Here is a 110,974-nt window from a genome sequence, read left to right as displayed (position 1 = left end):
GAATTTTGCGGTGCAGCATGAATAGCCGTGCTAAATCACCCACATGGATGCGCTTTTCTCAAATTTACCCCTGCTTTCACTCTGTCTTGGAATTGGCCTTCTGGCCGGGATCGTCAAGGGCATGGTCGGATTCGCCATGCCGATGATTCTCGTTTCAGGGCTAGGGAGCATCATCGCGCCGGAACTGGCACTGGCTGGATTGATCCTACCGACCTTGGTCACCAATGGCATGCAGGCGTTTGGCCGCGGGACAAGGGGCATCTGGACAGCGATCAAACGGTTCCGCTTGTTTATGATCGTCGGTTTGGTCTGCATCCTTGCGGCATCGCAATTGGTTGCGATCCTTCCGGTTGAAGTGATGTTCGCGGTGATCGGCGGACCGATTGTCGTGTTTAGCCTCATGCAACTGGCCGGGTGGCAACCCGAGGTAAAGCAAAGCCCGGGTTTGGATGTTTTGGTCGGTATCGGCGCCGGAACGATTGGCGGCATGTCCGGAGTCTGGGGGCCAATGGTTGTTGCCTACCTAACGGCGCTTAAGACCGAGAAGAGTGAGCAAATTCGGGTTCAGGGTGTGATCTATGGATTGGGGGCGGTGGCGCTCACCTTGGCGCATATCGGGTCCGGGATTTTGAACGCCGAAACCGTATGGTTTTCCGCCCTGATGATCATCCCCGGCGTGATCGGCATGTGGATTGGCGGGCGCCTGCACAACCGAATTGATCAGAAGGCATTTCGAAAGGCGACGTTGTTTGTGCTTTTGGTGGCCGGGCTAAACTTGCTGCGGCGGGCGTTTATTTAAAGTACAACAAATGCAAAAAAGCGATGTAAGAGGTTAACATGGGTTCAAGAAAGAAATTGCGGGCTCCGGGTTAAAACGGTTCACTTCTTTGTCTTCAGCGATCTCTATTTTGGAGACAAAAAAAACTTACTTTACTACCTCCATCGTCATGGGAGGATAAGAACGATGTTGCGTGTTTGGATCAATGGTCAAGCGACAACGGCAACGCAAAGTTGCATGCACTTTGCTTTTCTGAGACAGGTCAGACTTTCCATCATTGGAAAGTGTTCGCTCCTGGAACGGATGGAGTGCGCATTGATTTGAAGCCAGGTGCGATAGAAAGAATTTTTGGCGACCGGCCAAAATTCACGGTTCGTAAGGTCCAGTACCGCTCTCTAAACGAACTTAGTGAGGCTGATCAAAGTTCCGACCTGGATTTACGATTCTTGAAAAGCATACGCTACAAAGATGAAAAGGAAGTTCGCGTAGTGCATTCGACTCATAGAAAAATAAAAAAATGCCTTCTCGCCAGTTTTCAAAAACGGATATCGTGCGTATCGCTACAAGTCCATGGATGCCTTCAGAAGTGCATCAAAGCGTCAAAGCGTCAAACGGGTTCTCCGTTTGATCGACGGTTTCGAAGAACTTGAGGTAATAAGATCTACTGCCGTGGATTACGGTAAATGGAGGACGGCGGCCTTTTCGGCCGCTATTTAGCGCCCTCGTCGCCGCTTAACCCCACCGCGTTGCCCCGGTTTACCCGCCGTTGAGCGACCGCGTGATTTGACGGCGGCGTCAGAGGCAGCTTCAACAGCGGCTTGCCGTGCCAGCGGATCATCGGCCACGGCGAGATCAACGGCCTCGAGCCGTTTAACCTCATCGCGCAGACGCGCGGCCTCTTCAAACTCCAGATTTTCGGCGGCCTTGCGCATGTCGTTGCGCAAGCCTTCGAGAACGGTTTGCAGATTGCCACCGGTGACGCCCTTGTCGATCGTTGCGGTGACGCGCGATTGGTCGGTGTCGCCTTTATAGAGACCCGCCAGAATGTCCTCGACGTTCTTTTTCACCGTTTCCGGGGTGATCCCGTGTTCGACGTTATAGGCCTCTTGCTTGGTCCGACGGCGGTTGGTTTCGCCAATCGCCCGTTCCATCGACCCAGTAACGCGATCCGCATACATAATGACACGCCCTTCGGAATTCCGCGCGGCGCGGCCGATGGTCTGGACCAGCGAGGTTTCGGATCGCAAGAAGCCCTCTTTATCCGCGTCCAAAATCGCCACCAATCCGCATTCGGGAATGTCCAAACCTTCGCGCAACAGGTTGATCCCGATCAGAACGTCAAACGCCCCAAGCCGCAAATCACGAAGAATTTCGATCCGTTCAATCGTGTCGATATCGCTGTGCATGTAGCGCACTTTGATGCCCTGTTCGTGCAAGTATTCGGTCAGGTCTTCGGCCATACGTTTGGTCAGGGTGGTGACCAATGTGCGCATACCTTCGGCCGTGACTTTTCGGATTTCATCAAGAACATCATCGACTTGCATATCCACAGGACGGATTTCCACCGGCGGGTCCAACAACCCCGTCGGGCGGATCACCTGTTCGGTAAACACGCCACCAGATTGCTCAAGCTCCCAGGATGCCGGAGTTGCCGAGACGAAAATCGACTGCGGGCGCATGGCGTCCCATTCTTCGAATTTCAGCGGGCGGTTGTCCATGCAGGACGGTAGACGGAACCCATGTTCCGCAAGCGTGAATTTGCGGCGATAGTCGCCCTTGTACATGCCGCCGATCTGGGGCACGGACACGTGGGATTCATCTGCAAAAACAATAGCATGATCGGGGATAAATTCGAACAATGTGGGGGGCGGTTCCCCCGGAGCGCGCCCCGTTAAGTAGCGCGAATAGTTTTCAATGCCGTTGCACACGCCCGTCGCCTCAAGCATCTCGATGTCGAAGTTGCAACGTTGTTCAAGCCTCTGAGCTTCCAAAAGCTTGCCTTCGCCGACAAGCTGATCAAGCCGCTGACGCAGCTCCTTTTTGATGCTTATGACCGCCTGCTGCATCGTCGGTTTGGGCGTCACATAGTGCGAATTCGCATAGACCCGGATTTGGTCGAAACTACCGGTTTTCTGGCCAGTTAGCGGATCAAACTCGGTGATCCCTTCTAGTTCTTCGCCAAAAAAGGACAGCTTCCAACCGCGATCTTCAAGGTGAGCGGGCCAGATTTCTAGGCTATCGCCACGCACCCTGAAGGTTCCGCGCTGAAACGCCTGATCGTTGCGTTTGTATTGCTGGGCCACCAAATCGGCGATGACTTTGCGCTGGTCGTATTCCTTGCCGACATGTAAATCCTGGGTCATCGCCCCATAGGTTTCGACCGATCCTATGCCATAGATACAAGACACCGAGGCCACGATAATCACGTCATCGCGTTCCAAGAGCGCGCGCGTCGCAGAGTGCCGCATCCGGTCAATCTGGTCGTTAATCTGGCTCTCTTTTTCGATATAGGTGTCCGAACGCGCGACATAGGCTTCGGGCTGATAGTAGTCATAAAACGACACAAAATATTCGACGGCATTGTCGGGAAAGAACCCTTTGAACTCGCCATACAACTGCGCCGCCAGCGTTTTGTTCGGGGCCAAAATGATGGCAGGGCGCTGGGTCTCTTCGATAACTTTGGCCATGGTAAAGGTTTTGCCGGTACCCGTTGCCCCCAAAAGCACCTGCGACCGGTCGCCATCGCGGATACCACCGGCCAACTCCGTGATGGCTGTTGGCTGATCACCGGCCGGGCTGAACTCCGTATGAAGGACAAACTCTTTGCCACCTTCCAGCTTTTCCCGCGTTTTCACATCCGGGGCCGGGGAATTCAGAACAGGCATGTTTTTGTCAGAATGGGCATAAGGCATGGCGATTCCCGCAATAGAACAAAAGTAGAATTGTACTCATTCCGTCGCAATTCAACCCCCCAAAGCGGTTTGAATGCTGCTGTGCGGCAAGTGCGTGAAAACAAACCAAAATGTCGCACTTAACCTAAAGTCACTTATTTTCAGTTTGTTAACAAAGCAACCGGAGATTTGCACAGATGAATGACCCAAAAAGACTATTGCTAGAAAGTTTGTGTAAAATGTACCTTTTCCTTAAGCAGATGGTTTGACCGCTCTTTGGCGCTGCATTTACCCACCCCTCGCTCCCCGTGGCCCGGGTTTGGTCAAACCGCTGCTTGTCCCCCCCGCGCAATATGTGACAAATGGGCTCGACTGGGCGCTTGCCCTAAAGGCGGGAATCTCCGATAACCGGCTTTGACGAAGGAGTTTCACTATGTTTGCACGCATCTATCAGCCCGCAAAAACCGCGATGTCCTCTGGTCAGGGGAAAACAAAGGTTTGGGTCCTAGAGTTTGCACCGGCCTCGCGTCGCGAAGTTGATCCCTTGATGGGATGGACTTCGTCAAGTGACACTCAAAGTCAGGTGAAGATGCGCTTCGAAAGCAAAGAAGCCGCCGTCTCCTATGCCCAAGAACATGGGATCGAGGCGCAGGTGTTTGAACCCAACAAACGCAAACCCAACATTCGCGCACGCGGCTATGCGGAAAACTTCGCCGTCGACCGCCGGGTCCCTTGGACTCACTAACTGTTTAAGATCAGAATCAAGTTGGCGCGGAATCGGGTTTGAAATCCGACGAAGCGTCGTTGGCTTGCCATATCTCAGTCTAGCCAAAATGCTGTGACACATCGTGCAACCCGGTGCTTCAACGACGCCCTCCATTCAATCCAAGGCAGCGAAAATCGCTCACACAAACTCCTATGGCTCTGGCGGAAATTTTGGGCGGGGGCAAATGCCCGATATTTAAAAGAAACGAGTCCTGCGTTTCGAAATGCAATTCTTAGACGGTAATTTTCTATTTGAAGACGCTGTTTAGCCGCGGCCACTTGATCCTGGCGCACAGCAATATCCTGATCTTGTCCCAGCTCTTGAGCGGAACACGCACCGGAATAGGGGCAAGAAGCCATGCTCACCGAACACAGGGTTTACAGTAAAGACGTCAATTAGATAGACACGCAAATCCCTTAACTTTCCTGTAAGTTATTGCAGCTTTGTTCACTGTCAAAGACGTGATCTTGGTCGCGGTCTATACTTGCGCCAAGGAAGGGCGCGAAACATCATGAGATTGGAGACAGGGATGAAACGCTTTTTACTTGCTGCGGTACTGGCCGCGAGTTCTGCAATGGCCGCGACTGTTGCACAGGCGGATCAGATCATTGGCAGCTATGTCGCCTATATTGGGCAGGATGATCTTTATAATTCCAAGGGTGCTCGCCTGAATGAACCTTGGCAAATCCTGCGTCAGGACCGGGCCAATTATCACCGCTTTGGCATCAGCCAGCCGGGGGATGAATGGGATCCGTTCTTTGGCAGCATGGAAAATCGCGGCATCATGGAACGGATGATTATGAATGGCACGATGGAGCCAGCGGCGGCCCGCAATCTGCTGCGCGGCGGGGCCACGGTGTTTGTGCGCATTTACGGCGTTGGCAATAGCGGCCGCTATCTCAAAGTGACCGTCACTCGTTAAGGCACCCGCTAAGGCCGCCCCTTGCCGTGCAAGACGTACCAGATCAAGGCCGGGATTTCGCGCATCCAGGCCTTGATCACCCGCCGCCACGTTGTTCCGGTCATCTTTGGACAACTGGCAGTGGCCTTCATCCCCAATCGCCGCGCCACCAAAAGCGCGCGTGGAGCGTGGTAGGCATCGGTCACCAAAACAGCGGAAACTGCGCCGTGCTCGGCCAAAAGCCGCGCAGAAAATCGTAGGTTTTCTTCGGTTGTGGTGGCCTTATCCTCTTGCAGGATACAAGCCTCTGGCACCCCTTTAGCACGACAAATATCGGCGATGACCTGTGCCTCGGACGGTGGATGCTTGCCCACTCCTCCCGATCCGATAATCGCCGAAACCATGCCGTCCTGCCAAAGCTTGGCGGCGTGCTCGGCACGTCGACGCAGGCTTGGCGATGGTTCCCCGCCGGGCCAAACAGCAGCCCCCAAAACAATAGCAATCTGGCGGTCATCAGGATTATGCGTCATTTGCGCACAAAAGCACAGGATATGTGCATTGCCCATTCCAAAAGCGTCAGGGCTGGCAATCTTGTTCAACAGGGTTACGTTAGCGCCCAAAGGAAAAGGACACGCAGCATGACACAAGACTATACACCGCCGAAAATCTGGACCTGGGACAAAGAAAATGGCGGCAAATGGGCCTCGCTCAACCGACCCGTTTCCGGGGCCACCCATGACAAAGACCTGCCCGTCGGGGAGCATCCCCTTCAGCTTTACTCCATGGCGACCCCCAATGGCGTCAAAGTCACCGTGATGCTTGAAGAGCTTCTCGAGGCTGGTCACGCCGCCGACTATGACGCTTGGCCGATCAAAATCGGTGATGGCGATCAGTTTGGCTCGGGCTTTGTCTCTGCCAACCCCAATTCGAAAATACCGGCGCTGATGGATCATTCCGGCGATGCCCCTGTGCGCATTTTCGAAAGCGCCGCAATCCTGGTGCATCTGGCCGAGAAATTTGACGCCTTTCTGGGCAAGGCGGACAATCGGGCAGAGATGCTAAGCTGGCTGTTTTGGCAAATGGGCAGCGCGCCGTATTTGGGCGGTGGTTTTGGCCACTTCTACGCCTATGCGCCCTACCCGATGGAATACCCGATTGATCGCTTTACTATGGAAGTCAAACGGCAGTTGGATGTGCTGGACAAACAATTGGCCGACAACACCTTTATTGCTGGCGAAGACTACACCATCGCCGATATCGCGATCTTCCCGTGGTACGGCAATCTGGTGATTGGCAACCAATACGAAGCCGCTGAATTCCTACAGGTGCATGAATACAAGAACGTGGTCCGGTGGGCCAATGCGATCGCTGCCCGCCCGGCGGTTCAGCGTGGTCGGATGGTTAACAAGTTCTGGGGCGAAGAGCACGAGCAATTGCCCGAACGACACTCCGCCGCAGACTTCGACGTACTCAAAGCGAAAGCGCCTGTTGAGTAACAGGCGCTCCCAAAACTTTTGCAAAAGTTTTGCAAATTCCGTGCACGGAATTTGGTGTCACACCCCTAAAAGGTCGCGCAATGCCTCAAGCGCTGCGCGATCTTTGCCCTCAAGCTGAGCCACTCGGCTACGGAACAGCGTCGCTTGTGAGCGAAGCACCGGCTCTTCGTCCAAAATTTTCAGGTGATTGGCCCGCAGGGTTTCTCCGCTCGACGTGATGTCGGCCACGGCTTCGGCAGTGAGGTTCTTGACCGTGCCTTCGGTTGCGCCCTGACTATCTACCAGTTGATAATCCGCCACACCCCCGCGATGCAGATAGTGACGCACCAACCGGTGATACTTCGTTGCGATCCGCATTCTAAACCCGTGTTGCTCTCGAAATGCCGCTGCCGCCGCATCAAGATCATCCAGCGTATTCACATCAACCCAGCAATTTGGCACCGCGATGATCAGGTCTGCGTGGCCAAATCCAAGTTCGGCCAAGGGTTCAACCTTCTGATCCCATTGCACCAGCTTTTCTTGGATCAGGTCCGTACCGGTCACCCCCAAATGGATGCGTCCCGCCGACAATTCGCGTGGGATTTCCCCGGCCGAAAGCAGCACAAGTTCAACGCCTTCAACGCCATCAACGGCCCCGGCATATTCCCGGTCTGACCCGGTCCGGGCGACGCTCACACCGCGCGCGCCAAACCAGTCAAAGGTTTTTTCCATCAACCGCCCCTTGGACGGCACCCCCAGTTTGATGCTCATGACCGTGTCTCCAGACCAAACAACAGATCGGGGCGCACAACGCCGCCCACCGCCGGAATTTCACGCCCGCGCCCCAAACGACGGGTCAGCGCATCGTATCGGCCACCGGTCGCCACGGCGGGCATACCCGGCTGGGTCGACAGCAAGCCAAAAACAAAACCGTCATAATACTCCATCGAGGTCCGACCATAATTGGCCTCGAAATCAAGCTTGTCCACATCGACACCACGCGCCGCCAAAGCCTCGCTGCGGCGGGCGAACCGCTCAACCGCATCGCTCATCGCCGGAAGGTCAACGGCGATGTCGCGCAGTTGTTCCAAGGCAAAGGTGCAAGTTTCCGAAACCTTGAGCACGCTTTCGATAAGCTCAACCTGACTTTTGGATAGCGGGGCTTCTTTGGCGTCGGCCTTGAGAGCGTCAACGCGCGCCCGGATTTCCGCCTCGGACCGCATGCCGTTAAAGGGCCCGGCCTCGGCAAAGGGATCCTTGGCCGCCAAAAGTGCCGCGCGTGATGGTGGCACCGGGGCACGCCCCGAAAACCGATCCAACAAGGCGCGGAACCGGCGTGGCCGCCAGATGTGGCGCATCAAGGCCGCGCGCCGCCGCTCAGACGTCTCTAACCCCTGCACTGCTGCGGTCAAAATGCCGATATCGCCGGTGACCGCACGCAGCCCATAACCGGCCAGCGTTTCGGAAAACAGCGCGAAAACCTCGGCGTCGGCGGCCTCTGGGTCTTCGCGATCAAAGACCTCATAGCCAACCTGAACATATTCCGACGCGCGCTCAGGATGCTCTTCCTGACGACGAAAAACCGGTCCACTATAGGTATAGCGCGCGGGTTCGGCCCCCTCATCCATGTGCTTTTGCACGACTGGAACGGTAAAGTCCGGGCGCAGCATCACTTCGCCCCGCGCTGGGTCGGACGAGACATAGGCGCGAGTGCGCACGTCTTCGCCATATAGGTCAAGAAATGTTTCTGCTGAGAGCAGAATATCGCATTCCAGCGCCTCCGCCCCAGCGGATTGAAAGGCCGCCTTAAGCGCGGCAGCCTTGGCGTTGATTTCTGTCAGGCTCATGAATTCAGGTCCAAAATCTCGCGCACCTTGGCGACCAATTGGTCACGCGGCACTTCGTATTGGCTGGGGCGCTCTTTCCATTCCTCAAGCGTGGCATTCTCGGCGATTTTAGCACCAAGGATCAGGTCTTTGATCTGAACTACACCGTTTTCATGTTCATCCCCGCCCTCAATAACCGCCACCGGGCTTTGACGTTTGTCGGCATACTTCAACTGGTTGCCGAAATTCTTGGGGTTGCCCAAATAAACCTCGGCGCGGATGCCTGCATTGCGCAGCTCGGCCACCATAGTCTGATAATCGGCCATGCGGTTTTTATCCATGACGGTCACGACAACCGGCCCCGCCGCAACGGTCCCGCCAATCCGGCCTTTTTCACGCAAAGCCGCCAAAAGGCGATCGACACCAATCGACACACCGGTCGCTGGCACTTCTTGGCCAGTGAACCGTTTGACGAGATCATCGTAGCGGCCACCACCGGCAACCGATCCGAATTGGCGCTTGCGGCCCTTGTCATCAAGGATTTCAAAAGTCAGCTCAGCTTCGAACACCGGTCCGGTGTAGTAGCCAAGGCCGCGCACCACGCTTGGATCGATTTCAATCCGATCCGCGCCATAGCCCTGCGCCGCCAAAAGATCACCGATCTTTTCAAGCTCGCCCACACCTTCGGAACCGACCTTGGAGCCGCCAATTGCATCTTGCAGATTGGCAAAGGTTTTCGCCACATCCGCATCCTTGGACGTCAAGAACGCCACAACAGGCTCGGCCTGATCCGCAGATAGCCCAACACCGTCGATATAGGCCCCGGACGCATCCAAGCGCCCCTTGCCCAAAAGCTCGCGCACACCCGCTTCGCCGACCTTGTCGAACTTGTCGATGGTGCGCAGGACATCGTCGCGCTGTTTGTCATCTGACAAGCCCATGGTTTCGAGCACACCGTTCAAAACTTTGCGATTGTTGACGCGCACCAAATAGTCACCACGCGGAATGCCGACGCGTTCCAACGTATCAGACAGCATCGCGCAAATCTCGGCATCCGCCGCAACATTCGCCGCGCCAACCGTATCCGCATCACATTGATAAAACTGACGATACCGCCCCGGTCCGGGCTTTTCGTTGCGCCAAACCGGCCCCATCGCATAACGGCGGTAAGGCAGCGGAAGATCATTGCGGTGCTGCGCGTAAACACGGGCCAAAGGCGCGGTCAAATCATAGCGCAACGCCATCCACGCGTCGTCTTCGTCCTGCCAGGCAAACACGCCCTCATTCGGGCGATCCACATCCGGAAGGAACTTGCCCAAGGCTTCAACCGTCTCAACGCCTGAGCTTTCCAGCGCATCAAACCCGTATTGATGGTAGACCTCGGCAATCGTTTTGAGCATGTCTGCGCGTTCGGTCACCTCAGCGCCGAAATAGTCGCGAAACCCCTTGGGCGTCTGTGCCTTGGGGCGGGGAGCTTTTTTAACTTTGGCCATGGTCTCTTCCGGGTTCAAAATCCGTTGTGCCCCCCTCTACCTGCCCCAGTCCCCTGGGGCAAGCAAACAGGGGAAAGCGGCTCAATCCTTGCGGCGTAGTTTCCAATGCTGAATAAGCGCACCAACGCAGGCGAAAACAATGCTGGCCAGTAGAATGTCTAGTGCCTGAGTTTGACCAGAGTTCCAAATCTGGTTTTTGGCGAGAAGGCTCAGGCAGATGAGGCTCGTGGAAATCAGGAAGAAAAGCTTCATGGTAGGGTCTCCGGTTTCGTGAACAGATACCCAATTGCAGCCGAGGATATTGATACATGAAACAGGGGACAAGAATCACTGTGTCCACCTCGACGCGATACGTCGATTCGTAGCCAAACCCGCAATATCGCCCGGTGACCCATCAAGATATACGCAATACTACCGTATAATCCGCTACATCCACCCCGAAAAACCAAACAATTTTAACGAAAAAGGAAACATTCGACATTATAACACGCATTGCGATACAATCCGCTACAATGCTCTGCTGCAATCAATTACAATACACAATCCAGAATAGCGCGCAACTCTACCGGGCAACGCGCGACCGCATCGCGCAACACGTTAGGGACACGTACACGTCATGGCCAAGGACGGCGAAACTGCCGCGGATATCCGCCAGAGACTAAAAGCGCTGGAAGACGCGCTGGATGAGTATTGTAAGCCCGTAAGAGATGTGATGCTCGATGTTTCAAAGTCCGAGTTGACCCCAGATCTGGAAAAACAAGTAAACCGTTTGAAGGAAACGGTTCAAGAGATATTTGAGCTCACGGGTGGCGACATCGGCAAGGTTGCGCCAGCGCAACATGTCGAACCGTCCCCCAATCCGCCAAAGCCCTACAGCTCGTCAATAAAATCAAGCGAAATTGCAAAGTTCTCCAACTATCTGATGCTATATGCCGTACAGGGCGTCGTCGATAGCGACGGTGCCATCAGTCAGGATATGTTGTTTGATGCCCTATGCGCCTATGATCCGACGCAACTCGGAAAACGCCGGTCATTTACTTCAAAACTGTCGCGTTGGAAAAATGGTAAGATGACCGGGAAATTTCTAACATGGTCTGACCCTCATGATCTGGACATCACTCCAGATGGCAGAAAAGAGGTCCAGCGCTTGCATCGCATCGTCGTCAGTAATAGCGCGCTCGAAGACATAAAAAATGTTCTGCTTCAAAACTTCCCAAAGATATCTTTACCCAGCTAAACCTTGCCTGCCCCTCCAGACCAGCCTATTGCCCACCACAAAGGGAGCGCCAACCATGACCGACATCACACATCTCGAAGAACGCATCGCGCATCTGATAAAAACGGTGGATGAGCTGTCGGACACCGTTGCCCGTCAGGACAAAGAGCTGGCGATACTCAATGACCGGGTTCTGATGCTCATGGCGCGCGAAGCTGATCGCGAAACTCAGGGCGGCGGCGGCGTTATCATCGGCGATGAACGCCCCCCGCACTATTGAACAACTGTTTCAGCGCGCAAAGCAAACTCAGGATTTGATATCCATCGCTTCGACACGCCCATCATGCAGCAGGAAGTTTTTCCAGCGTGGGCTGCCGCCGAACCGTTCGTAAACGGTCACAAAGACCGTGTCTTTGCTTAGCTTTTTCATCTTGCTGCCACAGGGCTTGCCTTTGCCAACACGACAAACGCGCGACTTGACCTTTTCATAGGCGACATCGGTTGCCGACGTGGGTAAGGTTGCCCCGGCTGGCCCGTAATGGATCGCCTCATAGCTTTCGGGTGAGGCAAATAGCACAAGCGCCGCGCTGAACACCCGCGCACAGCCATCGTCAAATCCGGTGATATAGAAACTCCGCTGCCCGGTGGCCCCCGGCGCGCTATCATAAAGCGTATAGCCGCGCCCGCGCTCCGGCCACTGTCCGGCCTTTTTGCCCATTTGCGATGGGTTGGCCCCGCACACACGGGCGATTTTGCCATAGGGTAAAGATGTACCAAGCGCCACTTGTTCGTAATCCGGGTCGCCGGGTTTGGGGCCTTTGCTGCGTTTGGGCTTACGCGCGCTGTCGCCACTTCCACCGGACAACCCAAACAAACCCTTCTTTTTGGGCTTGGGTGTGGCCTCGATCTCGGGTTCGGGCAAAGCCGCCAACACCAGCGGCGCGGCACCATCAGAACCATCGGCATTTTCAACCACAAGAACCGCGTCTGCGTCAGGCTCTGCAACCAACACCTCGCCGGCGATGTCTTCGGGCGTATCCCCAATGACCGGCGCGCTTTTGGCCTCGTCGGCTTTGCGCTTCAAAAAGCCCATCAAACCTTTGGAGGGTTTTTCAGTAGGCGTAACCGCCACGGGGGCTTGGTCAACCAAGGCCTCATCCAAGGCTGCGTCAATCGGAGCAGCAAGTGCATCGGCCTGACCTGCGGATGTATCCACCTCGACATCGCTCAACTTGGGCACGTCTTTCAACGGATTGCCACAGCCAGCAACAACAAGCGCAAGCGCCAGTGAAATGATGATACGGTGCATAATGCCCCCCTTGCCCACCGCGCACTTCTAACGCATGGCAATGGGCGGCGTCCATAATACGCCCGTATATGGTGGCGAAAAACCGCGCCTAGGCTCTTATGCCTACAAAACGACACCCGGTTTCATGGCCAAGGCCGACCGGGTGCGTTGGGTCGCGCACGAACACATCCATGACTGTGCGCGCATTTATTAGGCCGTCAAACCTTCAGGTTCGCTTAGACCATTGGCGCGACAGCACGCGGTCAACGTGTTGGCCAGCAAACAGGCGATGGTCATTGGGCCAACGCCACCGGGCACTGGCGTGATCGCACCGGCCACTTCGGCACAGCTGGCATAATCACAATCCCCAACAAGGCGCGTCTTGCCTTCGCCCTTTTCAGGGGCATCAATTCGGTTGATGCCAACGTCAATCACGGTCGCACCGGGTTTGATCCAATCGCCGGTCACCATTTCGGCACGGCCAACGGCGGCCACGACGATGTCCGCTTGTTTACAAACCTCTTGAATGTCTTTGGTGCGCGAATGCGCGATGGTCACGGTACAGCTATCGCGCAGCAGCAGGTTGGCCATCGGCTTGCCCACAATGTTGGAGCGCCCAACGACAACGGCGTTTAGACCAGACAAAGAGCCATGGTGATCGCGCAGCATCATCAAACAGCCCAGCGGCGTGCAAGGCACCATCGATTTCTGACCGGTCGACAAAAGGCCAACGTTGGAAATGTGGAACCCATCAACGTCTTTGGCCGGATCAATGCGGTTGATCACCAGATCTTCGTTCAAGTGACCGGGCAAAGGCAGCTGAACCAAAATACCATGCACCGCCGGGTCGGCGTTGAGCTTATCAAGAAGCGCCAGCAGGTCTTCTTCGGAGGTATCCACATCAAGCTTGTGCTCAAAGGAATTCATACCGCATTCCACGGTCATCTTGCCTTTGGACCGCACATAAACTTGGCTCGCGGGGTCTTCGCCGACCAGAACCACCGCCAAACCGGGGGTGATACCGTTTTCTTCTTTAATGCGGGTCACATGTTCGGCCACTTGGCCACGCACTTTGGCCGCAAAGGCTTTGCCGTCGATCACTGTCGCTGTCATGTCATATCCTCTTAGATATCCGTCCGCGCATAGGCGTCTCGGTAGTGTTCCATCTGCATACGTGTTGCCAAAACGGCGTTTTTCATCAAGGTCGCCACGGTCACTGGGCCGACACCGCCGGGCACCGGCGTGATCCAACCTGCCACTTCGGCACAGCTGTCAAAATCGGCGTCCCCAACGGTTTTCCCACCTTCGGGTGTCTCGATCCGGTTGATGCCGATGTCGATCAGCGCCGCACCGGGTTTGAGCATATCACCCGTCACCAGACCGGGTTTGCCCACCGCCACAAACACCGCATCTGCGGCGCGGCTATGCATGGCGACAGACCGAGTCATGTGATGGCACACGGTGACCGTCGCCCCAAGACCCATCATCAAAAACGCGATCGGCTTGCCGACGATTTCGGAATGCCCAATCACGGTGACGTTCAACCCTTCCATATCCATGGGCAGGGTTTTCAAAATCTCAACCGCCGCAACGGCCGTACAGGGGCCAAGTGCCAGATCATTATAGACAATATTGCCGATCGATGCGGGGTGCATGCCCTCTACATCCTTGAGCGGATGCACCATTTTTTGCAGCACTTTCACCGGGATGTGTTCGGGCAAAGGGCGTTGAATGATGATACCGTTGACGCGCGGATCGGCGTTTAACCCCTGCAAAATACCAGTCATCTGCTCAAGCGAGGTTTCGCTAGGATAATTGCGCGCTTCAAACTCAACCCCGGCCGAATTGGCCTGCCGTTGTTGGTTGCGCACATAAAGCTCGGCCGCGGCGGTATCTCCAACACTGATCGAGACCAGCTTTGGTGCCCAGCCCGCGTCGGCCAAGGCGGCCGCGTCTTTGGCGACCTCGGCGCGCATGTCTGCTGCGATGGATTTTCCGTCAATGAGTGCAGCGCGCATAGCTTGCCTTTCAGTCTAGTTTGATCGTCTGCGCCTCGCGCGCAATCGACCAATCAATCAAATGCCGCCAAAGCACCTCGACCAATTCCGGGTCTAGCTCTTGCTCGACGGCGGCGGCTTTGACCTTGGTCACAACGTCTTCGACACGGGCGGGAATATTGGCGGGTAACCCAACGCCCGTCTTGATTTCAACGGCGCGGTCAATATAGCCCATCCGCGTTTTCAACAGGCTAATCAGGTCGCGATCCAGCGCATCAATCTGAGTGCGCAGGGTCGCCATATCAGGGCAATCGGCGGGGTCTAACATGCTGTGTCCATCCAAAGATTTCACGGTCATGCCCTACCCCGCCGAACGCCTATTCGCAATCAAATCGTTCCGGTCTTTTTAGAACAGACCTTCGACCAGACCCTCTTCGTTGATGCGGATGTTTTCCGCTGCGGGTTTGCGTGGCAGGCCCGGCATGGTCATGATGTCACCGCAGATCGCGATCACGAAACCAGCACCCGCGCTGAGACGAACCTCACGCACTGGAACAGAGTGACCAGTCGGCGCACCGCGCAATGATGGATCGGTGCTAAACGAATACTGGGTCTTGGCGATACAGATCGGCAGATGGCCATAACCGGCCGCTTCCCAGGCGCGCAATTGGTCGCGCACTTTCTTATCGGCGATGACTTCGTCGGCACGATAGATCGAGGTTGCAATACGCTCGATTTTCTCAAACAGCGGCAGATCATCTTTGTAAAGCGGTGCGAATTGCGACACACCTGCATCGGCGATTTCGGCCACGCGGGTGGCAAGCGCCTTGGTGCCTTCAGAGCCTTTTTCCCAGTGCTGGCACAGGATCGCTTCTGCGCCTTGGGTTTCCACATAGTCGATAACCGCCTGCACTTCGGCGTCGGTATCAGTGACAAAATGGTTGATGCCCACAACAACCGGCACGCCGAATTGCTTGAGGTTGCCGATGTGGCGACCAAGGTTTGCACAGCCTTCGTTGACCGCATCCACGTTCTCGTCCCCAAGGTCCGCTTTGGCCACGCCGCCGTTCATTTTCATGGCGCGGATGGTCGCAACCAAAACCACACAATCGGGGGCAAGACCGGCTTTGCGGCATTTGATGTTCATGAACTTTTCAGCGCCAAGATCGGCCCCAAAGCCCGCTTCTGTCACAACATAGTCGGCCAATTTCAGCGCGGTTGTTGTCGCGGTGACCGAGTTACAGCCATGGGCGATGTTGGCGAATGGACCGCCATGCACAAAGGCCGGGTTGTTTTCGAGGGTCTGAACAAGGTTCGGTTGCATCGCATCGCGCAGCAACACGGTCATCGCGCCGTCGGCTTTGATATCACGCGCATAGATCGGGCTGCGATCACGGCGATAGGCCACGATCATGTCACCCAGACGGGTTTGCAGATCGTTCAAGTCTTTGGCGAGGCAGAGGATCGCCATGACTTCGGAGGCCACGGTGATGTCAAACCCGGTCTGACGCGGGAAGCCATTGGCAACACCACCAAGCGAGGTCACGGTATCACGCAGCGCGCGGTCGTTCATGTCAAGCACACGGCGCCATGTCACGCGGCGCTCGTCGATCTCAAGCTCGTTGCCCCAATAGATGTGGTTGTCGATCATCGCCGAAAGAAGGTTGTGCGCCGAGGTGATCGCGTGGAAATCCCCGGTAAAGTGAAGGTTCATTTCCTCCATCGGCACGATCTGCGCCATGCCACCACCGGCGGCGCCGCCCTTCATGCCAAAGTTCGGGCCAAGCGACGCTTCGCGGATACAGACCATGGCGTTTTTGCCAATAGCGTTCAAACCGTCACCTAGACCAACGGTTGTTGTGGTCTTGCCTTCGCCCGCAGGCGTCGGGTTGATCGCGGTCACAAGGATCAGTTTGCCGTTTTCACGATCCTGAACCGAGTTGATGAACTCTTGGCTGACCTTGGCCTTGTCATGGCCGTATGGCAGCAAATGTTCAGCGTCGATGCCAAGCTTGGCGCCGATTTCCATGATCGGCTTTTTCTTGGCCTCACGGGCGATTTCGATGTCGGTTTTAAAAGCCATCAGTGCGATCCCTGTCGAAAAAATTGTGTCGTTGATCCACGCATATCGTGGGAAACGACAAAGGGTGACAGCGAATCCGACATTTCTAGGCGTTGTAGCGGCGCGAGGAAGCGCGGTGCGGAGCGGATCGGAAACGCATGTCTCCGACCCGCACGTTTTGTTACTTGGCCTCGGCGGTCCAAGCGCGTTGATCCGGGATGTGCAAACGCAGCTTGTCACCGACCATCAACACACCCGGACGTTCCACCCAAGCGGTCACACCGCGCCGATTGTTGGCGGCGGGTTTGAACTTGGGACCATAGCCCGGCATATCGGCTTCGATCTCCTTGCCGGGGAAAATACAAGGGCGATTGTTCATATCTATTGTGATGGTCGTGCCATTTTCGGCCTGAAGCCGGGACGATGGCGGGACAAAGCTGAAATCTGCAATTCCTTCGATCACCAAAGTCGCGCCGAGATAAAGCGGATCAAGCGCTTCGATCCCCATATCGGCGGCAATCGCGTTTAGCTCTTCTTGCGACAAAACAGAAAGCTGGCGCACATTGGCGATCTCGGTGCCGCGTTCATGTTGTGATGTGACCCGGCTACAGGATGGGCGGGTGCGACCGCCGTGCTTTTCATCTTCTGGCCCATCCCAGCCCAAAGTGAGGCTATCCGAAGCAACAGCACGCAGACCGTCGCCATCCGGCACAGCCCCGGCCCATGTAATGGTTGCATAATAGTCGGTCGGTTTCAGGGCGGGCATAGCATGTCCTTTTCGCGCGTCATGTGCCGCGAATAGACCGATGGAGCCCGGATTTGACAAGGCCACAGTTAGCAAAACATCGGCCATTTGCCGCACAGATTTTGTCAGACTTGAAACATGCCCTTAGGAGGGGCGCGTCAACGTCATGAACATACGCCGGAACGGGAATAGCACCGTTCCATCCTGGGCCTCTGGATATGCGGTGCCGATCACCGCCTCATAGGCCTCGATCAACCGGGTTTGTTCTGCCTCGTCCAAGGTTTGCAAAATCGGCAAGCCATAGGTGGACTCGGTAAACCGTCGCACCGGATGGCCGGTCTGGACCGGCTCCAACACCTGATAGTATTCGGTTTCCCACAGGGTCAGATGACCCAGCGGCGACAACAGGTGGTGATAGCTTGCTGGCAACATCACATCAGGGCCGGTTGCGAAATCTATGCGACCGGGCCAAAACTCTTCTGCAAGACTTTTCCAGATGTGATGGGATGGGGCGTTGTTCTGGTGGGGCATTTGCACGGCAAGCGTGCCGCCCGGCTTCAAGAGGCCCATCAACCGTGGCAACACATCTTGATGGTTGTCCACCCATTGCAACGCTGCGTTGGAAAAGATCAGCGCCGGGGCGTCATCCGGAGCCCATGTGCTGATGTCCGACGATACCAAGCTGTCATAGCTTCCGGTTTTTTCTGCTTCGGCCAACATTTCTGGGCTGTTATCGATCCCGATCAGGTGACGACCAAGTCCTTTAAGGGCCTCGCCAACCGCTCCGCTACCACAGCCAAGATCCACGATCGCCCCATCAGGCAACTCAGGCAGCGCGTGGATCAAATCGATTGCAGGGCGCAAACGAACCCCTTTGAACCGTTGATAGGCCTCAGGATTCCATTTTGCGCCCTGCTCTGTCGTCATGCGTTGGGTTCCGGTTCCATGTCGCCATCACCCGACGGTTTGGCTTTGGATTTGGTTTTCGGAATCGCAGTCAGGCTGGGTTTTTCTGCCTCGGCGCTGCCACCGTGATCATCATCATCCGCATGCGGCGGCTCACCGCGCATAACCCGTTGGATTTCTTCACCGGTCAGGGTTTCGTATTCAAGCAAACCTTGCGCCAGACGCTCAAAATCCTCTTGGCGTTCCAGAATGATTTCCCGCGCCAGATCATAACCCGTTTGGATAAACCCGCGCACTTCTTCTTCGATTAGCTCTTTGGTATGCGCCGATACCGACAGGCCAGCAGTGTTGCCCTGATACCCTTCAGCGGCTTCGCGGTAATCAATGTTGCCGATCTTGTCTGACATGCCCCATTGCAAGACCATGGCCCGCGCCAAGGCCGATGCCTGTTGGATGTCGCCCGCCGGACCGTTCGAGACCTGATCCTCACCATATTTGATGATCTCAGCCGCCTTGCCCGCCATAGTCATGGCCAAACGCTGGTGGCATTCGTCTTTGAACATGTTCAAACGGTCAATCTCAGGCAGGCTCATCACCATGCCCAAGGCTCCGCCGCGCGGGATGATCGTCGCCTTATAAACCGGGTCACATTTTGGCAGGTGAATCCCGACCAAGGCGTGACCAGCTTCGTGATAGGCGGTCATTTCCTTTTGCTCATCGGTCAAAACCATGCTGCGGCGCTCGGCACCCATCATGACCTTGTCTTTGGCCTGTTCGAAATCTTCCATGGTCACAAACCGGCGACCGACACGTGCCGCCATCAGCGCCGCTTCGTTCACAAGGTTGGCCAGATCGGCACCGGAAAAACCGGGCGTCCCGCGCGCGATGATGCGCAGATCAACATCTGGGCCAAGTGGGATTTTGCGCGCATGCACGCCCAAAATCTTGTCACGGCCTTTGATGTCTGGGTTCGGCACGGTGACCTGGCGGTCAAAACGACCCGGGCGTAGCAAAGCAGGGTCAAGAACGTCGCGACGGTTGGTGGCCGCAACGATGATCACACCTTCGTTGGCTTCAAACCCATCCATCTCAACAAGCAACTGGTTGAGCGTCTGTTCGCGCTCGTCGTTGCCGCCGCCGTACCCTTGACCACGGGCGCGGCCCACGGCGTCGATTTCGTCGATGAACACGATACAAGGTGCGTTTTTCTTGGCCTGCTCAAACATGTCGCGCACGCGGCTTGCACCGACACCCACGAACATTTCAACAAAGTCAGACCCCGAAATTGTAAAGAACGGTACGCCCGCCTCGCCCGCGATGGCACGCGCCAAAAGGGTTTTACCCGTACCGGGAGGGCCAACAAGCAAGGCACCCTTGGGGATTTTACCACCAAGACGCGAGAATTTCTGCGGGTTGCGCAGGAATTCCACGATCTCTTCAAGCTCTTCTTTGGCCTCGTCGATACCGGCGACATCATCAAAGGTCACGCGGCCGGCTTTTTCGGTCAAAAGCTTGGCCTTGGATTTGCCAAAGCCCATCGCGCCACCTTTGCCACCGCCTTGCATGCGGTTCATAAAGTAGATCCACACACCGATAAGCAGCAGGAAGGGCAGCAAGCCAATCACAAAGGCCTGAAAGCCGGATTGTTCCTGCTGTTCGGCCCATGTTGGCACGTCGTTTTCGATCAAAAGCTGAGTGATCTCATGATCTTCCGGCTTAATGGCGACATGGTCGGCACCGTCTGTGGTGCGATAGCGAACCTGTTCGCCGTCGATGACAACTGAATCGACAGATTTACCCTCAACAGCGGCGACAAACTCAGAGTAGCTTGCCTCCTTGCTTTGAAGGGTGTTTCCACTGCCGGAAAACAGGCTGAAAAGAGCAAGGATCAGAACGAAAAGTACGATCCAGAAAGCGATATTACGAGCGTTGCCCAAGGAAGATCCCCCAAGTGACGGCAAAAGAAATCGGGTGCGCGGCGCGCACTCCGGGCGTTGTGTCACAACATAGACATGAAACGCGCCACTTCAATGCGAAAGAAGGAAGCGCTCAAAGCTGTGGCTGCGGTACAATTGAACGGTTGGTTGTTCGCCGATCCCCAAGGGGTCACAGGCGCGCAATTGCCCCGCCTCCCAAAGGGCCGGCAAGCTACGCGCGGCATGATAAGGCACTGGCATTGCTTTCTTATCTGCAATCTGCTGCCACCCGTCTTCACCCAAGGGGGCAATCAATTGCCCGTCTTTCAGGGGGGCCGCGAGGGACCAGCGATGGTCCCAAACCGCACCCTGATTGGGCCCAAGCCGCTGATCCTGTATGGCATTCAACTCAGGAAATATTCTCAAATTTTGATGTTCCACCCTGATTTCACAGCCCATCAGGGTGGCATGCCCGCCAGAAAGCGCCAGTTCGAGCACTGAGTCCAAGGCGGACTCACGCGGGCGATACCCCTTCCCCGAGACATATTGCAGCGCCGCCGCCATCACACGCAGCTGCGTTTCGCGCTCGATCTCGGCCAACTTGTCGCGATCAAACAATATGTCACCGGTCGGACCAAATTCCGTGGCACCCTCGCGCCCCACCTGCCGCCAAACATCAACCGCCCGGCGTCGCAACGCCTCTTGCGCGCGCCTTAGGCGGTTGGCGGTTTCGGCCAGCCGATCAACGCCCAGCCCCTCATCCTCCAACTGAACCAGCAATTGGCGCATTTTCACACGATCATATTTGGTGTCATCGTTTGATGGATCATCGGCCCATGGGGTTTTCAGAACCGTCAAATAGTGCCGCAACTCGGAACGCCGCATATCAAGACAGGGGCGCAGCAGTTCAAACTGACCATCGGCCCCAACGACGTTGCGTCGGGCAAGCATTGCCGACAACCCATCAACACCCGACCCACGTTTGAGACGCATCAAAAAGGTCTCGGCAAGGTCATCGCGCGTGTGCCCGACCAAAACATGGCGCATGTTACCACGCCATGTGTCGAAAATCTCAAGCCGTCCAATGCGGGCCTGATCTTGGAGATTGCCCTCGCCAGTCCACTGCCACTTGTGCGTGTCATGCGGCCAGCCAAGGGTTTTGCATTCCGCCGCAACCATCGCCGCTTCGTCGCTGCTTTCGGGGCGCAGGCCATGATCAACGGTCACCACCCGAAGCTTCACGCCCCAGACCCGCGTCCAATTATGCGCAAGCGCCAACATGGCCATGCTGTCGCCGCCGCCCGACACGGCCAAGCCAATCTCATCGGGGAAATCCGGGCCCAAAAGCTGGCCCATCGCCTCGGCAAAGCGTTGGTCCAGATTGGGCAGGTCTTGGGTCACTGGCAGTCGAGGTCCGCGCGGCTTTGGGTGGCATTGGCGATGAACTCCGACCCCGGATAACGACCCGCAACTTCGCCCAAGGTCACACAGGCCTCTGGGGTGGACCCCAGTTTCCCAAGTGACACGCCCAAACGCCAGAGCGCTTCGGGCGCGACCTGATCGTCGGGGAACCCCGAGTAGGCGTTTAGGTAACGGCGCGCCGCTTCTCGCGTGTCGCCCTGCCCGTCCAAGGCGCGACCTTCGCCAACAAGCGCCGCGGATTCCAGCGGGCCTAGCGGATAGGTCTCGCGAAAGACCGCAAACATCTGCGCCGCAGCAGCAAAATCACCGGCGTTCAACGCCTTTTGCGCGTCCAGAAAGTCAGCCTCTTCGCTCACTGCCAACTCACCGGCCCCAACCGGCAAACCGTCGGTCGGTTCGGCAATCGCTGGGGCGGGCGTGCTCACAGGAACCGCATCGCCGCCCAACATGGTCGTCTTGCCAAGGGTGCCAATATCGCAGCCCGGCTCCAATTCGCACAACCGAAACTCCAGATCGCCAAGGCGATTGGTGCCGTCGCTTGTCACCCGCGAAATCCGGTGCTCCAGCTGTTCGGCCTTGGCCGTGATCCGCTGAAGCTGGGTTTCAATGGATGTGATGCGTTCCAATTGATCACCGGCAATGGTCACGCCACTACCGCCAGTGGTACTTAGCTCGCGCTTAAGCTTTTTCAGCTCAACCGACAAAACCACCATATCCTGACGAATATCCGCCAGTGTTTCGGCGCTGTGTGCCTGTCCCGCAGCACCGCCAATTAGCAGGGCCAGAACCGGCCCAAAGGCAAACGAAACCCGCATGCGTTACCCCGTCAAACCGGCCGACAGAATGGTCACAGCGCGGCGGTTTTTGGCGTAACACGCCTCGGCCGAACAGATCTCAAGCGGGCGTTCTTTGCCGTAGCTGACAAATTTCAAGCGGCTTGATGGCACGCCCTTGGACACCAGATATTCCATCACCGCATTGGCACGGCGCGCACCTAGGGCAAGGTTGTACTGGCGGGTGCCTTGTTCGTCGGCGTGACCTTCGATCACGGCAAGATAGTCTGAGTTCACCGTCAGCCACTGGGCCTGACGGTCAAGCGTCGCGCGTCCTTCGGCGGTTAGCGAGGATTGATCAACCAAGAACAACACCCGGTCACCGACCCGTTGCTGAAAATGCGCAACAGATGCCGGATCATCGGCGCTACCTGGGGCATAGCTTGTGGTTGGGGCATTGGTATCAAGGCCCGCGCCCGCGCCACCTTGGCCATCGCCAAAGCGATCCGGGCTAGTACAGGCCGCCAGACCAAGGGCCGCCACCAGCAATGCTGCTTTTGGGAAATATGTCATGTCTCTCGTCCTGCTCTCTCTTCTTGGGCGCAGCCTATCACAGCTCGTCGCCAGCGGGAATCCGCTTCGTTGTCTTGTACCCCCCCCTGCGCAACGTCGCGCGACGGGTTACTGAAGCGGTCCCCAGCTTGGGTCCGATCCACCGGCTGGCGTGCGCACCCGTTTCAAGTTGCGTCCCGAAATATCCACTGAATACAAGGCCGAAGCCCCCTGTGCGCCCTGCGTTTCACGCGCAAACATCAACACGCGACCATTTGGGGCCCAGCTTGGACCCTCGTCCAAAAACGACGCCGTCAACAGGCGTTCTTCTGATCCGTCCGTACGCATCACACCAATGTGAAAACGGCCTTCGTTCTGTTTGGTAAAGGCAATCAGATCACCGCGCGGTGACCAAACCGGTGTTCCATACCGCCCTTGGCCAAAGCTGATCCTCACCGCTTCGCCGCCATTGGCGGGCATCACATATAGCTGCTGAGTGCCGCTGCGATCACTTTCAAACACGATTTGACTGCCATCTGGGCTATAGCTTGGCGCGGTTTCAATAGCAGGCGACACCGACAAACGGCGGGTCGCGGTACTGGCGACATCCATCGCCCAAATATCGGTGTTGGACCCTTGGGTGAGCGAGTAGACAACCGTACGACCATCGGGCGAGAACCGCGGCGCAAAACTCATGACACCATCATTGGCCTGCAAAATCCGGCTGCGCACATCGCCCACCGTCAACACATGCACGCGCGGAAATCCGGTTTCGTAGCTCGTGTACAAAACCCGATCACCATTGGGCGAGAAACGTGGGGCCAAAACGATAGACTGGCTGTCGGTCAGGTATTGCACATTCGCCCCGTCATAATCCATCACCGCAAGGCGCTTTTGACGTTCATTCTTGGGGCCGGTTTCCGACACAAACACCACGCGACTGTCGAAATACGGCGTTTCCCCTGTGAGACGGGCGTAGACCTGATCGGCAACCTTATGCGCCAACCGTCGCCAACCATCTGCAGTCGAGGCAAACTGCATCCCCTCGCCCAGCTCTTGACCGGCGAAGACATCCCAGACCCGGAATTTCACGATGATCCGACCGGTGCCATCGGTGCTCACTGCGCCGGTGATCAAAGCTTGCGAATTGATCGCCTTCCAATCGGCAAATTGCACCGGAGCACCAAAGCTCGACACGGTACTGATATGGGCATCGCGGCCAATTTCGCGGAACAACCCGGTGCCGGTGAGATCGTCGGCAATCACCCGGCTGATGTTTTCGGAATGCACCATCGCGTCCGAGCTTTCGGGAACAAAATTGGGCACCGCATAGGGCATCGGCTCGACCACACCGCTATCAAGCGTCAGGCGCAGCGGCTCTTGGGCCGAGGCCATGAAAGGGGTCAGCATCAGCGCCAAAGCCAGCACCATTTGTGCCAAGCCAGATAATCCCAAGCGGGTATGCATGATCGTCCCTCCTTGGGAACTGCTCTGTCGGTCGTGGCCGGGTCTATGCCCGGTTGTCCGCACCTTAACCAAACTTTTACCGGTAACAAACACTCTTGCGCGTCCCAATTGGCGGGGAATTGCGCACGTCATAACTCAACGCAGGCGCATCTGCGATGGATCAAAGGTCATTTCGACCCGTTTCCAATGGTCATATTTTTCCACCGGAAGGTCGTAACCGGTGTTCTGACAGCGCAAAACCGCACGGCGTGCCGATTGGAAGGCCGCCTCAAGCGCGCCACCGCTGCCGCCTTGGGATGAAATCATTTGCAATGTGCTAGGCACAACTTTGCCGTCGCGATCAAGCTCGAACCCGACGGTCACGGTGACATTGGCCGCCTGTGATCCGACATCAACGACCCAACAGGCCTCAACCGCTAACTTGAGCCCCTCTTTTTCACCGCGTGTCATCGGCGGGCCCGATGGGGCCTCATCATCGCTACCCCCGGCTAGGGCTTCGGCCAAGGCTGCGTTCAAAGCATCATCGGCGCTTGGTGTTGCCGGGCTTGGCTCTGCTTCGGCCGCTGGTGCGGGGGCTGCCGCTGAAACACTTTGGGGGCGCGCCTGTGGGCGCAAGGATTTTGTCACCGCGCCGGATGGTTTTTCGGCCTCGGTCACGATCTCGGTTGTAGCTTCCTCTGGCGCGGTGGCCTCTTGGCTATCTTCGACCACATCCGGGCTCTCGGCATCGGGCGCGGCGGCACGCTGCGTTTCCTCGGCCACAACGGTATCAGGCTCTGGCGGCGCAACAGGTTCCGGGGCCACTCGCGGGGCCGGACGCGGTTTGGGGCGCAAAGAGCGCGTCGGGGCGGCCGAACTGGGCAAAGGCGCGGGTTCCGGCGCCGGCGGCACATCAGGCTCAGGTTCCGGCGGGATCAAAACGGGTGGTGTATCGACGACCTCGGCCGGGGTCGGCGGCGCGGGCACAACCGGCAATGGCTCTGGCGCAGGTTGTTCCGGCACCGGCTGCGGTTCTGGCTGTGGCGTCGGTACAGGATCGGGGCGCGGCGTTGGCCGCACTGGTTCCGGCTCTGGCTCGGGCGGCGGCGCGGGTTGGTCTGGGGCGGGCTGTGGGGCATCGGGGGCCGGACCGCTTGGGTTGGGCTGGGTCAGCGCGGCAAATTCTGCCTCGGAAATAACCGACACATTAGCGACTTCCATCTCTGGCGGGGCGGACTGAAACAGCCCCCCGAACAGCAACCATCCGATTGCCAGGGCATGTGCCCCACCTGATATGACAAGACCGCGCTGCATATCCGCGCCTTAGTTGTCTTCGTTGTCGGGGGCCGGGCCATTCAAAGCCGGTCCGCCCACGTCGGTCACCAACCCAATCGAGGAAAATCCACCTGCATTCAACGCCCCCATGATCTGGGCGACGTCTTCGTATGGCACCACGCCATCGGCGCGCAGGTAAACCCGATCATCGCTACGCTCTGCTGCAATGGCACGTAGGCGCGGGATCAGGTCTTCGCGACTGATTTCGGTGCTTTGGATCAACACAGTGCCATCCGCCGCAATCGATACGGTCAGCGGCTCTTCGGTTTCCTGAGGCAAGGCTTGGGCGGCGGTCTTGGGCAATTCTACCGGAACACCGACGGTCAATAACGGTGCCGCGACCATAAAGATGATCAGCAACACCAACATGACGTCCACAAAAGGCGTGACGTTGATTTCGGACATCGGCGCGGCTTTGCTCCTGCGCCCCCGTCTACGACGGCTCCCGCCACCACCACCGTTTTTCATGACACCCGCGCCCATGGCTTAGGAATCCAACTGGCGGCTAAGGATGGTCGAAAATTCGTCAGCAAAGCTTTCGTAGCCCGCGATAATGCGGTCACTATCGGCCGATAGCTTGTTGTAAAACACCACCGCCGGAATCGCGGCCATAAGACCAAGACCGGTCGCCAAAAGCGCCTCGGCAATGCCCGGAGCCACAACCACAAGCGATGTGTTCTGTTGCTGGGCGATTTCGATAAAGGCGTTCATGATGCCAAACACCGTGCCGAAAAGACCCACAAACGGCGCGGTCGACCCAACGGTTGCCAATACCGGTAGGCCCTTTTGCAAGGCTTCCGCTTCTTTTTGAATGGTTACATCCATGGATCGGTCAATCCGGCTTTGGGCATTGGCGATCAAACCACCATCATCGCGATGGCTCCTGCGCCATTCCATCATACCGGCGGCAAAGACCCGTTCGGCCCGCCCTTTCGGTTCGACCCCGATCTGATCGAACAACTCGTCCAGCGGCTCACCGGACCAAAACGCCTTGTCAAAACTATCGGCTTCCTTGCGGGCCTTGCGATAGGACATCAGCTTGTCGAAAATGATCGCCCACGACCAAACCGAGGCGATGATCAACATCAACATAACCAGTTTGACGGTAAGTGTGGCGCGCGCGAATAGGCCCCACATGGAGAAATCTATCTCCTGCGCTAGGGCAAGCGTTTCTGCTTCCATGAACCTGCTCTTTTTCCTGTCGGCCCTGTTGAAACTCTGCGTTTATGGGCTCTAATTAACAGCAGTGTTAGCGTATTTGCAGGGGAAAGGCTACTGCCTGCGCGTCAATTCGCACATTTCCGCCACGACCGGCAATTCCCCGCCAGAGAACGCCGCCGTTACGTCTTCTTTCCACAAATATCCCGAAGTGAATTGACTATCGACCAAGACGGGCGTCGCAATTGTCGCTCGGACCAATGGCCCCCTCAAAATCCGTGCACGGATTTTGTCCGCCCGCCGCAGGCGATACGATCAACTTAATGTACCGATTTGCGCAGCTGTTTGGGGAGGCGCGTCGGTTGCCCCTCAAGTGTCATACAAACTGCCGTCACCTCGGCGCGAAACACCACTTCGCCCTCGCGCAACACCTCTTGGCCCATAACCAATCGCACGCCGCCCATGCTGCGCACCTCGGTTTGCACAATCAGCTCGTCATCATACTTGGCCGCAGATAGGTAATCGGCCTCAATACGGCGCACCACAAACACGATGCCCTCTTCACGCATCGTGTTTTGATCAAGCCCCATAACTTTGACCCAATCCGAACGCGCGCGCTCGATGAATTTCAGGTAATTGGCATGGTAAACGATCCCGGCCATATCGGTGTCTTCGTAATAGACGCGAACAGAAAAGCGGTGGGTCATGATGTGGCTCCGATGAACACCGGCAACCTATGTCCCTTACCGCCCTCTCGCAAGACACCCGCTTCTTTTCGGGCCAAGCACATCCGCCACACCGTCCATATCGCGCCCTCTTGTGATTTTGCCCCCAGACGGGCAAGAGTTGTCGGAGCCAAAACCCGGATCATATGCCATGAATTTTGACCTCGCCTCGCAACCTCAATTCGTCCAGAACGTGGTCGGATATGCCGTGCAGGCCTGGGACATTGCCAAAGGCTGGCTCCTCTCCCCGGCGGCATGGTCCCAGTTCGGCCTTTTGGTGGCGGCTTTTGGCGCGGCTTGGTTCCTATCCAAACGCCTGCAACCGCTTTTGGAAAAGTTTTTAACCCCCGAAGAAGGCAAAACCTCGATCCTTTCTACGATCCGGCGGTTTTTCCTGATCTTCGTACCGCTGCTTTTGCCGCTTTTGGCATGGGCCTTTACCGGCATCGGCGAACAAATGACCCGCGCTTTGTTCGGCTCTGGCGCGGTGATCGCCTTTGGCAAACGCGTCTTCCTATTCCTTGCCGCGCGCATTCTGGTCAATGAGATCATCCAAGACGGGTTTTTGCGGGTGCTGGGCAAGTTCATCTTGCTGCCGATCATGGCGCTCTACACCCTTGGTTTGCTAGATGACGCCACCGCCCGCTTGAATGAAATGACCGTAAGCCTTGGGAATATCGAATTTACCGTCATGGCGGTTATTCGCGGCGTCATTGCTGGCTCAATCCTATTCTGGCTGGGCCGCTGGTCCAACGACCAAACCGGCACCTATATCCAAAACCAAGAAGAGCTGCGCCCCGCCGCCCGGCAATTGGCCCGCAAAGCCGCCGAATTGATCATCTACGGCATCGCCTTTGTCCTCTTGATGAGCATCGTTGGCATCCCGCTGACGTCCTTGGCGGTTCTGTCCGGGGCCATTGGTGTTGGTCTTGGGTTTGGTCTGCAAAAGATCGCCTCCAACTACATTTCCGGCGTGATCCTTTTGCTCGAAGGGCAAGCCACCGTTGGCGATTACGTCGAACTCGACAATGGCATGGCGGGCACCATCGTCCAAACAACCGCCCGCGCGATGATCTTAGAGAGCTATGACGGCCGTTGGATCGTGGTCCCCAACGAAGATTTCATCACCACTCGCGTGATCAACTTTTCCGATCAAGGCTCCTCTAACCGCTACGAAGTCCCCTTCTCGGTGAGCTATAAAACCGACATCAACAAAATCCCCGACATCATCGAAGCCGCCGTCGCCAAACACCCGCGCGTTTTGGATGATCCGTTTCCACCAGATTGCGAATTTCGCGCCTTTGGCGATAGCGGCGTTGAGTTCGCGGTGGAATTTTGGGTCAACGGCATTGACGACGGCAAAAACAAGTTCAGCTCGGATGTTGGGTTCTTGATCTGGAACGCCCTGCGCGACAATGACATCGAAATCCCCTACCCGCATCGCGTTGTCGAAATCCGCAACTCAGACGCATGAAACACGCCTTGATCATTGGCGGCGGACCTGCCGGTCTGATGGCCGCCGAAACCCTTTTGGACGCCGGTCATGCGGTCATTTTGGCCGAGGCCAAACCGTCTCTGGCGCGCAAATTATTGATGGCCGGGAAGTCAGGGTTGAACCTGACCAAGATGGAAACAGCCGATCGGTTTTTGGCTGCTTACGCCGGGGATGGCGAGGCACTAAAACCGATGCTGGACCAGTTCGGACCGTCGCAGGTCAAGACCTGGGCCGAAGCCTTGGGACAGGAGACCTTTACCGGCTCATCCGGACGGTTGTTCCCAAAATCGATGAAGGCCTCACCGTTGCTGCGCGCGTGGTTGCGTCGCTTGACGGACAAAGGGTTGCAGGTTCGAACACGCTGGCGCTGGGTCGATTGGCAAGACGGGTGTTTGCGGTTTGAGACACCGGAGGGCGCGGCTGATCAGCACCCCGATGCCGTGGTCCTCGCCTTGGGCGGTGGTAGCTGGGCGCGCCTTGGGTCGGACGGATCATGGGGTGGGCAATTTGTACAAAACGGGCTGGATTTTGTCCCATTTGCCCCGTCGAACGCCGGGTTGGTCATCGACTGGTCCCAGCATATGACGCGCCATTTCGGCAGCCCAATCAAAAACGCGATTTTTAAGGCCGGACACACAATGCAACGCGGCGAAGCGGTGATTTCTGCGCGTGGTTTAGAGGGCGGTGGCATTTATCCCTTGTCGCCCGCGCTGCGCGAAAACGCCGAGCTGGAAATCGACCTGTTCCCGGATCAAAGCGTCGAAGCTTTGACGCAAAAGCTCTCAAAACCACGCGGCAAACAAAGCCAAGCCAACTTCCTGCGCAAAACCTTGCGCCTTGCCCCCCAAACCCTTGCTCTTGCGAGCGAAATGCAACGCCCGCTCCCCCAAGATCCGGCGACGCTTGCCGGTTTGCTCAAGGCCCTACCAATACGTCACCAAGGCCTCCGCCCCTTGGACGAGGCGATTTCGACTGTTGGTGGCGTGCCGCTCGACAGTCTAACCAAGGGTCTGATGTTAAAGAACAAACCCGGCATATTTTGCGCCGGAGAAATGATAGATTGGGACGCGCCGACGGGTGGCTATTTGCTCACCGCCTGTTTGGCGACCGGACTTTGGGCCGGTCAACACGCCGCGCAGTTTTTGAACGAGGCCTAGCGCCAGCTTACCACAAGTCGATCCGGGCCGGTGGCTTCACTTGTTTGCACAGTGGATAGGTGATTTTCTGGCACCCCACGCGCGATCAAAGCCATGCGCATTGCTTCGGCCCGGCGACGGCTCAACTGTTTGTTTAAGATAGGTAATTCCGAACTACCAACCTCCGCCGATATCTCCGCCTGCAAATCCCCAAAACGCGCACAAATACGGGCAATCGCGGCATGATGCGCCAAGGGCCAATACGCCAACACCGAAGGTTCAAACCGGCCCGGGTCGAAACCCACCTCTGGGGCCAAATCCATTTGCGCATTGCACGCCTCAGCAGATGGCGAAAATGACAGCGATGGCAACCAATACCCCGCCGAAAAAATCTGGGCCTGATCAAGAACAAGATGCGTGCGCCGCGTCCCCTCTAGGGGCGGTTTTGCGTTGACAATACGAAGGGCTGCGCTGGTGAGGTCTTGCGTCATCAAAGCGGTAAGCGCCTCACTGTTTTGCCCCGGCAGAGCCTTGATAACAAGGCTGAGACCGGCTGTGTCATAGCTTAAAACGAACCCGTCCAGATGCGTCATCCAAGGTTGAACCTGCGCAAATAACGCCTCAACCGATGCGGCGTCGCCCTCGGGAGATACCGGCGGGGCGCCACGAATAGCCTTGAGGCCAAGTGCCTCGGCCATGGCCGTCACCGATAGTCCGGCGGGCAGCTTGCCTTCGACCGTTGCACCGGTCGCCACATCAAAACTTAGCAAGAACTTCGGCGGGGCCCCGTCATCTTGCAACATCAAATCCAACTCGCCGCCGCCCGCTACGGCGCGATGGGCCAAACGCCGCGCCTGAGGATCGGCGGCTGTGCCGGTGATCTGCACCCCATTTTCGTCAAAAACCAACTGACCGTTTTGCAAATGCCGAAGCCCCGGCAAGGCCTGCCAAAATGGGTCTTCCCAGCCAGTCAAATCCGGAAAGGGCGAGCGAGTTAGGGCAACATCAGCTTTGTCGCCAAAATCCGCGCGCGCCAAAAGCGCCGCCGCCAAATCATCAGGCATTTCGCCCGGTGCCGTTTCCAAAAAACTGCTGGGCACATGCCCGGACAACGTCAGTGTTTGACCATCCCAATCGGCCACAAGCGACAAGGGAGTTGTATCCGCCTCGGGCGTCCAATCGAAGCTAAGCGCATAGCCATCAGGAAGGCCTTGCAGGGCGGATTGTTCAATCCCGTCGGCGATGTCCTTTGCAATTGGCCCGCCATCAACCGCAACACCACCGGGCGTGACCGATAGCGACCCTTGTGGCAGGGCCGTCAACAGGATTAGGCCGGTTTCAACTGCCTTTTCAAACCCTTGAACACCATGATCCACGGGCGCGTTCTCAACAGAGCCGCGTACATAACCGCCTAGTTCTGACAAATCAGGCAGCTGGTAATTCGGCGGAATCTTCCCCTGAAAACGCACCCCCATCAGTGGGTCTTTGGCCACCAAAACCCGATAGGGCGTTCCGTCATCCAGCACAGTGATATTGGCGGTCACCTCATAGGCATCTGGCAAGTGCGACAAACGTTGATCAAGCGCCCGTTTGTCAGCGGGGAAGTTCACAGTGCCGCTTAGATTAGTCGTGTGATCAGAGACAAGAATGTGACCCGCTTTCAGCGCGCTCAGTTCTTGGACCATGGCCCGCACAACGTCCGCCCAATCCCCATCGGGAACCCCGGCCGCAACGGTCAGATCGGCGTAATCAAGCTCTAAAACCTGAGCAATCTCTTGTTTTAACGTGGTATTTGGCACAAATCCGGCAACCGAATACCCGGCATCCGATTTGACCAAATCCAATGTGAAAGACGCGGCATTGGGCAGGATTGTCCAATCCCCGACAACCTTTTCCACCCCCTCCAACGCGGCAAGGCGCGCCTCGATCTGGCGCGCCTCATCTTCGGTTTCCACGCGACCGGCGGCGGTGATTTCCCGCCCCTTAACCGCAATGCTGACCGGGTGTTTTTCCTGATAGACCGCGCCATCGGCCGCCGCCTTGATCCCGGCGGCCACAAGGGCGTTTTCATCTGGCACCCGAAAGACACCAAGACCGATCACCGCCAAAACAATTGCGACTATGGCGAAAAAATCCCGCATCGGGCGCGGTTAAATCGCGGCCTTGCGGCTTTCGTCGAGATAGATTTCACGCAAACGCGCCGCGCGCGAGCCGGGCGTACCGTCACCGATGGCTTTGCCGTCGATCTCAACAACCGGCATCACAAAGGTCGAGGCGCTGGTGATAAAGGCCTCATCCGCATCTTGCGCCTCTTCGATGGTAAAGTTGCGCTCTTCCACTTCCATCTGGGCCTCGCGCGCGAACCGCAAAACGGCGGCGCGGGTGATGCCATGCAAGATGTCGTTAGACAACGCGCGGGTCACAATTTTGTTGCCTTTGATGTAATAGGCGTTGTTCGATGTGCCTTCGGTGACGAAGCCATCTTCGACAAGCCAGGCATCATCGGCCCCGGCCTTTTTCGCCATCATTTTACCCATCGACGGGTAAAGCAGCTGAACTGTTTTGATGTCGCGGCGGCCCCAACGGACATCTTCGATCGAGATGACTTTGATGCCTTTTTTCGCCGCTGGGCTGTCGGCCAAACCAGGCTTGTTCTGGGTGAACAGCACAACGGTTGGCTTGACCTCATCGGGGTCCGGGAACACAAAATCACGATCCGCAGCCGCGCCGCGCGTGACCTGAAGATACACCATGCCTTCGTCGATTTCGTTGATCTCGACAAGTTTGCGGTGGATGTCGAGCAGCTCGTCAAAGGCTTCGGGCTTGGGCATGTCCAACTCGGTCAACGAGCGTTCCAAACGTTTGGCGTGGCCGTCGAAATCGATCAGCTTGCCGCCAAGCACGCTCGTTACCTCATAAACACCATCCGCCATCAAAAAGGCCCGGTCAAAAATCGAAACCGTGGCTTCATTTTCTGGCAAATACTCGCCATTCACGTAAACGGTGCGCGTCATGTCTTTTCTCCAAAACTGTGCGGGTGACGGGTTTGGGATGCGCAAAACCACCCCAAACGCCGTGAAAACATTTGCCGGATTAACTCCGGAGTGTGGTTACCCCCAAAGCGCGGGCTCTGGCGGGTGCACCCCATCTGCGTCAAATCGCAAAGGGTTGTCACGGTCTTCGGCTAACAAAAGCGGCCCGTCAAGGTCTGTTACGGCCACACCCTGCGCGATCAACGTCGCCGGAGCCATCGCAAGGCTTGATCCAACCATGCAGCCCACCATGACATCATAGCCCAGCGCCAGTGCCTCTTTCTTCAACTCAAGCGCCTCGGTCAAACCACCGGTTTTGTCGAGCTTGATGTTCACAACGTCATATTTGCCCTTGAGTTTGGGCAAGCTGGACCGATCATGGCAGCTTTCATCGGCGCAAACCGGAACCGGCCGATCCATGCCAATCAAGGCATCATCGTCGCCTGCAGGCAGCGGTTGTTCGACCAAGGCCACCCCAAGACGCACCAAATGCGGGGCAAGATCGGCGTAGACCTCGGCGCTCCAGCCTTCGTTGGCGTCGATGATGATTTTCGCATCCGGAGCGCCACGACGCACCGCCTCAAGACGCGGCATATCATCGGGTGTGCCCAGTTTGATCTTCAAAATCGGACGAAAGGCGTGGTCGCGCGCCGCTTGTTCCATGTTTTCAGGCGTGTCGAGCGACAGGGTATAGGCGGTGATTTCCGGACCGGGCTTTGGAAGTTCGGCCAGCTCCCATGCGGGTTTACCGGCGGTTTTGGCTTCCAAATCCCACAAGGCGCAATCAACGGCATTGCGCGCGGCCCCGGCTGGCAAAAGGCTTTGCAGCTGTGCGCGGGTCACATCGGCAGGAAGGCTCTCGATTTCGGCCGTCACACTATCAAGCGTTTCGTCATAGCGCGCATAGGGCACACATTCACCGTGGCCAGTGATTCCGTCATGGGTGATTGCAACGGTTAAAACCTTGGCCTCGGTCCGCGAACCACGCGAAATGGTAAAGACTTGCGCCAAACGAAACACGTCGCGTGTCACAGTGATCATATTGAAAATCCACCCTGTCTATTTGCCACCCCGCGGGATGGTGGGTGGGGCGACGTGCTTGCACAAGCGTCACCCCACCATTGCTTTTATAGCAAACTTATACAGTCGCGAGCGCGTCGACCAGACGCCCGGCACCATGGCGGTACGGGTCAACCGTCGGCAGGCCCATGCGCTCTTCGACTTCCGCCAAATACTTGACAGCTTCCTCTTCACTCAGGTGCTGGGTGTTTACCGAAATACCGACAACCTGACAGGCCGGGTTAGACTTGCGCGCCAAAGGCAGGGCCGTATCGCGCAACTCTTCTAAGCTTGGCAAAGAGAACCCCGGCAGGCCGCGCATATGTTCACGGGTCGGTTCATGGCATAGGATCAACGCATCGGGTTGCCCGCCATGGACAAGCGCCATGGTCACACCCGAATAGGACACGTGGAAAAGAGATCCTTGCCCTTCGATCATATCCCAATGATCATCATCATTGTTCGGCGTGAGGTATTCCACGGATCCGGCCATAAAATCCGCTACAACCGCGTCCAATGGTACACCGTGGCCGGTGATCAAGATCCCGGTCTGGCCCGTCGCCCGGAAGGTCGATTTCAGGCCGCGCTCTTGCATCACGGCATCCATCGCCAGCGCCGTATACATCTTTCCAACCGAACAATCGGTACCTACCGCCAAACAACGTTTGCCGGTCCGGTTCTCGCCATTGGCAATCGGATAGCCATCGGTCGGAACCCGCACGTCGTGCAATGTGCCGCCATGCATTTGCGCCGCCGCGACCAAATCACCTTCGTCACGCAAGAGGTTATGCAGACCAGAGGCCAGATCAAACCCCATCTCAAGCGCCTTGATCAGCACTTCTTTCCAAGACTGAGAAATCATGCCCCCGCGATTGGCCACACCAATCACCAGGGTTTTACACCCTGCCGCTTTGGCCTCGGCCAAGGTCATATCGGTTAGCCCAAGGTCGGCCCCGCAACCGGGCAGACGAATTTGCCCAAGGGCGTTCTCAGGACGCCAATCCCGGATGCCAATGGCAACCTTGGCGGCCAACATGTCCGGCGCATCGCCGAGGAAGAGAAGATATGGTGTTTCGATCATGGCGTGTCCCCTAATTCACAGCTTGTGAAGCTTGGACGTCATATTCCGGGAATTGCTTGCTAGATCGTCGAGGAATTCGACAATATTCGAAGAATCTTCGACATATGAAAAGTTTTCGCGAAATTATTCGACACGCTGCAATGCAGAACGCCGCGGAATATTCTTTTTGCTTGCGCAGCATTGCGCAATTTAATAACCCCTGAGAAGACAAAATCGAAACTTCCTTGCCGAAGGGATTCTGCTATGAGCTTCCGAATTCAACCCGCCGCCCCTGCCCGCCCCAACCGCTGTCAGCTGTTTGGCCCCGGTTCCAACACCAAACTGTTCCCGAAAATGGCAGCCTCGGCCGCGGATGTGATCAACCTTGATCTCGAAGATTCGGTCGCCCCAAGCGACAAAGACAGCGCCCGCGCCAATATCATCGAAGCGCTTAACACCATTGATTGGGGCACCAAATACATGTCGGTGCGGATCAACGGGCTCGACACGCCTTATTGGTACCGCGACGTGGTTGACGTGTTGGAACAGGCCGGTGACCGTATTGATCAGATCATGATCCCCAAAGTCGGCTGTGCCGCGGATGTCTATGCGGTTGACGCGCTTGTCACCGCGATTGAGGCTGCCAAGGGCCGGACCAAGCCGATCAGCTTTGAGGTTATCATCGAATCGGCAGCAGGCATCGCCCATGTCGAAGAGATCGCCGCCTCTAGCCCACGTTTGCAAGCCATGAGCCTTGGCGCGGCTGACTTTGCCGCCTCGATGGGCATGCAAACAACCGGGATCGGTGGCACGCAGGAAAACTATTACATGCTACACGGCGACACGCGTCACTTTTCTGACCCGTGGCATTGGGCACAGACCGCGATTGTTGCGGCCTGCCGCACCCATGGCGTTCTGCCGGTTGATGGGCCGTTTGGCGATTTCTCGGACGACGAAGGCTATATCGCACAGGCGAAACGCTCAGCGACTTTGGGCATGGTCGGCAAATGGGCCATCCACCCCAAGCAGATCGCATTGGCGAACACTGTCTTCACCCCTTCCGAAGAAGCGGTGAACGAAGCCCGCGAGATTTTGGCGGCCATGGAACAGGCCAAAGCCAACGGCGAAGGCGCAACCGTTTACAAGGGCCGCTTGGTCGACATCGCGTCGATCAAACAGGCCGAGGTGATCGTGGCGCAATCCGAGCTGATCGCCGCGTCCTAAGCAGGGTTTATTCCGAAAAAAGCGCCCGGTTCTGAAAGGAGCCGGGCGTTTTGCTGTTGGAGCGACGGGCAACCCCTCCCGCTCCCCGGACTGTATTGGCAAAATGAAGGGGATCAGGCCCGTTCGTCTTTGGGCGAGCCCATGACAACAAGGGTGGTGATCGCATTCACTTGGGGTTGCGTGCCGAGAACTTCGTTGTGGAAGTGTTTATAGCTGGGCAGGTCCGCCACCTCGACCCGAAGGAGGTATTCTACAGCGCCGGTGGTGTTATGGCATTCGCGTACTTGCGGCGCGGCCAGCATGGCGCGTTCAAAGGCTTGTTGCGCCTCTTTGGTGTGTTTGTTCAGCCCGACCGTAACGTAGGCTGTGAACCCGACCCCGGTTTTGGTGGGATTCACAACGGCACGATACCCAGAGATCACACCGCGCTTTTCCAAAGACGCAACCCGCCGCAAGCAGGCCGAAGGGGACAGACCAACGCGATCGGCCAAAGAAAGGTTGCTTTGCCGTCCATCTGCCTGAAGATGACGCAATATTCGGCGGTCAGTGTCGTCTAAATCGCTCATATATTGCGAAACTATCATCAAACGCTGGCGATTTGCAATTTAACCTCCCCTTTAACGCGTAAATATTGCGCCATGACCTATGAAATACTCTTTGCCCTAGCGGCTTTCGCCTTTGCCACCGTATTCACGCCTGGCCCCAATAACCTGATGCTGATGAGTTCAGGGGCCAATTTCGGCTTGCGCCGCTCCATGCCGCATCTGACCGGGGTGGCCTATGGTTTCCCGGTGATGATCCTTTTGGTTGGGCTTGGGGCTATGCAGATGTTTGACATTTGGCCGCCAAGCTACACCATTTTGCGCGTGTTTTCCGTGGCCTACATTCTATGGCTGGCCTGGAAAATCGCACATGCAACCCCACCCCAAGATGCGCCGAGCGATGCGCGCCCTTTAACCTTCCTTCAGGCAGCCGGGTTTCAATGGGTCAACCCAAAGGCATGGTCGATGGCCTTGGGGGCAATCACGCTTTATGCCGCCAGCCGCGATTTCACCGCGATTTTATGGGTCGCCGGGGCTTATGCCGTCATCGGCACTGGTTCGGCCCTGACCTGGACTGTGTTGGGGACAGGGGTCCGCCGCCTTTTGGCGCGCCCGGAACGCTTGCGGGTCTTCAACTGGGTCATGGCGGCGCTTTTGGTGGCCTCCATGACACCTGTTTTACTCGGGTAATTTACCCTGCTGGGGCCAAGGGAAGGTGGATCTCGGTCACCAAATCCGCCGGAGCCGTGTCCATGGGCGAATTGAGATATTTTTCATAGCTTGGGGCATCGGCGGGTTCTTCGCCCGCCTCAGCAAGCCACGGCCCATAGATATAGTCGTAGGCGGCCTTTAACCCGGAATACGGCCCTTTGAACGTCAACACGGCGTGGCGTCCGGCGGGCAATGTCACCTCACTCAGACTATTAGGCATGGCAAAATCATCCCCGACTTCAACACCGCAATCGGCGCGCAGATCGGTTTCGGGGGTGTTGTCGGGGTCGTCATAGTAGACGCCGACCATGCCGCGCGCCTGAGGCCAAAGGTTATTGGCCGAAAACGTTGCCGCGACTTGTTCATAGGCGCGCCCACTTTCGGGATAGGCACCATTGTGCCGGATTGCAGCCAGACGACGGGCGGGGATCTCTTTGATTTCGATTGGAAACATCGGTGTTTGTCCTTGTCTTACAATTAGGTCCGGGGCCGTAGCCAACCCCGCGGCACGAAAGGCCGCAGGCGTCATGCCAAAGCGTTTTTTGAACGTCCGAGCAAAGCTTTGCGGGTTGTCATACCCTGCGCGCGCCGCGATTTGATCAATCGGCCAGTCGCGTTGCACCAACCAACACGCCGCGCGATGGGCACGAACGCGGCGCACCGCTTGGGCACAGGTTTCGCCGGTCATGGCATGAAACACACGGTGCCAGTGAAACCGTGACATCGCCGCGACATCCGCCAGCGCATCCAGAGACAAATCCCCGGCGGGATTGTCAAAGATGTATTGGACAACGCGGCGCAGCCGGGCTTCGTAGTTTTGGCACATAATTTTTTGCTCCTGTGTTCGTCTCAGACCATGCCGCAAAGCAGATGGACAAATCTTGCTGAGTTGCATCCCGACCAAAGCCGCGCCATATAGCAGCAGGACCCCTAGGGAGCGACGAATGGCACATTACCTCGACTTCGAAAAACCACTTGCTGAAATTGAAGGCAAAGCGGAGGAGCTACGCGCGATGGCGCGGGGCAATGACGATATGGACATCGAAGAAGAGGCCGCTGCGCTGGATCGCAAGGCCGATGACCTTCTCAAAGACCTTTATGCCAAGCTGACCCCTTGGCGCAAATGTCAGGTCGCGCGTCATCCTGAACGCCCCCATTGCAAAGATTACATCGACGCCTTGTTCACAGAATTTACGCCGTTGGCCGGGGATCGCAACTTTGCCGATGACCATGCGGTCATGGGCGGCTTGGCCCGTTTCAACGATATGCCGGTGATGGTGATTGGTCAGGAAAAGGGCGACGATACCCAAAGCCGGATCGCCCGCAATTTCGGCATGGCACGCCCCGAAGGCTACCGCAAAGCGGTGCGCTTGATGGAGATGGCGGGCAAGTTTGGCCTGCCGGTTGTGACCTTGGTCGACACGCCCGGTGCCTATCCCGGTCGCGGGGCCGAAGAACGCGGTCAATCCGAAGCGATTGCCCGTTCGACCGAGAAATGCCTAGAAATTGGCGTGCCACTAGTCTGCGTTGTGATTGGCGAGGGCGGCTCTGGCGGGGCTGTAGCCTTTGCCGCGGGCAACCGCGTCGCGATGCTTGAGCATTCGGTTTATTCCGTCATTACGCCCGAGGGCTGTGCTTCGATCCTGTGGAAAGACGCCGAGAAAATGCGCGACGCCGCCGAAGCGCTGCGTTTGACAGCGGCCGACCTCTATCAGCTCGGTGTCGCGGATCGTGTGATCCCCGAACCGCTGGGTGGTGCCCATCGCGACAAAGATGCCTCGATCAAAGCGGTCGGCAATGCGATTGCTGGGATGCTGGGTGAGCTCAAGGATTTGTCGAGCGAAGAGCTGATCACCGCGCGTCGCAAGAAGTTTTTAGACATTGGTTCGCGTGGATTGGCGGCTTAACGTCGCCTCATTGTTCCCGAGGTTTCAGGCGCGGGGACTATCTGCGACAGATGTTGAGAAATTGACTGCATCAGATGCGAGAAACGACTAAAATCTTGGTAGCTTTTTCAGTTACCAGGATAAATTATGTTACGCAAAATGACGATCTTCGGTTTCGTGGCTTGCCTGCCGGGGATGGCGGCCGCTTTCGATGTAACCAAAAACTACAAAATGACCGCAATGCTCTTCAAAGCTCAGGATACAAAATGCCTCGCTGCATTGGAAACTGAGCTTGCTCCGAAATTTGATGGTTTCACTGGCATTTCAGTGAGTTCCCCATCCTACATGTCTGACGCAGAACAAAACCTCACGCTTCTGACATACCCAAAGGTAACCTTTTTCAGTCAACATGGCGACGTTGAAGGTGCAATCAGCTGTGTTTTTGGGGACAAAGGCAGCAAATTGTCCATCGTGGGAATGTCATTTGCTGGGTTCGGCCTAGCGGGGAGAGCCAGTTTCGGAGATTGGGAAAAAGAGTCCCCGCCAGAGCAAAGACGGGCCGCCGCGTCCTCTCATAGCTTTGAGTATTGATGCCGAAAGCACAGCCTCGCATCAGATAACGTAACGACCGAATTGGTTTGTGCTTTATCAACACAAACCAATCATTTTCGTCACCCCATTTGCGCGGCGGGTGTGGATTGCGAGATGGCGATCTCTTCTTCGTTCATGTCTGCATCCACGCCGTCAAACAGCGGGGTCGAGAGGTAGCGTTCGCCGGTGTCGGGGAGCATGACGAGGATGTTGGCCCCGGCGGGGGCGTCTTTGGCGATCTCCATCGCGGCGGCGAAACTGGCCCCGGCGGAGATGCCGGTAAAAATGCCCTCTTCGGCAGCAAGACGTTTGGACCACGCAACCCCATCCGCCCCCGGCGTTTTGACCAAGGTGTCATAGCCGTCATTGTCCAAGGCTTCTTGCAAAACGAAGGGAATGAAATCTGGCGTCCAGCCTTGGATCGGGTGTGGCTCAAAGCTCGGGTGGCTTTCCGAAGGTTGATTGGCCTCGTTGCGGGTATTCACATAGCCCGAAGCGATCAGCGCGGCATTGGCCGGTTCAGCCAGCACGATCTTGGTGTCCGGGCTTTCCTTGCGCAGCACCCGCGACACGCCGGTCACCGTGCCACCGGTGCCAAAGCCCGTCACAAAATAATCAAGTTTTTCGCCTTTGAAATCCGCCAAAATCTCGCGCGCGGTGGTGTTTTCGTGAATATCGGCATTGTCGGCGGTCTCAAACTGCGAGGCGAGGAACCAACCGTTCTTTTCGGCCAACTCGATAGCCTTGTTGACCATGCCAAACCCTTTGAGCGCCTTGGGCGTTACCACAACTTTGGCCCCGTAAAACCGCATCAATTGACGACGTTCCACGGAAAACGCCTCGGACATTGTGATCACAAGCGGGTAGCCCTTGGAGGCGCACACCATGGCAAGGCCAATCCCGGTGTTGCCCGAGGTCGCTTCAACCACGGTTTGACCGGGCTTGAGCCGACCATCCCATTCGGCGGCTTCGATGATGTTCAGGGCAAGCCTATCTTTGACCGATCCCGCTGGGTTAAAGGCTTCGAATTTAACAAAGACATTGACGTGATCGGGGGCGATCCGGTTGATTTTGATCGTTGGCGTGTCACCGACAGTGTCGAGAATGCTGTTATAACGCGTGCCGCGCCCGGATGTGGTTCGAATGCTCATGGTTTGGGTCCAATCAAAAAGCAGGTGCTGATCACACCCTATGCGAAGGCTGGATCAAAGTACCACCCAATGCCCCCAACACGAAAGTGCAACAAAGCCCACGGCGATGTGACCGGCTGTGCGCAACCGTTTACGTGACACAGCTGCCTGCGTCGGCGATACATGCGGCATGGAATATGTATTTGCTTATGGCGCGGGTCTTTTGACCCTAATCAATCCCTGCGTGGTGCCGGTTTTGCCGATTGTTATCGCCGGTGCGCTGCAATCGGGACGTATGGGGCCGGTGGCGATGGCGGCGGGATTGTCGTTAAGTTTCGTCACGCTAGGCGTTAGTGTGACCGCCTTTGGGCATCTCATTGGGATCGACATCGATACGATTTCAAATGCTGGCGCGGTCCTGATGATCTTGTTTGGCTTGGCATTGCTGGTGCCACGTGCCGGAGAGGTTTTGGCCGGGGCCACCGCAGGCATGTCGGCCCGCGCCGATGCACAAATGGATGACGTCGACCGTAATTCCTTGCGCGGTCAATTCCTTGGCGGCCTGCTGCTTGGCGCGGTTTGGAGCCCCTGCATTGGCCCAACACTGGGCGGAGCAATATCATTGGCGTCGCAAGGCGAAGGCTTGCTGCGGGCCACATTCATCATGTCGGCCTTTGCGCTCGGGGTCTCAACCCTGATTCTTGGCCTGGCCTATGGCACGCGCGGCGCCATTGGTCGCTACAACGCGCAACTGCGCGGGTTGGCCGTGGCCGCACGCCCCATCCTTGGGCGTGTCTTCATCCTGGTCGGCACGGCCCTGCTGCTCAAATGGCACCACTATATCGAAGCTTGGCTAATCGGGGCGCTGCCCGCTTGGCTGATTGACCTATCTGTTTCCCTCTAATCAGGAGTACCCCTATGGACCGTCGTTCTTTTCTAGCTGGCCTTGCTGCCACCCTGCCCTTTGCGGCCTCTGCTGCAACGGATTACACGCCCGGATTGGTGAAAAAGCATCTGGACGCGGGTGATGTTGTCTTCCTCGATTTCAAAGCCAGCTGGTGTTCGACCTGCGCGGCACAGGAACGGGTGATCAAGGCATTGAAAGCGGAGAACCCCAACTACGACGCCAAGATCACCTTTATTGATGTGGACTGGGACGCCTATGGCAAATCTGATCTGGTCAAAAACCTGAACATCCCGCGCCGCTCCACTTTGGTGGCTCTAAAGGGCAACAAAGAACTTGGCCGGATTGTCGCGCAGACATCGACCAAATCAATCAAAGCTTTGATGGATACCGCTCTGGCGGCGGGTTAAGTCGTCAACATCCTAAGGCCCTGCGTCACGTCTGAGCGCACGGCAAGGCGCAGGCCGGGTTCATCCCCGGCCTTCAGCGCCGCGAGGATCAGACGATGGTATTGTGGCGCTTCGGTGCGCCGCAGCCGCCCATAGAGCGAGCGCATCGTCGGGCCAAGCTGAAGCCAAACGGTTTCACACATGGCCAACATTGCCGGGGCTTGGGCCCGGAGGTAAAGCGTGCGGTGGAACTCTAGGTTCGTTCGGATGTAGCCCACCGCATCCCGGTTTGAGACCACATCGGCGATGCCGCTGTTGATGTTCTGCATCCGCTCAATCAACTGCATGTGCGCGCGAGGAAGCGCACGGCTGGCGAGTTCGACCTCGATCAAAGCACGCAGGGCTGCGAGTTCTTCGATACGTTCATTCGAGAGTTCGGGTGTTGAGAGACGACCAGACGTCGACATTTGCAAGGCCCCTTCGGCCACCAGCCTCTGGGCCGCCTCGCGCGCTGGGGTCATCGAGACCTCAAATTCCTTGCCCAACCCACGCAGGGTCAACGCTTGGCCCGGTGCGATCTGGCCATGCATGATACGGGTGCGCAGCCCGCGATAAACACGGTCATGCGCAGAGGCGGTTTCGATAGGTCTGGGGTTTTGCATGTGTGTATGTGATCACAAATGCGACAAAGGTCAACGCCGCGTCGGCCTGCAAGCCCGCGACTATTGCGTTTTTTCTTGGAACGAGTCGATCATGTCGTCAACCGCGCTTAGAAATGCGTCCTTTTCGCCGTCGGCCAACGTGTCGATCCGCAAGTGCATCGCGCCCCAACAGCTTGGCACGAAATAACGATACCCGATGTCCATATCCTCGGGCTGTGCGACAAGACCGACCACAACCTCGGCCCCAATCGAATAGCCCAAAACCTCTGTAAACTCGGCATTGCCTTCAAGCTCCGCCTGCCAGCGCTCTAATTGCCGATGGGCCTGACAGGTTGTGACGGCGAATTGCTCGGGAAAGGCCCCCATGCGCGCGGTGCCCTTGGTGTATTGGGTGGTAAAACAGGCTTTGTTTGGCTCCGACGAGAAGAAATGAATGTCCGACACCTCGGCCATACCAATCAGGATCGCGTTATTTGGCAAAGTGGCGAGCGAATCGTAGACCTCGCCGGGTTGCGGCACACAGGCCAGCGCTGCGTTGGCCCCAAGCGTGAAGGCCATTGTCAGGATTTTGCTCATGTCACACGCACCCCGTTGCTTACCCCCACAAAGGAGGTGTTCGTAGGCTGAGGTGGGCACAGTGGAGCCCGGCGTCAAGCCTTTTGATCAGAGGGGGCGCTGCCCCGCCTCAGACAAGCTGAGACTCCTCGGGATATTTTTGGAAAGAAGAAACCGGACGGAGCCTGCGAGCAGGTATGGAGCAGGCTGGATCAGCGGCCCGCTTTGCCGGTTTCCGACTGGTGTAGGGCGGTTTGTATAGCGGTTGTTATGTCATGGAGAAACGCTGCGCGCTCTTTTGGTTCCATAAGGTCGAGACGCAGATGCAGGGCACCCCAACAGCTTGGGCGCAGATAGCGGTATTGAGGGGGATTTTGGGTTTGGACAACAAGACCTAGAAACACTTGGGCACCTGTCGCGTATCCTAGACCAAGGGTGTTGTCCTCATAGGCCAGCTCGGCTTCCAACTCGGACCGGGTGGCCCCATCTGTGCAGGTCTGGACGTCAAAGGCAGCGGGCAGTTGCCCGAAAAGGTTTTCGTCGGCACGATAGCTCACACGGTAGCAGGCTTTTGAAGCATCTTCGTCCTCAACGATGTCTACGCGCTGGACCTCGGCAATGCCGATTTGGACGGCGGAGTGGCCGAGGGTTTCAAAGCTGTCGTAGTTTTCGCCCGGAAGCGGTGAGCAGGCCAGTGAAGGTGTCGCCAAAAAGAGGCAGAAGGCGGAAAGACGAAGGGCGTGATTCATGTGATGGCTATTCCGGTACTGATACAACCAAGATAACGGACTTGGGATGCCATTACACGGCGCGAGCGAGTTCGCTATTGCGCCATTTGTCGAGGTTCCCAAAGACTTGGATGTCTTGTCGTTGCGCCAATTTGTGGAGAGCGGCGTTGGCAATGGCGACGTCTTCTTCGTCCATTTCGGCATAGACGTCTTTGAGGACGTCCGCGAGCAGGCGCGCGGTTTTGACCTGTCGGCCACCGGGTTTCAACGCAGCTTAGAGATTGGATTCAAGTATTCCCACATAGTCGGGCTCTGGTTTCATAACACTCACTCAAACTTGTAACGATGCAGGGCCGACCCGTTGTCACGAAGCCAATTGCGGGCCGGTTTCCAATCGCCGTAAATCCGTTCGACTTGCGCCCAAAAGGCCGGGGAATGGTTCATTTCCGCCAAATGGGCGACTTCGTGGGCGGCGACATAGTCAAGGATTTCGCGATCCGCCAAAATCAAGCGCCAGCTAAACATCAACCCGCCATCATGGGTGCATGACCCCCAGCGCGACCGGGTGTCACGCAAGGTAAGGCGGGCATAGGGGCGGCCCAAACGGTGCGCATATTCATCACAAGCCTCGGCCAGCCGATCACGTGCCAAGGTCCGCAGCCAGCCCTTGAGCTTGGCCGGAACCCGGGCCGGATCGCCGGGTACATATAACGCGTCTTCGGAGCGGCGCACGGAACGCCCCTGCCCCGGCTCGATACGCAACAGATCGCCCTCGACTGGGATGCTTGCCCCAAGGCCAATCGGAACATCGGCCGCACGTTGCGACAGGTGCCCACGCAACCACGCCTCTTTCTCGCGCAAAAACGCGACGCCCTGTGATTCGGGGACTTTGTTGGGCAAAGTCAGGGTCACACGGCCATCTAGCTGCGACATGCGCAGGCTTAACCGCCGCGCCCGAGCCGAGCGGCGCACAACAACGTCAATCGGAGGGTTGCCCGGCAGGCGGATCTGTCCCATATGCCCCTTACACTGAATTGCCCGCACAAATGCCCGCAAAGGCTTTGACATGGGCGTGTTGTTATGGCAGTTGGCCAAGATTGTCGACCAGACCACGAGTTGAAGGGGACTACCCATGCCCAAGGAAGAATGGGGCGTCAAGCGCGTTTGCCCGACCACCGGAAAGCGCTTTTACGACCTGAACCGCAACCCAGCGATTAGCCCTTACACTGGCGAGGCAGTCGCCATCGACACCAGTAAGAAATCGCTGATGGCCGCGGATGCCGCCGATCAGGCCAATGCCAAGGCCAAAGAAGAAGAAGAAAACGTTGACCTGCTGGATGATGACGACGTCGATGTAGATATCGATGACGATACTGTCCTAGAAGACGAAGAAGATGACACTGTTCCGCTCGAAGAAATTGCTGACGTAGCCAGCGAAGACGACGAGTCTTAAAAAAGTTTGCGTGGCGGGATTTTTTCGCTTGATCCCGCCCGCAGCATTGCGTAATCACCGCCGCACGGCAACGACGACGCCAAACAATGATGGGGCCTTAGCTCAGCTGGGAGAGCGCCTGCATGGCATGCAGGAGGTCAGCGGTTCGATCCCGCTAGGCTCCACCATCTTATTGTTTTCAGACGATAAACCTCCCTTTCCTTTCGTGCATGCGCTTGCGCATGACATTCCCACTGGTCAGGTTTTCCAAACAACCGCTGTCATCGGCTTACCCTGAATCCTTGCCGCGTGGCGAACGCGGATCAGGGCCAAAGAATGCTATTCGAAAAAGTTGCTTCGGCCCGTGTCGCGGTGAGGACCCGGCCGTCTCCGGAGAGTACGCCTTCACCCCTACGACTCTGGGCGTTTGGCTCGCACAAATCATCAACGTCAAAATGAAAGAAACAGCCGGGCAGTTGCCCCGCTTCAAAGTCAGTTCATCCTGTAAAGGTTATTGAGGTTAGAGGCGGACGTTTATCGGTTGTGAAGCTAACGACAAGTTTGAGCCCATTCGAACTTTTTCCTGAGTCGCAGCGAAAATCCGGCTACAAGAGATCGATTCCATATCTCATGAAGGGCTGGTCCTGACCATTATTTGATATCCACGTTAATCGATAGCGTAAATCAGCATCTGGTAACTCGTATCTTATTCAATCGGGCCTTTACTCGGGACCAGTTCAGGCGCCTACAAAATCTAAAAAAAGCTCTACTTTTCCACCGGTCTTTTGTCGGGCACCGGTTTCGATAAAAAGCAAGCAGTTGACCCACTCATATCGGGGATCACCGGTTTCTATTCGCGCGTGTGCCCGCATGTAGTAGCTGTCCGGATCGACGGATTTTCCTTTGGCGAGTGCCGCTATGACATCTGGTGGCCCGTGCCTAAAACCAGAATTGATAATTTCAATTACAGCGTCGTCGTGTGTTTCCATTGCATAACGATTATCTAATTCAGCAGTGCCATCCGCGAAGATTGTTTGCCACTCCGCGCTGACATTCAAAATATGCCCCCTGCAATTTCGCTCCAATCACTACGCCACCGACAATTGGAACAATCCGCCGAGTGCCCGCGCGGTCATTCCTCATTACTTGAATGGGGTCCAGCTTCACGTCCAAACTGCAAACATGATCAAGCCCGGGCGGTCTCATCACGCGGATCCTTTTTAAGATAGTGCATCGTCAAAATAATCGCCGAAAATGCGAGGCCCGCAAACAGCGGGGCAGGAGTCTTCCATAATAGTAGGACGGCCGCCAAAAACCGCAGAGCAACTTCGTAATTTGCCATGGGTGTTTTGTCGAAGCGGGTCAATGCGGATGCGATCAGATATAGCGCCAAGGCCAGTCGCGCCAAAAGTAGACTGAGTTGCCCCCAGTCTGCCTGGCTAGAATACCCGTCAATCATAGTGCGTTGACCGGAGCCATTCGTGATTGTCACGGTTTCTTCAATCAATAGAAGTTCGGGATACCACGCAAACACAAATGGGATGGTGAACATCACAATACCCACACGCACGGTGGAAATCCCTGTTCGCATCGGCTCCGCCCCAGTGATGGACGCGGCAGCAAATGCAGCGACGGCAACGGGCGGCGAGATAGCGGAGGCGACGGCAAAGTAGAATACGAACATATGGGCTGTGAAAAAGCTGACGCCAAGATTGGCCAGCAACGGCCTCAAAAGAAGAGCGACATTCACATAGGCCGGCACCGTAGGCATCCCCATGCCCAGCAGGATCACGCAGAGCATAGTGTAGATCAACGCCAGCATCAGATAGACGCCGCCAACAATAGGGATCTCGAAACCAAAAAGACTCAGCACGGCGACCTTCTCTAACCAAGAGGTGACAGCGCGGGTCAACTCTCCGGTCAGGCCGCTTTCGGTTAAGAAGGCTGCGATGATCGAGACAGCGAACAGTAGCAGGAACAGGCGTGAAATCAAAATGCCGCCTTGGGCCAAAGACACTAGGACTTTGCTTGGTTTGGCGCGAGTCATTGGGTCAAAAAACAACAATGGAACCAAGACAGCGACCGCCAACCAGCCTGCAGAAATCGCGTCACCCGTTAAATTGAGGATCGTTCGCAGGATGAGGCTGTCGGACCCAAGGACGCTGCCCAAGATGCCGTTGCCCACTGTGTCTTTGTTCCCTAGCAAGAGAAACAGAATAGTTGTGATTGGCACAAAGATGATGACCAGGTTCAACCAATCCTGACGATCCATAACCAGATCCTCTGGTATCTCGCGCATGGCCTTCACATTTTCGCGTCGCGCTTGGAACATGACGGCCAAGAAAATCGAAAAGAAGAATGCTATCGCAGGCAGGAACGCGGCCGTGATGACCTTTGTGTAGGGGACCGCTGTCAGCGCCACGAGGACAAAGGCTGCAACGCCCATCACGGGCGGCATGATTTGCCCCCCCCGATGATGCTGCGGCTTCGACCCCACCCGCGAAGTTCCTGTTAAACCCAGTACGCAACATCATTGGGATCGTTAGTCTTCCGGTCGACAAGACATTTGTCACTGGTCCACCGGTGATTGTGCCGAACTGGGCAGAGGACACGATGGCCGCAAGAGCGGGTCCGCCACGCAATTTGCGAGTCAGCCTGACCGAAAGTTTAATCAGCGATGTGCCGCCCGCTGACGTGCCAAACAATGCGCCAAGGATCACAAATGGAAAGACCTGATTGACAACGATGTCCATAAACCGGCCCATAAACCCATCAGGCGAAATGAAAACATTGGTGGCCTTTTGTGTTGCAGCCAACATCACATCCCCGCCTTCGGCACCCAGTTTGGTGAGCAGGAAATTGTTTTCCGACAGATCGAAGCCCCAGATCAAGGCGGTCCCAATCGTGTAAACGACGACGACAGTCGCCACGATCACCAGGGGCAAGCCCCAGACCCGCACATTGTAAAAGAAGAACAACGTAATGATGGTCAACAGCAAAGGGATAGTCCACGCACCAAAGCGGGCTTGGCAAGATGGCACTTCTGCGTCGAACGACATGCCAGGAATGACGCCTTCGGATCGCGCTGCCGCGTCGGCAATCAATCTTGCACGTTCGCCTGTGATCTGGTCAATCAAACAGACGCTGTCGATTTCGACAAGATACCCGAAAGCTCCAAGAAAGGCGGCTGTGATCAAGCCAAGATCCAGCAATAGACCAGCCCAAGCCCATTTGGGTTTCTCAATGGACCATGCGCGATAGACGCTGGCGTCGAGCACCACAATCAACATCATCAGGAAGAACATCGGCGGAAAGAAGTATTCGGTTGGGAAACCTGAAATGCGGAAAACGGAAGTCCTGTCAGATCGCGGGCCCAATCTTGTAGCCCCGGAATTTCGGGCATTGTGTTCAACATGCCGACGGCCACAAGGATCAGCGCAAGCACAATAGACAGTTTTTGCCCCAAGGCCCTGCTTGGCCTGGATATCTCGTTCACAGTAAAATGTCCTGAAATTCGAGTGCGGGGCCCGCGCAATCCGCATACCCCCTTTTCTTATGGGCGCAAACAGTCGCCGACTGTATGGCCTGCATCTTCATAAGCGCGGATCGCACCAGGGTGCATTTTAACCCTCACCGCACCGCAAGCCCCTTGGGATACGCCGTCGATGTCGCCGAATGACATGAACAAGAATGGGCCGCGTGGTGATCCCGCCAAAAACCGTTCTTCCCCCTCCAGCATCGCCTTAACGATGTTGTAAGCCAGCTCTTCGTCCGTGCTTGCCGGCACAATTTGTCCGAACGCGGTGGCATAAGAAACAAATGTGTCGTCGTCGGTCACAATGGTGATGTCCGATCCGGCAAAAGCAGCACGGTAGTCTGCGACAGGAACGGTATAGGGGGCATGGCCCGGTGCGTTCAGGATTTGCTGACCCAATTCGCTGGAAAGAAGATCAAACGGGATATTGTACAGTGTCGTACCGCCGGCAGCCGCGATGGCAATTTGACGACCAGAGGGTAGACCTTCGGGAATTGTCCATGCATCCGCGCCACCACCGGTGATCGTCGATACGGTATCTGGTCAAGGGTTCTGGATGCCTTCGTCCCCTTCGCCATCCTTAAGACCCGCCAATAGCTGAACCATTGCGCGCCCAGAGGTCAATGCTGCGCCACGGGGTGGTCCGTTCCAAACGCGCTTGCCCTCTAAACTGCGGATGTCTTCGATGGGGTTGTTGTTGTAGTAGCCAAAGACTTGACCGGATCCCGCGTTGAAGAACACCACGCGGATGTTGGCCGCGAGTTCGGCACCTCGTTCAGGGCCAATGCCGCTATATGGGCCAATGCCACGCGACAGCGGGAAAGGCAGGATCAGCGGCGCAGGAGCCATATCAAGACGACCTTCGGCGACGGCCTGAACAGAGTTGGTCAGCGTCGCCCCTTCCGTGATTTGCATTTGTGCCACGCCTGCACTGGCCAATACAGCGGCGAGCGTCGTATCGATGTAATGCGGTGTCGATCCTGGTGCTGTGGTCTCGGCTGTGAGCGTCGCTTATGCCGCGAGCGCCATCGGTGCCAGCGCGGTCACAGCGCTCAGAACTGTAGTCTTCAACATGGTATTCCTCCCCTGATTTCTGCACCCCTCCACAGATGCAGAACCCCAATGAATCAGGGTAAATGAGTTCAGCTCATCTCATTTACATGACTTGTCACGTATTAAACTTTTGGTTTTTAGATGCGTGAGAGGCCCCAGAATGAAACTCGACAGCGAACATCAAAGTGAACGCATAACCCAGCGACGTTTGCGCGAGGAAAAAACCTGTTTTCACGCATGCCAGCAGTCTACGCAGCCTCGCGACTTCAGGGGCAGCGACTATTGCGCGCCGCGGGGGGCTATCAATTGTCGAGTGGCGCGTCCTTTGGGATCTGGTTGAGGAGGGCCCAATGACAATCGGCGACATGGCCGAAATCCAGCGTATCGACCCTTCACAGCTCAGCCGTGCTTTGCCAGGCATGCGCAAGAAAGGCTTTGTCGTCATGCGACAAGACAACCGCGACGGGCGGCAAGTCTTGGTCGATATTGCACCGGCTGGCGCTGCGGCTTACGAAAAAGCGAGACCAACAATGCAGCGTCGGCGCGCGTCCTTGAAAGCTGCCTTCTCCGACACTGAGATAACGCAATTATTAAATCTTTTGGACCGGTTCGAAACCCTATGCCGTGAACCCACTGAACAGATTTTAGAACAAGAGCTAGAAAATGACTGACAGACCAAATGTACTTTGGATTATGGCTGATCAACTTCGCTTCGACTATCTCAGCTGTTTTGGTCACCCGCATTTGCAGACTCCTCATATTGATGCGCTGGCGCAACGTGGTATCAAGTTCACCAAAACCTATGTTCAATCTCCAGTCTGTGGCCCATCTCGGATGTCGGCCGACACGGGGCGATATGTCCGCAGCCATGGATCCACCTGGAACGGGATGCCCTTGAGGGTTGGCGAACCGCCCCTGAGAGACCATCTGCGCGAAGCTGGCGCGAAAGCCGTTTTAGTTGGCAAAACCCACATGATCGCCGACCGCGACGGCATGGCTGCTGAAAAACTCACGCCTGCCTGCGAATGTCCCGGAAGGGCATTCCGAGACGGCTTATATGACGAACCGTGCAATGGCATTCATGGAAGGCGCGATGCAGGAAGATGCGCCATGGATGTGCCAACTGAGCTATATTAAACCGCATTGGCCCTATATCGTTCCAGCGCCCTATCATGCCATGTATGGTCCCGAACATATCATCGACCCGATCCGGTCAAACGCCGAGAGAGACACCGAACACCCGTTGCTGCGCGCCTATCAAAACGCACGGGTCTGCCGCAGCTTTTCCCGCGATCACGTGCGCACCCATGTGATCCCTGCCTATATGGGTTTGATCAAGCAACTTGATGACAATCTGGGTCGCTTGTTCGTATGGATGGATGAAAGGGGCCCGAGTGAATACACGATCATCGCTTTCACATCGGATCATGGCGACTAAATGGGCGACCATTGGATGGGCGACAAAGATTTCTATCACGAGGTCGCGGCCAAGGTTCCGTTGATTATTTCTGATCCTCGCCCTGCTGCCGACAAACACGCGGCACAACATCCAGCGAGTTGACCGAGATGATTGACCTCGCGCCTACGTTCATGTCTGCACTTGGATGCGCCCCAAGCCTCACATCGTCGAAGGGCGTGATTTAACGCCACTGCTGCATGGGACTGATGGATGCTTCCGGCAATATGGTATTAGCGAACATGATTACTCTAGCTTTGAAATGGCTAAAGCTTTGGACGTGCCTCAAGAAGATGCGCGTACCGTCATGATCTTTTATTGTCGCTGGAAATATATCCGGTGTGAAGGGTTTGACCCTGTCATATTCGATCTGAAAACGGACCCGCAAGAGCTATGCAATATTGGATCATCACAAGCAGCCGCGCATGTCGAGGTACGTGGCCGGATGGAGGCCGCTCTTTTGTCATGGGCGACGCAACATCATACACGCATTACCGCAACAGCAGATGTCCTGAAACGACAGGGCAATGCCGCAGCCTCGGGTGTTTTGATCGGGTTCTGGGACGAAGCGGAATATGAGGCAGCTGTATGCAAACGCTTCGACGGTTTAGTGCCCTTGGGGAGGGGAGCGGCCTCATCGAAATAAGTGTAATAAGTATTTCCCGCGGGCATCAATTCCGGAATCGCGCAAGCATAATTAAAAGGATCACGCAAGATGCGGTTTTCTACATCGTCATCGTGGGTCATGGAGCGGCCAAACTTCCTTTTTGAAGTCGTTCCTTTTTTTGATGCCAATCGAAAGCGGCCATTGATCAGAGGTGAGGCTAAGCCGGTTATGTCCGCGCTGCCGCGACTTGCAGGTTCATTTTGAACATCCGCTATAGGTGAACACATACTGGGAAACGCCACTTATAGGTCGAAAGAAATGAGTTGGATGTTCGCACTGGAAGTGATGGCAAACTGAGAGGCAGATTTGTCTGATCAAAGAGCCACGTTTCTCGTTTTAATCAGAATTCGCCTCTTAGAGACTAAAGAGCAAATCATCGCCAGAGGCAGAACCATGTGCCCTTTCTCACCTCTTTCAACAGGTTTATCGACACTCTCCCAGCCCAGTTGATGTTTTAGGCAAATGGGTCGTGTTGCGGGTCACTATTCCACGTGTATTCGGCCCAATGCGCCACCTTTTCCGCCAACTCACGCCCATGCATTAGCTCGATGAGCGCAAGGGACATGTCTGTTCCGGCTGAGACCCCAGATGACGTTACGAACTGATCATCCTGCACCCATCTTGCCCGCCGGATCCAGTTGACCTTCGGCCCTTGTTGCATCACCCAATCAAAGGCGAGCTTGTTGGTTGTGGCCCGACGGCCATCCAAAACGCCCGCTTTGGCAAGCAATGCGCTCCCTGTGCAGACCGACACGGTAAATTCGGCAACGTCAGAGGCGCGCATGATCCACTCTAGCAAGACTGTGTCCGACACACCTAGGCGCGTTCCAGCACCGCCGGGAACAAACAAGATATCAAAGTCTGGCTCATCCGTGAGATCGGACGTCGCATAAGCGGATACTTGTTGATTGCTCTGCACGGGGCCAGAAGTTTGAGCAACGAGGTGCAAGTCATAGTAATCCGGCAACATGCCCAGCATTTCCAGAGGTCCAAACAGATCGAGAAGCTCAAACCCCGGAAAAATCAAAGCACCTACTTTACGTCTGTTCGTAGCCACTTCCCAACGCTCCTCGTGAAATGTCCGTCGGCTATTCTGTCGCTAACTCGAACTCAAAATCTTGGGTGTATTCCGCCTTTAGGAAACCGCGAAAGCCATCGTGGAACTGCCGCGTGTGTTCATGCGCAAAACGATCCGCCAGATCGACATCTTGCGCCGAAATCGCTTTGATCAGATCAAAATGCGCCTGCGTCAGCAGGTTGTTTTTGTCCGACTGGCGGATGTAATCGATGTGAAGGTGCAAAATCCGGCGGCCATCATCCAACAACCGCTCATAGGCTTTGGCAAGGTAGGGATTGCGCCCAGCGGTGCCAATGGCCGTGTGGAAATCGCGATTGGTGGCAGAAATCAGAAAATGATCATCGGCATCGCAAGCCGTCTCGAAATCAAGCGCCAAACGGGTCATTTCGGCCAAATCTTCGTCGGTGCGATTCTTAGCCGCGAGGCGGGTGTTGATACGCTGGAGGAAATCGAGCGCTTCGACGTAGCGCGGAAATTCCTCAAGCTTAACCGGCGCGACAAGGGTCGAGCGGTTGGACAGCATATCGACCAAGCCATCCGCGGACAAACGCACCAAAGCCTCTCTGATCGGTGAGCGAGACATGACGAATCGCTCAGCCAGACTTGTTTCATCCAATGGAACGCCCGGTGCCAGCTGTAGGGTCAAAATCTCCTGACGCAATGTCTCATAGACGTGTTTGGCCCCTGCCCCACGCGACAATTTTTGCGATTGGCTCGACTTGTTTTTTTCCGGATAAGTATTTCGCATGGCCCCCCCTACGATCTCAAACGCCCCTCTCCGCGTTTGATCGTTAGCAAAGCCTATAAGCCTGTCGGCATATTGTCGACCACCAGTTGTAAGAACTGGGGCAGTAGGGCAACCTAAAGCTGACGCTGCGGCCAATTCAAGACCCAAAGCCCGGCTTGGATGACCACCACGTATCGGTTTTCGCGGCTCCTCAAAGACGTGGTATCCCCGCTCTCGATCGGCATACCAGTGAATGCGATTGATAAGTCCAGATGCCCCCCGCTAGCGCCAATGCTCCGCGATTTCCATAGCAATTTGAAGTGGCAAATACGCGCTACAGAGAGAACAACGCGTTGCGAAAAAACAGAAATTTCAACTCGACCCAAACCACAGCCTCACTTTATTCCCCAAAGTCCCAGCCGTACGTGCGGCGCGTATCTAGCCCTCGGAATGTTGCTTGACCAAACGGCCAAGGCTCCGCTAAGCAAGCGTTACGCAGGGGAGTTTCGCCAAAGAAACTGAGAGGCGGATCAGGGGAAACCCGGTGCCGCGACCCTTTGAACCTGACCCAGTTGATACTGGCGTAGGAAGCTAAGCGCGCACCGAATTGGGGTAGCTCCCCGGTATTTGTGCGTTGCTGAACAAGGGGGCCAGTACACCTCCTGTTTCCCAAGCCCCCATTCATCTGGTGTCTTTTTGAGTGGATCGCTTGAGGAGCACCGAACATGAACGTCCCAAATCCAAAAATCACCACGGGTGAATTGCCCGCCTCGCGCAAAATCTATGTAAACGGCGAAATGCACCCCGGCATCCGCGTGCCCATGCGCGAGATTTCAACCCATCCCACAGCGGGCGAACCGCCGCTTCCGGTCTACGATAGTTCGGGCCCCTATACCGACCCCAGTGTTTTAACCGACATCAAACAAGGTCTGCCGCAATTGCGTCGCGATTGGGTTTTGGCCCGTGGGGATGTCGAAGAATACGAAGGCCGCGAAATCACCGCCGCCGATAACGGCTTTGTCGAAGGCGACCGCCTGACCCCGGAATTTCCGGTGAAACCGCGGCCGTTGCGTGGCAAGGATGGTGCCGCGCCGACGCAATTGGCCTATGCCCGTGCCGGGATCATCACACCGGAAATGGAATATATCGCTATCCGCGAAAATCAGCTGCGCGAGGTTTCACCCTGCCATCGCGACGGCAATGATTTTGGCGCAAATATCCCCGATTATGTGACGCCTGAATTTGTACGTTCGGAAATCGAAGCAGGCCGCGCCATTATCCCCGCCAACATCAACCATACTGAACTTGAACCAATGATCATTGGCCGCAACTTCTTGGTCAAGATCAACGCAAATATGGGCACATCGGCGGTCTCGTCGAGCATGGAAGAAGAGGTCGACAAGCTGGTCTGGTCGATCCGCTGGGGCGCGGACACGGTGATGGACCTGTCCACCGGGCGCAACATCCATAACACCCGCGAATGGATCGTGCGCAATAGCCCGGTGCCGATTGGTACGGTGCCGATTTATCAAGCGCTGGAAAAGGTCAACGGCATTGCCGAAGACCTCACGTGGGAAGTGTTCCGCGATACGTTGATCGAACAGGCGGAACAGGGGGTCGATTACTTCACCATCCACGCGGGCGTACGTCTTCATATGGTGCCGATGACCGCAACACGCGTCACCGGGATCGTGTCACGCGGCGGGTCGATCATGGCCAAGTGGTGCTTGCATCACCACCGCGAAAGCTTCCTCTATGAGCATTTCGAAGAGATTTGCGAGATTTGCCGCAAATACGACGTGTCGTTTTCTTTGGGTGACGGGTTGCGCCCCGGTTCGATTGCCGATGCCAATGACGAGGCGCAATTCGCCGAGCTAGAGACGCTTGGCGAACTGACCAAGATCGCATGGAAACATGACTGTCAGGTGATGATCGAAGGGCCGGGCCACGTCGCCATGCACAAGATCAAAGAGAACATGGATAAGCAGCTGGAGTGCTGCCACGAGGCGCCATTTTATACGCTTGGGCCACTGACCACCGACATCGCGCCGGGTTATGACCACATCACAAGCGGCATTGGCGCGGCGATGATCGGTTGGTTTGGCTGTGCGATGCTGTGTTATGTGACGCCCAAGGAACACCTTGGCCTGCCCGATCGCGACGACGTCAAAACCGGGGTGATCACCTATAAGATCGCCGCCCATGCCGCCGATTTGGCCAAAGGTCTCCCCGGTGCCCAGCGCCGTGATGACGCGCTTAGCCGGGCGCGGTTTGAGTTCCGTTGGGAAGATCAGTTCAACCTGTCGCTTGACCCGGACACGGCCCGCGAATTCCACGACCAAACCCTGCCCAAAGAGGCGCATAAGGTGGCGCATTTCTGCTCCATGTGTGGGCCGAAGTTCTGTTCGATGCGGATTTCTCATGACATCCGCGCCGAGGCGCAGAAAGAGGGCATGGAGGCCATGGCCGCCAAATTCCGCGAAGGTGGTGAGCTTTATGTGCCTGTCGCCGAGACCGAATTGGAACCGGGCGAATGATCACCATTGCCGGGGCCGGAGTTTCCGGCCTCGCTTGCGCCTATGAGCTGGCAAAACGGGGGGCGGCGGTTTCGGTTTTTGAAACCGGATCGGCGCCGTCCGACAACCCTTGTTCATGGTTCGCAGGCGGCATGTTGGCCCCATGGTGCGAAGGCGAAAGCGCCGAGGCCGAGGTTGTGCGCCTTGGCATCGGGGCGTTGGCGTGGTGGCGAGAGATCACACCGGTGACTGAGCGCGGCACGCTTGTTGTCGCGCCAAGCCGGGATCGGGCTGAGCTGTCGCGTTTTGCGCGGCGCACCGAAAACCATGTGATGCTTAGCTGTGATGAGATCACCTCCAAGGAACCGGCGCTTGCCGGGCGTTTCACCCAAGCCTTGTTTTTCAAGGATGAGGCCCATCTTGATCCGCGCCGCGCCCTGATTGACCTTACCAAGGCCATTCAGGATTTGGGCGTCGATATCCGATACAACACCCCCGCCCCGGATCATGTCGATGTCGATTGTCGGGGAATGGCGGCTAAATTGCCCGGCTTGCGCCCGGTGCGCGGCGAGATGGTTGTGGTCAAAGCCCCGGACGTCGATCTAACCCGCACGGTGCGATTTTTGCATCCGCGCATTCCGGTCTATGTGGTGCCGCGCGGCGACGGGATTTACATGATCGGCGCGACGATGGTTGAAAGTTCCTCGTCGCGCGACATCACTGTGCGATCCTTGCTCGAACTGCTTGGTGCCGCCTTTGCGCTTCATCCCGGTTTTGGCGAAGCGTCGGTGATCGAGACCGGTGTCGGACTGCGCCCCGCCTTTAACGACAATATGCCCAAGCTGACCCAAGTCAGGGCCACAACCCAAACCACAACCCATGTGAACGGCTTTTATCGCCATGGGTTTTTGCTGGCCCCGGCCATGGCGCAACAGCTTGCGGCGCAATTCTTTCAGGAGAGCTTTGATGTTGATCACAGTGAACTCGAAATCAGTTGAGGTGAACGCCTCAGGTCTTGCCGAGGCGCTGCAAGAGCTGGGTTATACCTCGCCCGCCATTGCCACCGCGTTGAACGGTCAATTTGTATCACGCGACGCGCGGGCCGCTATCACGCTAACCCACGGCGATGCGCTTGAGGTGCTTGCACCGATGCAGGGGGGATAGAGCATGCAGTTTTATGGAACTGAGATCTCATCGCGCCTGTTGTTGGGCACGGCACAATACCCCTCGCCCAAGGTACTCACCGATGCGATCCGGGCGTGTGGCACCGAGATCGTGACCGTGTCCTTGCGCCGAGAAAGCGCGGGCGGAAGCGGCGATGGGTTTTGGCAGGGGCTGCGCGACACTGGCTGTCATATCCTACCCAACACCGCCGGGTGTCATACGGCGCAAGAGGCGGTGACAACCGCCCAGATGGCGCGCGACGTGTTTGGCACCAATTGGATCAAACTTGAGGTGATCGGCCATTCCGACACACTGCAACCCGATGTCTTTGCCTTAGTCGAGGCGGCGCGGGTGTTGGCGCAAGACGGATTTCAGGTCTTTCCCTACACCACCGATGATCTGGTGGTGGGTGAGAAATTGCTGGATGCCGGTTGTGAGCTGCTGATGCCATGGGGGGCGCCTATTGGGTCGGGTCAAGGGCTGCGCAACCCGGATGCGCTTCGAGCGATGCGGGCGCATTTCCCCGATACGCCTTTGATTATTGATGCTGGCATTGGCCGCCCGTCTGATGCCTGTTTGGCGATGGAATTAGGCATGGATGCGGTTTTGCTCAACACCGCGGTGGCCAAGGCCGGTGACCCGGTGGGCATGGCCGTCGCAATGACCGGCGCGATCAAAGCCGGACGTGCCGGATTTGCCGCCGATCCAATGGACTCGCGCGACATGGCGGTGCCCTCGACCCCAATCCTTGGCATGGCGGAACTGGCATGATGGAACGCTTTTATCTTTTGGTCGGCCATGTGTCCGAGCTCGAACTTCTCGTACCGCTTGGGGTGAAGCTCGTACAGCTTCGGATCAAGGATGCGCCAGAGGCCGAAATCCGCCGTCAAATCACCCGTGCCCGCGATTTTTGCGCCGTTCACAAGGCGCAACTGGTGGTCAATGATTACTGGCAAGCCGCGCTCGATCTGCGCTGTGACTTTGTTCATTTGGGTCAAGAAGACATGGACACCGCCGATTTTGCCGCGCTGCGCCGGGCCGGGGTGCGCTTTGGCCTGTCGACCCATGACGAAACCGAATTGGAGCGCGCGCTTTCCCTTGACCCGGCCTATGTCGCCCTTGGCCCGGTGTATCCAACCCTGTTGAAGAAAATGAAATGGGGGCCGCAGGGGCTTGACCGGGTATCGGATTGGAAAAAAGCCGTTGGGCAAACGCCGCTGGTTGCCATTGGTGGCCTGACCCCGGAACGTGTTCCCGGCGTCTTGGCCGCAGGTGCGGATAGCGTCGCGGTTGTGACCGACATCCAACACGCCGAAGATCCAGAGGCGCGCACCCGCGAATGGATCAAGGTCTGTGCGACATGAGCCGCTATGCCCGTCAGGAAGTGATCCTTGGGGTCAAAGCGCAAGCCAGCCTCGCCAAGGCCCATGTTCTGGTGGTGGGGGCCGGGGGGCTTGGGTCACCGGTGTTGCAATACCTTGTCGGGGCTGGGGTGGGTGAAATCACCATCATGGATCATGACACGGTTGAGGAAAGCAATCTGCACCGCCAACCACTTTATGACATGGGGGATGTTGGCCGCCCCAAGGCCTTGGCCGCCTGCCAACATCTAAATGCCGCCAATCCACACCCCCGCCTGCATCCCCATCTGTGCAAGCTGACCCCGTCGACGGCGATATCCGCCATCGCCCCCGTCGATTTGGTCATTGATGCCGCCGATAGCTTTGCGGTGTCCTATATCCTGTCCGACCTATGTCTCACCTCTCAAACTCCACTGATTAGCGCGTCGGTCCTTGGCACATCCGGATATGTCGGGGCCTTTTGCGGCACCGCGCCAAGCCTGCGCGCGGTGTTCCCCGACCTGCCAGACAGCGCCGGGAGTTGCGCACGCAACGGTGTGCTTGGCCCGGTTGTCGGTATGATCGGCACCACCCAAGCGCAAATGGCCCTAGCGATTTTGACCGACCAAACCCCGGCGCCGATGGGGCGTTTGGTGACGATGGATGCCCAGACGTTTACCTTTGGTGGGTTTTCCTTCCTCGGCGCATCGGAACCCGACGAGGCAATGCCCTTTGTCGATGCCGCAGCGCTGGCAGAACAAGATCAGTTGATCGAGCTACGTTGCCGAGAAGAATGCCCACAGGCCTTTCATCCGACCGCACAGCGCATCGCGCCCCCGGACATTGCCGCAGCACCTTTGGATAAAAATCACCGTGTTGTACTGGCCTGCCAATCCGGGTTGCGGGCTTGGCAAGCCGGTCAGCAACTCAAGACGCTTGGCTTTGAAAATGTGGCGCTGTTTGCCCAAGCCGCCGCCTAAGTCGAAAGCATTACGCAAAACGCCAGAGGCCTGCTAGACTCGTTACAAGTCATTTTCGAACGGGTTTTGCTATGCGTCTTATCAAGGGCATTTGCCTCGCTTTATTACCTCTCCCAGCCATGGCCGACAGTTGCCATGACCAATTGGCCGACATTCTGGCCAATCCCCTCTATTCCGACATCCCCTATGAGGCCCAAGCCGTGGGAAGCATCGGTGGGATGGAGACGATCACCCATCAGCAATTTCTATCCGACACCCACTCATTGATCAAAACCATCACGCCCGCAGGACTGCCGGACACCTTGTTTTATCAAGGTGGAACCTATCACCCGGACGGCGAAGGTGGATGGAAATTGCTCTATGAAACGGATTTGTCCACCTATGAGAAAGGCTTGGAAGACACCCGCCAAGGCCGATCGCAAGCGGTTCTGATAGCCGAGTGCAGCGACATCGACGTCGACGGGTCCCTCCATACCAAAATCAGCGGCACCATTGATGTGGTGCCGCCGTTTCAAAGCGAAATGCAGGTCGAATACGTGATCAACCCCGAGACCGGGTTGCCGGTTCAGTTCAGCTATGCCTACACGATGAACGGCATGCAGGCCGAAAGCCGATTTGAATACAAGGCTTTGCCGGGGCTGGAACTCCCAACCCCGTAAGGCGCGCTTAGCGAAGGACGTGAACACCACAGGCGGCGTGGCGGACCACTTGGCTTGCCGTCGAGCCAAGCAGCAGGTCCTGCATGCCCGGACGGTGGGACGCGATGACGATCAAATCGACATTGTTCTCTTCGGCCCAATCCAGAATGGTACGCCCGGAATGCCCTTCGACAACCAGCCCTTGCGCGCCGTCGATATTGTCGGCGAGGCCGGCGACTTCATCCTCAATCGCTTTACGAACCTGATTGGAATAATCGGCGGGCAAATAGCTAACCGCGTAGCCGGGGATTTGCTCCATCACGTGCAGAAAGGTGATTTTGGCCCCCTCTTCCGCCAAAGCTTGCGCAATTTCAGTGGCCCCTTTGATTTTCGCTTCGTTGCCATCAACAAAAGCTACAGGAACGAGAATATTCTTATACATCTGATCGTTCTCCTTTTGGGGACACAATGCCCTGTCTTTGTGACCTGCACCTTGATACAGGTCAGAGCCTCGGGCCAATCAAAATCGCAATTGCGCCACATTTTTTCCACATTCCAAACCTACCCCTAGTCCCAGCGGCAGAATGCTGTCACCCCGATCCATCTCGCGGCCAGAAGGCGCTGATCTGGATCCCGAACGCCATGTGTGTGGTCCCGTTAGGGCCACAAGGGCCAAAGGGACCTCTGGAAACGGGAGGAAGTTACATGCGCTACCTAATCGCTGAGACCAGCTGGAATATGATGAGTCTGGCCCAAGAAATTCTGGGCACGGGAACCCTTTTGACCCGAACAGACCGACCCGAAGACCTTTTTCATTATCTGACCGTTGGTTCTGCAGACCTTCTGTTGATCGAAGCCGATCAGCTAAACCGAAGCAACGTCACCCTTCGTGGATTGCGAAGCGCCGCAGGGCAAATGCCGATTGTACTCTTGGCTGCCGATGCCACGTCTTTGCAACGGGCAGAATGGTTGGCCGATGGCGCAGATGCCATCGTTGATCCGGCCAGTTCACCGGCTGAAATCTGCTGCCACCTTATGGCAATCGCCCGGCGCGCCCTTGGCTATCCGATTCCGGTTTTGAATTTCGGGCCGCTGCGCCTCAGCCTCGACAAACGTATTGCGCACATAAGCGACTGCCCGGTCAAACTCAGCCCGAAAATCTACGAAATGCTGGAATACATCGCCCTAAGACCCGGTCAGCTAATCGCCCGAGAGGCGTTGATGACCCATCTTTATGGGCTCGACAATGAACCGGAAACGCGGATTTTCGATGTCTACGCCTGCAACATCCGGTCCTGCCTCAAGGCAACTCAGGGCATTGTTGAACTCGAAACAGTCCGAGGTGTGGGGTTCCGCCTAACGTTGACCGAAATCCCGGCCCCGGTGGCCGCCTAAGGTTTGGCCCTAGAACGTGTGCGCGACATCATAGAGCACCGGTTCAAACGTTCGGCACAGGTCCGAAATGTGGCGATTGCGTTCGCGCATTTCGTCACTGCGCAGCATCGCCTGAAAATCCTCGCGGCGCTGCCATTGCGAATAGTTGGCGATGCGCGTTTGTGCGTCGTTCACATGCAACCCGGCCGCAATAAACCCCGGCTGTTTGGAAATAAAATTCGCGTAGGCGTCCTGTAAGGCATCCATCAGGTCCTGACAGGTGCCCGGACTGGTTTCAAAGGTAGTGATGACGGTTTGGGCATCGGCGTTGGCTGAAATATTTGGCATGGCTCTCTCCCTATCTCTCTATAGTGACACGGAATTTGCATCTGTCCAGCATTCTGAGCGCGTCGGAACGAGGGAGAAAACCTTGACAGAATGGGGGCGACAAGGCCAAACAAGGCATAACACGCGCCAAGATCGCCAGAAGGCGACACCCGCGCTATCCGAGCAATGAAAACACAGGCCATACAATTATGAGTAGCACGCAGCGAATCGAGGATTCCCTCCGCGAAAACATCATTTCCCGTCCAGACATGATTCTGGACGACAAAGATTTGATGCACGCGTTGATTGCTGCCAACGAACGCGCGATGGGGGGCAACATCATCGATCTGCGCGGTATCGCGATGGAACGTCTCGAATCGCGCTTGGATCGTTTGGAAGATACTCATCGGTCGGTGATTGCGGCGGCCTATGAGAACCTCGCCGGGACCAACCAAATCCACCGCGCTGTGTTGCGCATGTTGGACCCAGTTGAGTTTGAACCTTTCCTCAAGGATTTGGGCACCGAAGTGGCCCAGATTTTGCGGGTGGATGTGATCAAGCTGGTGCTCGAAACGGCCGCATCAGACGGCGAAAACGTCGTCAAACGTGTTGGCGATGTGTTGTCGGTTGCGGAACCCGGCTTTGTGGAAACCTTTGTAGCCGCAGGTCGCGAAGCGCCGCTGAAACAGGTTACCTTGCGTCAGCTAAATCAAGGCGACGCTCGCATTTACGGCGACAAGGCCGAATGGATTAGGTCCGAAGCCTGCCTGCGTTTGGATTTCGGCCCCGGTCGCTTGCCCGGCCTCTTGGTGATGGGGTCCGAGGACCCGCATATGTTCACCCCTCAACAGGGCACTGATCTTTTGGCCTTTTTCACCGGCGTGTTCGAGAGAACCATGCGCCGCTGGTTGTCGTGAGCGGCCAAAACTCACTGCTGATCTCAGATGCAGCGCGGGACGCGTTGAATACATGGTTGGACAATGCCCGTGCCCTAAAAGGCGCGGCGGATAACACCATCACCGCCTATCAAACCGACGTTCTTGATTTCATAGCCTTTCTGACGACGCATCACGCCGAACCTCAGGGCCTTGCCCCTTTGGCGCGTGTTACCACCTCCGATATGCGCAGCTGGATGGCGCATCTTCGTGGCCACGGTACGGCTTCGCGGTCGATGGCGCGCAAACTTTCGGCGGTCAAAAGCTTTTATCGTTGGTTGGCGGAGCGTGAAGGGTTTGAGCCCACAGCTGTTTTGCTTGCCCGCGCGCCAAAGTTTCAAAAGAAGCTGCCTCGCCCCTTGGCCGAAGATGCGGCCCGCGCCATGATTGACACGGTTGCGGTGCAATCCCGCGAAGATTGGATCGGTGCCCGCGACAGCGCTGTGATCACTTTGCTATATGGCTGTGGCCTGCGAATCTCCGAAGCCTTGGGCCTAAAGGGGCGCGATCTACCTTTGGGCGAATCCCTAAGGATTATCGGTAAGGGCGGCAAAGAGCGGATCGTTCCGGTGCTTCCCATCGCGCGCGACGCGGTTCAAACCTATCTGAATCAATGCCCGTTTGACATCGGGCCGGACGACGCCGTCTTTCGTGGCGCGCGCGGCGGCCCGTTGAACCCGCGTTTGATTAGTAAGGTCACCGAACAGGCGCGGTTGCAATTGGGTTTACCGGCAACGGCAACCCCGCATGCCATGCGCCACAGCTTTGCCACCCATCTTTTGGCGGCGGGTGGTGATTTGCGCGCCATTCAGGAATTGTTGGGGCATGCATCTCTTTCAACCACCCAAGCCTACACCGCCGTCGATGAGGTTCATCTGATGAAGGTCTATGAGGCGACGCATCCCAAGGCGAAATCCGGCTAGACGTTGCATAACGGCGTCAAACCCCTAATTTGCGTTGCAGATCCGTCTTTTCAGGTCAAAGGGACCCATTGATATGCAACTCTTCCACTCCCCCGCGTCACCTTTTGTGCGCAAAGTCAGCGTCTTGCTCCGTGAAACCGATCAATTGGACGCGGTTGAGCAAATTGACGTTCACACCACCCCGATGGCCACGGATGGGGAGTTAAAAACGGCCAATCCATTGGGCAAAATCCCCGCTTTGATCCGCCCGGATGCGCCAACGCTCTATGATAGCCGGGTGATTTGCCGATTTCTGGATGCACGGGCCGAGGCCGGTCTATACCCGGAGGATCGGTTGTGGGACACGCTCACCCTTGAGGCGACCGCAGACGGGATCATGGAATGCGCAGTGTCGATGGTCTATGAAAAGCGGTTCCGCGATGAGGCCTTGGTGTCTCAAGATTGGATCAACAGCCAGTGGGACAAGGTCAGCCGCGCCTTGGATGCGCTTAATACCCGTTGGATGAGCCATCTTTATGGGCCGCTTGATATGGGGCAAATCGCGGTTGGCTGTGCGCTTGGCTATCTGGATTTCCGCCACCCCGACCGGGATTGGCGCGCGGGTCGCGATGGTCTTGCCGCTTGGGAAAAAGGCTTTGCCGAACGCCCGTCGATGCAAGACACGAACCCCGTGGGCTAATCACACAAAAAAGGGCGGGAAGACCCGCCCTTTGACCTACCCGTTTTGAACCCGGGTTAGAAACTATAGGACACACCAATGTTCAACGCATTGGTTTTGATGTCCGTTTTGAAGCTGCCGCCACCGTCCAGATCAATGTCGTTGCTGGAATAGGTGAACTGGTATTCGCCAAAGATCGAATATTTGTCATTCAAGGCATAAGACGCACCGGCGGTCATCCGCAACGCGGGTCCGGTGACCTGATAGCCAAAGGTTGTAGAGCCAGACGCGTCATGTTTGGCGTCGACATGCGGAATAGCCACACCCAAACCACCGCTTACATAGGGTGTCAAAGCGCCCCATTGGTCTTTCCAGCGGCGCGAAACGTTCAAGGTGACGATGTTCAAGCCATCGGTTAGCTCAAGACGAGAAAAGCCGAGCTTTTCGCGGTCTTTCTCAACTGCGTACACTTTGTTGTGGCTGAATTCGATACCGTAGCCGATACGTTCATTTTGCCACCATGTTGCGCGCACACCATAGTATGGCGGCATCTGGTTGGATTTGCCTTCCCAGCCCAGCAATTCGTTAAAGCTCTCGCCCGGTTGGGCGACGGAAGACGCAACATCCCCGACCAAAGCGGCCTCTGATCGTGAATCGTCAACGACGATGGTTTCCGGGTCCCCGTCGCCATCGGGAATATCGCCACTTGCCCGGCTATGAGGGGCCGTTTGCCACCCCGTGTAAATGGACAGTTCGACTTCAGCCAAGACAGAAGACGTGGAGGCACCAATCAGTGCCGCTGACAGAATCAAATTCCGCATCTTTGTTTCTCCATTCTCTTGGAGTTGGGCATATGCCTGCATCACCTGTCATGCAACCGCGACACATCCGCGCTTATTGCAAACTCAGGTCTTTGTGTTCTTTACGCCTCAAGGACGTATCGCTAAACAACGCCCCGGAAACGCCGCCTTTCAAAGCGGCCCTTTTGTGTTGCGGTCGATTCTCTCGGCCCCGAGCAATAGCAATGGAGCAAACCTCGTGTCACACGCAGACGATCACGAAGGCACCCGCAGGGACTTTCTCTACTACGCCACAGCAGGCGCAGGAGCAGTCACCGCAGGTGCCGCCGCATGGCCCCTGGTCAATCAAATGAATCCTTCGGCCGACGTTCTGGCCCTGGCAAGCATCCGTGTGGATGTGTCCAGCCTTGAGGTCGGCTCTCAGCTGACTGTGAAATGGTTGGGTAAGCCGGTGTTTATCCGTCGCCGTACCGAAGAAGAGATCGCAGAAGCAGCCAACGTTGATCTGGCGACCCTGATCGACAATGACGCCCGAAACGCCAATGGTGTTGAAGGTGCCGACGGTGGCGATGCCAACCGGTCTCTGGCCCCATTTGGTGGTGGCGAAAACACCGGTGAATGGCTGGTTATGATGGGTGTTTGTACACACCTTGGTTGTGTTCCGCTTGGCGATGGCGCTGGCGAATACAATGGCTGGTTCTGCCCATGCCACGGCTCTCACTACGACACTTCTGGCCGTATCCGTAAGGGTCCTGCGCCGGAAAACCTGCCGGTTCCACCGGCCGAGTTCGTCGACGAATCAACACTTCTGCTGGGATAAGGAAACGCGCATATGTCCGGAATTCCACACGACAGTTACGAGCCCAAGACGGGTTTCGAAAAATGGATCCACGAGCGCCTGCCGGTTGTAGGTCTCGTGTATGACACCATCATGATCCCCACCCCCAAGAACCTGAACTGGTGGTGGATTTGGGGTATCGTTTTGGCTTACTGCTTGGTGCACATGATTGTCACCGGCATCATCCTTGCGATGCACTACACGCCGCATGTTGATCTGGCTTTCGCCTCGGTTGAGCACATCACCCGGAACGTAAACGGTGGCTTTATGCTCCGTTACCTGCACGCTAACGGCGCGGCTCTGTTCTTCTTTGCTGTTTACATCCACATCTTCCGTGGTCTGTATTACGGTTCATACAAAGCCCCACGTGAAATCACATGGATCATCGGCATGCTGATCTTCCTGATGATGATGGGCGCAGGCTTTATGGGCTACGTTCTGCCTTGGGGTCAGATGTCCTTCTGGGGCGCAACCGTTATCACTGGCCTGTTTGGCGCGATCCCATTTGTGGGCGAAGCGATCCAAACTTGGCTGCTGGGCGGGCCTGCTGTGGACAACGCCACGCTGAACCGCTTCTTCTCGCTGCACTACCTCCTGCCGTTTGTGATTGCCGCGCTGGTTGTCGTCCACATCTGGGCCTTCCACACCACCGGCAACAACAACCCAACCGGTGTTGATGTTCGTACAGACAGCAAAGAGTCGGTTAAGAAAGACACGCTTCCCTTCTGGCCATACTTTGTCATCAAAGACCTGTTCGCGCTGGTCGTCGTTCTGGCGATCTTCTTTGCGGTTGTTGGCTTTATGCCAAACTATCTGGGTCACCCAGACAACTACATCGAAGCCAACCCGCTGGTGACACCTGCACACATCGTTCCAGAATGGTTCTTCCTGCCCTTCTACGCAATCCTGCGTGCCTTCACCTCTGAGGTTTGGGTTGTTCAGTTTGCATCCTTCATCACCGGTGGCATCATCGACGCCAAATTCTTTGGTGTTATCGCGATGTTCGCAGCGATTGCTGTGATGGCACTGGCCCCATGGCTCGACACGTCTTCGGTTCGTTCGGCTCGTTTCCGTCCGATGCTGAAGTGGTGGTTCTGGCTTCTGGTTGTCGACTTTGTCGTATTGATGTGGCTGGGTGCAATGCCCGCAGAAGAGCCTTATGCAACCTTCTCTCTGATCGCTTCGGCTTACTGGTTCGGCTACTTCTTGGTCATCCTTCCGCTGATGGGGGTCATCGAAAAGCCGCTAACACCACCGGCGACAATCGAAGAAGACTTCAACAACATGTACGGCAAATCCGCCGATACCCCGGCTGAGTAAGAGGACCGATACAGATGTTCAAGAAACTCACCCTCTCGGCCATCACGGCCTTGGTTCTCGGTGCCGCTGGCGCTCTGGTTGTTGGCACTTCTGCTGCCAATGCCGCTGGCGGCGCGGGCCACATCGAGGATTTCGACTTCTCGTTTGAAGGCGCCTTTGGCACCTATGACCAGCACCAGTTGCAACGCGGATTGCAGATTTACACCGAAGTCTGCGCCAGCTGCCACGGCTTGCAATATGTTCCGTTCCGGACATTGGGCGATGCTGGTGGACCTCAGTTCTCCGAAGACGAAGTGCGCGCTTATGCTGAGCAAAACTTTGAAATCTACGATGAAGAACTCGAAGATTTCCGCCCGGCAAAACCCGCAGACCACTTCCCAGCCAACACCTCGGCTGGCGCACCTGACCTGACCTTGATGGCCAAGGCACGTGCTGGTTTCCATGGCCCCTACGGCCTTGGTATCAACCAGTTCTTCAAAGGTATTGGTGGTCCTGAGTATATCGCTTCGCTTCTGACCGGTTACACCGGCGAAGAAAAAGAAGAAGCTGGCGTTACGCTCTATGAAAACACTGCTTTTGCAGGTGGTTGGATTTCAATGGCACCGCCACTTTATGGTGAAGATGTGGAATATGCCGATGGCCACTCCAACAGTCTGCACCACGAAGCACAGGACATCTCTGCCTTCTTGATGTGGTCCGCTGAGCCTAAAATGATGGCCCGTAAGCAGGCCGGTTTTACCGCCGTTCTGTTCCTATCGGTCCTCGCGGTTCTGCTGTACCTGACCAACAAACGCCTCTGGAAGCCGATCAAATACGGCCGCAAAGACGACTAAGTCTTGGTTGAAAACTCAAAAGAAAGCCCTGCCAATTTGGCGGGGCTTTTTTTTTGATGATCATGTCTAAAAGATTGCCTGCGACAACAACGCGGAGCATGGTCCGCTGGGAGCCCATTGTACCAAATGCTGCAGGCGGCATGAATGACTGCTTTTCTGGCAAAACTGGGTTAAACGGTCTACTAATCGACGCGTGGAATCCTCATGGTTTTACAAAGACTAGGACAGATTCCATTGGCACGACGCGTTCACAGCCCACTAAAAGTAACTAAGCCGCGACTTGGCGAGCGTCCAAATTGGTGGTCTAAACTGACTGGCACTCGTTGCCCAAATTGTGGTCGTCCTCAGTCTCCTAGAAAAATGGGGGCTACTAACCCAAACCGGGCCCGCAATAGCGCAGATTTCGATATGTGTGGCGGTTGTGGTTGCTTTCTCTATTTGACTGGCGAGAGGCGTCTCAGGCGATATTTCCTTTTTCAAATTCCAGTGTTTTTGGGGGTCGGAATGACGGGATTTTTCGTTTTGAGGAGTATTGAAGGCCTCAACTTTTACCGTGGGGCGAGGGAAACCTACGAACCAAACTTCTTGGGTTTTCTTCTCATCTGCGTTGCGATCTACATTGCTCTATACCTTACGGGACGATTTGAAGTGGTCGGCATTGCCACATCGCCCGAAGTGGAAAGCCTTCCTGCCAAAGGCGTTTCCGGAAGCTGATCAGCCCAAACTTCGCTTCACTCCAAAACAAGCGAATAACGCGCACAGGCACTGAACTGGTGATCGACAATCCGGTCGCAGCAGCAAAAGCCCGCACTGCGGACAGGACTGAGCGGCGCGTTTTACTGTGTTCCAACGTATTCCTGATAGGCTTCTGGAGGGTTGGCGAAAAACGCCGCTGTCGCCACTGGCAAATGAACCTTGTCATCGGCGACCAACACGACATCTTCGGCAAAACGACGGGCATCATCCGGGTCATGGGTAACCATAACAACCAAGGCCCCCAAGTTCCCCGCCACGTCCCGGACCAACCCAAGCATTTCGGCCTTGAGCGCCGGACCAAGCGCCGAAAAGGGTTCGTCCAATAGAATGATAGGTCGCGCCTGTAGCATCACACGGGCGAGCGCCGCGCGACTTTGCTGGCCCCCGGACAGAGTGCCAGGCTTGCGGCCCGACATGCCAGCCAAGCCAACCCGTTTGAGCGCCCCTTCGATACGTACGCTGTCTTCTTCGCTGGCACGTTGTCCGTTTGGTTTGAGCGCCAAAAGCAGGTTTCGAAACACCGTCAGATGCGGAAACAGGTTGCCGTCCTGAAACAAGATCGAAACCGGGCGCTTGTTAGGAGGTGAATGAGTTAGGTCGGCCCCGCACCATCCAACCTGACCGGCGCGCAATGGGCGGAACCCGGCGACCACATCAAGGAGGGTTGATTTGCCCGCCCCCGACGGCCCCAAGATCGCTACACGGCGACCGGGTGCCAAGGAGAGCGTGCCCGTCAACGCGCTATTGTCCATGTCAACGTTCAAGTTTTCAAGTGTCAGCACCGGCGCGCCCCCCACGATCAAACAGCCAAAACAGCCCAAAACTCAAGATCAACAACAGCAAAGCCGCGCCTGCTGCGGCCTCCATCTGGTAGGCCCCCATCAAACGGTAGACTTGCAACGGTAATGTCGCCCGATCCGGATCGGCAAAGAGGGCAATGACCCCTAAATCCCCCATCGCCAAAGCCGCCGTCAATCCAGCAGCAAACCCCATGGGGCGGCGTAACCGAGGCAACCAGACACGTGTAAACCATGCCCATGTCGTTAGGCGTAGTGTCTGCCGCAGGCGTCCAAAATCATGCTCAACCGCTTCGGCTTCTGGGCGCAAAATTCGCAGTGCAAAAGGCAAGGCCATCATGGCATTCACCACGGTTGTAACCGGCAAGGCCATCGTGAACGGGTTCACAAATGGCCGCAAAATCAGGAACAAGCCCGTGCCAATGACCAGTGGCGAAATCGCGATCGCGGCGACGGATAGCAGTTCTCCCTTGCGATTTGCCAAGGGCAACGCCCAAACCATGGAGAGAGCGGTTGAAGCCAGCGCGACCAAAACGGAATGCTTGGCCGCGGTCCATGTCCCCTGCCCCGCGCCCGCAAAAAGCCCCGGCATCCCTTTGAGAACAACCAGCGCCAGCGGAACCAACAAAAACGCGGCCGCTAGAAAAATCCAAATCATATCAAAGGTTCGCGCCATTGTGCTTCGGCCATCCCATCGCGGAACTTGCCGACCACGCCCGACACCAAACCCCTGAGACGGGGCCAATTTCAAAGCGATCAACCCGGCGACCGTTGCCAAGCCGAGCTGCATCAAGGCCAGCATAGCCGCCCGACCAAGATCGAAATCAAAACGCATCGCTTGATAAATGGCAAGTTCAACGGTGGTGGCCCGCGGCCCACCGCCAAGCGTTAGGGCAACAGCAAAACTTGTGAGGCAAATGACGAATATCACGGCAAAAGCACCAGGTGCGATCCGGCGGATCAACGGCCATTCCAGGGTCAAGAATTGACCCCAAGGCGTCAAACCAAGCGACGCTGCCAAGCGAAACCGTTCCGCAGGAATGGCAAGCCAAGCCTGCAACAGCATCCGGGTTGCCAAAGGCAGGTTGAAGAAAACATGGGCCAAAACCACGCCGTGCAAGCCGTAAATATCAAGGCGGGGGCCACCGAAAGCCGCAAGGCCGCTATTCAAAATCCCGTTTTGTCCAAAGACCGCGATCAATCCCATAACGGCAACAATCACTGGCAAAATGAATGGGGCCCCGAGCAACGAAATCAAAAGGCGGCGGCCAAAAAACTGACGCCGAGCCAAAGCGCGGGCCACCGGGATGGCAAGCAGGGTTGAGAAAAATCCGGAAAGGAGAGCCTGCCAAACGGTGAATTGCAGGGCTTCAAAATCACCGGGCCGAAAGGAACCAAGCCCCCCAGCCCGAATGAGCACAGCCGCAATTGGCCCCAGCGTCAAAATCGCCAGAGCCAATCCTGCACTTATTGAGAGAGCGCGCTGCGCCATGCCTCGATCGCTGTATCACGCAAAGCAGCCGCTTCGGTTTCATCATAGAACAAAACCTTTTCCGGCAGGTCGAGTTTTTGGAAGCCGTCTGGCCATTGATCCTTTGGCAAAGCTGCGGGAATCGACCAGTTGCCTGTCGCAATCATGCCCTGAAAGTCTTGGCCCAGCACAAATTCCATGAATTTGTCGGCAAGTTCGGGTTGATCGGTCGAGGCAACTTTGGCCGCCAATTCGACCATGAAATAGTGACCTTCCGGGAAGATCGCGGCCTTCTTCGTCTCATCACCTTCGGCAATAATGTGGTAGGCGGGGGATGTCGTGTAGGACAAAACCATGTCGGCTTCGCCATCTGTGAACATGCCATAGCTTTCCGACCAGCCGCGCGTCACAGTGACGATTTTCGGAGCCAGTTTCGCCCATGCGTCGGCCGCTTTGTCGCCGTAAACAGCATTGACCCAGAGGACCAGAGCCAGACCTGAAATCGAGCTGCGCGGATCTTGGATCACAAGACGCAGATCGTCGGGCGCGTTCAAAAGGTCATCAAAACTTGCCGGGGCTGTTTCGATTTTGGTCGTGTCGTAGATGAACGCAGTGTGACCATAGTTGAAAGGTAGGAACGTGTCGTCGGTCCAGTCCAGCGGTAAGGTCAGCCCGTCTAGTGCAACATTGTGGGTCGCAAACAGGCCGGATTCACGTGCCTTTTTGGTGACATCGGTGTTTAGGCCAATGACGATATCGGCTTCGGTCTTGTCCCCTTCGAGCAGAACGCGCGGCAAAAGATCGCCGGGCTTAAATTGCAAATCACAATTGCATTTTGCCTCAAATAGCTCTTCGATTTTGGGGCCGGGCCCCCATTCGGAGACAAAATAATCAGGGGCATAAACGGTTAGCACAGGTGCGTCGGCCAGAGCAAAACTGGCTGACAGACATCCTGCAGCAAACGTGAAGGCCTTCATGGGCGTTTTCATGGGCTTCCTCCAAGCATGCGGCAGATGGGTTGGTTCAGACCGCATGCAGCAAAGTCCCGACCTTCCCTCCGCCGGTGTTATCCGGGTCAGGTTCTACGGGTTCGCATGCGCATCTCAGCCTGTCACTGGCACCCCGAGGTGGCGGCGACGCTAGGAGGAAGCCCAACGATGTGCAAGCGAAATCAGCGCGATTGGGCTTGAGGATCAGGCCTCTCTGGCCTAGGAAACCAAGACAAAGGAGACCCGCGCATGAGCCTCAACACATTTGGTCATCTCTTCCGTGTAACCACCTGGGGCGAAAGCCATGGGCCGGCCCTAGGGGCAACCGTTGACGGATGCCCTCCAGGCGTGGAAATCACTGAAGACATGCTTCAGGTCTGGTTGGATCAACGCAAACCTGGACAGAACAAGTTTACGACACAGCGTCGCGAACCGGATTCCGTACGCATTCTTTCCGGGGTGTTCGAAGGCAAAACCACAGGGACGCCTGTCCAGTTGATGATCGAAAACACCGATCAACGCTCCAAAGACTACTCCGAGATTTCGCAAAAGTTTCGCCCGGGCCATGCAGATATTACCTATTGGCAAAAATATGGCATTCGTGACTACCGAGGCGGTGGTCGGTCTTCGGCCCGTGAAACAGCGGCGCGCGTTGCCGCCGGCGGTTTGGCGCGCGCGGCCCTTGCCCATCTTCTCCCGCAAGTGGAAGTGAAAGGGTACATGGTTCAAATGGGTCCGCGAAAGATTGATCGCAGCCGTTTTGACGACGCGGCTATTGATCAAAATCCGTTCTGGTGCCCTGATGAAACGGCCGCCAAAGATTGGGCGGACTACTTGGATGGGCTGCGCAAATCAGGCGACAGCGTCGGCGCGGTTATCGAAGTTGTGGCGCGGGGCGTTCCGGCCGGTTTAGGGGCCCCGATCTATGGGAAGCTGGACACAGATATCACCGCTGCGATGATGTCAATTAACGCGGTTAAGGCCGTTGAAATTGGCGATGGCATGGCCGCTGCGGCGTTAACGGGGACTGAAAACGCAGATGAAATTAGCATGGGGCCGGATGGTCCGGTCTTTTCCTCAAACCACGCAGGCGGCATCCTTGGCGGTATTTCGAGTGGGCAAGAAATTGTCACGCGATTTGCTGTGAAACCGACCTCGTCAATCCTGAACACCCGCAAGACCATTACCAAAGATGGACAGGATTCCGACATCATAACCAAAGGTCGCCATGACCCATGTGTTGGAATTCGGGCTGTCCCAGTGGGCGAAGCCATGATGGCCTGTGTTATTCTTGACCACTTCTTATTGCATCGAGGTCAAATTGGCGATGCAGGGGGCCAAATCGGCCCCCAGTAACGCTAGAATTCTTTCCACTGATCTGCGTTTGCAGCAATTGACTGATGAGGTTCCATTGGAACAGGGTTAGGCTCAAGTGGCTCTTGGGTGCCCCATGTGTCTAGCGCGACATCGACGGGGGCCGTGTGAACGGGCTGATCTTCCCAATCTGTATTCGATTGTTCAACAATGCCCGCGGTCGATTCTAGCGGCATTGGCCCAACTTCTAGTCCCTGATCAAAGACTTCTAGTTCGTCAGTAAGGCTTTCGTGATCATTCGTCGCCGCGATCCTATCAACGTCCAAACCATCATCATGTGGTGCCATAGTCACCAAAGATGGGCCAGCTGGAGTTTCATTTACCTCTTCGGCTCCTGCAAATCTCTCTAGCAGATCTGTCAAACGGGATGCCTCTTGGCTCAACTCCTGGCTGGATGTCGTTGCATCCCCTACCATAGCGGCGTTTTGCTGAGTCACCTTATCTAGTTCAGCTACCCCAAGATTGATTTCCTTCACAGCGCTGGCCTGTTCGCGCGCGGAAATTGCAATACCGGCAACCATCTCAGAAACACCTGTTACGCTTTCAACAATCTGACCAAGTGTAACCGAAGTCTGTTGTACAAGCTTTTCACCATCTTCAACTTGTGCAGTACTATTTAATACCAAATCTTTGATTTCACTCGCAGACTCAGCGGCCCTTTGCGCCAAGCCGCGAACTTCGGATGCGACAACCGCAAATCCTTTTCCTGATTCACCCGCTCTCGCCGCTTCTACCCCCGCGTTCAGAGCAAGCAAATTGGTTTGAAACGCAATGTCGTCGATAACACCGATGATCTGCGTGATTTGCTCCGACGACTTCGCAATTGAGCTCATTGCTTCCATTGCTTGTGTCATCACTTCGCCGCCTTCTTGTGCCCGGCGGCGGCCCTCGACGACTTGTTCATCTGCCTCTTGTGCCCGCGATGCAGCGCATTGAACGCTTTCTGACAATTCGTCCAACGCGGCAGCGGATTCTTCCAAGGTAGCCGCTTGTACTTCCGCACGGCGAGACATTTCATTCGACATATTGGACAGTTCGCAAGAGTTACCCTCAACGGTCTTGGCACTGTTTCGTAGGGAGCCAACCAACTCGTCCAAAGTCGCGGCAAGCTCGTTGAAATCATCACACAAACTCACATAACTTTCGCCCAAGTCATCCCATTCGCCGCTGGCAATGCGATCATTGAGATCACCATCTTTGAGACTGCTCATTGCGGCCCCAAGTGTGTTGAACAATTCGGCTCGGCGATCATTTTCGGCTTTAACACGCGCTGCTGCGGCTTCCCCTTTGGATAGCTTGGTGCGCAAAACATCCAACTGTCTTGCAATTTCACCCAGTTCATCTTTGCGCTCGATGTCAGGAATGTCAGCGTCATATTCTTTGTCGGCGATCTGACCGACGGCAACCGCTGACCTCTGTATCGGGTTTGCCAGCTTGCGACCAAATAATAGCGCCAACCCAAAACCCGCAATTGTGGACACAAGTAAACTTCCGGCGACCGCCATTGTACTAAGCTCAATGATGCCAAGCATCTGTGCGCTCGATTGCTCGGCGTTTTTTTTCAGAATTTCATGTTCTGTCTCAAGGGTTTCTAGGCTCGATTGCAAAAGCGGAATGACCCGATTTCGAAAGTCGCGTGATCGCTCGTGGCCAAGCGCCTCTCGAATTTTGGGGACGCCAGCATGGAGCCCTGAAAGATCGGAACGAACAACTTTCAGGGGCTCGACAAGAGACCCGTAGACGTCATCATGGGTAGAATGTTGGTCCATCATTGAAAGGGCCGCATCCAACCCAGCGATCGAAACTTCTAGCTTGCTTTCCAAATCGTCGTAGGCCGTCGGCTCGCCCCGATCGATCATCAAAACACTTAGAAGCGCGGCTCTGGTGTTCGAATGCACCTCTGCGACGCTGACATCAATTTTGACAGCGTGGCTGGATTCTACCGCCAAACCGCCGACACGTGCGTTGCTAAAAAGTGATATCCCCGCACTGCAAATTAACAAGGCCAGAAATGTACCCGCAAAGACAAAAACTTGCGTGCGGATCGAAAACCTACTCATTGTCTAATCCCCGTTTCGGATGCAGTTGATTGGCATCATGGGTAGGGACATGCAGTTAAGAAAGGTTGGACGCCTTCAAGTTTGGGTAGGAGATTTGTCTCGCATTTTTCGTATTTCAGAGACTCGCGACAATTGAACCGCCAGAATTCCGCCAGCGATAACCATTACGCCCAAAATGTCGGTGTTTCTTAGCGTTTCGCCCAATAGTAACGCCGCAAACGCAACCCCCAGAAATGGGTTTAAAAAGTGAAAGGTTGCGGCGCGAACCGCACCAATTCGGTTGACCAACAAGACCCAGATCGATGTTGCCGCGAGGCCGGGAACCAATGTGGTATAGACAAAAGCGGCAATGAGTTCCGGTGACCAAGTGACCTTGATGTCTTCCAGTATCAGTCCAAAGGGCCACAACACCGCACTGCCGACGAGCATTTGCAAACCAACGATCATCATGTAGTTGCCACCCGAAAGCGCCCCACGCAGTGACATGGTTGCGATTGTTAAGGCCATCACGCCGATCACACAGAGGATAACGCCGGTGCCGTCCACACCGCTGCTCAAACGCGTTCCCATGATCAGTGCAACACCAACCATCCCCCCAATCAGGCCAAGCAAAGCCACCGGTTTGGGCACGTCGCGTAAAAACACCCACCCGGCCAAGGCAACCAACAAAGGCATCGTTGATGCGATAATGGCGGCCAAAGACGCTTCAACCCATTGCATTGCAACGAAATTAAGACCCAAGTATAGCGCATTTTGGCAGATGCCAAATATGATAGTTGCCCGCCATTGCGCCGGGGTTAGCTTCCAAGATTGGCCCATCAATCGGGCGATGAAAACCGCGATCATGCCGGAAATCATGAAACGCAAAGCCAGCGCCGAAAGCGGTGGTGCCGAGGCGACAATGATCCGCGCGGACGTAAAGGCCGACGACCACATGGCAGCAAAAGCCAACCCCATCAAAAGTGCACGTATATCCATGCAACTTCAGTAGTGGGAAAACCGATAGGTGAAAAGTACCTTTAAAAGGGCGGGTTTACCGGAATTGCGAAGGTGAGCGGACATTGCTAGGCTGCATGCACAATTTTAGGATAATTCAGAATTGGAAGGTCACGCCATGCGCAACATTTTGATTTCAGCAGGTTTTTTTCTGCTCCCGCTCGCTGCTGCTGCTCAATCGCAAGTTGACGCGTCAGATGCCAATGTCTTGGCCAACCTGTTGAAAGCCGAAGGGTATCAACTCGATATTACAACCGACAAAGTTGGCGACCCATTGCTCAAAGGCAAACTCGATGGGACCAATTACGACATCTTCTTTTATGACTGCACAAATAACGCCAACTGCCGGACCATTCAGTTTCAGGTCGGATATGACATGACCAACGGCATGTCGTTGCAACGCGCCAATCAATGGAATTCTGACATGCGCTATGCCACGGTTCACCTAGACAACGAAATGGACCCGTTTTTGCAGATGGATCTCAACATCGATTATGGTGTTTCTGCGGAAAACTTTGTCGATAACTTCAAGATGTGGTCCAACGTCTTGGGTCAGTTTGAAGATTTCATCGACTGGGACTAAACGCCGGTCCACCCATTTGAAACCGGTTTAACACCGAAAAATGCCCCGCCTGCCAAGCAAGCGGGGCCAGTAGATGCCTGTGATGGCTCACATGGCACCGGCGGTGTTCTTAAAACTCTTGAGTATGACGCGTTGGCATACGCCCGATTAGTTCGGGCGTTCGCTCATTTCAGCGCGAATTTGTTGACGCAGGATGTCAATCGGAACGGTTTTCCCGTCGCGTTTAAAGCACCAGTAGGTCCAACCGTTGCACGATGGCGCGCCTTCAAGCTTGGCCCCAACTTGGTGGATCGATCCCTTGATATCATCCCCAATCAAGGTGCCATCAGCGCGGACCTTGGCCTTGTGACGCCCGTTCATCGACCATAGCTGTTCGCCCGGACGAAGCATGCCGCGCTCCACCAGCTGACCAAAGGGCACACGTGGTTCGGCCCGTTTCGATGTCGAAACCTGAAGCGCGTCTTTGTCAAACTTGCGGATGTCGTTGATACGTTTTGTGGCAACCTTGCGGTACTGTTCTTCGCGCTCGATACCGATCCAATCGCGGCCAAGCATCTTGGCAACGGCACCGGTTGTGCCTGTGCCAAAGAAGGGGTCAAGCACAACGTCACCGGGGTTGGTCGAACCAACCAGAACACGGTGAAGAAGGCTATGAGGTTTTTGCGTCGGATGGGCCTTGTCGCCATCCTCGTTTTTGATGCGCTCGCCACCGTTACAGATTGGCAGAACCCAATCGCTGCGCATCTGGATACCTTCGTTCAGCGACTTAAGCGCCTCATAGTTGAAGGTGTATTTGCCCGCTTCGGACTTGGACGCCCAAATCATGGTTTCATGCGCGTTGGTGAACCGCTTGCCACGGAAGTTCGGCATAGGGTTCGACTTGCGCCAAACCACATCGTTCAAGATCCAGTAACCTGCATCCTGCATCTTAGCACCGACGCGGAAGATGTTGTGATAAGAGCCGATCACCCAGATCGCCCCGTCGGGCTTGAGCAATCGGCGCGCCGCCTTGAGCCAGTCTTGGGTAAACTTATCGTAGGCGGCAAAGCTGCTAAACTGGTCCCACTCGTCATCCACGGCATCAACCTTGGAATTGTCGGGGCGGTGCAGCTCCCCTTTGAGCTGCAAATTATAGGGCGGATCCGCGAAAATTAGATCGACAGAATTCTCGGGGAGGCTGTTCATAACCTCCACGCAGTCTCCTGCTAGAATCGTGTTGAGAGGGAGCGCATTTGCGCTCGTCATCTTGGTCATTTTCGTCATTCTCTGCCTCTGTCCCTGCCGTGTTTTCACGGTCGTTGGTTGAGTACAGGATGAGTCATTGATGATTCGCGGTCAAATTCTTTATTGAATCAAAGTGTTACGATTTACTCTTGATACAAGATATTGTGCACCGGTTTGAAGGACCGTCTATGATGTGGGGTTACCCCAAGATTTTGCAGTGCAGATTTGTGACATTTTGTGGGGTAACCGGCGTTCTTTTCCCAACCATAACCTGGGTAGTGTTGCGCGATCTTGATCATGACATCATCTCGCCACTTTTTGGCCACAATTGAAGCCGCTCCGATGGTTTGCGAGAGAGAGTCCCCCTTGACGATTGCAGTGGCTGGACAAGAAAGCCCCTGTGGTAACCGATTCCCATCAACCAAAAGGTGGTCAGGACGAATCGGTAAGCCATCAACGGCCCGTTTCATCGCCAGCATGCTTGCCTGGAGGATGTTGATTTCATCGATTTCCTCGACCGTAGCTTCGGCAATCGAGAAAATCGCCGTTTCACGGACTAAGACATCCAGCGCCTCACGCTTCTTGGCAGAGAGCTTTTTGGAGTCCGCCAACCCTTCTGGAATGTTGTTGGGATCAAGGATCACGGCACAGGCCACCACAGGCCCCGCCAGAGGGCCACGGCCCACCTCATCAACCCCAGCAAGCCGCACACCGCGCGCAAGATAGGGAAGGTCAATATTATCTGTATTGGTCATAGGACCAAAAAGCGCATCATTGGCGCTTAGGCAAGGGCACCCTTGTCTTTCGACTGCATCCCTTCAAGGACAACTGCAACAAGCGACAACACAGCGACTTGTTCGCTTGTATCGCGGCCATTGATCCGTTCGGATAATTGCATGCGTTCATCAAGTGAAAGAGGGATCAACAAAGGTTCAGAAGAGCCTGTCGCAACCTCATCAACCCAATCGAGATCTTCTTTTAGAGCCTTTAACAAGGATTGGCGCACCAGATAGCCCATTGGCAAGTTGGCAGGCGAAATCGCCAACAATTGTCGGCGCATTCCGTCCGGAACGCTGACCATCAGGCCTTTTCTGAGATTGTGGCAACTCATGTCTTCCCCCAAGCCTCATTATCCTAGGCATGATAGGTTAACAGATTGCCTTCAATTGAAGAAGACGCAAGGGCAATATTACTTTGTCGCAATTGCTGATGCGGGTCGCACGCCAAAACTCCTAAGCCACTCGGACTTGCAGATTAAAAAACAAAGGCCCCCAGAAGGGAGCCTTTGAAAATAGTACGTGGGGCTGTCGTGATAAAGGCCCAGGTGGGGCCTTTACACTCTCGCATGTCGACAGAATTCCCAAAAAGAATTCGTCTTTCCTTCTCGGCGGGCCTTCGCAAAGCAAGGCCGCCTGTCAGGTCGCACAGATCGAAAGATCTGTTGCTTACATCATGCCGCCCATGCCGCCCATGTCGGGCATTCCGCCAGCTGGCATGCCGCCGTCTTTCGACGGCTTGTCGGCAACCATGGCTTCGGTGGTGATCAGCAGACCAGCAACCGAAGAGGCATCTTCGAGAGCGGTACGTGCAACTTTGGCAGGGTCGATAACGCCGAAGGAGAACATGTCGCCATATTCTTCGGTCTGAGCGTTGAAGCCGAAGTTGTTGTCTGTCGACTCGCGGACTTTGCCCGCAACAACCGCACCGTCAACACCCGCGTTCTCTGCGATCTGACGCAGAGGCGCTTCGAGAGCGCGGCGAACAATTGCAATACCGGCGTTCTGGTCGGCGTTTGCGCCTTCCATGCCTTCGAGAGCTTTACCGGCCTGAACCAGAGCAACACCACCACCAACGATGACGCCTTCTTGAACAGCAGCGCGGGTTGCGTTCAGAGCATCGTCAACACGATCTTTGCGCTCTTTAACTTCAACCTCGGTCATGCCGCCAACGCGGATAACGGCAACGCCGCCAGCCAGTTTAGCAACACGTTCCTGCAGCTTTTCACGGTCATAATCAGAAGACGTTTCTTCGATCTGAGCGCGGATCTGAGCAACACGTGCTTCGATCTCTGCTTTTTCGCCAGCGCCGTCCACAACAGTGGTCTCGTCTTTGGTGATCTGAACTTTCTTGGCGGTGCCAAGCATGTCCATGGTCACGGATTCGAGCTTCATGCCGAGGTCTTCTGCGATCACTTGGCCGCCTGTCAGGATCGCGATGTCCTGCAGCATGGCTTTGCGACGATCACCAAAGCCAGGAGCTTTGACAGCAGCAATTTTCAGGCCGCCACGCAGTTTGTTAACAACCAGAGTTGCCAGCGCTTCGCCTTCAACGTCTTCGGCAATGATCAGCAGTGGCTTTTGCGACTGGATCACTTGCTCGAGCAGAGGAACCATTGGCTGCAGCGACGAGAGTTTCTTCTCGTGCAGCAGGATCAGGCAGTCTTCCAGCTCGGCGGTCATTTTGTCAGCATTGGTGACAAAGTAAGGCGACAGGTAACCACGGTCGAACTGCATGCCTTCAACAACGTCGGTCTCGGTTTCGAGGCCTTTGTTTTCTTCGACGGTGATAACACCTTCGTTGCCAACACGCTGCATCGCGTCTGCGATTTGCTGACCAATGGCTTCTTCACCGTTGGCAGAGATGGTGCCAACCTGAGCAACTTCGTCGCTGTCTTTAACTTCACGGGCCATGCCCTTGATGCCGTCAACAACTTTGGCAGTCGCAAGATCGATGCCGCGCTTGAGGTCCATTGGGTTCAGACCGGCTGCAACCTGCTTGAGACCTTCTTTGACGATGGCCTGAGCCAGAACTGTGGCGGTTGTTGTACCGTCGCCAGCTTCGTCATTGGTGCGCGAGGCCACTTCTTTGACCATCTGTGCGCCCATGTTCTCGAACTTGTCTTCAAGCTCGATCTCTTTGGCAACAGAGACACCGTCTTTGGTGATGCGCGGTGCGCCGAACGATTTGTCCAGAACAACGTTACGGCCTTTGGGGCCCAGTGTTACTTTAACAGCATCTGCGAGGATGTTGACGCCTGCCAGCATACGGTTGCGGGCGTCGGTATCGAATTTCACGTCCTTAGCGGCCATGTGTATTCTCCTAAGAATTCATATAGATGTTGGTCAGAAAGGATGGCGCAAACCGCCATCAAGCCATCGTTCAGCCGATAATGCCGAGGATGTCGCTTTCTTTCATGATCAGCAGCTCTTCGCCGTCCAGAGTGATCTCTGTACCGGACCATTTGCCAAACAGGATGGTGTCACCCTCTTTAACGTCCATTGCGATGCGGTCGCCGTCTTCGTCACGTGCGCCTGCGCCTACGGCAACAACTTTGCCTTCAGCGGGCTTTTCTTTTGCGCTTTCAGGGATGATCAGACCACCGGCGGTCTTTTCTTCACCTTCTAGGCGGCGAACAACTACGCGATCGTGAAGCGGTGTAAATGCCATTCTTCGAGTCTCCTTGGCTCAAAGTTATCCTCTATAGACCCCCTGCTGAGGGCCATTAGCACTCATCAAGTGCGAGTGCTAACGATGCATAGCTAGGCAGCGATCAGGACTGAGTCAACATCCCGTGACAAGAAATTTGATCAGGTTCCTTAACAAAGCGTCACTCCCCGATTGAATGAGATCATTCAAACCTAGCGGCGAATCGCATTTTGGCCGAGGCTTGGCCCTTTCAATCGTCGATTTCACCAACAAGGATCACTTTGATGCCCAATTGGAAGACTTTGCCGTTCATCGCCTTGGCCTGTCTGACCTCACTCACATCAACGTCTTTGGCGGAGACCCAATTTCTAGCCCTAAGCGATGTGCATTACGGTGTTCGCGCCCTGTCTGGCAAATGGGGTCATGGGCATGAAACCAGCCTGACCCTGTGGCAGAATGCACAGACTAAGGCCAAGGACTTGATCACCCGCGAACAGCCCGCGTTTACCATTTATTTGGGCGATATGCCCGCCCATGGCGAACTCGAGCCGACGCGCAAACAAGAATTCACCACCGTGTTGGGCGGCCTTGCCAATATTGCTGGCGCATCCCAACGACTCTACTTTTTGCCCGGAAATAACGACACCAATGCCGGTGATTATTGCCAGTTCACCGATCAATCCGACCAAACACCTTTTGCCTCGGCAAGCTCCGGAACATGGCCCGCACTCAACGCACAAGACACGTTGATCGATCAAAGCGCCGTGTCCATCGGCTACTATTCCGCCTATCCGCTTGGTCCAACGGACACATCATTGCGGTTGATCACCTTGAACACAGTGATGTTCAACGCCCGCTATGGGCGTGGGTTTCATTGGAATCCTTGTCAGCCCTACATGACCGACACCGACATTCAAAAAGCCGCCGAAGCTCAGATCACATGGCTAGACAATCAATTGAGCGACGCAAAGGCCAACTCCGAGCGGGTGTTGATTGCGATGCACGTTCCCCCGGGATTAGACGGTTTTGGCGGGAGCCCCATGTGGGATCCAGATCTGAAAATCATTGGTCCCGCCGGTCAAACCCTGTCGGTCGAAAATCGGTTTACCACGCTTATGGCGGAGTTTTTTGCCCAGATCACCGGCGTTCTGACCGCTCATACCCACCTTGATGATATGCGGCGGATGTGGACCTGCTCCGGTGATGTCGCCGGGCTCGCCATCGGCATTCCCGGCATCACAACGGACCACGGCAACAATCCGGCGATGAAGCTTTTTACCATGAATGCAGCCCACGACATGACCGAAGCAACAACCTTTTACGCCAGTGAGGTGACAGGTCATAATTGGGCCGATGCCAACCGCTATGATTTCACCGAGACCTACTGCCCGACCAAAGGCGCATGCGGCGGCAAATCCCTAAGCCAGATCATCGCCTCTTGGCCGTCGTCCCAAAACGCAGCCTTGGCCGCGCGGATGGAGGCGGTGCTTAAAACCAAACGCGGCACAGTCAGTGGCCGCTATTATGCCAAGGCCATGGACGCGCGACCACAATGTGACACGGGTCAATGACAGCGCTAACAAAGTGACGTAAGCTCCATCTCGGTAACAGGAGTAACACCATGAAAATCGGAATTGTCGGGGCCGGGATGGTCGGATCGGCCGCGGCGTTTTCCTGCGTCATGCGCGGGGCGGCATCGCGGATTGTATTGGTCGATCTCGACAAGGCCCGTGCCCGCGCCGAGGCCGAAGACATTGCCCATGCGGTCCCCTTTGCCCATGCCGTCCAAGTAGACGCCGGCGACTACGCCGACCTTGCCGGGGCGGGTGTTGTCATCTTGGCCTGCGGGGTCAGCCAGAAACCCGGCGAAACCCGCCTGCAATTGTTGGATCGCAACGCCGAGGTGTTTCGATCTGTAGTTGGTGAGGTCATGGCGGTTTGCCCCGACGCAATTTTGTTGGTGGCCTCTAACCCCGTCGACATCATGGGGCAAATCACCCAGCGTCTTTCCGGCCTGCCTCCGGAACGGGTGATCGGATCGGGCACTATTTTGGACACAGCCCGGTTTCGATGGTTGTTGGGGCGTCATTTGGGCATCGCGCCACGGTCAGTGCATGGTTATGTCCTTGGTGAACATGGCGATTCCGAAGTTCTCGCGTGGTCATCGGCGCGCGCCGGATCGGCTTCGGTCGCCAGTTTTGCGGCACAGGTCGGCAATGCCATCACCGAAGATGTCCGCCAAACAATTGACTACGGCGTTCGCCACGCCGCCTATACGATCATCGAGGGCAAAGGCGCGACGTGGTACGGAATCGGGGCCGGTTTGGCCCGCATCGTTTCCGCAATCACATCGGATGAGCAGGCGGTTTTGACCGTTTCCTCGGTGTCCGATGTCTTGGGGGTACATGATGTGGCCTGTTCGGTGCCACGAGTTGTCGGGGCGCAAGGGGTGAGCGCAGAGTTACTCCCGGACCTCTCAGACAAAGAAACCGAGGCCCTAAGAGCCTCGGCTGAACTTTTGAAAACAACAGTGGAGCAGGTGTCGCTCTGACCCCTGCCCTATTGTTTAACGGCGACCAGAGCGGCGCCGTTTTGGGCCACCCGACGGGCGGCCGTTGCTGTTGGCTGGCTTGCCACCACCACTACGGAATCCGCCGCCGCCACTGCGGTTACGTCCGCCGCCGCCGCCGCCACGTTGCTGTTTGGGGCGATCAACCGGCTCTGGCTCAACACCGGATGCCACAGGAATATCGATCTTCATCAGCTTCTGAATTTGACGCAGCAATAGGACTTCGTCAGCGGCACAAAAGGCAATCGCCTGACCGTCACGGCCCGCACGTGCCGTCCGGCCGATCCGGTGCACATAGTTTTCGGCAACCTCGGGCAGATCGAAGTTCACCACATAAGCCACACCAGGAATATCGATCCCCCGCGCCGCGACGTCGGTAGCAACAAGGATATTGATTTCACCAGCGCGGAACGCCTTGATGGCACGGTCACGTTGGCCTTGGCTCTTGTTGCCATGGATCGACGCGGCGTTGTAGCCATCGGCGACAAGCCCCTTCATCAGGCGTTCAGCCCCATGTTTGGTGCGCGAGAAAACAAGCGTCAACGCATTGGGATCATCCGACAGGATTTCACGCAGCTTGCGCGGCTTGCCAGCTTTTTCGACGAAATGCACCGATTGGGTGACCTTGTCGGCGGCTTTGCCGGGGGGCGACACCTGAACCTTTTTCGGGTCGTTCAGATAGGCGCGGCTCAGCTCTTCCATCTGTTTTGGCATTGTCGCCGAAAACAACATGGTCTGGCGTGGGGTGCCCAGCGCCGGCGCGATTTTGCGCAGCGCATGGATAAAGCCCATGTCGAGCATCTGGTCGGCTTCGTCCAAGATAAGGTGTTGAACCGCCTTAAGATCAACGGCGCGACGGTCCATCAGGTCAATCAAACGCCCCGGCGTCGCCACAAGAACATGCGTGCCGCGTGCAAGAGTCTGAATCTGTTTGTTGATCGATTGACCGCCAACCACGGTTGTCACCCGGATCGGTGTTTTGGAGGTTAAAACTTTGAGGTTGTCGGCGATCTGGTTCACCAATTCCCGAGTAGGAGCAAGAATAAGCGCCCGCGCGGTTTTGGGATCGGGCTTGCCGTGTAGGCCGAGCAGATGGTTGACCAAAGGCAAGCCAAAGGCCAGCGTTTTGCCGGTCCCGGTCTGGGCGAGGCCCATGATGTCGTGCCCTTCAAGCGCCAATGGCACAGCTTGGGTTTGGATAGGTGTTGGTTTTTCGAAACCCGCCGCTTCCAAAGCAGCGTTGAGAGCGGGCTTGAGGCCCAGTTCGCTAAAGTCGAACAAATGGAATTCCTTTACTGGCCCCATCGGCCCTATGCCAAATGGGACAGAGATACACAGCCACACAGGAATGTGCGGCCACATGAGGGTGGGCAAGACCTCGGGATAGCTGGGCGTATCCCGCGCTATCCGGCTTTGCCTTTGCAACCCTGCGTGATTGGGAAACGTATCTGGTGTTGCTGAGAGCTCAGAGCTCGGCATGCTCACGCGGCAGCGCAGCAACCTGTGTCACATGGAGGTTAAAGTGTCCTGCGTCAAGAGTCTTTAGGGTCATCCCAGCTATAGGCCCAGTGTTTTAACCCCTGAAGGCCCGTCTCGGATAACGCATAAACACCGGTTTCGACCTTTTCAAACCATCCGTAGTGGTTTGACCGCATGATTGTCGTGGCCTTGGCCACCCCGGTCGCCTTGGCAACATCCTTGCCCCGGCTGGCCCCGACTTCGGCCAACATCGCCGCGCATTTCAAGGCGTCCTGACGATAGCCAGTGACAATGCCATGCCGCGTTGCTCCGCCTTGGTTCGGATCACCTTCAAGCCGGTGAAACTCCCGCAACAACCGCGTCTGGCGCTTTTTGCTTTTGCGCGGCGCATAGGGGCCTGGGTCACATTGGACCTCAACTGTCTGATCTTCGCGCACCGTGATAAAACCCAAACCCAACCGACGGCACATGGCCAGATTATCCTTAAGCGCGCGTTTGGCGGTTTTGCCCTTGGGTTTGGGCACGGCAATATACACGGTATCGGTTACGCTTAACCGCGCCACGGCCTGATGGTACAACGAAAGGGAGATAGTCAGTTTCAACTCAACAATGACCGGCGGCTCATCTGCGCGGATCGCCACAACATCCGCCGCGCCGACCTCGCCCTTGACCTCATAACCCTGCCGTCGCAGGAGCGCCTTAACCGGCTCGTAAAGATCGCTTTCCCGCCGCATATCTGCCTGTTTCACTTGTCATTCCATTGCTCAACGGGCTTAGATTGCCCCAAATAGATTGCCGGAGCCACCATGTTACGATGTCTTGCCCTTGCCTGTGCCACCTTTGCCTTTGCCACCCCGGCCGTTGCAGCCTGTAGCGGGCAAGATCTCCGCCCCGGTCTAAGCGACGCTCAGAGGCAAGAGCTCGCCCAAACGATCGAAAGCACCCCTTATGCCAAGGGCAACTTTTGGACGGCAACCAAAGGCGACGAAACCATCTATCTGGTCGGCACTTTGCATATCAATGACCCACGCATGCAAGGGCCGGTCGCGCGATTGACGCCGATTGTCGAATCCGCTGGTGTTGTCTTGCTCGAAGCTAATGACGTTGCCGAAGCAGAACTTGAAAAACAAATCGCGACAGATACCTCGCTGATCCTGCTTCAGGGCAAATCCCTGATTGATCTGATGAGCGACGAGGAATGGCAAAAGCTGGCGCAACGCGCCAAAGATCACAACATTCCGCCTTTTATGGCGGCGAAAATGCAGCCTTGGTTCCTGTCGATGACATTGGCAATCCCTCCCTGTATGCAACAAGAGGTCATGGAGGGGACTGGCGGTTTGGATGCCCAGCTAAACGACATCGCCAACGCCGCCGGGGTGCCCACCCAATCGCTTGAAGACGTCCAGACATTGTTCAAAATCTTTTCCAAAGACCCAATTCAGGAACAGATCGACATGATGATGGTTGGCCTGATGGCCCCCAAAGACGCCGAAGACGCAATGGCGACAATGTTCAATAGCTACTTCGAAGAGAGCGTCGCCGAAGGCTGGCATATCAACCGTATTCTAACACCTGAGTTGGTCGGGATGAACGCGGAACTTGCCGATGAGGTGTTTGCCGATCTTAACAAAGACCTTCTTGAAACCCGCAACACAGCCTGGATTCCGGTCATACTTGATGCGGCTGCCCAGCACGATGCCCCGATTGTCGCAGCCTTTGGCGCGGCGCATTTGATGGGGGATGCGGGGGTTTTGAGCCTCTTGGCGCAAGAAGGCTTCACCCTCGAGCGCCAAGAGTTTTAAGCGAGATCAGGCGGCCAACCCGCGACCTTTCAAAAGGGCATCGACCCCAGGCATCCGCCCACGGAACGCCAGATAAAGCGCCTCGGCGTCCTGTGATCCACCGGCCGACAGGATGTGTTTTTCAAGCTTGGCGGCCATATCCGCGTCAAACGGATCACCGACCTCTTCGAACGCGGCAAAGGCATCTGCGTCCATCACTTCGGACCACATATAGCTATAATAGCCGCTGCTGTAGCCGTCGCCGGAAAACACATGGGCGAAATGCGGCGTGGCATGGCGCATCGAAATTGCGCGCGGCATGCCGATGTTTTCCAACACTTCGGCCTGCTTTTGCATCACATCCGCCGGGGCCGGACCGTCATGAAAGGCCAGATCAACCAAGGCCGAGGCGACATATTCAACCGTCTGGAACCCCATATCGAAATTCGCGGCACCAAGCACTTTGTCAAGCAAGGCCTTGGGCATCGGGTCACCGGTTTCGGCATGGGTGGCGAATTTTTCCAACACCTCCGGCACTTCAAGCCAGTGCTCATAAAGCTGGCTTGGTAGTTCGACAAAATCACGTGCCACCGAGGTGCCAGAAATCATGTCATAGGTCACATCCGATAGCATTTGGTGCAGCGCATGACCAAATTCATGGAACAAGGTGCGCGCATCATCATAGGACAGCAGAGCCGGATCGCCTTTGGCAAAGTTGCACACGTTGACGACAATCGGGATTTGCACATCGGGGAATTTGCGTTGTGAACGGATCGCCGAACACCACGCGCCCGACCGTTTTGACCCGCGGGCAAAATAGTCACCGATGAACACCGCAACCGGGGCACCATTGCGGGTGACTTCCCAAGCGCGGGCATCTTCGTGATACAAAGGCACGTCTAGGGGCGCGAATTCGAGATCAAACAGCCGCGTGGCGCAATCAAACGAGGCCTCGATCATCTTCTCCAATTGGAAATAGGGTTTGACCTCTGCCTCATCGAGATCATGTTCCGCCTTGCGCCGTTTTTCGGCGTAATAGCGCCAATCCCACGCCTCTAACGGGCCGTCTATCCCGTCGGCTTTCAGCATGGTTTCCAAAACCTGTGCATCCGCGTCCGCTTGGGTTTTGGCCGGTCCCCAAACCGCCATCAACAGCTCGCGCACCTTGTCCGGCGTGCCCGCCATCTCGGTTTCCAACTTGAACCCCGAAAAGTCGTCATAGCCCAAAAGCTTGGCGCGCTCTTCGCGCAACGCTAGGGTTTCATTGGCAATATCCCGGTTGTCTGTCGCGCCACCATTGGCCCCGCGTGCGCCCCATGCCTGATAGGCACGTTCGCGCAACGCCCGTTTGGGGGAAAACTGCAAAAACGGCACAATGACCGACCGTGACAACGTCACAACCGGGCCAAGACCACGCTCCTCGCCCGCCGCACGCATCGCGCCGATAACAAAATCAGGCAACCCGTCTAGGTCCGCCTCAGAGACCTCCATGACCCAATCACGCTCATCCGCCAAAAGGTTCTGCGTGAAGGATGTGCCCAAAACCGCCAGACGGTTTTTCACCTCGGTCATCCGGTCGGCCTCGGCCCCGTCCAAGGCCGCGCCGGCACGGACAAAATTGCGATGCAACAACATCAAAACCCGGCTTTGTTCATCATTTAGGTCAAGCGTGTCACGTGCCTCCCAAACCGCTTGAATGCGTTCAAACAGCGCGGTGTTGGAATAAATCGCAGAGCTATGCGCCGAGAGTTTCGGCGAAAACTCCCGCATTAGGGCTTCGCGGGTTTCATTGCTATCGGAGCCCGAAATGTTGAAAAAGACCGAGGCCACCTTGTCCAAGGCCGCGCCGGTGCGCATCAACCCTTCGATGGTATTGGCAAAATCTGGGGCCTCAGGGTTGGCGACCAAGGCCTCGACCTCTTGCAAATCCTGCGCCATTGCGGCGTCAAAGGCCGGGGCAAAATCACCATCTGCGATCTTGTTAAAAGGCGGCAGCCCAAAAGGCGTATCCCATTCTTGCAACAGCGGGTTGGTCATTGACGCATCTCCATATCTTTGGCTGAAACCTAGGGTGCGCAACCCATGGCTGCAATGGCTTACACGAAATCAAAGCTGCAAATGCAAGTGATCATCATGGCGTGCTGCCCGGCATCCTTGGAACCGCAGTTTTTCATCGCTTAGTCCCAAATCTTTTGCTAAAGGCGGCTCGAGGAACAGCTTGGAAACCCGCGGATCGTTAAGCAGTGCTTGGGTCAAGGCTCGTGTCCTTGCCCTATCCACCTCAAAATCGGACCACAAAGGTTGCAACGGCGTCAAAGACCACCGCATCGTTGGCCAAGCATCTGGACATTGCTTGGCCTCCAGAGTCTCAAAGGCAAAATACCCGATGGGAGACCGCGTTTGACCGGGCAAATATCCCTGCGCATCGCGATAGAAAAAAGCAAAGTCCAGCTTTTCACCATCGTCATGTGACAAGTGCGGGATCAGGGGGAAACCCTCCCAAAAGGGCAAGTTGCCATCGAGGTAAAGCGTCTGCGTCCCCGGATATTCTTGCGCAACTTTGTCGGCGGCGATTTGTGCGACATCCGCCATCTCAGGCGTCACAAAATGGCGCATTGTCACGCAATAAAACACCGACTGCGCCCGGAGCGTTTCTCCGAAACAGGGCAAAGCCACCCGCCCGAAAAACGGCGCGATCTGTAGCGCCGCTCCCCACAGCGCCGCATAAACCAGCAGAAAAACCAAAACCCGTTGACGAAACCGCAAAGCAATCAGCCAAGCCAAACCGCCCAATTGCGTGAGCAGCGTCAGAAACAGGATCCAACCCACATGCCCGGCCCAGATCAGCCCCCGCAGCACGGGCAGCCCTCACGTTTTTTCAACGTGATTTTTCGGGTTTCGCCCCAGAGCGCGTCATAGATTAACATCTCGCCCCGCAAAACCGCGCCCGCCCCGGTGATCAATTTGACCGCCTCGACGGCCATCATCGACCCAACAACGCCGGGCAAAGGCCCCAAAACGCCTGCTTCGGCACAGCTTGGGGCCAATTCCGGAGCCGGTGCGCTTGCGAAAATGCACTGGTAACACGGCCCGCCGTTGGCCGGATCAAAGACGCTGACCTGACCCTCCCACTGGCTAAGTGCGCCGGAAATCAGAGGTTTGCCCAAGGCAACCGCCGTTTCATTGACCAAGTAGCGGGTGTCAAAATTGTCGGTTCCATCCAGAACAACATCATAGTCGGCCATAAGCTCTTTGGCGATGTCGGCGGACAGGCGGCGTTTGTAGGGCCGCACTTTGAGATAGGGGTTAATGGCCTTCATCCGCGTTTCGGCGGAAAACACCTTGGGGGTGTCAATGGCGTCATCGCTGTGAATAACTTGCCGCTGCAAGTTACCTGCGTCGACGACATCGTCATCAATCACCCCGATGGTGCCAACGCCCGACGCTGCCAAATAGAGCAAGGCCGGAGAGCCAAGACCCCCTGCCCCAATGACCAAAACCTTGGCCTCTTTTAGCTTTTTCTGCCCCGGCCCGCCGAGTTCACGCAAAACGATATGGCGGGCATAGCGCGACAGCTCGCCTTCGGCAAAAAGGCTTTCATTCTGGGTCACGGGTATCTCCTTGGCCTGCGCTTTGGATCGCAGTTTAGCCAAGCCAACCCGATAGACCCAGACCATGGCGGAGAATCCCAGCAGGATCAGCCAAAAGGCCGCAGACCCGCCTGTTGCGATGCGCAATGGGTGGCCGTCAGGCAGCACCAGATGCAACAGGATCACCGCCCCAAAGAGCACCATCAACAAGGCCCAGCGCAGCGGTTTTGGCGCTTTGGTCAAGTGGCCAACACCCCAAATCAGCGCTGCCAAGCCAAGAACAAGGATCACGTCATTGCCTCCCGGTGGAGCCAAATCCGCCGGCACCGCGCGCTGTATCATCCAATTCGGAGACCAGCTCAAATTGCGCCTGCACAACAGGGGCGACGATCATCTGTGCGATCCGATCGCCATGCGCAATGACAAACGGCTCCTGCCCTACATTCATCACAATGACCCCCAAAGGCCCGCGATAATCACTGTCGATCGTGCCGGGGCTATTGGGCAAGGTGATGCCATGTTTCAACGCCAAACCACTGCGCGGTCGCAGCTGAACCTCAAACCCTTTCGGGATGGCCAAGCGCAACCCGGTCGGGACCAAAATGCGCGATCCGGGGGCCAGTTCTATGCTTTGCCGATCCGTAAAATTGGCCCGCAGGTCCGCGCCCGCCGCCCCATGCGAGGCATAGTGAGGCAACCCTAGGGATTGGTCGGCACCCTCATCCCACATCAATTGAACAGCAATCACACCTGCCCCCATTTCTCGTTGCGCTGAAAGCGGCGCGCGTTAGCTGTCGCCCAGATAGGCCGCGATACGATCCGCCAATGCCCGTGCAACTTCATCTTTGCTCATACGTGGCCAGTCTTCCGACCCATCCTCAGAAATCAAAACAATCGCGTTTTCTGATCCGCCCATGATGCCGGTTTCCGGCGACACGTCATTGGCAACGATCCAATCACAGCCCTTACGCACCCGTTTGGAGGTTGCATTGGCAACCACATCGTCGGTCTCGGCGGCAAAGCCAACCACCAAATCCGGTCTCCCCCCGTCCATCTGGGAGACCTCGGCCAAAATGTCCGGGTTTTCGGCAAATTCCAAAACCGGCAATCCGCCTTTTGTCTTTTTGATCTTGCTGTCCGAAGCGCTGGCCACCCGCCAATCCGCCACAGCCGCCGCAAAAACCCCGGCGTCCACTGGCAGGGCATTGATCACAGCCTCATGCATCTCGCGGGCGGATTGGACCTCGATGACGTCTACGCCTGTTGGCCGGGCCGCCTCGGCCGGGCCGGTGACAAAGGTCACATCCGCCCCCAGCGCCCGTAGCGCATTGGCGATGGCCGTGCCCTGCGCACCCGAGGACCGATTGGCGATATAGCGCACCGGATCAATGGGTTCATGTGTCGGGCCAGACGTGACCAAAACCTTGCGACCACGAAGCGGACCGTCGGCAAACGCGGTTTGAATGGCGGCGACAATCTCCATCGGTTCCGCCATGCGCCCCGGACCATATTCGCCACAGGCCATATCTCCGTCATTTGGCCCAGCAACCGAAACCCCGTCGGCCTTTAGCGTGGTCAAATTGCGCTGTGTCGCCGGGTGATCCCACATACGCACATTCATCGCCGGGGCAATCATCACCGGCGTGTCGGTCGCCATCAACAAAGTGGTCGCCAGATCACTGGCCAACCCGTTGGCCATCTTACCCATCAAATCCGCGGTCGCCGGGGCAACCACAACCAAATCCGCAACGCGGCTAAGTTGGATATGCCCCATCTCCGCCTCTTTGGTGAGGTCGAACAGATCGCGATGCACTTCTTCTCCGGCCAAGGCGGCGACGGACAAGGGGGTCACAAATTGTTCGGCGGCCCGAGTCATGACCGGCGTGATTGCCGCGCCGCGTTCGCGCAGGCGTCGGATCAGATCAAGACATTTATAGGCCGCGATCCCGCCACCAATGATCAAAAGAATGCGTTTGCCTGTCAGCATGATCCCACCTGCCCGTCGTTTGCCCAAGTGTTACGCGCGCGCGCAACAAGTTTCAACGCAGGCAGTTATTTAAACGCGGCGCAAGGATCGTCGCGTTCCACCGTCGGGCTAAAGGTGATTTCGTCAAACACCCCATCCGGCGGGCCAACGCCCTCTTCGCCTTGGCCTAGCGAATAGATGTCTAAATTGGGCGCAACACGGTCCAAAATCACCGGTGCCCCCCAATCTTTGCGCGCATGTCCGTTGCCGGTGATCACAGCAACCGGGCCACCGGTTTCCTCAAACGCCTGAACAACAGCTCGTGCCAAGGCAGCGTCCCGTAGCCGCTGCATATTCACCATCATCGGCAACATGTTTTCAGGAAGCGCGTCACAATGGGCGGCCATTTGCATGGCTTCCCGCTTTGTTTGCTGCGTATCTGGCAAGGGCTGATCCAACCCGAACTGCTTAGCATCTTCACCAAAAACGGCTTGGACCGGTTCACTCATTAAACGCCGGGCATCTTCGCGCGGAACAGCGCCGCCAAAAACTTGGGCCTCTGGTGCCGCAGCAAAGATCGGGTAATACATCGAAAAATCGGGCCAGCCCGAGCTTTCCCAACCCAACGCTTGTTCAAGCTGATCAGCGTTACCGACAAGGTCCGGCGTCACCAAACTGGTCTGATCAGTGGTCAGCATTTCAAAAACCAAAGCTCTGGGTTTTGCTGCTATCACACGCTCGGTCTGCCGCTTGTGGTGGCCCGGATTATCGTGCGTTTCACCAAGGAAAATAACGTCCTGCGCCGACAAAGGCACAGGGCAAACCAACATGGCAGCAGCGATCAAAGCGTAATTCATACCAAGAACTGATGCACCTCGTCGGCGTTTTCTTCAAGGCTTTTCCGCATCTTGGTCATCGCGGCGGCCTCAACCTGACGAATACGCTCTTTGGACAGGTTGAGTTCTTCGCCAAGGCTTTCGAGGGTCCGGGGCACGTCGCGCAGCTTGCGTTCGCGCACAATGTAGCGTTCCCGATCGCTCAAACGATCCATCGCGCCAACAATCCAATCACGCATCTGAAGCGTATCATGACGATCAGCAACAATTTCCGCCGCCTGCGCGCCGTCATCCGCCAAGGCATCAATCCATTCACGCCCTTCATCTTCGGTCGATTGCGTGGCGTTAAGCGAGAAATCAGACCCCGACAGGCGCCCTTCCATCATTTCAACATCGCGCAAAGGCACGCCAATTTCCGACGCGATCCGGTGGCGCAGCTGATGTCCATCCAGTGGTTCACCGGCGACCGTTGCTTCGCGCTCAATCTGTGCCTGCACACGTTTCATGTTGAAAAACAAAGATTTTTGCGCGCTGGTTGACCCGGTACGCACCATCGACCAATTGCGCATCACGTAATCTTGGATCGACGCTTTGATCCACCAAATGGCATATGTCGAAAAACGCACACCGCGATCCGGGTCGAATTTATCGGCCGCTTTCATCAACCCAAGACCCGCCTCTTGGATCAGGTCATTCATCGGCGCGCCATAGCGTCTAAATTTTGACGCTTGTGAAATCGCAAGGCGCATATAGGCGTTGATTAGGCGGTGCAACGCCTTCTCATCGCGATTGTCACGCCACGCGCGGGCCAGTTGTTGTTCAGTTTCGGCATCCAAAAGCTCAGCCTTCATGGCTGCGCGTGGTAATTGCCTATCGTTTAATCCGTCCAGTGCCATCGTAAACCCCCTGTCGTTACGCGGTACAGTTTGAATACGGTCTTGCGCGCCGTTTGGATTAGATGTGGGGTGAATTAATCTTTGAACAACCCTGAGATGACGGAGCTGTGATCAATGTTTCTGATAATCCCGCGCACAATTGAGAATTTCCCATTTCGCAAAAACTAATCCACCCTTGACATAAAGACAGGAGATTTCATGACCCATAGATTGATCATCGGTGACTATACGTATTCAAGCTGGTCCTTGCGCGGCTGGCTACTGTTGCATCGGTTTGGCATCCCGTTCCGCCCCGAGTTGGTGGAATTTGACCAAGACAGCGTTGCAAATCAGCTTAAGGCACACGCCCCGGCGCGCACGGTTCCGACCTTGATCACCGATACCGGGGATGTGGTTTGGGACAGTCTCGCCATTGCCGAGGAACTCGCAACGCGTCATCCCGACGCCGGTATTTGGCCATCCGATCCGTCAATGCGTGCTTTGGCCCGCAACTTGGCGGCGGAAATGCATTCCGGGTACAATAGCCTACGCAATGAATGCCCGATGAACCTATCCGTGGCCTACAATGGCTTTGATCCATCTGACGGAACCAAGGCCGATTTGGCACGTATTGACTACGTTTGGGGCCATGCTCTGGAGCGTTCAAATGGCCCGTGGCTCTGCGGAGAATACTCGGCCGTGGATGCGTTCTTTGCCCCGGTTGCGGCCCGTATTGCGGGCTATGGTCTTTCGGTTGGCGAGGCGGCCCAAGCCTATGTTGCGCGCCATTTGGCCGACCTGGCCTTTCGCCGATGGCGCGCTTTGGGTGAGGCCCGCGCCGTTGCCCTGCCATGGTATGCCAAAGACTTTGACACCGTAGATTGGCCCGGACCCAAGCCTTTGAGTGCCCATATCGTTGAGAGCGGCACGGCGGAAAACGCGAATTGCCCCTATTCTGGCAAGCCTGTCACGCATTTGTTTGAGGTCAAAGGCCGGACATTCGGCGTCTGCAATGCTAATTGCCGCGCCAAAACCGTTGCCGACCCAGAGGCATGGCCTGCGTTTATGGCGTTGCTGGCCTGACACCTATCTTAACCATTTCAATGGGGCGTTAACACTTTTGCAACCATGATTGTCTCAAGCTTGGCCGCCAATGTCTGGCACCGGCAAAGGAGCGGGGATCATGGTTGCACATGCCTATACAGTTGCATTCGAAGGGGTCGAAGCGCGCCCCGTCGAAGTGCAATGCGCCATAACCCCGGGTCTGCCGGCGTTTTCTATTGTGGGTCTACCAAACAAAGCCGTCTCCGAGGCCCGTGATCGTGTGCGCACCGCGCTTGCCTCCCTTGCCATTGCGCTGCCATCCAAACGGATCACAATTAACCTTTCACCGGCGGATCTCCCCAAAGAAGGGTCGCATTTCGATCTCCCCATTGCATTGGGGTTGCTCGCGGCTTTGGACATCATCCCCAAGGACGCCGTGGCGCAAACCGTTGCCTTGGGAGAGCTGTCACTAGATGGGGCATTGGTTCCGGTTTTAGGGGCTTTGCCCGCGGCCATGTCTGCTGCCAATGATGATAGGGCCTTGCTTTGCCCCTATGCCTCCGGCCCAGAGGCCGCTTGGGTCGATGCCTGCAATGTCATCGCCGCCAAAACGCTTTTGGATGTGGTGCGCCACTATTCAGGGCAAGCCGTTCTAGAACCCGCCATCGCGGGTGAAGTCGCGGCACAAACATCCTCAAAAGACCTGCGTGATGTCAAAGGTCAGGAACGGGCCAAACGCGCGCTGGAAATTGCGGCGGCTGGTCGGCATCACCTATTTATGGTCGGCACTCCCGGGTCCGGAAAATCCATGTTGGCGGCACGGATGCCCGGTATCTTGCCGCCCCTGTCCGCCCATGAGGCGCTAGAGACCTCGATGATCCATTCGGTGGCTGGTATCTTGGAAGAAGGCGGAATTCCTCGCTCTCGCCCGTATCGCCAACCCCATCACACTGCATCTATGGCGGCGATCATCGGCGGCGGGCGCGGTGCCAAACCCGGCGAGGTCAGCATGGCCCATAACGGCGTGTTGTTTCTAGATGAGTTGCCAGAGTTCCAGCGGCAGGTTCTGGAAACACTCCGACAGCCCGTTGAAACAGGCGAGGTTATGGTGGCCCGCGCCAATGCCCATATCAATTACCCCTGCCGATTCCTGCTATTGGCGGCGGCAAACCCATGCAAATGTGGGTATCTATCTGACCCTAATCAGGCCTGTTCCCGAGCACCCATTTGTGGAGAAGACTATTTGGGGCGGATTTCCGGCCCCTTAATAGATCGGTTTGACCTGCGTCTTGATGTGCCGCCCGTTTCCGTCGCCGATCTCGATCTGCCTGCGACTGGGGAGAGTTCTGAGACCGTTGCCAAGCGGGTTGCTGCCGCGCGTGACCTTCAGCGGTCAAGGTTTGAAAACCACGACAATATGCACACCAATGCCGATGCCGAAGGGCAAGCCCTAGAAGACATCGCCGCACTTGAACCCGAAAGTCGGGATCTTTTGCTGCGCGCGGCGGACCGGTTCAGGCTTTCTGCGCGTGGCTATCACCGGGTTTTGCGCGTCGCCCGGACCATTGCGGATTTGGACCAAAGCGAAAACCTACAGCGTCCACATGTGGCCGAAGCGCTGTCTTATCGTTTGGTGTCCACCAAGGAATCCTGAGCAAAACTTGCCAGTTGGCGCAAACTTTTGCGCGCCTCCGGCAGCCATCCATCCATCAGATGCCAGACATGCGGCGCATCGGATAGGCTTTGCAAGCGAACATCGCCGCCAAAACTGCGCAACCGCTCCGCCAATCGCGTGGCATCATCGCGCAAAATCTCGGTTTCGGAATAGTGGATCATCACCGGCGGGCAGTTGGGAAACGCCGCGAACAACGGTGATATGCGCGGGTCCTTGGGGTCGAGGTCGCCCAAAACGATGTCGCTTAGCTCTTGGAACCGCGCGACCGGTAAAATCACGTCGCTGTCTTTGTTCGTCTCGAGGCTTGCCCCGGTTTGGGCGAAATCGACGCAAGGTGACATTGAAAACACACCCGCAGGAACCGTTCCGCGCCGGCACAGCTCTGACAAAAGCGCAAAGGCAATACCACCCCCGGCGGAATCACCGCCCAAAACGATGTCTTTGGGCGCAAACCCCTGCGCCATCAGCCGATCCCACGCCGCCAACGCATCGTCAAAGGCCGCCGGGGCCGGGGACTCTGGAGCCAAGCGATAATGCGGGGCACAGACCTCAATGCCCGAAAGACGAGACAGCCTGCCAAGCAGCCCTTCGTATACCCACGGACTCCCGGCGACATAGCCGCCGCCGTGGAAAAAAAGAATGGCTTTGCCTATTTGACACGGGCCAGACGCGATCCAATGCAGGCCACCGGGACGTATATAGTGCCGCAAAAAGGGAGGTTTGCGAAACGCCAACCCGGCCAAAAAGTCCAAGGCCTTGCGGGCGTCATCCGGCCCGCGCGTTTTGGTCAGCTGCGGCTTGATCACATGCCGCAGCCATTTGTTCAGACATCTAAGTTGCCAACTCAGGCGCATTTGGCTTCGATAGCCAGCCAGATTTTTTCGGCAACATTGATCCCGTCAAAGCGTTCCAATTCTTGGATGCCGGTCGGCGAGGTCACGTTGATCTCGGTCAGATAGTCGCCGATCACATCAATCCCGACAAAAATCTGGCCTTTGTCACGCAATGTCGGGCCAATGGCTTTGCAGATTTCCAAATCACGCGCCGTAAGCTCGACCTTTTCGGGCCGCCCGCCAACATGCATATTTGATCGCACCTCACCTGCCGCAGGCACCCGGTTGATGGCCCCAATCGGTTCTCCATCGACCAAGATCACCCGTTTGTCGCCCGCGGTGACATCGGGGAGATATTTCTGCACAATCAACGGCTCACGTGAGAAACCGGTAAAGAGTTCGTGCAGCGAAGATAGGTTGCGATCTTGGGCGTCCAGCTTGAACACACCGGCCCCGCCGTTGCCGTAAAGCGGCTTTAGAATGACGTCGCCATGACGTTCCTTAAAGGCGCGGATCGTGCGCAAATCACGCGCCACGGTGGTCGGCGGTGTGAGGTCTGGAAAGTTCAAAACCAGAAGCTTTTCGGGAAAATTGCGCACCCAGAACGGATCATTGACCACCAAAACCTGTCCGGCCAGCCGATCAAGCAGATGGGTCGTTGTGATGTAGTGCATGTCAAATGGCGGGTCTTGGCGCAGCCAAATCACGTCAAAATCAGCAAGGTCCACAACCTCTTCGGGTTGCAAAACGGCGGGTTCATCGGCGACCCGCTGCACCGTCATCCGGTGACCACGGGCGGTGATTTTACCCTCTTCATAAGCCAATTGATCCGGCCCATAGTAAAACAGCTCATGCCCACGGGCCTGTGCCTCTTCGGCAAGGCGAAAGCTGCTGTCTGCGTTGATGTCGACACCCGAAATCGGATCCATCTGAAAGGCGATTTTCATGGTTTTTCCCCAATTCTTCTCGCCATAAATGGCGCATGCCTGCCTTGGGTTCAATGGCCGGTTCTGTTCTTAATGACCAATCGCGTTCTCGATCACGTGAATGACGCCCTGATTGTCGACCAGTGCCACGTCAAATCGCATCGACGTCAACAACCCCAAGGGTTGGGTCCCGGCGAATTCCTCAGCCGCGGATTGGAGCCGCAGCATTTGATGCGGGCTTAGCCTTTCGGCGGCGCGCGCGGTATTGCGGCTCTTCTTGACCTCAATAAATATCAAACCGTCGCCATCTTTGGCGATCAGATCAATTTCGCCGCCCTGCCCGCGCCACCGCGTTTCCAAAATCGCGAAACCGCGCCGTTCGTAGTCTTGGGCGACTTGAAGTTCCGCCGACATCCCGGCGTGAAATCCAACGCTCCCCCGAGATTGACGTACGGTTTTGATCATTCTTCATCCTCGCCTTCTTGCGCGTCATCTTGGGCCATTTGCATAGCGCGCTGGTAAACAGGGCGGCGCTTGATATCAAACTTGCCCGACACTAAATCGGCGGCGTCCCGCACCGACATGGTTTGCAGGGCCAAGCGTAGGTCCTGATCTATTAAGTCTTCGCTAACCTCGGCCTTGTCACCTTTGCCGATAAGCAAAACAATTTCGCCTTTAACGTTGTTATTCGCGTAATGGTCAGCCAAGTCCGCCAACGTCCCCCGCCGGCTTTCCTCAAACTTTTTGGTCAATTCCCGGCAAACCGAAGCAGGGCGGTCACCCCCTAAAACAGTTACGGCATCCCTCAAAGACGCCGCCAAACGTTTGGGTGATTCATAAAAAGCCAGTGTCGCCTGAACCTCGGAGAGCTCTTTCAACACCCGTTTGCGCGCCCCCGATGCATTGGGCAAAAACCCTGCGAACAAAAAACGGTCCGTCGGCAACCCCGCCAAAGTGAGCGCCGTCACCACCGCAGAGGCCCCCGGTGCGGATGTGACCGGCAATCCCTCATCCTGAACGGCGCGGGCAAGATCAAACCCGGGGTCCGAAATCATCGGCGTTCCCGCTTCGGAGGCATAAACAACGGACTTACCCGACTGCAATTCCGCCATGATCCGTGGTCGGGCGCGGGCTCCGTTATGGTCATGATAGGGAATCAGCGGTCTGTCGCCCAAGGCAATACCGTGGATTTCCATCAATCGGCGCAGGCTGCGGGTGTCTTCGGCGGCCAAAACATCTGCATCACGCAAAATATCCAATGTCCGCAACGTGATGTCGCGGGCATTCCCAATCGGTGTCGCCACCAAATACAGGCCCGCAGTTAGGTTTTGACGCATGCCAACGTAATTTTCCCCGTCAATCATCGCGCCATTCCCCGCCTTGTCCTGATTCATTGCTGGACCCCTCACTCTGCTTGTTTATATTCGCGGTCAACCAAGCGCGGGGCGAACCCGCGACAAAAACGAGGGAGTTCTCCGTCCATGTTTGCTGTTTTGTCCCCCATGCGCAAGGCGTTACGCCCCGCAATTGGCCTCGCGGCCGCTGTGATGCTTTCTGCTTGTGACCCGGCTGCGATTGGCGGTTTGGGCGGAGGCGCGGGCGGAAACTCTGGCCCGAAAATCGATCCGAAAAAGCCGATTCAGGTGGCGTTGTTGGTGCCCAAGTCCGATGCCCAAGCTGCTTCTATCGCTGTTTCTATGGAGAACGCAGCAAGATTGGCCATCGCCGAGTTGAATGGCGTTCAAATCGAATTGAAAACCTATGACACAGCCGGGGTGGCCTCAACAGCAGCAGCCCAAGCGCAGCGTGCCGTTGATGAAGGTGCGAAAATCATTCTCGGCCCCTTGCGCGCCGACGCGGTGAACGAAGCCGGTCGCGCCGTTGCCGATGAAGGCATCAACGTTTTGGGCTTTTCCAACAACCCATCCATCGCGGGCGGCAATGTCTTTATTTTGAGCCCGACGTTCAACAATACGGCCAACCGACTGATGGCGCATGCCCGCAGCCAAGGCAAAAAGAGCGTCGTGATTGTCTATTCCGATGATGTCCCCGGTCAATTTGGCCGCTCTGCCATTGAACTTGCAGCAGCAGCAAACGGTATCCGAGTTGTGTCCTCAGAAGGGTATACCCTATCTGTCGAAGGCGTGACCGCCACCGCCCAAGCCGCCGCCGCCGCAGTCAAAACCGGCGAAGCGGATTCCATCTTTATCACCACCGATGCAACCAACGCCGCGATGCCGATGTTGCTTAACCAATTGCCAAGCAACGGCATTGCACCGGATCAGGTTCAATATGTTGGCCTGACACGATTTGACGTGCGCCCCGATCTGTTTAGCCTGCCCGGCGCAACGGGTGTTTGGTTCGCGCTTCCTGACCAGGGCCAACAAAACGCCTTCAATAGCCGTTATTCCGCTGCCTATGGTTCTGCTCCCCATCCCCTTGCCGGGATCGCCTATGACGGCATCTCTGCGATTGGGGCCTTGGCCAAACAAGGTAGGGGCGACGCTTTGACCGCCAAAGCATTGACCCGGGGTACTGGCTTTAACGGCACCGGGGGTGTATTCCGCTTGAAAGCGGATGGCACCAACGAACGGGCGCTATCTGTGGCAACGATCAAAGACAATCAGATGGTGATCCTTGACCCAGCCCCAAAAGCCTTCTCAGGCGCAGGTTTCTAAGACCGACACACAAGACAAAGACCTGATGCCGGACAACCTAATTGCCCCGGCATCAGCGATTTTCGATCTTCCCACCATTCGCGCCGAGCTTTTTGAAAGCTTTCCCAAAGACGCCAAGGAAGCCGAGATTCGCAAGCTTACTGTGGCCAAGCTGGCGCAAGCGCGCGACGTTGGGCGCAAAGTGATCGCCGAAGCCCTTGCCGCAGAACCCTTTGGGGCCCGCCGCACCACCCGCGCCTATACATGGCTAACCGATGGCATGGTCCGCTTGACCTTTGAGGTCGCGACCAAACGTTTGCACAAACTCAACAATCCGACCGAAGGTGAACGCCTTTCGGTGATTGCCGTTGGCGGTTACGGGCGCGGCGAAATGGCCCCGTTTTCCGACGTCGACCTGCTGTTTCTGACCCCCTACAAGATCACCGCTTGGGCCGAAAGCGTCATTGAGTCGATGCTTTACATGCAGTGGGACCTGAAGATGAAGGTTGGCCATAGCTCTCGCACGGTCAAGGACTGTCTTCGTCTTGGCGGTGAAGATATGACAATCCGCACCGCCATGTTGGAACACCGCCATTTGACCGGTGACGCCCCGCTTGCAGAAGAGCTGAACCAACGTTTGCTAAATGACCTGTTTACCGGGACCGAGCGTGAGTTTGTCGAGGCGAAACTGGCCGAACGCGATGCCCGGCACGAAAAGCAGGGCCAGCGTTACATGGTTGAGCCCAACATCAAAGAGGGCAAGGGCGGGTTGCGCGACCTGCAATCGCTCTATTGGATCGCCAAATATGTTCACCACACCGATGACATCTCGGAATTGGTGCAGCTTGGGGTGTTTCACCCAGATGAGAACGAGAAATTCGTTCAAGCCGCGCGGTTTTTGTGGGCGGCGCGCTGTCACCTGCATCTCGCGGCTGGGCGACCTGTTGAACAGCTTAGCTTTGACATGCAGGTCGAAGTGGCCGACCGCATGGGCTACACCGACAAACCCGGACGGCGCGGTGTGGAATGGTTTATGCAGGACTATTTCCGCCATGCCACGGCCGTTGGTGATCTCACGCGGATTTTCTTGACCTCGCTTGAGGCCGATCACAAGAAGGCCCCGCCGCTGCTTGAGCGGCTTTTCAAGCGTAAACCAAGGGTCAAATCGGGTTTCAAAGTCGTCAATGGCCGTCTGGCTATCGCAGATGACAGCGCATTTCTGAATGATAATCGCAACATTCTGGGCCTCTTCGGAGAAGCCTTGCGCACCGGGCTCTTGATCCACCCCGACGCGATGCGGCTTGTCACTGCCAATCTGGATTTGATCAATGATGACATGCGCAACGACAAAGAGGCGCAAAAGCAGTTTCTTGATCTGCTGCTAAAGCATGGCAACCCCGAACGCGCGCTGCGACGTATGAATGAGCTTGGGGTTTTATCGGCCTTTATCCCCGAATTCGCCCCGATTGTGGCGATGATGCAATTCAACATGTATCACCACTACACGGTCGACGAGCACACCATTCAGGTCATCCAACACCTTGCCAATATCGAACGCGGCGAAGTGGGCGAAGAGCTTCCGGTGTCCACCGAGATCATCGAAGGCGGCATCAATCGCAAGGTCATGTATGTCGCCCTTTTGTTGCACGATATTGGCAAAGGTCGGGACGAAGATCACTCGATCTTAGGGGCCAAGATCGCCCGCAAAGTCGCACCGCGCCTTGGCTTAAAACCCAAAGAGGCGGCGACGGTGGAATGGCTGGTTCGCCACCATCTGGTCATGTCGGACATGGCTCAGAAACGCGACATTGCCGATCCACGGACCGTGCGCGATTTCGCCAAGGTGGTCAAAACGGTTGAGCGGCTCGATCTACTATGTGTTTTGACGGTCTGCGATATTCGCGGCGTTGGGCCTGATACGTGGAACAATTGGAAAGCCTCCCTGATCCGCGCGCTTTACCGTCAAACCCGGCGGGCGCTCGAAGATGGTATGGAAGCGCTTAATCGCGAAAACCGTGGTGCCGAGGCCAAGAAACTTCTGCGGGAACGTTTGCCGGATTGGCCGACTGCTGCCCTGCGTAAAGAAGCAGGCCGCCACTATCCGCCCTATTGGCAAGGGTTCCACATCACCGCCCATCTGGTTTTTGCCGAACTGCTTCGTGACATTTCCGATGATGAAATCAAGATCGATATTCATCCCGACGAAGACCGCGACGCCACCCGTGTCTGCTTTGCCATTGCCGATCATCCGGGGATTTTCTCGCGGCTGACCGGGGCCTTGGCCCTTGTTGGGGCCAATATTGTCGATGCGCGCACGTTTACCACCAAAGATGGCTATGCCACCGCCGCATTTTGGATTCAGGACAGTGACGAAGCCCCCTATGAGGCGTCTCGTATTCCGCGCCTCAAGGATATGATCCGCAAAACGCTCATGGGGGAGGTGGTCGCACGCGAGGCGATCAAATCCAAAGACAAGCTCAAGAAACGCGAACGCGCCTTCAAGGTGCCGACGTCGATCACCTTTGATAATGATGGCTCCGAGATTTACACAATCATCGAGGTCGATACGCGCGACCGCCCCGGGCTGCTGTATGACTTGGCTCGGACACTGGCAGATTCCAATGTCTACATCGCGTCTGCGGTGATCGCGACCTATGGTGAACAAGTCGTAGATACATTCTATGTCAAAGACATGTTTGGTTTGAAATTCTACTCAGAGAGCAAACAAAGAACGCTGGAAACCCGCCTGCGCGCGGCTATCACAGCGGGTGTCAAACTCGCCAATAGCTAAGTGAGAATGTGGTGGCGCGACAATGTCGGGCCGCCATTGCATCCACCAAAAACTTCGCTACCACTGGGGAATGACACTCAACTGGGCAATTTTTGGAACCGGCTTTATTTCTAATAAAGTCATCGACGGTATCACGCGAAGCGATGGCTCGCAGGTGCAGGTCATCTTAGGTCGTAAGCCAGAGGTTTTGACCAAATTTCAGGCCGCGCATGGCATCCCAAAGACTTCGACCGACTATGAAGCGGTTTTGGCCGATCCGTCTATCGATGCGGTCTATATTGGGCTTCCCAACCATGTGCATCACACACTCACCACCGCGGCAGCCAAGGCGGGCAAGGCGGTGTTGTCGGAAAAATCCCTAACGACCACCATGCAAGACGCAGACACATTGCTTGCGTCAGTTCGGGAACATCAGACCTTTTTTGTCGAAGGGTTCATGTATCTGGCTCATCCGCTTCTGCGGCGGTTTTATGAGGTTATACAGGATGGGCGTCTGGGGGATTTGCGGTCAGTGTCCGGAGTTTATGCCGCCGATATCTGGAAATTCGTGAATCCCTTGGGGATGGGAACGCTCTACAATTTGGGGTGCTACCCGGCGTCCTTGTTGCATCTCACCGTTCAAACCATGTGCGGACAAGAGGCCTTTGTGAAACGCGTTCTACACGGTGTTGGCAACCTAAACAGCGACAACACCATTTGTGATGCCGCCTGTTCGGTGCGCTTCGACAATGGTGTCCTTGCAACGCTGCAATCCACGGATAGCTACGGCACAAGCAATGCGTTTAGCGTTTTGGGGAGCAAGGGAGAACTGCGTTTTGTTTCCAACCCTTGGCAACCCATCGCCGGACGCTCACATTTGCAATGGCGCCCCTATGACGGTGACGTCGAAGACATCTATGTCGAAAATGATTTTGACGCCTTCTATCACCAGATCAAAATGGTTGAACGGCATGTGATGGCCAAAGAGCAAGAGGCAGCGCGCCCCTCACCCAGCCATCAAGATAGTTATGAGATCATGCAGTTTCTAACCGATTGGGAATCTGCGTGCCGTCAGGGCTAAAACAAAAGCCGATCTGATATCAGATCGGCTTTTTCAATTTCGTTTATCCGTAAATCGCTCGGGCTTGCCTAAATGACATGAGCTTGTGGCTTTGCTCATCCCAAAGGTGCAACCGCACCGAGGCAAAGCTTTCGCGGATGGTCATCCGGTTTGAGCTTGCCAGTTCCGCATGATCACGCAGCACTTCGGGCAGGCGATAGAATGGGATGCGGCTATAGAGATGGTGCACATGGTGAATGCCGATATTAGCACTCGCCCATTGCAAGGCCTTTGGCAACACATAGTAAGAGCTGCCGTGGAGCGCCGCGTCGTGCAATTGCCAGTCTTCTTCTGCTTCCCAATGGGCATTTTCGAACTGGTGCTGGACGTAGAACAACCACATGCCGATCGTCGCGGCGGTGAGCGTTGACGGAACAAAGATAATAAGGATTGGGGCCCAGCCGCCAAACCAATACATAATGGCCAACGCAACAAACAAAGCTAGGTTGGTCAACATGGCGCTGATCCAGTATTTGCTCATGTTCATCAAGCCAATCGGCAATCTGTTTTGAAGAAAGAACAGATAGCTTGGCCCAAAGCCAAACAAGATGATCGGGTTGCGATAGAGGCGGTAGTTCAGGCGCCCAAGCCAGCTTAGGGCGCGATACTCAGCCACGGTCATCGTGTGAATATCACCGATGCCCCGGCGTCCAAGGTTGCCATGCGAACTATGGTGAATCGAATGGGTGCGGCGCCAGACATCATAAGGGGTCAGCGTAAGAACACCCAGAACACGACCCAGCCAATCATTCATGCGGCGGCTGGCAAAAAACGATCCATGCCCACAATCGTGTTGGATTGTGAACAAGCGGACCAAAAACACGCCAATCGGGAGCGACAAGGCAAATGACAGCCAGTAGCTAACCGATAGCGCCTTCCACGCCAGAACCCAAAGCAAGATGAAAGGAATCGCGGTAACCGCCACCTCAAACCAGCTCTGCTTCCAGTTTGGGTCGCGATATTGCGAAAGAAGTTTGACCCAATCACGGGGGTCGCGGGGTTCGGACTGCTGTGCCGAAGGATCTGATTGTCGGTCCATGCGCCTGTACTGCTGTCGTAAGTTTCAGCCTAGATACCGGATTGCGACAGTATCGCAACGTCAATATCGTCTCAGGGCACTTATCATTTGGTTAACAGTGCCCGAAAAGCAAGAATACGCCGGTTGGTTGGGAAAATGACACAATCTGACCCGCCCAAACTCAGATATTTTGGTGCAAGTCATCGCAGTTTGATCAAATTCTCAAAAAACGGCCAATGCCCAATCGGGATTTTGGGTAAAGGATTCGGTATATTTCCGCCCAAACGAAAGTTATGACCGCTTCGCGCTCACCCAGGCCCAAACAACTGTCGCCACATAAGCCAAGCACAAAACGATCAACGTCAGCCATGCGTAAGTGAGCAGCGCCGCGAATACGATCGAGATCGCAAAGAAGAAAAACTTCAGGTTGCTGCGGGAAATTTTGGTCGCTTTGAATGACCAAGTTGGCACTTGCGACACCATCAGCAAACCGATGATGATAATATATAGGCACAAAACCAAACCCGGCAGGCCATTGCTTTCGGGAAAGGCAAACGACCAGTAAAGCGGCACCATCACCAAATACGCCCCGGCCGGAGACGGGACCCCTTCGAAAAAGGCGCTTGAGCCTTCGTTTTCGGATGTTTTGTTGCCAACATTAAATCGCGCCAAACGAATAACGCAGCACATCGCAAAGACCAGCGCTGCAAACCACCCGATGCCGCGCACGTCTTGCAAGGCCCAGAAATACAGTATGAGCGGCGGGGCGACACCGAAGTTCAGGAAATCGGCAAGCGAATCCAACTCCGCCCCCATTTCGCTGTCGCTGCCCAAGGCCCGTGCCAATCGGCCATCTAACCCATCCAAAACACCCGCAAGCAGAATCAGGTTCACCGCCAGCACATAGTTATCCTGTGCCGCCATGCGAATGGCCGTCAATCCGGCGCAAATCGCGGCAATGGTCAGCGCATTTGGCAGCAGCTGGATAAGCGAAAACTCGCGTTCTTGTTTTTCATTGGGGTTTGTCATGCCTAACTTGATCAGCCTCAGCCCTTGGCCGTCAAGTCAGCAAGTACAGTTTCACCGGCAATCATCGTCTGCCCAAGCTGAACCATCGGGTCAACACCGTCGGGCAAATACACATCCAGACGAGAGCCAAAACGGATCAGGCCAAAGCGTTCACCCGTTTGCAATTCTACGCCGGGGTCAACAAAACAAACAATCCGACGCGCAACCAAGCCCGCGATTTGCACAACAGCCAAATCACGACCATCGGCCATTTCGATGCGCAAGCTGTTGCGTTCATTGTCTTTGCTGGCCTTATCAAGCGAGGCGTTAAAGAACTTGCCCGGACGGTAGGCCACAGCCGTGACTTTACCGGCGATGGGCGCGCGGTTCACGTGGCAATTAAAGACGCTCATAAACACGCTGACACGGGTCAACGGGGCGTCGGCCATGCCTAGTTCCGCAGGAGGGACGGCTTTTTCGATCAACGAAACGATGCCATCCGCCGGGCTGATGATGAGCCCTTCTTTTTGTGGAGTGACCCGCTCTGGATCGCGAAAGAAGTAATAGCACCAGACGGTCAGGCCGACGCCGATCCAACCCAATGGCTCCCAGATCAGGAACAGAACAAATGTGATCGCGGCGAAGATGGCGACGAATTTGCGCCCTTCGGGGTGCATCGGCTTGATAAACGTGTCGCGCATACGCATGGCAATCACTCTCCTATGTCTTTGGATCACTGTGTCTTAAGTGGTTGCGCCCTAAACGCAAGGGGGCACAGCGCTTGACCGCCAAGAATTGCGCCAAAGCCGGGCAATTCGAAATCAGTTGTCAACAAATTTGCTTCATAACGCTGGTTGAACAGAAAAGATGAGGGGCAGAATGCACCGTTGGTTACTTGTTATCGGGCTTTGGATGTGTGGCTTGGGGGGCTCCTTCGCTGTTGCGGAACAATTGCCGATGGACAATCGCGGTAGCCTTTTGGCCACCCGTCAGCCGATGTTTGCAACCTCTGGCCCGGCAACAACCGCCCCACGCAACAACAGCAGCCTGTTTGCCGGTCAATCCGCAGGGAGCCTTTTGGCCCCCTACCCCGCGCGTGCAAAACCCAAACCCACCGCGGCCCGCTTTCATTTGGGGATGACCCCAAACACCCCCTTGGCGCGCATCCGTCATCTGATTGCTTTGGCTGAGGCCGGCAAGAAGGGTTATGACGCCGTTCAACATGGGGCCAAACGCAAGCCGTCCAAACGCCCGACCGACATGACAATTCAAGAGATTTATACCTGGATCGCCGACACACCGGGACAGCAACACGCCATTGGACGCTATCAATTCATCCCCGCAACCCTGCGCCGTTTGGTGAAAAAGCGCGGGATTAGCCGTCAGGCGCGGTTCGACAAGAAAACTCAAGATGCCTTGGCCGATGTTCTCTTGGCCGAAGCTGGGGTTCATGAGGTGATCAAAGGTGAACTGCCACGCCGTCGTTTTATGCACAACCTTGCCAAAATCTGGGCCGGTCTGCCGACGTCAAATGGGGAATCCTATTACAAGGGGATCGCGGGCAACAAAGCCACGATGAGCTGGTCGCATTTCGACCAAGAAATGAGACGGATCTTTCCGGGGTAAATGCGCTTTGAAAGCCGCTTGAAACACCGGTTTGGCCAAAGGGTTTCCTGCCCCGTTTACCCGAACAGCCAAATCCGATAGGCCTGCCGCAATTCGAAAGGCAGCTATCATGAAACCGATCAAACTGATTTCAGGCGTGATGACCGTCGGCTTTTG

Annotated in this window: 117 protein-coding genes, 1 tRNA gene, 2 pseudogenes and 2 riboswitches (1 of these 122 running past the window's edge); of the genes and pseudogenes, 49 read left to right on the top strand and 71 right to left on the bottom strand. The window is 56.1% G+C overall.

Annotated elements, in window-relative coordinates; translation table 11 throughout:
* Positions 1-43: 43 nt before the first annotated feature.
* The gene (locus tag Q1A43_RS01215; RefSeq protein WP_299931821.1) at positions 44-799 is read left to right on the top strand and encodes a sulfite exporter TauE/SafE family protein; all 756 of its coding nucleotides are present in this window, start codon (positions 44-46) and stop codon (positions 797-799) included.
* A 692-nt stretch (positions 800-1,491) separates the two neighbouring features.
* Here the strand turns inward: Q1A43_RS01215 and uvrB are convergent.
* Positions 1,492-3,690: an excinuclease ABC subunit UvrB gene (gene uvrB / locus Q1A43_RS01210; RefSeq protein ID WP_299931819.1), complete on the bottom strand. Its 2,199-nt coding sequence runs from the start codon at positions 3,688-3,690 to the stop codon at positions 1,492-1,494.
* A gap of 412 nt (positions 3,691-4,102) precedes the next feature.
* Here uvrB and Q1A43_RS01205 point away from each other — a divergent pair, with 412 nt between their 5' ends.
* Positions 4,103-4,414 carry an ETC complex I subunit gene (locus Q1A43_RS01205; protein WP_299929551.1) on the top strand — a complete coding sequence of 104 codons (312 nt, stop codon included), beginning with the start codon at positions 4,103-4,105 and terminating at the stop codon, positions 4,412-4,414.
* Positions 4,415-4,964: 550 nt separating this feature from the next.
* Positions 4,965-5,357: a hypothetical protein gene (locus Q1A43_RS01200; protein WP_299929552.1), complete on the top strand. Its 393-nt coding sequence runs from the start codon at positions 4,965-4,967 to the stop codon at positions 5,355-5,357.
* Positions 5,358-5,365: 8 nt separating this feature from the next.
* On the opposite strand, the gene Q1A43_RS01195 is transcribed toward Q1A43_RS01200, so the two are convergent.
* Positions 5,366-5,866 (bottom strand): YdcF family protein, encoded by a 501-nt coding sequence (locus tag Q1A43_RS01195; protein WP_299929554.1) that lies wholly within the window; start codon positions 5,864-5,866, stop codon positions 5,366-5,368.
* A gap of 108 nt (positions 5,867-5,974) precedes the next feature.
* On the opposite strand from Q1A43_RS01195, the gene yghU reads away from it, so the two are divergent.
* A complete protein-coding gene (gene yghU / locus Q1A43_RS01190; protein ID WP_299931818.1) occupies positions 5,975-6,832 on the top strand; it encodes a glutathione-dependent disulfide-bond oxidoreductase in 858 nt (285 codons plus the stop codon).
* 57 nt (positions 6,833-6,889) lie between these two features.
* On the opposite strand, the gene hisG is transcribed toward yghU, so the two are convergent.
* The 4 genes from hisG to Q1A43_RS01170 form a co-directional block, all read right to left on the bottom strand.
* On the bottom strand, positions 6,890-7,582 hold the full coding sequence (gene hisG / locus Q1A43_RS01185; protein ID WP_299929558.1) for an ATP phosphoribosyltransferase: 693 nt from the start codon (positions 7,580-7,582) through the stop codon (positions 6,890-6,892).
* A complete protein-coding gene (locus tag Q1A43_RS01180) occupies positions 7,579-8,658 on the bottom strand; it encodes an ATP phosphoribosyltransferase regulatory subunit (protein ID WP_299931817.1) in 1,080 nt (359 codons plus the stop codon). The genes hisG and Q1A43_RS01180 overlap by 4 nt, the downstream gene beginning before the upstream one ends.
* Positions 8,655-10,130 (bottom strand): histidine--tRNA ligase, encoded by a 1,476-nt coding sequence (hisS, locus tag Q1A43_RS01175; RefSeq protein ID WP_299931815.1) that lies wholly within the window; start codon positions 10,128-10,130, stop codon positions 8,655-8,657. Before hisS ends, Q1A43_RS01180 begins: the two co-directional genes overlap by 4 nt.
* Positions 10,131-10,211: 81 nt before the next feature.
* The gene (locus Q1A43_RS01170; RefSeq protein WP_299931813.1) at positions 10,212-10,382 is read right to left on the bottom strand and encodes a hypothetical protein; all 171 of its coding nucleotides are present in this window, start codon (positions 10,380-10,382) and stop codon (positions 10,212-10,214) included.
* A gap of 364 nt (positions 10,383-10,746) precedes the next feature.
* Between Q1A43_RS01170 and Q1A43_RS01165 the strand changes: the two genes are divergently transcribed.
* Entirely contained in the window at positions 10,747-11,367 is a 621-nt protein-coding gene (locus tag Q1A43_RS01165; protein ID WP_299931811.1) for a hypothetical protein, read from the top strand.
* A gap of 55 nt (positions 11,368-11,422) precedes the next feature.
* On the top strand, positions 11,423-11,626 hold the full coding sequence (locus Q1A43_RS01160; protein ID WP_299931809.1) for a SlyX family protein: 204 nt from the start codon (positions 11,423-11,425) through the stop codon (positions 11,624-11,626).
* 27 nt (positions 11,627-11,653) lie between these two features.
* On the opposite strand, the gene Q1A43_RS01155 is transcribed toward Q1A43_RS01160, so the two are convergent.
* Positions 11,654-12,655 carry a hypothetical protein gene (locus Q1A43_RS01155; RefSeq protein WP_299931807.1) on the bottom strand — a complete coding sequence of 334 codons (1,002 nt, stop codon included), beginning with the start codon at positions 12,653-12,655 and terminating at the stop codon, positions 11,654-11,656.
* 40 nt (positions 12,656-12,695) lie between these two features.
* On the opposite strand from Q1A43_RS01155, the gene Q1A43_RS01150 reads away from it, so the two are divergent.
* A complete protein-coding gene (locus tag Q1A43_RS01150; protein ID WP_299931805.1) occupies positions 12,696-12,848 on the top strand; it encodes a hypothetical protein in 153 nt (50 codons plus the stop codon).
* On the opposite strand, the gene folD is transcribed toward Q1A43_RS01150, so the two are convergent.
* The 15 genes from folD to ybgC form a co-directional block, all read right to left on the bottom strand.
* The gene (gene folD / locus Q1A43_RS01145) at positions 12,845-13,747 is read right to left on the bottom strand and encodes a bifunctional methylenetetrahydrofolate dehydrogenase/methenyltetrahydrofolate cyclohydrolase FolD (protein ID WP_299929572.1); all 903 of its coding nucleotides are present in this window, start codon (positions 13,745-13,747) and stop codon (positions 12,845-12,847) included. The genes Q1A43_RS01150 and folD overlap by 4 nt on opposite strands.
* Positions 13,748-13,758: 11 nt before the next feature.
* Positions 13,759-14,652 carry a bifunctional 5,10-methylenetetrahydrofolate dehydrogenase/5,10-methenyltetrahydrofolate cyclohydrolase gene (locus Q1A43_RS01140; RefSeq protein WP_299929575.1) on the bottom strand — a complete coding sequence of 298 codons (894 nt, stop codon included), beginning with the start codon at positions 14,650-14,652 and terminating at the stop codon, positions 13,759-13,761.
* A gap of 10 nt (positions 14,653-14,662) precedes the next feature.
* Positions 14,663-14,959, bottom strand: coding sequence for a chorismate mutase (locus tag Q1A43_RS01135; RefSeq protein WP_299929670.1), 297 nt, complete (start codon positions 14,957-14,959; stop codon positions 14,663-14,665).
* A gap of 78 nt (positions 14,960-15,037) precedes the next feature.
* Complete coding sequence (locus tag Q1A43_RS01130; protein ID WP_299929578.1) at positions 15,038-16,714, bottom strand: formate--tetrahydrofolate ligase; 1,677 nt, start codon at positions 16,712-16,714, stop codon at positions 15,038-15,040.
* Between the two features lie 160 nt (positions 16,715-16,874).
* Positions 16,875-17,459 carry an MOSC domain-containing protein gene (locus Q1A43_RS01125; protein WP_299931803.1) on the bottom strand — a complete coding sequence of 195 codons (585 nt, stop codon included), beginning with the start codon at positions 17,457-17,459 and terminating at the stop codon, positions 16,875-16,877.
* Positions 17,460-17,582: 123 nt separating this feature from the next.
* Positions 17,583-18,365, bottom strand: a complete 783-nt coding sequence (locus Q1A43_RS01120; RefSeq protein ID WP_299929586.1) for a methyltransferase domain-containing protein — start codon at positions 18,363-18,365, stop codon at positions 17,583-17,585.
* Positions 18,362-20,281 (bottom strand): ATP-dependent zinc metalloprotease FtsH, encoded by a 1,920-nt coding sequence (gene ftsH, locus Q1A43_RS01115; protein ID WP_299929589.1) that lies wholly within the window; start codon positions 20,279-20,281, stop codon positions 18,362-18,364. Before ftsH ends, Q1A43_RS01120 begins: the two co-directional genes overlap by 4 nt.
* Positions 20,282-20,371: 90 nt before the next feature.
* Positions 20,372-21,661, bottom strand: a complete 1,290-nt coding sequence (gene tilS, locus Q1A43_RS01110; protein WP_299931801.1) for a tRNA lysidine(34) synthetase TilS — start codon at positions 21,659-21,661, stop codon at positions 20,372-20,374.
* Positions 21,658-22,497 carry a tetratricopeptide repeat protein gene (locus Q1A43_RS01105; protein ID WP_299931799.1) on the bottom strand — a complete coding sequence of 280 codons (840 nt, stop codon included), beginning with the start codon at positions 22,495-22,497 and terminating at the stop codon, positions 21,658-21,660. The genes tilS and Q1A43_RS01105 overlap by 4 nt, the downstream gene beginning before the upstream one ends.
* A 3-nt stretch (positions 22,498-22,500) precedes the next feature.
* Positions 22,501-23,028 (bottom strand): peptidoglycan-associated lipoprotein Pal, encoded by a 528-nt coding sequence (gene pal / locus Q1A43_RS01100; protein WP_299931798.1) that lies wholly within the window; start codon positions 23,026-23,028, stop codon positions 22,501-22,503.
* 108 nt (positions 23,029-23,136) lie between these two features.
* Positions 23,137-24,438, bottom strand: coding sequence for a Tol-Pal system beta propeller repeat protein TolB (gene tolB / locus Q1A43_RS01095; protein WP_299929671.1), 1,302 nt, complete (start codon positions 24,436-24,438; stop codon positions 23,137-23,139).
* Positions 24,439-24,609: 171 nt separating this feature from the next.
* Positions 24,610-25,767, bottom strand: a complete 1,158-nt coding sequence (locus Q1A43_RS01090) for a cell envelope biogenesis protein TolA (protein ID WP_299931797.1) — start codon at positions 25,765-25,767, stop codon at positions 24,610-24,612.
* Between the two features lie 9 nt (positions 25,768-25,776).
* Positions 25,777-26,271: a protein TolR gene (gene tolR, locus Q1A43_RS01085; RefSeq protein ID WP_299931795.1), complete on the bottom strand. Its 495-nt coding sequence runs from the start codon at positions 26,269-26,271 to the stop codon at positions 25,777-25,779.
* 3 nt (positions 26,272-26,274) lie between these two features.
* Entirely contained in the window at positions 26,275-26,970 is a 696-nt protein-coding gene (gene tolQ / locus Q1A43_RS01080; RefSeq protein ID WP_299929604.1) for a protein TolQ, read from the bottom strand.
* A gap of 296 nt (positions 26,971-27,266) precedes the next feature.
* A complete protein-coding gene (gene ybgC / locus Q1A43_RS01075) occupies positions 27,267-27,653 on the bottom strand; it encodes a tol-pal system-associated acyl-CoA thioesterase (RefSeq protein WP_299931793.1) in 387 nt (128 codons plus the stop codon).
* Positions 27,654-27,822: 169 nt separating this feature from the next.
* Between ybgC and Q1A43_RS01070 the strand changes: the two genes are divergently transcribed.
* Positions 27,823-29,145 carry a mechanosensitive ion channel domain-containing protein gene (locus Q1A43_RS01070; RefSeq protein ID WP_299929609.1) on the top strand — a complete coding sequence of 441 codons (1,323 nt, stop codon included), beginning with the start codon at positions 27,823-27,825 and terminating at the stop codon, positions 29,143-29,145.
* Complete coding sequence (locus Q1A43_RS01065) at positions 29,142-30,323, top strand: TIGR03862 family flavoprotein (RefSeq protein WP_299931791.1); 1,182 nt, start codon at positions 29,142-29,144, stop codon at positions 30,321-30,323. Before Q1A43_RS01070 ends, Q1A43_RS01065 begins: the two co-directional genes overlap by 4 nt.
* Here Q1A43_RS01065 and Q1A43_RS01060 read toward each other — a convergent pair.
* From Q1A43_RS01060 to dgcN, 4 genes are all read right to left on the bottom strand, one after another.
* Positions 30,320-32,443, bottom strand: a complete 2,124-nt coding sequence (locus tag Q1A43_RS01060) for a BON domain-containing protein (RefSeq protein ID WP_299931789.1) — start codon at positions 32,441-32,443, stop codon at positions 30,320-30,322. The genes Q1A43_RS01065 and Q1A43_RS01060 overlap by 4 nt on opposite strands.
* Before the next feature lie 9 nt (positions 32,444-32,452).
* On the bottom strand, positions 32,453-33,316 hold the full coding sequence (locus tag Q1A43_RS01055) for a D-amino-acid transaminase (protein ID WP_299931787.1): 864 nt from the start codon (positions 33,314-33,316) through the stop codon (positions 32,453-32,455).
* Positions 33,317-33,412: 96 nt separating this feature from the next.
* Positions 33,413-34,375: an N-acetyl-D-Glu racemase DgcA gene (gene dgcA / locus Q1A43_RS01050; RefSeq protein WP_299931785.1), complete on the bottom strand. Its 963-nt coding sequence runs from the start codon at positions 34,373-34,375 to the stop codon at positions 33,413-33,415.
* A 97-nt stretch (positions 34,376-34,472) separates the two neighbouring features.
* Positions 34,473-35,474 carry an N-acetyltransferase DgcN gene (dgcN, locus tag Q1A43_RS01045; protein WP_299931783.1) on the bottom strand — a complete coding sequence of 334 codons (1,002 nt, stop codon included), beginning with the start codon at positions 35,472-35,474 and terminating at the stop codon, positions 34,473-34,475.
* A 243-nt stretch (positions 35,475-35,717) separates the two neighbouring features.
* Here dgcN and Q1A43_RS01040 point away from each other — a divergent pair, with 243 nt between their 5' ends.
* A complete protein-coding gene (locus tag Q1A43_RS01040; protein ID WP_299929626.1) occupies positions 35,718-36,677 on the top strand; it encodes an L-malyl-CoA/beta-methylmalyl-CoA lyase in 960 nt (319 codons plus the stop codon).
* A gap of 113 nt (positions 36,678-36,790) precedes the next feature.
* On the opposite strand, the gene Q1A43_RS01035 is transcribed toward Q1A43_RS01040, so the two are convergent.
* Positions 36,791-37,243 (bottom strand): Lrp/AsnC family transcriptional regulator, encoded by a 453-nt coding sequence (locus tag Q1A43_RS01035; protein WP_299929629.1) that lies wholly within the window; start codon positions 37,241-37,243, stop codon positions 36,791-36,793.
* A 72-nt stretch (positions 37,244-37,315) separates the two neighbouring features.
* On the opposite strand from Q1A43_RS01035, the gene Q1A43_RS01030 reads away from it, so the two are divergent.
* The gene (locus Q1A43_RS01030) at positions 37,316-37,909 is read left to right on the top strand and encodes a LysE family translocator (protein ID WP_299931782.1); all 594 of its coding nucleotides are present in this window, start codon (positions 37,316-37,318) and stop codon (positions 37,907-37,909) included.
* A 1-nt stretch (position 37,910) separates the two neighbouring features.
* On the opposite strand, the gene Q1A43_RS01025 is transcribed toward Q1A43_RS01030, so the two are convergent.
* The gene (locus tag Q1A43_RS01025; RefSeq protein WP_299929635.1) at positions 37,911-38,756 is read right to left on the bottom strand and encodes a GyrI-like domain-containing protein; all 846 of its coding nucleotides are present in this window, start codon (positions 38,754-38,756) and stop codon (positions 37,911-37,913) included.
* A gap of 118 nt (positions 38,757-38,874) precedes the next feature.
* On the opposite strand from Q1A43_RS01025, the gene Q1A43_RS01020 reads away from it, so the two are divergent.
* Together Q1A43_RS01020 and Q1A43_RS01015 are read left to right on the top strand one after the other, a co-directional pair.
* Entirely contained in the window at positions 38,875-39,837 is a 963-nt protein-coding gene (locus Q1A43_RS01020) for an acetyl-CoA carboxylase carboxyltransferase subunit alpha (RefSeq protein WP_299929638.1), read from the top strand.
* A 126-nt stretch (positions 39,838-39,963) separates the two neighbouring features.
* The gene (locus Q1A43_RS01015) at positions 39,964-40,407 is read left to right on the top strand and encodes a hypothetical protein (protein WP_299929641.1); all 444 of its coding nucleotides are present in this window, start codon (positions 39,964-39,966) and stop codon (positions 40,405-40,407) included.
* Between the two features lie 80 nt (positions 40,408-40,487).
* Here Q1A43_RS01015 and Q1A43_RS01010 read toward each other — a convergent pair whose 3' ends face one another.
* The gene (locus Q1A43_RS01010) at positions 40,488-41,558 is read right to left on the bottom strand and encodes a PLP-dependent cysteine synthase family protein (protein WP_299931780.1); all 1,071 of its coding nucleotides are present in this window, start codon (positions 41,556-41,558) and stop codon (positions 40,488-40,490) included.
* A gap of 169 nt (positions 41,559-41,727) precedes the next feature.
* On the opposite strand from Q1A43_RS01010, the gene Q1A43_RS01005 reads away from it, so the two are divergent.
* On the top strand, positions 41,728-42,441 hold the full coding sequence (locus Q1A43_RS01005; RefSeq protein WP_299931778.1) for a cytochrome c biogenesis CcdA family protein: 714 nt from the start codon (positions 41,728-41,730) through the stop codon (positions 42,439-42,441).
* A gap of 14 nt (positions 42,442-42,455) precedes the next feature.
* Entirely contained in the window at positions 42,456-42,851 is a 396-nt protein-coding gene (locus tag Q1A43_RS01000) for a thioredoxin family protein (RefSeq protein WP_299929650.1), read from the top strand.
* On the opposite strand, the gene Q1A43_RS00995 is transcribed toward Q1A43_RS01000, so the two are convergent.
* The 5 genes from Q1A43_RS00995 to Q1A43_RS00975 form a co-directional block, all read right to left on the bottom strand.
* The gene (locus tag Q1A43_RS00995; protein ID WP_299929653.1) at positions 42,848-43,492 is read right to left on the bottom strand and encodes a GntR family transcriptional regulator; all 645 of its coding nucleotides are present in this window, start codon (positions 43,490-43,492) and stop codon (positions 42,848-42,850) included. The two genes, Q1A43_RS01000 and Q1A43_RS00995, sit on opposite strands and share 4 nt — an antisense overlap.
* 60 nt (positions 43,493-43,552) lie before the next feature.
* A complete protein-coding gene (locus tag Q1A43_RS00990) occupies positions 43,553-44,068 on the bottom strand; it encodes a hypothetical protein (RefSeq protein WP_299931776.1) in 516 nt (171 codons plus the stop codon).
* A gap of 191 nt (positions 44,069-44,259) precedes the next feature.
* Positions 44,260-44,796 carry a hypothetical protein gene (locus Q1A43_RS00985; RefSeq protein ID WP_299931774.1) on the bottom strand — a complete coding sequence of 179 codons (537 nt, stop codon included), beginning with the start codon at positions 44,794-44,796 and terminating at the stop codon, positions 44,260-44,262.
* 52 nt (positions 44,797-44,848) lie between these two features.
* The gene (locus tag Q1A43_RS00980) at positions 44,849-45,043 is read right to left on the bottom strand and encodes a hypothetical protein (protein WP_299931772.1); all 195 of its coding nucleotides are present in this window, start codon (positions 45,041-45,043) and stop codon (positions 44,849-44,851) included.
* A 59-nt stretch (positions 45,044-45,102) separates the two neighbouring features.
* A complete protein-coding gene (locus tag Q1A43_RS00975; protein ID WP_299931770.1) occupies positions 45,103-45,792 on the bottom strand; it encodes a SprT family zinc-dependent metalloprotease in 690 nt (229 codons plus the stop codon).
* A gap of 115 nt (positions 45,793-45,907) precedes the next feature.
* Between Q1A43_RS00975 and Q1A43_RS00970 the strand changes: the two genes are divergently transcribed.
* Positions 45,908-46,228 carry a TIGR02300 family protein gene (locus Q1A43_RS00970; RefSeq protein ID WP_299929668.1) on the top strand — a complete coding sequence of 107 codons (321 nt, stop codon included), beginning with the start codon at positions 45,908-45,910 and terminating at the stop codon, positions 46,226-46,228.
* A gap of 91 nt (positions 46,229-46,319) precedes the next feature.
* Positions 46,320-46,395, top strand: a tRNA-Ala gene (locus Q1A43_RS00965).
* A gap of 549 nt (positions 46,396-46,944) precedes the next feature.
* On the opposite strand, the gene Q1A43_RS00960 is transcribed toward Q1A43_RS00965, so the two are convergent.
* From Q1A43_RS00960 to Q1A43_RS00935, 6 genes and pseudogenes are all read right to left on the bottom strand, one after another.
* Positions 46,945-47,265, bottom strand: coding sequence for a DUF3237 family protein (locus tag Q1A43_RS00960; RefSeq protein WP_299931768.1), 321 nt, complete (start codon positions 47,263-47,265; stop codon positions 46,945-46,947).
* Positions 47,216-47,350: a hypothetical protein gene (locus tag Q1A43_RS00955; RefSeq protein ID WP_299932515.1), complete on the bottom strand. Its 135-nt coding sequence runs from the start codon at positions 47,348-47,350 to the stop codon at positions 47,216-47,218. Before Q1A43_RS00955 ends, Q1A43_RS00960 begins: the two co-directional genes overlap by 50 nt.
* A 43-nt stretch (positions 47,351-47,393) precedes the next feature.
* The gene (locus tag Q1A43_RS00950; RefSeq protein WP_299932511.1) at positions 47,394-48,653 is read right to left on the bottom strand and encodes a TRAP transporter large permease subunit; all 1,260 of its coding nucleotides are present in this window, start codon (positions 48,651-48,653) and stop codon (positions 47,394-47,396) included.
* Between the two features lie 37 nt (positions 48,654-48,690).
* A pseudogene (locus Q1A43_RS00945) lies at positions 48,691-49,266 on the bottom strand (TRAP transporter large permease subunit); the annotation flags it as partial.
* A 494-nt stretch (positions 49,267-49,760) separates the two neighbouring features.
* Positions 49,761-50,270 (bottom strand): annotated as a pseudogene (locus tag Q1A43_RS00940) (hypothetical protein); the annotation flags it as partial.
* A gap of 15 nt (positions 50,271-50,285) precedes the next feature.
* The gene (locus Q1A43_RS00935) at positions 50,286-50,657 is read right to left on the bottom strand and encodes a hypothetical protein (RefSeq protein ID WP_299931766.1); all 372 of its coding nucleotides are present in this window, start codon (positions 50,655-50,657) and stop codon (positions 50,286-50,288) included.
* A gap of 419 nt (positions 50,658-51,076) precedes the next feature.
* On the opposite strand from Q1A43_RS00935, the gene Q1A43_RS00930 reads away from it, so the two are divergent.
* The 5 genes from Q1A43_RS00930 to Q1A43_RS22445 are packed head-to-tail and all read left to right on the top strand — an operon-like array spanning position 51,077 to position 52,897.
* The gene (locus Q1A43_RS00930) at positions 51,077-51,466 is read left to right on the top strand and encodes a MarR family transcriptional regulator (protein ID WP_366944225.1); all 390 of its coding nucleotides are present in this window, start codon (positions 51,077-51,079) and stop codon (positions 51,464-51,466) included.
* Positions 51,459-51,932 carry a sulfatase-like hydrolase/transferase gene (locus Q1A43_RS22460; RefSeq protein WP_366944219.1) on the top strand — a complete coding sequence of 158 codons (474 nt, stop codon included), beginning with the start codon at positions 51,459-51,461 and terminating at the stop codon, positions 51,930-51,932. Before Q1A43_RS00930 ends, Q1A43_RS22460 begins: the two co-directional genes overlap by 8 nt.
* A complete protein-coding gene (locus Q1A43_RS22455; RefSeq protein ID WP_366944218.1) occupies positions 51,853-52,233 on the top strand; it encodes a sulfatase-like hydrolase/transferase in 381 nt (126 codons plus the stop codon). The genes Q1A43_RS22460 and Q1A43_RS22455 overlap by 80 nt, the downstream gene beginning before the upstream one ends.
* Entirely contained in the window at positions 52,234-52,356 is a 123-nt protein-coding gene (locus tag Q1A43_RS22450) for a hypothetical protein (protein WP_366944217.1), read from the top strand.
* A 43-nt stretch (positions 52,357-52,399) separates the two neighbouring features.
* The gene (locus Q1A43_RS22445) at positions 52,400-52,897 is read left to right on the top strand and encodes a hypothetical protein (protein WP_366944216.1); all 498 of its coding nucleotides are present in this window, start codon (positions 52,400-52,402) and stop codon (positions 52,895-52,897) included.
* A gap of 475 nt (positions 52,898-53,372) precedes the next feature.
* Here Q1A43_RS22445 and Q1A43_RS00920 read toward each other — a convergent pair whose 3' ends face one another.
* Together Q1A43_RS00920 and Q1A43_RS00915 are read right to left on the bottom strand one after the other, a co-directional pair.
* On the bottom strand, positions 53,373-53,975 hold the full coding sequence (locus Q1A43_RS00920; protein WP_299931764.1) for a DJ-1/PfpI family protein: 603 nt from the start codon (positions 53,973-53,975) through the stop codon (positions 53,373-53,375).
* 31 nt (positions 53,976-54,006) lie between these two features.
* Positions 54,007-54,744, bottom strand: a complete 738-nt coding sequence (locus tag Q1A43_RS00915) for a GntR family transcriptional regulator (protein ID WP_299931762.1) — start codon at positions 54,742-54,744, stop codon at positions 54,007-54,009.
* Between the two features lie 466 nt (positions 54,745-55,210).
* Positions 55,211-55,330, top strand: a riboswitch (TPP riboswitch).
* A gap of 118 nt (positions 55,331-55,448) precedes the next feature.
* On the opposite strand from Q1A43_RS00915, the gene thiC reads away from it, so the two are divergent.
* The 7 genes from thiC (at position 55,449) to Q1A43_RS00880 (ending at position 61,382) form a co-directional block, all read left to right on the top strand.
* Entirely contained in the window at positions 55,449-57,260 is a 1,812-nt protein-coding gene (thiC, locus tag Q1A43_RS00910) for a phosphomethylpyrimidine synthase ThiC (RefSeq protein ID WP_299925492.1), read from the top strand.
* On the top strand, positions 57,257-58,237 hold the full coding sequence (locus tag Q1A43_RS00905; RefSeq protein ID WP_299931760.1) for an FAD-dependent oxidoreductase: 981 nt from the start codon (positions 57,257-57,259) through the stop codon (positions 58,235-58,237). Before thiC ends, Q1A43_RS00905 begins: the two co-directional genes overlap by 4 nt.
* Positions 58,206-58,403: a sulfur carrier protein ThiS gene (gene thiS, locus Q1A43_RS00900; protein ID WP_299931758.1), complete on the top strand. Its 198-nt coding sequence runs from the start codon at positions 58,206-58,208 to the stop codon at positions 58,401-58,403. The genes Q1A43_RS00905 and thiS overlap by 32 nt, the downstream gene beginning before the upstream one ends.
* Positions 58,404-58,406: 3 nt before the next feature.
* The gene (locus Q1A43_RS00895) at positions 58,407-59,174 is read left to right on the top strand and encodes a thiazole synthase (RefSeq protein WP_299931756.1); all 768 of its coding nucleotides are present in this window, start codon (positions 58,407-58,409) and stop codon (positions 59,172-59,174) included.
* Positions 59,174-59,767, top strand: a complete 594-nt coding sequence (locus Q1A43_RS00890; protein ID WP_299932505.1) for a thiamine phosphate synthase — start codon at positions 59,174-59,176, stop codon at positions 59,765-59,767. Before Q1A43_RS00895 ends, Q1A43_RS00890 begins: the two co-directional genes overlap by 1 nt.
* Complete coding sequence (locus Q1A43_RS00885; protein ID WP_299931754.1) at positions 59,764-60,723, top strand: HesA/MoeB/ThiF family protein; 960 nt, start codon at positions 59,764-59,766, stop codon at positions 60,721-60,723. The genes Q1A43_RS00890 and Q1A43_RS00885 overlap by 4 nt, the downstream gene beginning before the upstream one ends.
* Before the next feature lie 119 nt (positions 60,724-60,842).
* Positions 60,843-61,382: a hypothetical protein gene (locus Q1A43_RS00880; protein WP_299931752.1), complete on the top strand. Its 540-nt coding sequence runs from the start codon at positions 60,843-60,845 to the stop codon at positions 61,380-61,382.
* Between the two features lie 7 nt (positions 61,383-61,389).
* Here the strand turns inward: Q1A43_RS00880 and Q1A43_RS00875 are convergent, their stop codons facing one another.
* Positions 61,390-61,803 (bottom strand): universal stress protein, encoded by a 414-nt coding sequence (locus Q1A43_RS00875; protein ID WP_299925473.1) that lies wholly within the window; start codon positions 61,801-61,803, stop codon positions 61,390-61,392.
* A 263-nt stretch (positions 61,804-62,066) separates the two neighbouring features.
* Here Q1A43_RS00875 and Q1A43_RS00870 point away from each other — a divergent pair, with 263 nt between their 5' ends.
* On the top strand, positions 62,067-62,756 hold the full coding sequence (locus tag Q1A43_RS00870; RefSeq protein WP_299925470.1) for a winged helix-turn-helix domain-containing protein: 690 nt from the start codon (positions 62,067-62,069) through the stop codon (positions 62,754-62,756).
* A 9-nt stretch (positions 62,757-62,765) separates the two neighbouring features.
* Here Q1A43_RS00870 and Q1A43_RS00865 read toward each other — a convergent pair whose 3' ends face one another.
* Positions 62,766-63,083: an antibiotic biosynthesis monooxygenase family protein gene (locus Q1A43_RS00865; protein ID WP_299925467.1), complete on the bottom strand. Its 318-nt coding sequence runs from the start codon at positions 63,081-63,083 to the stop codon at positions 62,766-62,768.
* Between the two features lie 188 nt (positions 63,084-63,271).
* On the opposite strand from Q1A43_RS00865, the gene Q1A43_RS00860 reads away from it, so the two are divergent.
* The 3 genes from Q1A43_RS00860 (at position 63,272) to Q1A43_RS00850 (ending at position 65,599) form a co-directional block, all read left to right on the top strand.
* Positions 63,272-63,979, top strand: coding sequence for a DUF484 family protein (locus tag Q1A43_RS00860; RefSeq protein WP_299931750.1), 708 nt, complete (start codon positions 63,272-63,274; stop codon positions 63,977-63,979).
* Positions 63,976-64,920 carry a tyrosine recombinase XerC gene (locus tag Q1A43_RS00855; protein WP_299931748.1) on the top strand — a complete coding sequence of 315 codons (945 nt, stop codon included), beginning with the start codon at positions 63,976-63,978 and terminating at the stop codon, positions 64,918-64,920. The genes Q1A43_RS00860 and Q1A43_RS00855 overlap by 4 nt, the downstream gene beginning before the upstream one ends.
* A gap of 73 nt (positions 64,921-64,993) precedes the next feature.
* Entirely contained in the window at positions 64,994-65,599 is a 606-nt protein-coding gene (locus Q1A43_RS00850; protein WP_299931746.1) for a glutathione S-transferase, read from the top strand.
* A 56-nt stretch (positions 65,600-65,655) separates the two neighbouring features.
* Here the strand turns inward: Q1A43_RS00850 and Q1A43_RS00845 are convergent, their stop codons facing one another.
* Entirely contained in the window at positions 65,656-66,399 is a 744-nt protein-coding gene (locus Q1A43_RS00845; RefSeq protein ID WP_299931744.1) for an outer membrane beta-barrel protein, read from the bottom strand.
* 217 nt (positions 66,400-66,616) lie between these two features.
* On the opposite strand from Q1A43_RS00845, the gene petA reads away from it, so the two are divergent.
* The 4 genes from petA (at position 66,617) to Q1A43_RS00825 (ending at position 70,083) form a co-directional block, all read left to right on the top strand.
* Entirely contained in the window at positions 66,617-67,198 is a 582-nt protein-coding gene (gene petA / locus Q1A43_RS00840) for a ubiquinol-cytochrome c reductase iron-sulfur subunit (RefSeq protein WP_299931742.1), read from the top strand.
* 12 nt (positions 67,199-67,210) lie between these two features.
* Entirely contained in the window at positions 67,211-68,536 is a 1,326-nt protein-coding gene (gene petB / locus Q1A43_RS00835; protein WP_299931740.1) for a cytochrome b, read from the top strand.
* Between the two features lie 14 nt (positions 68,537-68,550).
* On the top strand, positions 68,551-69,369 hold the full coding sequence (locus Q1A43_RS00830; RefSeq protein ID WP_299931738.1) for a cytochrome c1: 819 nt from the start codon (positions 68,551-68,553) through the stop codon (positions 69,367-69,369).
* Positions 69,370-69,873: 504 nt separating this feature from the next.
* Complete coding sequence (locus Q1A43_RS00825) at positions 69,874-70,083, top strand: hypothetical protein (protein WP_299931737.1); 210 nt, start codon at positions 69,874-69,876, stop codon at positions 70,081-70,083.
* A gap of 122 nt (positions 70,084-70,205) precedes the next feature.
* Here Q1A43_RS00825 and Q1A43_RS00820 read toward each other — a convergent pair whose 3' ends face one another.
* The 3 genes from Q1A43_RS00820 to thiB are packed head-to-tail and all read right to left on the bottom strand — an operon-like array spanning position 70,206 to position 73,382.
* Positions 70,206-70,877: an ATP-binding cassette domain-containing protein gene (locus Q1A43_RS00820; protein ID WP_299931736.1), complete on the bottom strand. Its 672-nt coding sequence runs from the start codon at positions 70,875-70,877 to the stop codon at positions 70,206-70,208.
* Positions 70,878-70,893: 16 nt separating this feature from the next.
* Complete coding sequence (locus Q1A43_RS00815) at positions 70,894-72,414, bottom strand: thiamine/thiamine pyrophosphate ABC transporter permease ThiP (RefSeq protein WP_299931735.1); 1,521 nt, start codon at positions 72,412-72,414, stop codon at positions 70,894-70,896.
* Positions 72,390-73,382 (bottom strand): thiamine ABC transporter substrate binding subunit, encoded by a 993-nt coding sequence (gene thiB, locus Q1A43_RS00810; protein WP_299925436.1) that lies wholly within the window; start codon positions 73,380-73,382, stop codon positions 72,390-72,392. Before thiB ends, Q1A43_RS00815 begins: the two co-directional genes overlap by 25 nt.
* Before the next feature lie 46 nt (positions 73,383-73,428).
* Positions 73,429-73,528: riboswitch (TPP riboswitch) on the bottom strand.
* 103 nt (positions 73,529-73,631) lie between these two features.
* On the opposite strand from thiB, the gene aroC reads away from it, so the two are divergent.
* Positions 73,632-74,738: a chorismate synthase gene (aroC, locus tag Q1A43_RS00805; RefSeq protein ID WP_299931733.1), complete on the top strand. Its 1,107-nt coding sequence runs from the start codon at positions 73,632-73,634 to the stop codon at positions 74,736-74,738.
* Between the two features lie 2 nt (positions 74,739-74,740).
* On the opposite strand, the gene Q1A43_RS00800 is transcribed toward aroC, so the two are convergent.
* Both Q1A43_RS00800 and Q1A43_RS00795 read right to left on the bottom strand, forming a co-directional pair.
* Positions 74,741-76,816 carry a HAMP domain-containing methyl-accepting chemotaxis protein gene (locus Q1A43_RS00800; protein WP_299931731.1) on the bottom strand — a complete coding sequence of 692 codons (2,076 nt, stop codon included), beginning with the start codon at positions 76,814-76,816 and terminating at the stop codon, positions 74,741-74,743.
* A gap of 75 nt (positions 76,817-76,891) precedes the next feature.
* Positions 76,892-77,794 (bottom strand): DMT family transporter, encoded by a 903-nt coding sequence (locus Q1A43_RS00795; protein ID WP_299931729.1) that lies wholly within the window; start codon positions 77,792-77,794, stop codon positions 76,892-76,894.
* Between the two features lie 136 nt (positions 77,795-77,930).
* Between Q1A43_RS00795 and Q1A43_RS00790 the strand changes: the two genes are divergently transcribed.
* Positions 77,931-78,395, top strand: a complete 465-nt coding sequence (locus Q1A43_RS00790; protein ID WP_299925425.1) for a YbjN domain-containing protein — start codon at positions 77,931-77,933, stop codon at positions 78,393-78,395.
* Between the two features lie 147 nt (positions 78,396-78,542).
* On the opposite strand, the gene Q1A43_RS00785 is transcribed toward Q1A43_RS00790, so the two are convergent.
* The 5 genes from Q1A43_RS00785 to groES form a co-directional block, all read right to left on the bottom strand.
* The gene (locus Q1A43_RS00785) at positions 78,543-79,658 is read right to left on the bottom strand and encodes a site-specific DNA-methyltransferase (RefSeq protein WP_299925421.1); all 1,116 of its coding nucleotides are present in this window, start codon (positions 79,656-79,658) and stop codon (positions 78,543-78,545) included.
* A 104-nt stretch (positions 79,659-79,762) separates the two neighbouring features.
* Positions 79,763-80,374 (bottom strand): ribonuclease HII, encoded by a 612-nt coding sequence (locus Q1A43_RS00780; RefSeq protein WP_299931727.1) that lies wholly within the window; start codon positions 80,372-80,374, stop codon positions 79,763-79,765.
* A 26-nt stretch (positions 80,375-80,400) separates the two neighbouring features.
* On the bottom strand, positions 80,401-80,730 hold the full coding sequence (locus Q1A43_RS00775) for a hypothetical protein (RefSeq protein WP_299925415.1): 330 nt from the start codon (positions 80,728-80,730) through the stop codon (positions 80,401-80,403).
* A gap of 334 nt (positions 80,731-81,064) precedes the next feature.
* Positions 81,065-82,708, bottom strand: a complete 1,644-nt coding sequence (gene groL / locus Q1A43_RS00770) for a chaperonin GroEL (protein WP_299925412.1) — start codon at positions 82,706-82,708, stop codon at positions 81,065-81,067.
* Positions 82,709-82,778: 70 nt separating this feature from the next.
* On the bottom strand, positions 82,779-83,066 hold the full coding sequence (groES, locus tag Q1A43_RS00765) for a co-chaperone GroES (RefSeq protein WP_097805481.1): 288 nt from the start codon (positions 83,064-83,066) through the stop codon (positions 82,779-82,781).
* 263 nt (positions 83,067-83,329) lie between these two features.
* Here groES and Q1A43_RS00760 point away from each other — a divergent pair, with 263 nt between their 5' ends.
* Both Q1A43_RS00760 and Q1A43_RS00755 read left to right on the top strand, forming a co-directional pair.
* Positions 83,330-84,616 carry a metallophosphoesterase gene (locus Q1A43_RS00760; protein WP_299931724.1) on the top strand — a complete coding sequence of 429 codons (1,287 nt, stop codon included), beginning with the start codon at positions 83,330-83,332 and terminating at the stop codon, positions 84,614-84,616.
* Between the two features lie 50 nt (positions 84,617-84,666).
* A complete protein-coding gene (locus Q1A43_RS00755; protein ID WP_299931722.1) occupies positions 84,667-85,596 on the top strand; it encodes an L-lactate dehydrogenase in 930 nt (309 codons plus the stop codon).
* A 15-nt stretch (positions 85,597-85,611) separates the two neighbouring features.
* Here Q1A43_RS00755 and Q1A43_RS00750 read toward each other — a convergent pair whose 3' ends face one another.
* Both Q1A43_RS00750 and Q1A43_RS00745 read right to left on the bottom strand, forming a co-directional pair.
* Positions 85,612-86,895, bottom strand: a complete 1,284-nt coding sequence (locus tag Q1A43_RS00750; protein ID WP_299925513.1) for a DEAD/DEAH box helicase — start codon at positions 86,893-86,895, stop codon at positions 85,612-85,614.
* A gap of 251 nt (positions 86,896-87,146) precedes the next feature.
* The gene (locus Q1A43_RS00745; RefSeq protein WP_299932502.1) at positions 87,147-87,827 is read right to left on the bottom strand and encodes a DUF2161 domain-containing phosphodiesterase; all 681 of its coding nucleotides are present in this window, start codon (positions 87,825-87,827) and stop codon (positions 87,147-87,149) included.
* Positions 87,828-87,899: 72 nt separating this feature from the next.
* On the opposite strand from Q1A43_RS00745, the gene Q1A43_RS00740 reads away from it, so the two are divergent.
* Positions 87,900-88,895, top strand: coding sequence for a TraB/GumN family protein (locus Q1A43_RS00740; protein ID WP_299931720.1), 996 nt, complete (start codon positions 87,900-87,902; stop codon positions 88,893-88,895).
* A 6-nt stretch (positions 88,896-88,901) separates the two neighbouring features.
* Here Q1A43_RS00740 and Q1A43_RS00735 read toward each other — a convergent pair whose 3' ends face one another.
* The 7 genes from Q1A43_RS00735 to Q1A43_RS00705 all read right to left on the bottom strand — a co-directional run bounded on the left by Q1A43_RS00735 (position 88,902) and on the right by Q1A43_RS00705 (position 96,162).
* Entirely contained in the window at positions 88,902-90,911 is a 2,010-nt protein-coding gene (locus tag Q1A43_RS00735) for a M3 family metallopeptidase (protein ID WP_299931718.1), read from the bottom strand.
* A gap of 69 nt (positions 90,912-90,980) precedes the next feature.
* Positions 90,981-91,733, bottom strand: a complete 753-nt coding sequence (locus Q1A43_RS00730; protein WP_299931716.1) for a hypothetical protein — start codon at positions 91,731-91,733, stop codon at positions 90,981-90,983.
* A complete protein-coding gene (moeB, locus tag Q1A43_RS00725) occupies positions 91,718-92,755 on the bottom strand; it encodes a molybdopterin-synthase adenylyltransferase MoeB (protein ID WP_299932499.1) in 1,038 nt (345 codons plus the stop codon). The genes Q1A43_RS00730 and moeB overlap by 16 nt, the downstream gene beginning before the upstream one ends.
* Before the next feature lies 1 nt (position 92,756).
* On the bottom strand, positions 92,757-93,212 hold the full coding sequence (gene dut / locus Q1A43_RS00720; protein WP_299931714.1) for a dUTP diphosphatase: 456 nt from the start codon (positions 93,210-93,212) through the stop codon (positions 92,757-92,759).
* A 39-nt stretch (positions 93,213-93,251) separates the two neighbouring features.
* The gene (gene coaBC, locus Q1A43_RS00715; RefSeq protein ID WP_299931712.1) at positions 93,252-94,451 is read right to left on the bottom strand and encodes a bifunctional phosphopantothenoylcysteine decarboxylase/phosphopantothenate--cysteine ligase CoaBC; all 1,200 of its coding nucleotides are present in this window, start codon (positions 94,449-94,451) and stop codon (positions 93,252-93,254) included.
* A gap of 65 nt (positions 94,452-94,516) precedes the next feature.
* Positions 94,517-95,287, bottom strand: coding sequence for a ChaN family lipoprotein (locus tag Q1A43_RS00710; protein ID WP_299931710.1), 771 nt, complete (start codon positions 95,285-95,287; stop codon positions 94,517-94,519).
* A complete protein-coding gene (locus tag Q1A43_RS00705) occupies positions 95,284-96,162 on the bottom strand; it encodes an RNA polymerase factor sigma-32 (protein WP_299931708.1) in 879 nt (292 codons plus the stop codon). The genes Q1A43_RS00710 and Q1A43_RS00705 overlap by 4 nt, the downstream gene beginning before the upstream one ends.
* A gap of 198 nt (positions 96,163-96,360) precedes the next feature.
* Here Q1A43_RS00705 and Q1A43_RS00700 point away from each other — a divergent pair, with 198 nt between their 5' ends.
* The gene (locus Q1A43_RS00700) at positions 96,361-97,224 is read left to right on the top strand and encodes a glutathione S-transferase family protein (protein ID WP_299931706.1); all 864 of its coding nucleotides are present in this window, start codon (positions 96,361-96,363) and stop codon (positions 97,222-97,224) included.
* A 100-nt stretch (positions 97,225-97,324) separates the two neighbouring features.
* A complete protein-coding gene (locus Q1A43_RS00695; RefSeq protein WP_299931704.1) occupies positions 97,325-98,839 on the top strand; it encodes a YifB family Mg chelatase-like AAA ATPase in 1,515 nt (504 codons plus the stop codon).
* Here the strand turns inward: Q1A43_RS00695 and Q1A43_RS00690 are convergent.
* The 4 genes from Q1A43_RS00690 to rsmI all read right to left on the bottom strand — a co-directional run bounded on the left by Q1A43_RS00690 (position 98,809) and on the right by rsmI (position 101,983).
* Complete coding sequence (locus tag Q1A43_RS00690; protein ID WP_366944215.1) at positions 98,809-99,666, bottom strand: alpha/beta hydrolase; 858 nt, start codon at positions 99,664-99,666, stop codon at positions 98,809-98,811. The genes Q1A43_RS00695 and Q1A43_RS00690 overlap by 31 nt on opposite strands.
* Positions 99,667-99,704: 38 nt before the next feature.
* The gene (gene gshB / locus Q1A43_RS00685; protein WP_299925373.1) at positions 99,705-100,640 is read right to left on the bottom strand and encodes a glutathione synthase; all 936 of its coding nucleotides are present in this window, start codon (positions 100,638-100,640) and stop codon (positions 99,705-99,707) included.
* A 69-nt stretch (positions 100,641-100,709) separates the two neighbouring features.
* Positions 100,710-101,084: a YraN family protein gene (locus tag Q1A43_RS00680; protein WP_299925370.1), complete on the bottom strand. Its 375-nt coding sequence runs from the start codon at positions 101,082-101,084 to the stop codon at positions 100,710-100,712.
* Positions 101,081-101,983, bottom strand: coding sequence for a 16S rRNA (cytidine(1402)-2'-O)-methyltransferase (gene rsmI / locus Q1A43_RS00675; protein WP_299932493.1), 903 nt, complete (start codon positions 101,981-101,983; stop codon positions 101,081-101,083). Before rsmI ends, Q1A43_RS00680 begins: the two co-directional genes overlap by 4 nt.
* Before the next feature lie 138 nt (positions 101,984-102,121).
* Here rsmI and Q1A43_RS00670 point away from each other — a divergent pair, with 138 nt between their 5' ends.
* From Q1A43_RS00670 to Q1A43_RS00660, 3 genes are all read left to right on the top strand, one after another.
* Entirely contained in the window at positions 102,122-103,297 is a 1,176-nt protein-coding gene (locus Q1A43_RS00670) for a penicillin-binding protein activator (protein WP_366140026.1), read from the top strand.
* Between the two features lie 25 nt (positions 103,298-103,322).
* On the top strand, positions 103,323-106,067 hold the full coding sequence (locus Q1A43_RS00665; protein WP_299932490.1) for a [protein-PII] uridylyltransferase: 2,745 nt from the start codon (positions 103,323-103,325) through the stop codon (positions 106,065-106,067).
* A 70-nt stretch (positions 106,068-106,137) separates the two neighbouring features.
* On the top strand, positions 106,138-107,127 hold the full coding sequence (locus Q1A43_RS00660; protein ID WP_299931702.1) for a Gfo/Idh/MocA family oxidoreductase: 990 nt from the start codon (positions 106,138-106,140) through the stop codon (positions 107,125-107,127).
* Positions 107,128-107,170: 43 nt separating this feature from the next.
* Here the strand turns inward: Q1A43_RS00660 and Q1A43_RS00655 are convergent, their stop codons facing one another.
* The 3 genes from Q1A43_RS00655 to Q1A43_RS00645 form a co-directional block, all read right to left on the bottom strand.
* Positions 107,171-108,205 carry a fatty acid desaturase gene (locus tag Q1A43_RS00655; RefSeq protein ID WP_299931700.1) on the bottom strand — a complete coding sequence of 345 codons (1,035 nt, stop codon included), beginning with the start codon at positions 108,203-108,205 and terminating at the stop codon, positions 107,171-107,173.
* 270 nt (positions 108,206-108,475) lie between these two features.
* Positions 108,476-109,213: a CDP-diacylglycerol--serine O-phosphatidyltransferase gene (gene pssA / locus Q1A43_RS00650; protein ID WP_299925355.1), complete on the bottom strand. Its 738-nt coding sequence runs from the start codon at positions 109,211-109,213 to the stop codon at positions 108,476-108,478.
* 17 nt (positions 109,214-109,230) lie between these two features.
* Positions 109,231-109,899 carry a phosphatidylserine decarboxylase gene (locus tag Q1A43_RS00645; RefSeq protein WP_299925352.1) on the bottom strand — a complete coding sequence of 223 codons (669 nt, stop codon included), beginning with the start codon at positions 109,897-109,899 and terminating at the stop codon, positions 109,231-109,233.
* Positions 109,900-110,071: 172 nt separating this feature from the next.
* On the opposite strand from Q1A43_RS00645, the gene Q1A43_RS00640 reads away from it, so the two are divergent.
* Positions 110,072-110,818 carry a hypothetical protein gene (locus tag Q1A43_RS00640; protein WP_299931698.1) on the top strand — a complete coding sequence of 249 codons (747 nt, stop codon included), beginning with the start codon at positions 110,072-110,074 and terminating at the stop codon, positions 110,816-110,818.
* A 109-nt stretch (positions 110,819-110,927) separates the two neighbouring features.
* Positions 110,928-110,974 carry the 5' portion of a murein biosynthesis integral membrane protein MurJ gene (gene murJ, locus Q1A43_RS00635; RefSeq protein WP_299931696.1) on the top strand. 1,498 nt of this gene lie beyond the right edge of the window, so the window shows 47 of its 1,545 coding nt (coding positions 1-47); the start codon lies at positions 110,928-110,930; its stop codon lies beyond the right edge, outside the window.

The organism is uncultured Pelagimonas sp., assembly GCF_947498515.1.
Classification (GTDB): Bacteria; Pseudomonadota; Alphaproteobacteria; order Rhodobacterales; family Rhodobacteraceae; genus Pelagimonas.
This window is presented reverse-complemented; position numbering and strand designations above follow the sequence as displayed.

Bases quoted from the DNA above. Each gene is read 5' to 3' on its own strand.
- Q1A43_RS01215 (WP_299931821.1), top strand. From the start codon at position 44: ATGGATGCGCTTTTCTCAAATTTACCCCTGCTTTCACTCTGTCTTGGA.
- uvrB (WP_299931819.1), bottom strand. From the start codon at position 3,690: ATGCCTTATGCCCATTCTGACAAAAACATGCCTGTTCTGAATTCCCCG.
- Q1A43_RS01205 (WP_299929551.1), top strand. From the start codon at position 4,103: ATGTTTGCACGCATCTATCAGCCCGCAAAAACCGCGATGTCCTCTGGT.
- Q1A43_RS01200 (WP_299929552.1), top strand. From the start codon at position 4,965: ATGAAACGCTTTTTACTTGCTGCGGTACTGGCCGCGAGTTCTGCAATG.
- Q1A43_RS01195 (WP_299929554.1), bottom strand. From the start codon at position 5,866: ATGACGCATAATCCTGATGACCGCCAGATTGCTATTGTTTTGGGGGCT.
- yghU (WP_299931818.1), top strand. From the start codon at position 5,975: ATGACACAAGACTATACACCGCCGAAAATCTGGACCTGGGACAAAGAA.
- hisG (WP_299929558.1), bottom strand. From the start codon at position 7,582: ATGAGCATCAAACTGGGGGTGCCGTCCAAGGGGCGGTTGATGGAAAAA.
- Q1A43_RS01180 (WP_299931817.1), bottom strand. From the start codon at position 8,658: ATGAGCCTGACAGAAATCAACGCCAAGGCTGCCGCGCTTAAGGCGGCC.
- hisS (WP_299931815.1), bottom strand. From the start codon at position 10,130: ATGGCCAAAGTTAAAAAAGCTCCCCGCCCCAAGGCACAGACGCCCAAG.
- Q1A43_RS01170 (WP_299931813.1), bottom strand. From the start codon at position 10,382: ATGAAGCTTTTCTTCCTGATTTCCACGAGCCTCATCTGCCTGAGCCTT.
- Q1A43_RS01165 (WP_299931811.1), top strand. From the start codon at position 10,747: ATGGCCAAGGACGGCGAAACTGCCGCGGATATCCGCCAGAGACTAAAA.
- Q1A43_RS01160 (WP_299931809.1), top strand. From the start codon at position 11,423: ATGACCGACATCACACATCTCGAAGAACGCATCGCGCATCTGATAAAA.
- Q1A43_RS01155 (WP_299931807.1), bottom strand. From the start codon at position 12,655: ATGCACCGTATCATCATTTCACTGGCGCTTGCGCTTGTTGTTGCTGGC.
- Q1A43_RS01150 (WP_299931805.1), top strand. From the start codon at position 12,696: ATGGGCGGCGTCCATAATACGCCCGTATATGGTGGCGAAAAACCGCGC.
- folD (WP_299929572.1), bottom strand. From the start codon at position 13,747: ATGACAGCGACAGTGATCGACGGCAAAGCCTTTGCGGCCAAAGTGCGT.
- Q1A43_RS01140 (WP_299929575.1), bottom strand. From the start codon at position 14,652: ATGCGCGCTGCACTCATTGACGGAAAATCCATCGCAGCAGACATGCGC.
- Q1A43_RS01135 (WP_299929670.1), bottom strand. From the start codon at position 14,959: ATGTTAGACCCCGCCGATTGCCCTGATATGGCGACCCTGCGCACTCAG.
- Q1A43_RS01130 (WP_299929578.1), bottom strand. From the start codon at position 16,714: ATGGCTTTTAAAACCGACATCGAAATCGCCCGTGAGGCCAAGAAAAAG.
- Q1A43_RS01125 (WP_299931803.1), bottom strand. From the start codon at position 17,459: ATGCCCGCCCTGAAACCGACCGACTATTATGCAACCATTACATGGGCC.
- Q1A43_RS01120 (WP_299929586.1), bottom strand. From the start codon at position 18,365: ATGACGACAGAGCAGGGCGCAAAATGGAATCCTGAGGCCTATCAACGG.
- Q1A43_RS01105 (WP_299931799.1), bottom strand. From the start codon at position 22,497: ATGCGGGTTTCGTTTGCCTTTGGGCCGGTTCTGGCCCTGCTAATTGGC.
- pal (WP_299931798.1), bottom strand. From the start codon at position 23,028: ATGACATATTTCCCAAAAGCAGCATTGCTGGTGGCGGCCCTTGGTCTG.
- tolB (WP_299929671.1), bottom strand. From the start codon at position 24,438: ATGGTGCTGGCTTTGGCGCTGATGCTGACCCCTTTCATGGCCTCGGCC.
- Q1A43_RS01090 (WP_299931797.1), bottom strand. From the start codon at position 25,767: ATGCAGCGCGGTCTTGTCATATCAGGTGGGGCACATGCCCTGGCAATC.
- tolR (WP_299931795.1), bottom strand. From the start codon at position 26,271: ATGGGCGCGGGTGTCATGAAAAACGGTGGTGGTGGCGGGAGCCGTCGT.
- tolQ (WP_299929604.1), bottom strand. From the start codon at position 26,970: ATGGAAGCAGAAACGCTTGCCCTAGCGCAGGAGATAGATTTCTCCATG.
- ybgC (WP_299931793.1), bottom strand. From the start codon at position 27,653: ATGACCCACCGCTTTTCTGTTCGCGTCTATTACGAAGACACCGATATG.
- Q1A43_RS01070 (WP_299929609.1), top strand. From the start codon at position 27,823: ATGAATTTTGACCTCGCCTCGCAACCTCAATTCGTCCAGAACGTGGTC.
- Q1A43_RS01065 (WP_299931791.1), top strand. From the start codon at position 29,142: ATGAAACACGCCTTGATCATTGGCGGCGGACCTGCCGGTCTGATGGCC.
- Q1A43_RS01060 (WP_299931789.1), bottom strand. From the start codon at position 32,443: ATGCGGGATTTTTTCGCCATAGTCGCAATTGTTTTGGCGGTGATCGGT.
- Q1A43_RS01055 (WP_299931787.1), bottom strand. From the start codon at position 33,316: ATGACGCGCACCGTTTACGTGAATGGCGAGTATTTGCCAGAAAATGAA.
- dgcA (WP_299931785.1), bottom strand. From the start codon at position 34,375: ATGATCACTGTGACACGCGACGTGTTTCGTTTGGCGCAAGTCTTTACC.
- dgcN (WP_299931783.1), bottom strand. From the start codon at position 35,474: ATGATCGAAACACCATATCTTCTCTTCCTCGGCGATGCGCCGGACATG.
- Q1A43_RS01040 (WP_299929626.1), top strand. From the start codon at position 35,718: ATGAGCTTCCGAATTCAACCCGCCGCCCCTGCCCGCCCCAACCGCTGT.
- Q1A43_RS01035 (WP_299929629.1), bottom strand. From the start codon at position 37,243: ATGAGCGATTTAGACGACACTGACCGCCGAATATTGCGTCATCTTCAG.
- Q1A43_RS01030 (WP_299931782.1), top strand. From the start codon at position 37,316: ATGACCTATGAAATACTCTTTGCCCTAGCGGCTTTCGCCTTTGCCACC.
- Q1A43_RS01025 (WP_299929635.1), bottom strand. From the start codon at position 38,756: ATGTGCCAAAACTACGAAGCCCGGCTGCGCCGCGTTGTCCAATACATC.
- Q1A43_RS01020 (WP_299929638.1), top strand. From the start codon at position 38,875: ATGGCACATTACCTCGACTTCGAAAAACCACTTGCTGAAATTGAAGGC.
- Q1A43_RS01015 (WP_299929641.1), top strand. From the start codon at position 39,964: ATGTTACGCAAAATGACGATCTTCGGTTTCGTGGCTTGCCTGCCGGGG.
- Q1A43_RS01010 (WP_299931780.1), bottom strand. From the start codon at position 41,558: ATGAGCATTCGAACCACATCCGGGCGCGGCACGCGTTATAACAGCATT.
- Q1A43_RS01005 (WP_299931778.1), top strand. From the start codon at position 41,728: ATGGAATATGTATTTGCTTATGGCGCGGGTCTTTTGACCCTAATCAAT.
- Q1A43_RS01000 (WP_299929650.1), top strand. From the start codon at position 42,456: ATGGACCGTCGTTCTTTTCTAGCTGGCCTTGCTGCCACCCTGCCCTTT.
- Q1A43_RS00995 (WP_299929653.1), bottom strand. From the start codon at position 43,492: ATGCAAAACCCCAGACCTATCGAAACCGCCTCTGCGCATGACCGTGTT.
- Q1A43_RS00990 (WP_299931776.1), bottom strand. From the start codon at position 44,068: ATGAGCAAAATCCTGACAATGGCCTTCACGCTTGGGGCCAACGCAGCG.
- Q1A43_RS00985 (WP_299931774.1), bottom strand. From the start codon at position 44,796: ATGAATCACGCCCTTCGTCTTTCCGCCTTCTGCCTCTTTTTGGCGACA.
- Q1A43_RS00975 (WP_299931770.1), bottom strand. From the start codon at position 45,792: ATGGGACAGATCCGCCTGCCGGGCAACCCTCCGATTGACGTTGTTGTG.
- Q1A43_RS00970 (WP_299929668.1), top strand. From the start codon at position 45,908: ATGCCCAAGGAAGAATGGGGCGTCAAGCGCGTTTGCCCGACCACCGGA.
- Q1A43_RS00955 (WP_299932515.1), bottom strand. From the start codon at position 47,350: ATGAGGAATGACCGCGCGGGCACTCGGCGGATTGTTCCAATTGTCGGT.
- Q1A43_RS00950 (WP_299932511.1), bottom strand. From the start codon at position 48,653: ATGGGCGTTGCAGCCTTTGTCCTCGTGGCGCTGACAGCGGTCCCCTAC.
- Q1A43_RS00935 (WP_299931766.1), bottom strand. From the start codon at position 50,657: ATGCAAATCACGGAAGGGGCGACGCTGACCAACTCTGTTCAGGCCGTC.
- Q1A43_RS22460 (WP_366944219.1), top strand. From the start codon at position 51,459: ATGACTGACAGACCAAATGTACTTTGGATTATGGCTGATCAACTTCGC.
- Q1A43_RS22455 (WP_366944218.1), top strand. From the start codon at position 51,853: ATGACGAACCGTGCAATGGCATTCATGGAAGGCGCGATGCAGGAAGAT.
- Q1A43_RS22450 (WP_366944217.1), top strand. From the start codon at position 52,234: ATGGGCGACCATTGGATGGGCGACAAAGATTTCTATCACGAGGTCGCG.
- Q1A43_RS22445 (WP_366944216.1), top strand. From the start codon at position 52,400: ATGCGCCCCAAGCCTCACATCGTCGAAGGGCGTGATTTAACGCCACTG.
- Q1A43_RS00915 (WP_299931762.1), bottom strand. From the start codon at position 54,744: ATGCGAAATACTTATCCGGAAAAAAACAAGTCGAGCCAATCGCAAAAA.
- thiC (WP_299925492.1), top strand. From the start codon at position 55,449: ATGAACGTCCCAAATCCAAAAATCACCACGGGTGAATTGCCCGCCTCG.
- Q1A43_RS00905 (WP_299931760.1), top strand. From the start codon at position 57,257: ATGATCACCATTGCCGGGGCCGGAGTTTCCGGCCTCGCTTGCGCCTAT.
- thiS (WP_299931758.1), top strand. From the start codon at position 58,206: ATGTTGATCACAGTGAACTCGAAATCAGTTGAGGTGAACGCCTCAGGT.
- Q1A43_RS00895 (WP_299931756.1), top strand. From the start codon at position 58,407: ATGCAGTTTTATGGAACTGAGATCTCATCGCGCCTGTTGTTGGGCACG.
- Q1A43_RS00890 (WP_299932505.1), top strand. From the start codon at position 59,174: ATGGAACGCTTTTATCTTTTGGTCGGCCATGTGTCCGAGCTCGAACTT.
- Q1A43_RS00885 (WP_299931754.1), top strand. From the start codon at position 59,764: ATGAGCCGCTATGCCCGTCAGGAAGTGATCCTTGGGGTCAAAGCGCAA.
- Q1A43_RS00880 (WP_299931752.1), top strand. From the start codon at position 60,843: ATGGCCGACAGTTGCCATGACCAATTGGCCGACATTCTGGCCAATCCC.
- Q1A43_RS00875 (WP_299925473.1), bottom strand. From the start codon at position 61,803: ATGTATAAGAATATTCTCGTTCCTGTAGCTTTTGTTGATGGCAACGAA.
- Q1A43_RS00870 (WP_299925470.1), top strand. From the start codon at position 62,067: ATGCGCTACCTAATCGCTGAGACCAGCTGGAATATGATGAGTCTGGCC.
- Q1A43_RS00865 (WP_299925467.1), bottom strand. From the start codon at position 63,083: ATGCCAAATATTTCAGCCAACGCCGATGCCCAAACCGTCATCACTACC.
- Q1A43_RS00860 (WP_299931750.1), top strand. From the start codon at position 63,272: ATGAGTAGCACGCAGCGAATCGAGGATTCCCTCCGCGAAAACATCATT.
- Q1A43_RS00850 (WP_299931746.1), top strand. From the start codon at position 64,994: ATGCAACTCTTCCACTCCCCCGCGTCACCTTTTGTGCGCAAAGTCAGC.
- Q1A43_RS00845 (WP_299931744.1), bottom strand. From the start codon at position 66,399: ATGCGGAATTTGATTCTGTCAGCGGCACTGATTGGTGCCTCCACGTCT.
- petB (WP_299931740.1), top strand. From the start codon at position 67,211: ATGTCCGGAATTCCACACGACAGTTACGAGCCCAAGACGGGTTTCGAA.
- Q1A43_RS00830 (WP_299931738.1), top strand. From the start codon at position 68,551: ATGTTCAAGAAACTCACCCTCTCGGCCATCACGGCCTTGGTTCTCGGT.
- Q1A43_RS00825 (WP_299931737.1), top strand. From the start codon at position 69,874: ATGACGGGATTTTTCGTTTTGAGGAGTATTGAAGGCCTCAACTTTTAC.
- Q1A43_RS00820 (WP_299931736.1), bottom strand. From the start codon at position 70,877: ATGGACAATAGCGCGTTGACGGGCACGCTCTCCTTGGCACCCGGTCGC.
- Q1A43_RS00815 (WP_299931735.1), bottom strand. From the start codon at position 72,414: ATGGCGCAGCGCGCTCTCTCAATAAGTGCAGGATTGGCTCTGGCGATT.
- thiB (WP_299925436.1), bottom strand. From the start codon at position 73,382: ATGAAAACGCCCATGAAGGCCTTCACGTTTGCTGCAGGATGTCTGTCA.
- aroC (WP_299931733.1), top strand. From the start codon at position 73,632: ATGAGCCTCAACACATTTGGTCATCTCTTCCGTGTAACCACCTGGGGC.
- Q1A43_RS00800 (WP_299931731.1), bottom strand. From the start codon at position 76,816: ATGAGTAGGTTTTCGATCCGCACGCAAGTTTTTGTCTTTGCGGGTACA.
- Q1A43_RS00795 (WP_299931729.1), bottom strand. From the start codon at position 77,794: ATGGATATACGTGCACTTTTGATGGGGTTGGCTTTTGCTGCCATGTGG.
- Q1A43_RS00790 (WP_299925425.1), top strand. From the start codon at position 77,931: ATGCGCAACATTTTGATTTCAGCAGGTTTTTTTCTGCTCCCGCTCGCT.
- Q1A43_RS00785 (WP_299925421.1), bottom strand. From the start codon at position 79,658: ATGACGAAAATGACCAAGATGACGAGCGCAAATGCGCTCCCTCTCAAC.
- Q1A43_RS00780 (WP_299931727.1), bottom strand. From the start codon at position 80,374: ATGACCAATACAGATAATATTGACCTTCCCTATCTTGCGCGCGGTGTG.
- Q1A43_RS00775 (WP_299925415.1), bottom strand. From the start codon at position 80,730: ATGAGTTGCCACAATCTCAGAAAAGGCCTGATGGTCAGCGTTCCGGAC.
- groL (WP_299925412.1), bottom strand. From the start codon at position 82,708: ATGGCCGCTAAGGACGTGAAATTCGATACCGACGCCCGCAACCGTATG.
- groES (WP_097805481.1), bottom strand. From the start codon at position 83,066: ATGGCATTTACACCGCTTCACGATCGCGTAGTTGTTCGCCGCCTAGAA.
- Q1A43_RS00760 (WP_299931724.1), top strand. From the start codon at position 83,330: ATGCCCAATTGGAAGACTTTGCCGTTCATCGCCTTGGCCTGTCTGACC.
- Q1A43_RS00755 (WP_299931722.1), top strand. From the start codon at position 84,667: ATGAAAATCGGAATTGTCGGGGCCGGGATGGTCGGATCGGCCGCGGCG.
- Q1A43_RS00745 (WP_299932502.1), bottom strand. From the start codon at position 87,827: ATGCGGCGGGAAAGCGATCTTTACGAGCCGGTTAAGGCGCTCCTGCGA.
- Q1A43_RS00740 (WP_299931720.1), top strand. From the start codon at position 87,900: ATGTTACGATGTCTTGCCCTTGCCTGTGCCACCTTTGCCTTTGCCACC.
- Q1A43_RS00735 (WP_299931718.1), bottom strand. From the start codon at position 90,911: ATGACCAACCCGCTGTTGCAAGAATGGGATACGCCTTTTGGGCTGCCG.
- coaBC (WP_299931712.1), bottom strand. From the start codon at position 94,451: ATGCTGACAGGCAAACGCATTCTTTTGATCATTGGTGGCGGGATCGCG.
- Q1A43_RS00710 (WP_299931710.1), bottom strand. From the start codon at position 95,287: ATGAATTACGCTTTGATCGCTGCTGCCATGTTGGTTTGCCCTGTGCCT.
- Q1A43_RS00705 (WP_299931708.1), bottom strand. From the start codon at position 96,162: ATGGCACTGGACGGATTAAACGATAGGCAATTACCACGCGCAGCCATG.
- Q1A43_RS00700 (WP_299931706.1), top strand. From the start codon at position 96,361: ATGACCCATAGATTGATCATCGGTGACTATACGTATTCAAGCTGGTCC.
- Q1A43_RS00695 (WP_299931704.1), top strand. From the start codon at position 97,325: ATGGTTGCACATGCCTATACAGTTGCATTCGAAGGGGTCGAAGCGCGC.
- gshB (WP_299925373.1), bottom strand. From the start codon at position 100,640: ATGAAAATCGCCTTTCAGATGGATCCGATTTCGGGTGTCGACATCAAC.
- Q1A43_RS00680 (WP_299925370.1), bottom strand. From the start codon at position 101,084: ATGATCAAAACCGTACGTCAATCTCGGGGGAGCGTTGGATTTCACGCC.
- rsmI (WP_299932493.1), bottom strand. From the start codon at position 101,983: ATGATTGACGGGGAAAATTACGTTGGCATGCGTCAAAACCTAACTGCG.
- Q1A43_RS00670 (WP_366140026.1), top strand. From the start codon at position 102,122: ATGCGCAAGGCGTTACGCCCCGCAATTGGCCTCGCGGCCGCTGTGATG.
- Q1A43_RS00665 (WP_299932490.1), top strand. From the start codon at position 103,323: ATGCCGGACAACCTAATTGCCCCGGCATCAGCGATTTTCGATCTTCCC.
- Q1A43_RS00660 (WP_299931702.1), top strand. From the start codon at position 106,138: ATGACACTCAACTGGGCAATTTTTGGAACCGGCTTTATTTCTAATAAA.
- Q1A43_RS00655 (WP_299931700.1), bottom strand. From the start codon at position 108,205: ATGGACCGACAATCAGATCCTTCGGCACAGCAGTCCGAACCCCGCGAC.
- pssA (WP_299925355.1), bottom strand. From the start codon at position 109,213: ATGACAAACCCCAATGAAAAACAAGAACGCGAGTTTTCGCTTATCCAG.
- Q1A43_RS00645 (WP_299925352.1), bottom strand. From the start codon at position 109,899: ATGCGTATGCGCGACACGTTTATCAAGCCGATGCACCCCGAAGGGCGC.
- Q1A43_RS00640 (WP_299931698.1), top strand. From the start codon at position 110,072: ATGCACCGTTGGTTACTTGTTATCGGGCTTTGGATGTGTGGCTTGGGG.